101 protein-coding genes, 1 tRNA gene and 3 rRNA genes (2 of these 105 cut by a window edge) are annotated in these 115,343 nt (G+C 52.6%); 55 read left to right on the plus strand and 50 right to left on the minus strand.

Features of this window, described 5'->3' with window-relative positions; genetic code table 11:
* Positions 1-41: the end of an amidohydrolase family protein gene (locus K0I31_RS18970; protein ID WP_220079378.1), read on the plus strand. Its footprint begins 1,612 nt before the window's first position; only the last 41 of its 1,653 coding nucleotides appear in the window; the start codon falls outside the window, past its left edge; it ends in the stop codon at positions 39-41.
* A 297-nt stretch (positions 42-338) separates the two neighbouring features.
* Positions 339-1,772: a DcaP family trimeric outer membrane transporter gene (locus tag K0I31_RS18975; protein ID WP_220079379.1), complete on the plus strand. Its 1,434-nt coding sequence runs from the start codon at positions 339-341 to the stop codon at positions 1,770-1,772.
* Positions 1,773-2,052: 280 nt separating this feature from the next.
* Here the strand turns inward: K0I31_RS18975 and K0I31_RS18980 are convergent, their stop codons facing one another.
* The 5 genes from K0I31_RS18980 to K0I31_RS19000 form a co-directional block, all read right to left on the minus strand.
* Positions 2,053-2,367 (minus strand): hypothetical protein, encoded by a 315-nt coding sequence (locus tag K0I31_RS18980; RefSeq protein WP_220079380.1) that lies wholly within the window; start codon positions 2,365-2,367, stop codon positions 2,053-2,055.
* Between the two features lie 683 nt (positions 2,368-3,050).
* Positions 3,051-3,650 (minus strand): type I-F CRISPR-associated endoribonuclease Cas6/Csy4, encoded by a 600-nt coding sequence (gene cas6f / locus K0I31_RS18985; protein ID WP_220079381.1) that lies wholly within the window; start codon positions 3,648-3,650, stop codon positions 3,051-3,053.
* A 31-nt stretch (positions 3,651-3,681) separates the two neighbouring features.
* Positions 3,682-4,734 (minus strand): type I-F CRISPR-associated protein Csy3, encoded by a 1,053-nt coding sequence (gene csy3 / locus K0I31_RS18990; RefSeq protein WP_220079382.1) that lies wholly within the window; start codon positions 4,732-4,734, stop codon positions 3,682-3,684.
* 9 nt (positions 4,735-4,743) lie between these two features.
* On the minus strand, positions 4,744-6,849 hold the full coding sequence (locus K0I31_RS18995) for a type I-F CRISPR-associated protein Csy2 (RefSeq protein WP_220079383.1): 2,106 nt from the start codon (positions 6,847-6,849) through the stop codon (positions 4,744-4,746).
* On the minus strand, positions 6,843-8,078 hold the full coding sequence (locus tag K0I31_RS19000; RefSeq protein WP_220079384.1) for a TniQ family protein: 1,236 nt from the start codon (positions 8,076-8,078) through the stop codon (positions 6,843-6,845). Before K0I31_RS19000 ends, K0I31_RS18995 begins: the two co-directional genes overlap by 7 nt.
* Before the next feature lie 266 nt (positions 8,079-8,344).
* Between K0I31_RS19000 and K0I31_RS19005 the strand changes: the two genes are divergently transcribed.
* From K0I31_RS19005 to qatD, 4 genes are read left to right on the plus strand one after another with little or no spacing between them, the layout of a single operon-like run.
* Positions 8,345-10,105, plus strand: a complete 1,761-nt coding sequence (locus K0I31_RS19005) for a KAP family P-loop NTPase fold protein (RefSeq protein ID WP_220079385.1) — start codon at positions 8,345-8,347, stop codon at positions 10,103-10,105.
* A complete protein-coding gene (locus K0I31_RS19010; RefSeq protein ID WP_220079386.1) occupies positions 10,105-10,989 on the plus strand; it encodes a Qat anti-phage system associated protein QatB in 885 nt (294 codons plus the stop codon). Before K0I31_RS19005 ends, K0I31_RS19010 begins: the two co-directional genes overlap by 1 nt.
* Entirely contained in the window at positions 10,982-12,316 is a 1,335-nt protein-coding gene (gene qatC / locus K0I31_RS19015) for a Qat anti-phage system QueC-like protein QatC (RefSeq protein ID WP_220079387.1), read from the plus strand. The genes K0I31_RS19010 and qatC overlap by 8 nt, the downstream gene beginning before the upstream one ends.
* Positions 12,313-13,050: a Qat anti-phage system TatD family nuclease QatD gene (qatD, locus tag K0I31_RS19020; RefSeq protein ID WP_220079388.1), complete on the plus strand. Its 738-nt coding sequence runs from the start codon at positions 12,313-12,315 to the stop codon at positions 13,048-13,050. Before qatC ends, qatD begins: the two co-directional genes overlap by 4 nt.
* Before the next feature lie 141 nt (positions 13,051-13,191).
* On the opposite strand, the gene K0I31_RS19025 is transcribed toward qatD, so the two are convergent.
* Entirely contained in the window at positions 13,192-13,461 is a 270-nt protein-coding gene (locus K0I31_RS19025; RefSeq protein WP_434086933.1) for a helix-turn-helix domain-containing protein, read from the minus strand.
* 278 nt (positions 13,462-13,739) lie between these two features.
* Here K0I31_RS19025 and K0I31_RS19030 point away from each other — a divergent pair, with 278 nt between their 5' ends.
* A complete protein-coding gene (locus K0I31_RS19030) occupies positions 13,740-14,279 on the plus strand; it encodes a VspR family transcription factor (protein WP_220079390.1) in 540 nt (179 codons plus the stop codon).
* The gene (locus tag K0I31_RS19035; RefSeq protein ID WP_220079391.1) at positions 14,269-15,669 is read left to right on the plus strand and encodes a DEAD/DEAH box helicase; all 1,401 of its coding nucleotides are present in this window, start codon (positions 14,269-14,271) and stop codon (positions 15,667-15,669) included. Before K0I31_RS19030 ends, K0I31_RS19035 begins: the two co-directional genes overlap by 11 nt.
* Here K0I31_RS19035 and K0I31_RS19040 read toward each other — a convergent pair.
* The 4 genes from K0I31_RS19040 to K0I31_RS19055 form a co-directional block, all read right to left on the minus strand.
* Positions 15,651-16,676 (minus strand): TniB family NTP-binding protein, encoded by a 1,026-nt coding sequence (locus tag K0I31_RS19040; protein ID WP_220079392.1) that lies wholly within the window; start codon positions 16,674-16,676, stop codon positions 15,651-15,653. The two genes, K0I31_RS19035 and K0I31_RS19040, sit on opposite strands and share 19 nt — an antisense overlap.
* Complete coding sequence (locus K0I31_RS19045) at positions 16,673-18,523, minus strand: TnsB C-terminal domain-containing protein (RefSeq protein ID WP_258406535.1); 1,851 nt, start codon at positions 18,521-18,523, stop codon at positions 16,673-16,675. The genes K0I31_RS19040 and K0I31_RS19045 overlap by 4 nt, the downstream gene beginning before the upstream one ends.
* Positions 18,523-19,056, minus strand: a complete 534-nt coding sequence (locus tag K0I31_RS19050; protein ID WP_258406536.1) for a TnsA endonuclease N-terminal domain-containing protein — start codon at positions 19,054-19,056, stop codon at positions 18,523-18,525. Before K0I31_RS19050 ends, K0I31_RS19045 begins: the two co-directional genes overlap by 1 nt.
* Positions 19,057-19,392: 336 nt before the next feature.
* Positions 19,393-20,172, minus strand: a complete 780-nt coding sequence (locus K0I31_RS19055) for a class I SAM-dependent methyltransferase (RefSeq protein WP_258406537.1) — start codon at positions 20,170-20,172, stop codon at positions 19,393-19,395.
* Between the two features lie 171 nt (positions 20,173-20,343).
* On the opposite strand from K0I31_RS19055, the gene K0I31_RS19060 reads away from it, so the two are divergent.
* Positions 20,344-21,183, plus strand: coding sequence for a 23S rRNA (adenine(2030)-N(6))-methyltransferase RlmJ (locus K0I31_RS19060; protein WP_220079394.1), 840 nt, complete (start codon positions 20,344-20,346; stop codon positions 21,181-21,183).
* Positions 21,184-21,211: 28 nt separating this feature from the next.
* Here the strand turns inward: K0I31_RS19060 and K0I31_RS19065 are convergent, their stop codons facing one another.
* Genes K0I31_RS19065 through K0I31_RS19080 form a run of 4 tightly spaced genes read right to left on the minus strand, consistent with a single transcriptional unit; the run spans position 21,212 to position 23,907 of the window.
* Positions 21,212-21,574: a nuclear transport factor 2 family protein gene (locus K0I31_RS19065; RefSeq protein WP_144201372.1), complete on the minus strand. Its 363-nt coding sequence runs from the start codon at positions 21,572-21,574 to the stop codon at positions 21,212-21,214.
* Between the two features lie 5 nt (positions 21,575-21,579).
* A complete protein-coding gene (locus tag K0I31_RS19070) occupies positions 21,580-22,311 on the minus strand; it encodes a lytic transglycosylase domain-containing protein (protein ID WP_220079395.1) in 732 nt (243 codons plus the stop codon).
* Positions 22,311-23,321 carry a DUF3137 domain-containing protein gene (locus K0I31_RS19075; RefSeq protein WP_220079396.1) on the minus strand — a complete coding sequence of 337 codons (1,011 nt, stop codon included), beginning with the start codon at positions 23,319-23,321 and terminating at the stop codon, positions 22,311-22,313. The genes K0I31_RS19070 and K0I31_RS19075 overlap by 1 nt, the downstream gene beginning before the upstream one ends.
* Positions 23,322-23,337: 16 nt before the next feature.
* Positions 23,338-23,907: a LemA family protein gene (locus tag K0I31_RS19080; protein ID WP_144201366.1), complete on the minus strand. Its 570-nt coding sequence runs from the start codon at positions 23,905-23,907 to the stop codon at positions 23,338-23,340.
* A gap of 876 nt (positions 23,908-24,783) precedes the next feature.
* Between K0I31_RS19080 and K0I31_RS19085 the strand changes: the two genes are divergently transcribed.
* Positions 24,784-26,397, plus strand: coding sequence for an AbgT family transporter (locus K0I31_RS19085; protein ID WP_258406138.1), 1,614 nt, complete (start codon positions 24,784-24,786; stop codon positions 26,395-26,397).
* 85 nt (positions 26,398-26,482) lie between these two features.
* Here K0I31_RS19085 and K0I31_RS19090 read toward each other — a convergent pair whose 3' ends face one another.
* Positions 26,483-27,355, minus strand: a complete 873-nt coding sequence (locus K0I31_RS19090; protein WP_220080907.1) for a LysR family transcriptional regulator — start codon at positions 27,353-27,355, stop codon at positions 26,483-26,485.
* A 93-nt stretch (positions 27,356-27,448) separates the two neighbouring features.
* Here K0I31_RS19090 and K0I31_RS19095 point away from each other — a divergent pair, with 93 nt between their 5' ends.
* Positions 27,449-27,952 carry a lactoylglutathione lyase family protein gene (locus tag K0I31_RS19095; RefSeq protein WP_220079397.1) on the plus strand — a complete coding sequence of 168 codons (504 nt, stop codon included), beginning with the start codon at positions 27,449-27,451 and terminating at the stop codon, positions 27,950-27,952.
* 85 nt (positions 27,953-28,037) lie between these two features.
* Here the strand turns inward: K0I31_RS19095 and prlC are convergent, their stop codons facing one another.
* Entirely contained in the window at positions 28,038-30,077 is a 2,040-nt protein-coding gene (gene prlC / locus K0I31_RS19100) for an oligopeptidase A (protein ID WP_220079398.1), read from the minus strand.
* Between the two features lie 326 nt (positions 30,078-30,403).
* Between prlC and K0I31_RS19105 the strand changes: the two genes are divergently transcribed.
* The 3 genes from K0I31_RS19105 to gorA all read left to right on the plus strand — a co-directional run bounded on the left by K0I31_RS19105 (position 30,404) and on the right by gorA (position 33,355).
* Entirely contained in the window at positions 30,404-31,180 is a 777-nt protein-coding gene (locus K0I31_RS19105) for a YjbH domain-containing protein (protein ID WP_220079399.1), read from the plus strand.
* Between the two features lie 160 nt (positions 31,181-31,340).
* Complete coding sequence (locus tag K0I31_RS19110; protein WP_220079400.1) at positions 31,341-31,868, plus strand: hypothetical protein; 528 nt, start codon at positions 31,341-31,343, stop codon at positions 31,866-31,868.
* Between the two features lie 131 nt (positions 31,869-31,999).
* Positions 32,000-33,355 carry a glutathione-disulfide reductase gene (gorA, locus tag K0I31_RS19115; RefSeq protein ID WP_220079401.1) on the plus strand — a complete coding sequence of 452 codons (1,356 nt, stop codon included), beginning with the start codon at positions 32,000-32,002 and terminating at the stop codon, positions 33,353-33,355.
* 193 nt (positions 33,356-33,548) lie between these two features.
* On the opposite strand, the gene K0I31_RS19120 is transcribed toward gorA, so the two are convergent.
* Entirely contained in the window at positions 33,549-34,040 is a 492-nt protein-coding gene (locus tag K0I31_RS19120; RefSeq protein WP_220079402.1) for a hypothetical protein, read from the minus strand.
* A gap of 1,119 nt (positions 34,041-35,159) precedes the next feature.
* Here K0I31_RS19120 and rimK point away from each other — a divergent pair.
* The 5 genes from rimK to K0I31_RS19145 all read left to right on the plus strand — a co-directional run bounded on the left by rimK (position 35,160) and on the right by K0I31_RS19145 (position 40,157).
* Positions 35,160-36,065 (plus strand): 30S ribosomal protein S6--L-glutamate ligase, encoded by a 906-nt coding sequence (gene rimK, locus K0I31_RS19125; RefSeq protein ID WP_011867458.1) that lies wholly within the window; start codon positions 35,160-35,162, stop codon positions 36,063-36,065.
* Entirely contained in the window at positions 36,066-37,088 is a 1,023-nt protein-coding gene (locus tag K0I31_RS19130) for a succinylglutamate desuccinylase/aspartoacylase family protein (protein WP_220079403.1), read from the plus strand.
* A 30-nt stretch (positions 37,089-37,118) separates the two neighbouring features.
* Positions 37,119-37,544, plus strand: a complete 426-nt coding sequence (locus K0I31_RS19135; protein WP_220079404.1) for an ATP-dependent zinc protease family protein — start codon at positions 37,119-37,121, stop codon at positions 37,542-37,544.
* Positions 37,545-37,667: 123 nt separating this feature from the next.
* The gene (locus K0I31_RS19140; RefSeq protein ID WP_144201347.1) at positions 37,668-39,038 is read left to right on the plus strand and encodes a magnesium transporter; all 1,371 of its coding nucleotides are present in this window, start codon (positions 37,668-37,670) and stop codon (positions 39,036-39,038) included.
* Positions 39,039-39,209: 171 nt separating this feature from the next.
* On the plus strand, positions 39,210-40,157 hold the full coding sequence (locus K0I31_RS19145) for a YeiH family protein (protein WP_434086781.1): 948 nt from the start codon (positions 39,210-39,212) through the stop codon (positions 40,155-40,157).
* On the opposite strand, the gene K0I31_RS19150 is transcribed toward K0I31_RS19145, so the two are convergent.
* The 9 genes from K0I31_RS19150 to K0I31_RS19190 all read right to left on the minus strand — a co-directional run bounded on the left by K0I31_RS19150 (position 40,098) and on the right by K0I31_RS19190 (position 48,464).
* Positions 40,098-40,289 carry a hypothetical protein gene (locus tag K0I31_RS19150; RefSeq protein ID WP_220072587.1) on the minus strand — a complete coding sequence of 64 codons (192 nt, stop codon included), beginning with the start codon at positions 40,287-40,289 and terminating at the stop codon, positions 40,098-40,100. The two genes, K0I31_RS19145 and K0I31_RS19150, sit on opposite strands and share 60 nt — an antisense overlap.
* Positions 40,290-40,417: 128 nt before the next feature.
* A complete protein-coding gene (locus tag K0I31_RS19155) occupies positions 40,418-41,143 on the minus strand; it encodes a DJ-1/PfpI family protein (RefSeq protein ID WP_220079406.1) in 726 nt (241 codons plus the stop codon).
* A gap of 129 nt (positions 41,144-41,272) precedes the next feature.
* A complete protein-coding gene (locus K0I31_RS19160; protein WP_220079407.1) occupies positions 41,273-42,445 on the minus strand; it encodes an HD-GYP domain-containing protein in 1,173 nt (390 codons plus the stop codon).
* Positions 42,446-42,684: 239 nt separating this feature from the next.
* Positions 42,685-42,891, minus strand: a complete 207-nt coding sequence (locus K0I31_RS19165; protein WP_220079408.1) for a hypothetical protein — start codon at positions 42,889-42,891, stop codon at positions 42,685-42,687.
* Between the two features lie 30 nt (positions 42,892-42,921).
* Positions 42,922-43,659 carry a DNA-binding protein gene (locus K0I31_RS19170; protein ID WP_220080908.1) on the minus strand — a complete coding sequence of 246 codons (738 nt, stop codon included), beginning with the start codon at positions 43,657-43,659 and terminating at the stop codon, positions 42,922-42,924.
* Positions 43,660-43,679: 20 nt separating this feature from the next.
* Positions 43,680-44,219 carry a core component of ECF transporter gene (locus K0I31_RS19175; RefSeq protein ID WP_220079409.1) on the minus strand — a complete coding sequence of 180 codons (540 nt, stop codon included), beginning with the start codon at positions 44,217-44,219 and terminating at the stop codon, positions 43,680-43,682.
* Positions 44,220-44,233: 14 nt separating this feature from the next.
* Positions 44,234-44,905: an energy-coupling factor transporter transmembrane component T gene (locus K0I31_RS19180; protein ID WP_258406538.1), complete on the minus strand. Its 672-nt coding sequence runs from the start codon at positions 44,903-44,905 to the stop codon at positions 44,234-44,236.
* The gene (locus tag K0I31_RS19185; protein WP_220079410.1) at positions 44,895-46,259 is read right to left on the minus strand and encodes an ATP-binding cassette domain-containing protein; all 1,365 of its coding nucleotides are present in this window, start codon (positions 46,257-46,259) and stop codon (positions 44,895-44,897) included. The genes K0I31_RS19180 and K0I31_RS19185 overlap by 11 nt, the downstream gene beginning before the upstream one ends.
* 9 nt (positions 46,260-46,268) lie before the next feature.
* Positions 46,269-48,464, minus strand: coding sequence for a TonB-dependent receptor plug domain-containing protein (locus K0I31_RS19190; RefSeq protein WP_220079411.1), 2,196 nt, complete (start codon positions 48,462-48,464; stop codon positions 46,269-46,271).
* A gap of 389 nt (positions 48,465-48,853) precedes the next feature.
* Here K0I31_RS19190 and K0I31_RS19195 point away from each other — a divergent pair, with 389 nt between their 5' ends.
* Positions 48,854-50,212: an isochorismate synthase gene (locus K0I31_RS19195; protein ID WP_220079412.1), complete on the plus strand. Its 1,359-nt coding sequence runs from the start codon at positions 48,854-48,856 to the stop codon at positions 50,210-50,212.
* Between the two features lies 1 nt (position 50,213).
* Here the strand turns inward: K0I31_RS19195 and K0I31_RS19200 are convergent, their stop codons facing one another.
* Complete coding sequence (locus K0I31_RS19200) at positions 50,214-50,969, minus strand: transporter substrate-binding domain-containing protein (protein WP_220079413.1); 756 nt, start codon at positions 50,967-50,969, stop codon at positions 50,214-50,216.
* 236 nt (positions 50,970-51,205) lie between these two features.
* Between K0I31_RS19200 and K0I31_RS19205 the strand changes: the two genes are divergently transcribed.
* Positions 51,206-51,874 carry a 7-cyano-7-deazaguanine/7-aminomethyl-7-deazaguanine transporter gene (locus tag K0I31_RS19205; protein ID WP_220059394.1) on the plus strand — a complete coding sequence of 223 codons (669 nt, stop codon included), beginning with the start codon at positions 51,206-51,208 and terminating at the stop codon, positions 51,872-51,874.
* Between the two features lie 80 nt (positions 51,875-51,954).
* Entirely contained in the window at positions 51,955-52,416 is a 462-nt protein-coding gene (locus K0I31_RS19210) for a GNAT family N-acetyltransferase (protein WP_220079414.1), read from the plus strand.
* 452 nt (positions 52,417-52,868) lie between these two features.
* Here the strand turns inward: K0I31_RS19210 and K0I31_RS19215 are convergent, their stop codons facing one another.
* Both K0I31_RS19215 and K0I31_RS19220 read right to left on the minus strand, forming a co-directional pair.
* Positions 52,869-55,010, minus strand: coding sequence for a sensor histidine kinase (locus K0I31_RS19215; protein WP_220079415.1), 2,142 nt, complete (start codon positions 55,008-55,010; stop codon positions 52,869-52,871).
* A gap of 2 nt (positions 55,011-55,012) precedes the next feature.
* Positions 55,013-56,443 (minus strand): sigma-54-dependent transcriptional regulator, encoded by a 1,431-nt coding sequence (locus K0I31_RS19220; RefSeq protein ID WP_011867476.1) that lies wholly within the window; start codon positions 56,441-56,443, stop codon positions 55,013-55,015.
* Positions 56,444-56,675: 232 nt separating this feature from the next.
* Here K0I31_RS19220 and K0I31_RS19225 point away from each other — a divergent pair, with 232 nt between their 5' ends.
* The 8 genes from K0I31_RS19225 (at position 56,676) to mutM (ending at position 63,700) form a co-directional block, all read left to right on the plus strand.
* Positions 56,676-57,488, plus strand: a complete 813-nt coding sequence (locus K0I31_RS19225; RefSeq protein ID WP_220043680.1) for an ABC transporter substrate-binding protein — start codon at positions 56,676-56,678, stop codon at positions 57,486-57,488.
* Positions 57,485-58,192 carry an ABC transporter permease gene (locus tag K0I31_RS19230; protein ID WP_220043681.1) on the plus strand — a complete coding sequence of 236 codons (708 nt, stop codon included), beginning with the start codon at positions 57,485-57,487 and terminating at the stop codon, positions 58,190-58,192. The genes K0I31_RS19225 and K0I31_RS19230 overlap by 4 nt, the downstream gene beginning before the upstream one ends.
* Positions 58,189-58,911, plus strand: a complete 723-nt coding sequence (locus K0I31_RS19235) for an ABC transporter ATP-binding protein (protein ID WP_258406665.1) — start codon at positions 58,189-58,191, stop codon at positions 58,909-58,911. The genes K0I31_RS19230 and K0I31_RS19235 overlap by 4 nt, the downstream gene beginning before the upstream one ends.
* Entirely contained in the window at positions 58,895-59,485 is a 591-nt protein-coding gene (gene mobA / locus K0I31_RS19240) for a molybdenum cofactor guanylyltransferase MobA (RefSeq protein WP_220079417.1), read from the plus strand. The genes K0I31_RS19235 and mobA overlap by 17 nt, the downstream gene beginning before the upstream one ends.
* A 14-nt stretch (positions 59,486-59,499) precedes the next feature.
* Positions 59,500-61,299 carry a bifunctional molybdopterin-guanine dinucleotide biosynthesis adaptor protein MobB/molybdopterin molybdotransferase MoeA gene (locus K0I31_RS19245; RefSeq protein ID WP_220079418.1) on the plus strand — a complete coding sequence of 600 codons (1,800 nt, stop codon included), beginning with the start codon at positions 59,500-59,502 and terminating at the stop codon, positions 61,297-61,299.
* A 59-nt stretch (positions 61,300-61,358) separates the two neighbouring features.
* Positions 61,359-62,345: a GTP 3',8-cyclase MoaA gene (moaA, locus tag K0I31_RS19250; RefSeq protein WP_220079419.1), complete on the plus strand. Its 987-nt coding sequence runs from the start codon at positions 61,359-61,361 to the stop codon at positions 62,343-62,345.
* Between the two features lie 63 nt (positions 62,346-62,408).
* Complete coding sequence (locus tag K0I31_RS19255; protein ID WP_011867483.1) at positions 62,409-62,861, plus strand: hypothetical protein; 453 nt, start codon at positions 62,409-62,411, stop codon at positions 62,859-62,861.
* Between the two features lie 23 nt (positions 62,862-62,884).
* Positions 62,885-63,700 (plus strand): bifunctional DNA-formamidopyrimidine glycosylase/DNA-(apurinic or apyrimidinic site) lyase, encoded by an 816-nt coding sequence (mutM, locus tag K0I31_RS19260; protein ID WP_220079420.1) that lies wholly within the window; start codon positions 62,885-62,887, stop codon positions 63,698-63,700.
* A gap of 109 nt (positions 63,701-63,809) precedes the next feature.
* Here mutM and K0I31_RS19265 read toward each other — a convergent pair whose 3' ends face one another.
* Both K0I31_RS19265 and coaD read right to left on the minus strand, forming a co-directional pair.
* The gene (locus tag K0I31_RS19265) at positions 63,810-65,315 is read right to left on the minus strand and encodes a capsule assembly Wzi family protein (RefSeq protein ID WP_220079421.1); all 1,506 of its coding nucleotides are present in this window, start codon (positions 65,313-65,315) and stop codon (positions 63,810-63,812) included.
* Between the two features lie 10 nt (positions 65,316-65,325).
* Positions 65,326-65,802, minus strand: coding sequence for a pantetheine-phosphate adenylyltransferase (coaD, locus tag K0I31_RS19270; protein WP_011867486.1), 477 nt, complete (start codon positions 65,800-65,802; stop codon positions 65,326-65,328).
* Positions 65,803-66,092: 290 nt separating this feature from the next.
* Here coaD and K0I31_RS19275 point away from each other — a divergent pair, with 290 nt between their 5' ends.
* Positions 66,093-67,118 carry a glycosyltransferase family 9 protein gene (locus K0I31_RS19275; protein ID WP_220079422.1) on the plus strand — a complete coding sequence of 342 codons (1,026 nt, stop codon included), beginning with the start codon at positions 66,093-66,095 and terminating at the stop codon, positions 67,116-67,118.
* A gap of 50 nt (positions 67,119-67,168) precedes the next feature.
* A complete protein-coding gene (gene rfaD / locus K0I31_RS19280; protein WP_220079423.1) occupies positions 67,169-68,122 on the plus strand; it encodes an ADP-glyceromanno-heptose 6-epimerase in 954 nt (317 codons plus the stop codon).
* Between the two features lie 61 nt (positions 68,123-68,183).
* On the opposite strand, the gene K0I31_RS19285 is transcribed toward rfaD, so the two are convergent.
* The gene (locus tag K0I31_RS19285; protein WP_011867489.1) at positions 68,184-68,576 is read right to left on the minus strand and encodes an FAD synthase family protein; all 393 of its coding nucleotides are present in this window, start codon (positions 68,574-68,576) and stop codon (positions 68,184-68,186) included.
* Positions 68,573-69,643 (minus strand): CDP-glycerol glycerophosphotransferase family protein, encoded by a 1,071-nt coding sequence (locus K0I31_RS19290; RefSeq protein ID WP_220079424.1) that lies wholly within the window; start codon positions 69,641-69,643, stop codon positions 68,573-68,575. Before K0I31_RS19290 ends, K0I31_RS19285 begins: the two co-directional genes overlap by 4 nt.
* A 315-nt stretch (positions 69,644-69,958) precedes the next feature.
* Here K0I31_RS19290 and K0I31_RS19295 point away from each other — a divergent pair, with 315 nt between their 5' ends.
* From K0I31_RS19295 to K0I31_RS19305, 3 genes are all read left to right on the plus strand, one after another.
* On the plus strand, positions 69,959-71,131 hold the full coding sequence (locus K0I31_RS19295; protein ID WP_220079425.1) for a glycosyltransferase family 9 protein: 1,173 nt from the start codon (positions 69,959-69,961) through the stop codon (positions 71,129-71,131).
* A gap of 16 nt (positions 71,132-71,147) precedes the next feature.
* Positions 71,148-72,002: a glycosyltransferase gene (locus tag K0I31_RS19300; RefSeq protein WP_220079426.1), complete on the plus strand. Its 855-nt coding sequence runs from the start codon at positions 71,148-71,150 to the stop codon at positions 72,000-72,002.
* A gap of 234 nt (positions 72,003-72,236) precedes the next feature.
* On the plus strand, positions 72,237-73,028 hold the full coding sequence (locus tag K0I31_RS19305) for a glycosyltransferase family 2 protein (protein WP_220079427.1): 792 nt from the start codon (positions 72,237-72,239) through the stop codon (positions 73,026-73,028).
* Here the strand turns inward: K0I31_RS19305 and K0I31_RS19310 are convergent.
* The 3 genes from K0I31_RS19310 to K0I31_RS19320 form a co-directional block, all read right to left on the minus strand.
* Complete coding sequence (locus K0I31_RS19310) at positions 73,025-74,125, minus strand: glycosyltransferase (RefSeq protein ID WP_220079428.1); 1,101 nt, start codon at positions 74,123-74,125, stop codon at positions 73,025-73,027. The genes K0I31_RS19305 and K0I31_RS19310 overlap by 4 nt on opposite strands.
* Positions 74,115-75,191 (minus strand): glycosyltransferase, encoded by a 1,077-nt coding sequence (locus K0I31_RS19315; protein WP_220079429.1) that lies wholly within the window; start codon positions 75,189-75,191, stop codon positions 74,115-74,117. The genes K0I31_RS19310 and K0I31_RS19315 overlap by 11 nt, the downstream gene beginning before the upstream one ends.
* A gap of 118 nt (positions 75,192-75,309) precedes the next feature.
* The gene (locus K0I31_RS19320) at positions 75,310-76,389 is read right to left on the minus strand and encodes a glycosyltransferase family 9 protein (RefSeq protein ID WP_220079430.1); all 1,080 of its coding nucleotides are present in this window, start codon (positions 76,387-76,389) and stop codon (positions 75,310-75,312) included.
* 135 nt (positions 76,390-76,524) lie between these two features.
* On the opposite strand from K0I31_RS19320, the gene rfbC reads away from it, so the two are divergent.
* The 4 genes from rfbC (at position 76,525) to K0I31_RS19340 (ending at position 79,873) form a co-directional block, all read left to right on the plus strand.
* Complete coding sequence (rfbC, locus tag K0I31_RS19325; RefSeq protein ID WP_220079431.1) at positions 76,525-77,073, plus strand: dTDP-4-dehydrorhamnose 3,5-epimerase; 549 nt, start codon at positions 76,525-76,527, stop codon at positions 77,071-77,073.
* Positions 77,066-78,136, plus strand: coding sequence for a dTDP-glucose 4,6-dehydratase (rfbB, locus tag K0I31_RS19330; RefSeq protein ID WP_220079432.1), 1,071 nt, complete (start codon positions 77,066-77,068; stop codon positions 78,134-78,136). The genes rfbC and rfbB overlap by 8 nt, the downstream gene beginning before the upstream one ends.
* A 28-nt stretch (positions 78,137-78,164) precedes the next feature.
* Complete coding sequence (gene rfbD / locus K0I31_RS19335; protein WP_220079433.1) at positions 78,165-79,082, plus strand: dTDP-4-dehydrorhamnose reductase; 918 nt, start codon at positions 78,165-78,167, stop codon at positions 79,080-79,082.
* A gap of 65 nt (positions 79,083-79,147) precedes the next feature.
* Positions 79,148-79,873 carry a 3-deoxy-D-manno-octulosonic acid kinase gene (locus K0I31_RS19340; RefSeq protein WP_220079434.1) on the plus strand — a complete coding sequence of 242 codons (726 nt, stop codon included), beginning with the start codon at positions 79,148-79,150 and terminating at the stop codon, positions 79,871-79,873.
* Here the strand turns inward: K0I31_RS19340 and waaA are convergent.
* Complete coding sequence (waaA, locus tag K0I31_RS19345) at positions 79,870-81,135, minus strand: lipid IV(A) 3-deoxy-D-manno-octulosonic acid transferase (RefSeq protein WP_220079435.1); 1,266 nt, start codon at positions 81,133-81,135, stop codon at positions 79,870-79,872. The genes K0I31_RS19340 and waaA overlap by 4 nt on opposite strands.
* 285 nt (positions 81,136-81,420) lie before the next feature.
* On the opposite strand from waaA, the gene K0I31_RS19350 reads away from it, so the two are divergent.
* The 5 genes from K0I31_RS19350 to glpG all read left to right on the plus strand — a co-directional run bounded on the left by K0I31_RS19350 (position 81,421) and on the right by glpG (position 85,982).
* Positions 81,421-82,074 carry a TetR/AcrR family transcriptional regulator gene (locus K0I31_RS19350; protein WP_011867502.1) on the plus strand — a complete coding sequence of 218 codons (654 nt, stop codon included), beginning with the start codon at positions 81,421-81,423 and terminating at the stop codon, positions 82,072-82,074.
* A 430-nt stretch (positions 82,075-82,504) separates the two neighbouring features.
* A complete protein-coding gene (locus K0I31_RS19355; RefSeq protein ID WP_220079436.1) occupies positions 82,505-83,698 on the plus strand; it encodes a glycine C-acetyltransferase in 1,194 nt (397 codons plus the stop codon).
* Between the two features lie 10 nt (positions 83,699-83,708).
* Positions 83,709-84,734, plus strand: coding sequence for an L-threonine 3-dehydrogenase (tdh, locus tag K0I31_RS19360; RefSeq protein WP_011867504.1), 1,026 nt, complete (start codon positions 83,709-83,711; stop codon positions 84,732-84,734).
* An 88-nt stretch (positions 84,735-84,822) separates the two neighbouring features.
* Entirely contained in the window at positions 84,823-85,128 is a 306-nt protein-coding gene (gene glpE, locus K0I31_RS19365) for a thiosulfate sulfurtransferase GlpE (RefSeq protein WP_220079437.1), read from the plus strand.
* 17 nt (positions 85,129-85,145) lie between these two features.
* Positions 85,146-85,982, plus strand: a complete 837-nt coding sequence (gene glpG / locus K0I31_RS19370; protein WP_220079438.1) for a rhomboid family intramembrane serine protease GlpG — start codon at positions 85,146-85,148, stop codon at positions 85,980-85,982.
* 126 nt (positions 85,983-86,108) lie between these two features.
* Here glpG and elbB read toward each other — a convergent pair whose 3' ends face one another.
* The gene (gene elbB / locus K0I31_RS19375) at positions 86,109-86,762 is read right to left on the minus strand and encodes an isoprenoid biosynthesis glyoxalase ElbB (RefSeq protein WP_144201272.1); all 654 of its coding nucleotides are present in this window, start codon (positions 86,760-86,762) and stop codon (positions 86,109-86,111) included.
* 388 nt (positions 86,763-87,150) lie between these two features.
* Between elbB and polA the strand changes: the two genes are divergently transcribed.
* Entirely contained in the window at positions 87,151-89,901 is a 2,751-nt protein-coding gene (polA, locus tag K0I31_RS19380; protein ID WP_220079439.1) for a DNA polymerase I, read from the plus strand.
* Between the two features lie 780 nt (positions 89,902-90,681).
* Here the strand turns inward: polA and yihA are convergent.
* On the minus strand, positions 90,682-91,338 hold the full coding sequence (gene yihA / locus K0I31_RS19385) for a ribosome biogenesis GTP-binding protein YihA/YsxC (RefSeq protein ID WP_011867509.1): 657 nt from the start codon (positions 91,336-91,338) through the stop codon (positions 90,682-90,684).
* 168 nt (positions 91,339-91,506) lie between these two features.
* On the opposite strand from yihA, the gene K0I31_RS19390 reads away from it, so the two are divergent.
* The 5 genes from K0I31_RS19390 to hemN all read left to right on the plus strand — a co-directional run bounded on the left by K0I31_RS19390 (position 91,507) and on the right by hemN (position 96,261).
* Positions 91,507-92,127, plus strand: a complete 621-nt coding sequence (locus tag K0I31_RS19390; protein WP_011867510.1) for a c-type cytochrome — start codon at positions 91,507-91,509, stop codon at positions 92,125-92,127.
* 774 nt (positions 92,128-92,901) lie between these two features.
* Positions 92,902-93,570 (plus strand): methyltransferase domain-containing protein, encoded by a 669-nt coding sequence (locus K0I31_RS19395; RefSeq protein WP_011867511.1) that lies wholly within the window; start codon positions 92,902-92,904, stop codon positions 93,568-93,570.
* Between the two features lie 47 nt (positions 93,571-93,617).
* On the plus strand, positions 93,618-94,151 hold the full coding sequence (gene yihI, locus K0I31_RS19400) for a Der GTPase-activating protein YihI (protein WP_011867512.1): 534 nt from the start codon (positions 93,618-93,620) through the stop codon (positions 94,149-94,151).
* A 93-nt stretch (positions 94,152-94,244) separates the two neighbouring features.
* Entirely contained in the window at positions 94,245-94,712 is a 468-nt protein-coding gene (locus K0I31_RS19405; RefSeq protein ID WP_220079440.1) for a DUF2489 domain-containing protein, read from the plus strand.
* Between the two features lie 172 nt (positions 94,713-94,884).
* Positions 94,885-96,261, plus strand: coding sequence for an oxygen-independent coproporphyrinogen III oxidase (hemN, locus tag K0I31_RS19410; protein ID WP_083764367.1), 1,377 nt, complete (start codon positions 94,885-94,887; stop codon positions 96,259-96,261).
* 56 nt (positions 96,262-96,317) lie between these two features.
* On the opposite strand, the gene add is transcribed toward hemN, so the two are convergent.
* A complete protein-coding gene (add, locus tag K0I31_RS19415) occupies positions 96,318-97,313 on the minus strand; it encodes an adenosine deaminase (RefSeq protein ID WP_220079441.1) in 996 nt (331 codons plus the stop codon).
* Between the two features lie 234 nt (positions 97,314-97,547).
* On the opposite strand from add, the gene K0I31_RS19420 reads away from it, so the two are divergent.
* Together K0I31_RS19420 and K0I31_RS19425 are read left to right on the plus strand one after the other, a co-directional pair.
* Complete coding sequence (locus K0I31_RS19420; protein ID WP_220079442.1) at positions 97,548-99,332, plus strand: DUF885 domain-containing protein; 1,785 nt, start codon at positions 97,548-97,550, stop codon at positions 99,330-99,332.
* 106 nt (positions 99,333-99,438) lie between these two features.
* Positions 99,439-100,428, plus strand: coding sequence for an alpha/beta fold hydrolase (locus tag K0I31_RS19425; protein WP_258406539.1), 990 nt, complete (start codon positions 99,439-99,441; stop codon positions 100,426-100,428).
* Here K0I31_RS19425 and K0I31_RS19430 read toward each other — a convergent pair.
* The 5 genes from K0I31_RS19430 to K0I31_RS19450 all read right to left on the minus strand — a co-directional run bounded on the left by K0I31_RS19430 (position 100,417) and on the right by K0I31_RS19450 (position 108,453).
* Complete coding sequence (locus K0I31_RS19430; RefSeq protein ID WP_220079443.1) at positions 100,417-102,909, minus strand: putative bifunctional diguanylate cyclase/phosphodiesterase; 2,493 nt, start codon at positions 102,907-102,909, stop codon at positions 100,417-100,419. The genes K0I31_RS19425 and K0I31_RS19430 overlap by 12 nt on opposite strands.
* A 506-nt stretch (positions 102,910-103,415) precedes the next feature.
* A tRNA-Asp gene (locus K0I31_RS19435) sits at positions 103,416-103,492 on the minus strand.
* A 36-nt stretch (positions 103,493-103,528) separates the two neighbouring features.
* Positions 103,529-103,644, minus strand: a 5S ribosomal RNA gene (rrf, locus tag K0I31_RS19440).
* A gap of 122 nt (positions 103,645-103,766) precedes the next feature.
* Positions 103,767-106,659 (minus strand): 23S ribosomal RNA (locus tag K0I31_RS19445).
* 251 nt (positions 106,660-106,910) lie between these two features.
* A 16S ribosomal RNA gene (locus tag K0I31_RS19450) occupies positions 106,911-108,453 on the minus strand.
* Together the 16S, 23S and 5S rRNA genes with 1 tRNA gene alongside form the textbook arrangement of a ribosomal RNA operon.
* 521 nt (positions 108,454-108,974) lie before the next feature.
* On the opposite strand from K0I31_RS19450, the gene K0I31_RS19455 reads away from it, so the two are divergent.
* Positions 108,975-109,532, plus strand: a complete 558-nt coding sequence (locus K0I31_RS19455) for a gamma carbonic anhydrase family protein (RefSeq protein ID WP_011867519.1) — start codon at positions 108,975-108,977, stop codon at positions 109,530-109,532.
* 134 nt (positions 109,533-109,666) lie between these two features.
* Here the strand turns inward: K0I31_RS19455 and K0I31_RS19460 are convergent, their stop codons facing one another.
* A complete protein-coding gene (locus K0I31_RS19460) occupies positions 109,667-109,939 on the minus strand; it encodes a DUF1488 family protein (protein ID WP_220079444.1) in 273 nt (90 codons plus the stop codon).
* Between the two features lie 37 nt (positions 109,940-109,976).
* Positions 109,977-110,804, minus strand: coding sequence for a shikimate dehydrogenase (gene aroE, locus K0I31_RS19465; RefSeq protein ID WP_220080911.1), 828 nt, complete (start codon positions 110,802-110,804; stop codon positions 109,977-109,979).
* A 188-nt stretch (positions 110,805-110,992) separates the two neighbouring features.
* Here aroE and K0I31_RS19470 point away from each other — a divergent pair, with 188 nt between their 5' ends.
* Positions 110,993-111,421, plus strand: a complete 429-nt coding sequence (locus K0I31_RS19470) for a group II truncated hemoglobin (protein ID WP_220079445.1) — start codon at positions 110,993-110,995, stop codon at positions 111,419-111,421.
* A 56-nt stretch (positions 111,422-111,477) separates the two neighbouring features.
* On the opposite strand, the gene hemF is transcribed toward K0I31_RS19470, so the two are convergent.
* From hemF to K0I31_RS19485, 3 genes are all read right to left on the minus strand, one after another.
* Positions 111,478-112,389 (minus strand): oxygen-dependent coproporphyrinogen oxidase, encoded by a 912-nt coding sequence (gene hemF, locus K0I31_RS19475; RefSeq protein WP_220079446.1) that lies wholly within the window; start codon positions 112,387-112,389, stop codon positions 111,478-111,480.
* 18 nt (positions 112,390-112,407) lie between these two features.
* Positions 112,408-112,965 carry an L-threonylcarbamoyladenylate synthase type 1 TsaC gene (gene tsaC, locus K0I31_RS19480; RefSeq protein WP_220079447.1) on the minus strand — a complete coding sequence of 186 codons (558 nt, stop codon included), beginning with the start codon at positions 112,963-112,965 and terminating at the stop codon, positions 112,408-112,410.
* Positions 112,966-113,067: 102 nt separating this feature from the next.
* Positions 113,068-113,631 (minus strand): DNA topoisomerase family protein, encoded by a 564-nt coding sequence (locus K0I31_RS19485; protein ID WP_220043713.1) that lies wholly within the window; start codon positions 113,629-113,631, stop codon positions 113,068-113,070.
* A 136-nt stretch (positions 113,632-113,767) separates the two neighbouring features.
* On the opposite strand from K0I31_RS19485, the gene K0I31_RS19490 reads away from it, so the two are divergent.
* On the plus strand, positions 113,768-115,343 hold the 5' portion of the coding sequence (locus K0I31_RS19490; RefSeq protein ID WP_220079448.1) for a collagenase. It continues 227 nt past the right edge of the window; only the first 1,576 of its 1,803 coding nucleotides appear in the window; its start codon is at positions 113,768-113,770; its stop codon lies beyond the right edge, outside the window.

Consider the following 115,343-nt stretch of genomic DNA (forward strand, 5'->3'; position numbering starts at 1 on the left):
TGCACGATACTGAAGACAATCCTGTGTTAAAACACCGCTGAAAAGTTAATGATGCCCCTTGTTCAAATACGATTACATGGGCAAGGGGTTTAAGTAGACTCTGAATACAACTCCAAGATAATGATGTTCGGAGACGGAGAAAACTATTCAGCAGTTTGTCATGTGCAAAGGTGTGTGAAGATCATAGCCAAGTTACTGGCTGGTGACCAAATACCAACCGTTATTACGGGATGAACGTAAAAAGGGAAAACGAATCCCCGTCTGCCTGAGGTGTTTTGCTTCCGGTTTGATCTGGCTATCAAAAAGCGGACGCAACATATTATCTTTGGAGAGTAAAGATGCAAAATCAATTGTTAAGGCAGTTGCCTGTTCGTGTGGTTTCGACTGTTTTTTTGTTAATATTATCATCTCCTCATACATATGCAGAGGAACATGAAACCGAACTTCGTAAGGAAATCAATGAACTGAAGATGATTATCAAGCGTCAACGAGAACAACTGAATAGTCAAAGTGAATTGGTTCAGAAGCTCGACGCTCGCCTCAAAAACGTTGAATTCAAAGATGCTACAGATACGTCTACAATTTCTGGCGACAGTTTGTTAGATACGAGCAAAGCGGGGAGCAATAAACATCGGATTCGCGATTCGGTTGGTGACCTCAATGCAAATGCCGTGAAAGCCGGAGATTTTGCAGGTGCAATAATGCTTCCGAATACGCGGGAAGTGCAGTTAGCGATAGGCGGCTTCGTCAAAACAGCCGTATTGTGGGATAGCGATGCCGACAACTTAGGAGTTGATTTTTTGCCATCCCTACTAAATGACCAAAATGAGCAGGATGGAAGTTTTGCCCTCGACTCAACATTGACACGCTTGCTTATTGATGTCCGCGCCCCAACTGACGGTGATGGGCAACTTCGAGGCTACCTTGAGTGGGACCTAAATGACAATAATAATGGTTCGCCAGAATTAAAGACTCGGTTGGCTTATGGCTCTTGGACTACTCCAGCAGGTACCATCACCGCCGGGCAAAACTGGTCGACATTTATGGATCTGAAGTTGTTGCCCGAGGGTCTAACCGAGCCCACCGTCAGTGGAGCTATTTTCGTTCGTCAGTCGCAGATTCAATGGTCTGCCCCTCTTGGTGATCAGTGGACCTATCATGCAGCTATTGAGGATCCGAGCAGTAATGACTTCGACAGCGATATGCTTGATATTGTTCGCAAGTCTCGGCTACCTGATGTGGTGCTGGGAATCGAATACAACAATCCGCAGTGGCACTGGCGTCTTAACAGTATCTTGCGAAAACTTGAATTCGATATTCCAGGTGGCTCAAATGATTCGGCGACCGGCTGGGGATTGTCGGCCTCGGGGCGTTACAATTTTTCCAGCGGTGACTGGCTAGGTGCCAGCGCGTCCTACGGTGAAGGTCTGGGTCGCTACCTGTTGGGTATCCGCAGCACAGCAGGGGGGGCAGTAGAAAGCCCAACGTCAGCTCTGGAATTGCGAGACAACTGGGGCGGCTTTATCAACTACTTCCACAAGTGGTCGGAAACGACACGCTCCACAATCACCCTCGGTCATGCGAAGGCGGATGCTCTTGATTTTCAGCCGGGAACGACGTTTGAAAGCACAAGTTACGGATCTGTCAACTTCCTTTGGAGCGCATTACCTTATCTCACTTTAGGCGCAGAATATCAATATGGTACACTTGAGTTTGTTGATGGTAACGACATTGACAATAATCGTATCAGCTTTGCAGTTCAGATATTTTAGTTACTTCGCAATTTCTACAGGAGTTAGGATTGATGCCATTACAGTAAGCAACAAAATATACTCCTCGAGGCAGTTTGAAGTGTTTACTCGTGAACAGAACGAGTCGTTACCGCCCCAAACGACATGGGGCGGTAATGTCACATATACCAAGTGAAATGACCCGTATTTCATTGACACCCTAATACCTCAAAATGAGGTTAAAAGTCGTCTAGTGAAGTAGTAGCAATTCAAGACATCACAACATTGAACCTAGATTGAACTTCGTTGTATGGTTCTTTTACTACCACTCCCCCATATTGCGAACCCTTGACTCAACTTCTTTAAGTACACTCAGAGAACCTGTACCAATTAACTCTATGGGAGAAAGACCATTGAAAAAAGGTGTATGGTTATTCAGTACCATAAACCCGATCTGATTTTGAGGATTCGAAAAGTACAACATTAGAAAACCGCGAATGCTAAGAATATAATATGCTCGCATATCCTGCTCTTCCTCAGGGTAATCAAGAAGTATTTTTTGAATTAATTTTGGTGAAGCACTCCACTCCTTGAGAGCTTCAACAGCTAATTCTAATTTATTGTTGTCACACTGCAAATTGATACCTCAAACTCCACGATAAGAATCCTGCCTTATACTCACTCAATCAAGATGCAACAAGCACAAGTTAATGTTCAGCAACAAAGCTATTGAGATTTCACGGGACTCTTAGTGGGTCCAGCTAGCCGTCCACTAGTATCGGGGGCTCGAACCGTAAGAGAGTCGGCAAAGGAAGACTGACTCTTACGAGCATGCAATTGCATACGTTCTAGCGCTTTTCTTAAATCTAATTTGGTTCTTCTCATAGTGATAAAGCCTGAACTCTGTAGATACTCTGCACCTCTACTAAATGTAGGTCCACTTTTAAACAGCCGTATAAATAACGCACAACTAAACTAAGCAGCTTGTTTACAGAAGTTTTAAGTAAATGCCGCTTCATACCAAAGTAAAAAGAGGTTTTTACATTTCACTGCCTATTCGGCAGTTTGCTGCATTAACATAAACGTCGAAACGATTATTTTTATTTTCAGCTGCCTATGCGGCAGTTCACGTATGTGGATCTAGGCGTCGATCCATGAATTTATTTTCAGCTGCCTATGCGGCAGTTCACAACAAAATATAGCCGATAAGTCATTAATTTTCAATTAGTAACTTGCAAATAGAACACTTCACCCATTTCCTTATTATTTGAACTTATCAATTATAAAACAATAAGTTACGCTGACGATGTGCAAACAAGGTTAAAACATGTTGAATTCTGGAACTGTCCCCTTTTGCTCTTGATTCGTTGCCAGCCCATACTGATTAAACTTGGCCTGTTCGGGCCTACGTACTTTCTCTTTTTGCACATGCAATAGAAAATCCTGACCGGTACTTTTACTTTCTATTGCTATGCAGTGAAAATGATCCTGCTCTCTCGGTATATTGCACTTGCTGGGGTTAAAAAACTCCTCCCTTGCAAGCGCCCGCTTCTCCAATCGTTTTAATCGTCTTCGAGCTTCACCAGCAAACATTTTTGCGATACTTTGATTACGCTTAAATCTGACCTCATTACAATCATCAGGGACAGCTCCAACATCACCAATATTGAAGAAGCCACACTCTTGCATATCTTGAAAATACTCTTGCTGACTCAAATGATTCAATACAGCAATATCTGTGTGGACAAAGGCAATCACATTACCTATTGAGGTATCTGACCACGCGGGGAAACTCACACCAAGCCCTTTAATTTCATGCTTGCATATGAACCCATGCATGATTAAAATGCATCGCCCAGTCAACAAAGCTAAATTTGCCTTTTCGGGTAAAAATCGCACCATAAAATAGTAACGTTGCATACTAGACCTACTCCGAATTAATCGTATCTGCTTATGATTTGCTTTTAGCTTCAGCCTTTTTCTGGAACATACCGCCCTTTATTAACACAGCAAAAAGATAGTAGATATTAGGGCTAATAGAAGGTTCTGATTTAGGCAGGAACTCCTTAAGCTCCGCAAGATAAAGTTCAGCATTAACAAACAGAGAATAAAAGCTCAACTCCGATTCTGGAGAGCGGCGCGCGATACCTAACTCTTTGTCTGCACCATATTCATGGATGCGTAATCGCTTTGAGCCGTCTTCCCACCAATCATCAATCAATTGCAGTGCTGCCCCAACCTTTACTGAATTGAAACTTACGGCATAACGACCATCGACACACTTCACCTTTGCAAATTGCTTTGATGCTTCACCCTGTGTGGCCTTTTCACCAAAAACCTGACTTGGATAGATCTCTTGGCAAAAAGCCGTCTCAATTTTTGCAGTGATATCTGCATGCCAAAATTCGGTTGGTTCAGTTAGTGCCTGATGTAACTCTTGGCTCAACTCGTCTAGTACCCTCTGGGTATCTGCAGGCCAATGACTATCCCAAGCAAGCTGTCGAGTGTTAGATATTTGATAACTGTTACCAGAACTAGTTCTGACATCGATTTGAGTATTTCCGGTATTTTGATTACGCCAAAGCCAGCTACCCAACAACAAGTTTTTACAGTATCGAGTAGCTAACTCTTTGAAGCCTCCACACGCTTTAAAGGTTGTCGCCAACTCCTGAAGTAATGAAAAAACTGCTGGTTCACTGCAACCTGAGGGCTTTAATGAGTTAGCTTGGGCTCTCAACGAAAAACGACAATAGATATGCTCTACATTAGGTGGAACATAGCATTCTTCAATGATTAACGGATTACAATGAGCTAAATCTTGTGGGGCTAAATTTTTGGATTTGAACTGAGGAGTAAATGCTTCTGTAAAACCGGCTTTTTGGCCTCGAATGCGATTGATTTCAGCCTCGAGGGGAACAAAGTCATTTTCTGCTGTTTTATAGAAAAAAACCGCCTTACCTGGGTACAGTGAGCGGTCATATTTTAGAACATTACATAACTCCATAGAAGTTCCTCAAATCCGTTTCATTAGCATTGAAGACTCTTTTATCTCGAGCATCCAAAAAGCCCGCCTAAAAAAGTTACTTATTCCCTGTAACCTTATATCAATTGCAGTGGCACACTCAACTACTCCTATGGCAGGCTCAGCATAAGAATGTAACGCCTCTAACGAATTCCGACGGCTTTTAGGGTCCTCCAACAACAGATAGCCAGACATGACCGGGCACAATGAAGCTTTTTGCTCGAGCAATACTAGGAGCTCATCAAGACTACTGATTTGATACCTAGTTGGCATAATCCATCTACCGGATGCGGGAAGCCTGCTTAGCTTCGTAAAGAGTGACGCTTCATTACGGTACAAACCACACCATTCATCAACAGAGCCAATCTCAGGAAGATGCATCACTCCTCCTGCAAAATTTGCAGGAAAGCTCGCCTTCAAAGCATTGATTGAACCATCAAGAACTTCTAGCTCTTCTTCATAACCATCAATATGAACCACTAAATCAAACACTAAATCACAATACCTATGATCTACAATTCCAGCTCGTCTAAATTGATTCTCGCTCGTGCCCTGCATACCGTACTCAGGGAGTTTTTTACCCGCCACAGATGAATACTGACGAATAAACCAAGAAAAAGAGGTTAACCTAAGCTGAGTACCAAGACTTTCATTCAATTGCCGTTGATAATTATGCATCATCCCCCAAACAGCAGTTAACGAAGGTAAACCGGCACAATAGGGATTAGATAACGCTTGCGCATCAAATACTCGTATGCCCTTCAAATACAAATAACGATGTAAATCCTTCCCCTCCGAATCTATACTCACCGAGTTCGGCTCTTTAGAAAGGTTCCCAAGCAACCATTTCAAACTGCTTTTTAATGGCTTCATCAAACGATGATGGAAAGCATATTTTTGTAATGCATTTGAATTAGATAGCGTGGTATTCAACAGGCTAAACGTTGGATTCAGTAATTCAATGAGTTGCTCTTTTGGCGTAGTTAAAAACTGATACTCATATGACCCCTGAATGCTGACGAGTTTGCTCATACTCATCTTGTTTTCTACTAGGTCTAAACGCCACTCTAACAAGGGCAACAACCATTCACTGATGGCAGATCTTATCTGCCTCACACTGGCAATTTTCTGTTGCCGGCGTTGCTTCAAGGCCAGTTCAAATCTGTTTGATAAGAGGCTATCTAAGGCTCTTTTTAATTGAGAGTGTGATAATGCACGCTGGTTTAACACTGTTTGACCAGCTTGAACCTTCAAGACCCAAGAGTCGCTTAATCCATGCACTGCATTCTGAATACGGGGTGGGTAACTTAACACCTTAATGTTACCGCCTAGAGAAGCCGAGAGCTCACCAACCGCAGCAGGACGAGTAAACTCAATATTGGCATATTGCCCCCGCTTTGCTATTGCCGCTTGCTGCATTTCCGATTGCAGGGCATGACTGACCACAGGTGTAATTGCTAAATAGCTATCCCTATATGGCATACGAACTTGGATGGAATATTTATCAACACGATTAGGGCTGTCATCGGCCGGCAATAATGCTCTAACTCTCCCACACAAATTCATGAAAAGCTTAGATGGCATCCCCAGCTGTTTAAAAGCTAATTTCCACTCTTTAGGGGGCTCAACCAAAATCGTCGCAAGACAATGAACATGCTTCTTCCAGAGAAAATGACACGTAAATAACTTTGCGACATTCACTTTGGCGCTGTCATGTGACCACCCCAAAGTTTTTATGCAATTTGCACTGCTCAATACATGAGGGTGTAATGACGGAGACTCTGAAATCAGCCTTTGCTTACTGACGCGTATATCAGGATATTTTAAATTATGTGTGTGTAACCACTTCACTTCGCCAATACAGGCATCTAAATGAGGATCAGTATTAAGTGTCTGCCTGGCCAATCGCCTATCAAGTAGATCATCAACCCGTTTTCTAGGGTAAGTCAGATTAAGTAAAATAGTTAACGCAGAAGCTTCATAGCCCGTCACATCTATCAGCTCAGTATAAGCGGTAAATGCTCTTCTTAACCCTATATTCCGCTCAGAGATATCGTCAACATTGAGTAGCTTTTGGAATATCTGTTTACCTACCATGCTGATAAATACATCCCTTGTTTATCATTGCCAAAACTAGCCTTGTATTCGATAACTTGCCTTAGGTAGAACACCCCAATATGAGGGTCAATTCGAGTCTGAATTTTTTGCCTTAGACCCGAAGTTAAAATGCCATCTTGATAGAGCCGATACACTTGCTCATGAGCTGTAGATAGTAACACTGCAGCTTCGGCCACAGAGACTAACATATCTGCCACATTGGGCCTTTTAGACTTAGGGTGTGACGCCACCAACTTGCTCAGGTATGCCATCAAAGCAAGGTATATAAAATGCGGCTCTTTATCTTCTGGCAATAAACACTGCGACTGTAGAATTAGCTCGCCATAAATTGACCGAAATGATGTGCGATTAAACAAATCAATAAGCTTCTCTTCGGCTCTTGAAGTAACAACATCTAACTCGCTATAGAAACTTGATGGCCATCCTTCAAAGTAAGCAACAGCGCTATTCGTCATACATTCAACATTGTCAACATGACGCTTCTGGTACCAAAGCAAAGCCGCAAATCGCTGAGTCGCAGATGTGCCCATAAATATGAGAGGATTGTTAGATAGGGGGTCACCTTCGAACATACTACGTGACAATAAAATTGCTTGATCATCGGCTTTTACGCTCGCAGCGATAGTAAACTCAAAGCCGCAAGCACAATGAGTAATAGACTCGTTTTCAATATAATTGATGGGCAGCAGGCAGTCAGGGCAATGATGAAGCAACTCACATTCATGCTTGGCACAAACCTCAACAGGCCGGACATGCCAAACCTGGCGAATATAGGGCTCTTCTCTCAGACATTGAGGGCAAACGGGCACAGTCTCAACACCATCTTCATCTGCGTAACGAATAAAGCTCAGCGGAATATCAACGCCATTACGATGCACTGCCGACATATCTCCCACAAACATTCTATTTGAACGCAACAAGGCCAGTCTTTGTAACTCGTGAGGTGGTAAATCAAGGAGAGATTCAAGCAAGCTCAACGCCCGCATTCTAAAGTGGCTATTATATTTGGCGTGATACACATTAAGGCGTTTTAGCTCGATAGGAAAAGCACCATGAGCCTCAAAGTCTAGCTCATGCAACTCTTCCCTTATGGCTAGGCTTAGCTGCTGGTAGGAGTCAAAAAAGTTCTCCTCTACAACTCGTAGCAGGTAACTCTCTAATGACTCATCTGAAAATGCTCGCGCTTTAGGAGAAAAGAGAAATGCCATTCAACACCAAAACTAAGGAAGTCTTAGTTGAAGCCTATTTAATCTGGAACTGATTTGCAAGAAAAGTTACGGCACATTAGATGATTGGCGTGTTTTAATCACTAGTCGTTGACACTCTAACTTATTCCCCAAATTTATTCGTGCTGAGTTTTTTTCTAAGTGTGTGACGGATCTAGTTGACCAAATTTTAGTAATACCACAAAGTGACCACATAAAAATGGCAATTCAGAATCGCTAACTGACACTACAAATATAGGGATATAAAGATGTGGTCCGATAAAGAATCAAGTATTGATTTTCTAAACTTCAACGAAACTGCTGAATCCATAAAAGACCTGATCACTGAAAAAAATCTTATGCCGATAAGTGTTGGTGTGTTTGGTGATTGGGGGGCCGGTAAGTCAACAATTCTGGAATTAACAAAGTCTACCCTTGCTGATGACGAGGAAGACTATATCCAAGTAAGTTTCGATGCGTGGATGTTTCAAGGTTACGACGATGCCAAAGCGGCATTATTGGAGACAATCGCTGCAACGCTCGTCAAACGATCAGAGGCTGATGAAAGCTTAAGAGCGAAGGCCAAAGACTTTGCTGGCCGAGTTAACAAGATCAGACTTATGGGGCTTGCAATGGATGCTGGAAGCTTCATAGCAGGGGTTCCAACATTTGGTGGGTTCCAAAAGCTTTTCGGGATGTTCACTGGTGGAGAAAACGGTGAGTATGATTTCGACGATGTAAAGAATGGAGTTGAAGGTGCTGGAGAGGTGGCCAACAAAAACAAAGACCTTCTAAGGAAGAAAAAGGATTTCTCTCCACCTAAAGAAATTAAGGAATTTAGAAAAGCATACTCAGATCTTCTTGCTGAATTTGGTAAGCCCTTAATTGTCTACGTTGATAATTTAGACCGTTGCTCGCCCTATAACGCTATTTCAACGCTAGAAGCTATGCGCCTTTTCTTATTTCTCCCCAACACGGCATTTGTCATTGCAGCCGATGAAGACATGATCCGGCTGGCTGTCGGTGAATACCACAAAGGTTCCTCTCAAAGACACCAAACAGACTATTTAGACAAACTGATTCAAATACCTATACATGTCCCGCGTCCAGGCACTTTAGAAATAAGGGCCTACCTGATAATGCTGGTTGCACTGGATCACGGTGTCACAGGAAAACCGCTTGAGGCACTAAGACATCAACTTGAACTCAATCTCAAGATGTCTTGGAAAGAGGATGTAGTCGCTATTGATGACTTGCTCGAAGGAAAAGAACTTCAGAACATTCCTGAGCTGAGAAGAAAGTTCGTTGTTGCAGAACAACTTGCGCCGCTGCTAGCTGAATCATCCAACATCAATGGCAACCCGAGAATAGTCAAACGTCTCCTTAACCAAGTCAGAATAAGAAGAAAAACAGCTCTCCGACGCGGTATGCAGTTAGATGAAAAAACCATAACTAAACTGGTAATCTTTGAGCGTTGTCTTGGAACAAGAGCTACCAATAAATTCTACGAAATGATTGATTCCGAAAATGGGAAACCGAAGATTTTGGCTGAACTTGAGGCGGACAGAGTTAACATCGACGAGATCGCACTACCTGAAGAGTGGAAGGCCGAAAAAAACTTTCTAGTTAAATGGTCAAAACTAACGCCTAAATTTTCCGAAGTTGATTTAACGCCAGCACTCTATCTGAGTAAAGAAAATGTGCCTTTGGGGTCATTTGGAACAGTGATGTCAGGAGCAGCTCAAAAGCTTGTTATGGCATTGTTGAAGCAAAGCCAACGAATAAGTCAAGCAAGCAGTAAAGCAATTGAAGATACTCCACCTGATGATTATGTACCAGCAATGGATGCATTACTTGAGAAACTGAGACCTATAGGTGATTGGAGTAAGCGCCCTGATGGGATTTTTGGGGCGAGATTGCTCGCTGAAAAAGACATTAGGTGCAAGGCTACATTTTTGGATTTTATGAAGCAACTACCACCTGCACGATGGATGACTCCAATCATCGAAGAACTAGAAGGAGCTAACTAATGGGAACATCAGCATCATCAAGGGGACCAAAAGATAAGAATCCCCTCATACCACCTTGGGCTGAAGGCGGGGATGGACTATCAATCGATCCAAATTCTGACTCTGATGGAGATCTCGGTGATGTTGGAGGAGACGAAGTCAACGATGGCGAACACAATGCCCAAGAAGTGGATAACAATAAGGTACAACAAGAGATTGGACCGCCAGATCATACGCAACTGCCCCAGAAAAGATTCAAAAGCGCAAGACAGGCTTTTGGTAGGTATGCCAGTGCGGGGGGGACAACCTCCGATCTACGACGCTCACTAAAGAGCTATGCTAAAAAATCCTCTGGTAGCGGAAAAGGAGCAAGTCGAAGGTTAGCCAGTGGTATAACCGCTGGTTCTGGACTGGTTGGAATGATGCGCGGTGACAGCGTTACCGTTGGTAACCAGTCCTTATCTCTTAACGATCTTCAGGGTCTTACTACTGACCAAGCGATTGATCGAATAGCCTCCCACTTAGCTCCAGACAACTCTGATTCAGATTCAGTGCGCATTGCGATGAATTATGCTTTGGAAGAGGCTCTTCCAGATACGCAAGACTTCGACCCTGCAAGTTTTACTGATGAAGTAATCCAAGATGCAATTTCCTGTTATCTCACCGACTTAATTTTTCAGGACGTAGTCACTGGTATGGGAGAAGCGTGGTTCAAAGCAGAAGTAGCAACCAAACACCACAAAATGGAAAGCGAACTGAGGGAGCTGATAAAAGTGATAACGCAACAAGAAATGGATAAAGCGACAAACGGCAACCCTAGTGATATCACCAAGCACAATATTCGGAAAATTCAGATCGAAGCAATATCAAAGACTGTAGATTATTGGGAGAAATTCAATGACTGATTTTTACTTCCATCATAATCCTGACAAACTTCCTGACTACTCAGACGAATGCCACCCAATTCAAATCTTTGACAATCACCCATTGGACAAATACAAATGTAGCCATGCGTCGAAAGAGTTAATTACTAAGATTAGGCGGCTTGGCGTTCCAATTGATTCCGATGCACTCGATTTGGTGACTATCGCAACAGCAGTTACTTCTGCTGAAACATTTGAGCTAAGAGATAATGCGCCTAACTCTTGGTCTAGAATCCTGAACCTTTACATACCGGTTTTGGCTCCAGAAAAATGGAAATCAGTAGCTAAAAGACTAGAATCACTTTTAGGTTTCTTAACTGGCGATCAATGGAAATTATCTTTTAGCAAGTCTGAATTGGCTCTACCCAAGCCAATAAACAGCAAACAGTCAAAGCTTACAACTGAATCACTGAAGGGATTGAATGCGGTCTGTCTTTTTTCTGGAGGATTAGACAGCGCAGTTGGAGCAATTGATATTCTTAATGGTAACTCTGATATTCGACCAATGCTTGTAAGCCACGCATATCGGGCTGATGGAGCAAAGCAGCAAAACATAAAGAAACTGCTCAAAAAACCATTTGGTGAGTTGTCATACTCCATAGCCCCTCAACTGTCCAGCCAAGTCAATCATGTTAACGATACAAGCATGAGAGGAAGGAGCTTTAATTTCTTGGCGATGGCTGTATTGGGGATCACGGCGCTTAGAAAGGCAAATAATAATAATGCTATCTCCCAGATTATTGTGCCTGAAAATGGATACATATCGATTAACCCACCATTAACTCGAAGGCGCATTGGTAGCCATAGTACACGGACAACGCACCCGAACTTTCTCTCTCAACTAGAAGTATTGCTCAATGATGTTGGGTTTAATATCCATTTCGTGAATCCATACCAGTTTAAGACTAAAGGCGAGATGCTAGCTGAGTGTGTCGATCAAGACGCTGTAAAACAAGCGATACCATTAAGTGTATCTTGCAGTCACTGGCATAGAGAACATATACAATGTGGCTATTGTCTTCCATGCTTAATCAGGCGTGCTTCGGTGTTTCATGCGGGCTTTGAAAAAGATTCTGCTTATGCGGTTCCTCGACTAAAAAGTATACTAAAAGAATACGAAAAAAGAGATGACATCCACGCGGTACAAACTGCAATACTTAGATTAAAGAAGAATCCAGACTACATGGCTTGGTTACGTCAGTCTGGCCCCTTACCACAAAATAAAGAAACACGTGAAAAATTGGAGTCTACGGTGCAAAGAGGTTTGGCAGAAGTTGAAGCATTTTTGAAATCGGTCAACCTTGCATGATGGATTTGCATTGCCATGTCGATTTGTACTCTGATCACAACGAGGTACTTAATGACTTGAGAGAATGCAATTATTATGTGTTGTCAGTTACAACTGTGCCTTCCGCTTGGAGAGGCACAGTTAAACTTACAGAGGGGATCGCCCGTTGTAAGACTGCTTTAGGACTGCACCCACAGCTTGCTCATTTAAGAAAGAATGAGCTATCCATTTTCGATGAATTAATCGGTGAAACTAGATACATAGGAGAGATAGGTCTAGATGGTTCAAAGGGATACATGCCATACATCGAGGATCAGCTCTATGTATTCAACTATATTCTTGAAAAGTGCACGCACTTCAATGACAAAATTCTTTCTATTCACAGCCTCAACGCAACAAAGCAAGTACTTGATTGTTTGAAAGAGCACCCCCTAGCAGGAACCCCAATACTGCATTGGTTTTTAGGAACAAAAAAGCAAGTATTAGAAGCAACCCAACATGGCTGTTTTTTTTCTGTTGGTCCAGCTATGTTGAATTCAAGTCGAGGACAGAAAGTTGCATCGTGGTTACCGCCAGACAGAGTGTTGTTGGAAACTGACGGTCCATTTGCAAAAGTGGATAATTGCCCACTGCTACCATCACAAGCTAAGCTTGCTATAAATGAGTTGTCTTTATTGTGGAAAGTTAAGGCCGAAGATGTTGTTGCACAACTTAAGCAGAACATGGTCTTGTTGTTAAATGGCGGGATCATATAATATTGTAAAATTTATATTACTAGTCAACGTGTTAGATACCTACATGGTGGATCATTTTTAGCTAAAAATTAACGGTGAGCATATGTTGGGGGCTCATAAAAATTTAAATCCGAAAGAAATGAATTAGAGTTAACAACCTAGCTATTTGTCTAAAGCATTCAATTTAGACAATTGCTCTATCAAAGCATTTCTCTCTGCTTCACTCATATTTTCAAGCAAGCACAGTAATTTAGCTGTGCTTTCTGACTCACAAAAAAAGTAAGCCACAGGTACGCCTAACTCATCAGCCATTGCCTTAAGCGTTGCATAATCAGGTGTGTGCTTGCCTTTCTCGTAATGATTCATGCGTGCGCTTGCCGTACCAGGCTCCATTCCTAACAGAATGCCCAGTTGCTTTTGGCTAATACCCATCGCTTTTCTTGCCCGCTTAAGCCTTTGCGGCAGGGGGCTGCTATGTTTTTCTGACACGTGTTCATTTTTGCTTGATCCTAGATAACTTAGATTGTCTTAGTTTTTTCACTTCAGGTATACTAAGGAATCCTTAGCTTTTTCAGATGAATTGTCAAGCACTAGCAAATTTTAAAACCGACTTAGCTTCACAATGGCACTTCAGAAGAAAAAACCGAAAGATGAAATACGTCACGGAATGACCATTACATATTGAAATTAAAAGAAATTGGTAAAATGTCGTGTCACAAGTAGCTATCCAGTTAGATAAAGTACTTATCAACATCCTAAAAAATAAAACACTAACTCAATTTACTGCTGTAGAAATAAAAAATGCCTATATTGAGCAAATTCCCACCACAAAAAATAGAGAAGCGAGTCAACGAGTGCATAGAACCCTCAACAAACTCTGCAAACTCGAATTCTTAAGGAAGTATAGTGAGGACAATAAGGTGTACTTTTCCAAAACGCAGTCGTTTGATGATAGCTGCCTTCATCCGAGTAAACCGCGTGAGCGAGCATTAACATCAGATAGAGTTTGCACCAATACCAACCACCTACTGCAGTTCAAAGCAAGACTTAACCAATACCAAGTCGATCTGCTCGAAAAAATTGGAGAGGCAGAAGAGTTTAAACGGTTATTTACTGAATTTCCTGAAACAAAAGCCCTACTGCATAGCCAATATATGGAAGCCCGTAACTTAAGCTCTTCAATCATGGGAAAAATTAAAGCCGTAGAATCAGGCATAAAAACGCTAGAGAAAAAAAGATATGAAACTTAGAGCATGGCAGCAAGCTTGCGTTAAAAAGGCGCTTAAGGTCTATCAATCACAAAGCCACTTTATGTGCTTAGCAACGCCTGGATCAGGTAAAACGGTCATGGCTGCAGAGCTTGCAGCAAAGTTAATCGAAATGGGTAAGGTTGACTTTGTTTTATGCTTCTCTCCATCATCTGAAGTTAACGGGAGCATTAGGTCGACTTTTTCACGCCGACTACAAAAACGTTTTGACGGCTTAATAGGGGCCATTGGCTGTGTGTATACCTACCAATCAATGTCCTCTTTACCACCTGATTTTTGGCAACTTCTCAATAGTCATAATGTCTTAGTGATTATGGATGAAGTTCATCACTTAAAAGGTATTGAACTTGATGATGCCAATGCCTGGGGCCAAGAAGTACTGCTGAAGGTCCAAAATAAGGCACGCTATACATTAGCACTTTCTGGTACCCCATGGCGTTCAGATGCTGCGCCAATTGTCTTGGCTAGATTTACACAACCAGACAATACAATACGCTGTGACTTTGTTTATGGCTTAAAACAAGCCATCGATGATGGAGTATGTAGACAACCCCATATCACGTTAATTGATAATGAAAAAATCAAGTTGATCAGTAATGAGGAGTCAGAAACCTTCTCATCAATAGCGGCCCTCCTCGAAGGCTCAGATCTCAGTTACCGAGCATTGTTAAATAACCAGCATATTAACCATTATTTACTTCAGCAAGGTATTAGACGGCTAAGTCGTATACGTGAAAACCATCCTCTTGCAGGCGGGCTCGTTGTAGCTTCTTCTATTCACCATGCTAAAAACCTCTTTCAAATGCTCACTGAAGATTTTCAGCAAACGGCATGCATCGTTACCTCAAAGATGAAGTGTCCATCTCGCATCATTCAAGCTTTTAGGGAAAGCGAAGTTCAATGGATCGTCAGTGTTGGTATGATCTCTGAAGGTACTGACATTCCGAGACTGCAAGTGTGTTGCCATCTGAGTTGTATCAAAACTGAAATGCATTACCGTCAGGTATTAGGGCGAATATTACGAGTCACTTCCACTGAGAAACAGCAAGCCTGGCTATTCACTTTAGCTGAAGCTAACCTTACAGAATTTGCTTACCGTATCGATCAAGATCTACCTGAAGTGCCGGTCATTATTAATCAAAAAGAGCCAGCCCCCATAAACTTGAGATGTTCTAGCCAGTTAAGTTCAACCGAATTAGACCATGACGAATCGTTCAATCTACAAATATCTGCTCTATCGCTATCAACCAAATCAAAGGTGCCAGCAACCTTGTCTGATATTGAGCAAGAGAATCACTATAACTTAACCCTGCTAGGCGGATACAAAGAACGAATCGTAAGGATGTTTGATGCTCATTTACTGGGTAGTTGAGCGAGTGTGAATGGTTCTGAAAACTCACGAGGAATCAACATATCTTCAGAAAACATTGCATTAGCATTGTATCTAGAAGGTTTCATGACCTCTGAGATTTTAATTTTGTCTAAAGGTTGAGTAAAAGGGTTAATAAATGCCAATTCCCCTTGCTGACTACTAAAAAGTTGCTCATAAGCATCAGCTAAGTGTTCACTCTTTAAAGTACCAGCAGCATCAAGCAATGCTATTTTTAATGCTTCTGTCAGTAAGTGTTTCAATGCTCTGTTTTCCCCCTTACATGCAGCAAAAAGCGGAATAGAAATCTCTTTGCCTTGAAGCTTCGGTGGGGAGTCAAAAGGCATATGCTTTGCTAAACCCATTAAATATTGACGATAATATTTGCTATTGTTTTGAAAGCTAAAATACTCAAGTTGTCGACGGCGAATTAACCGTGATGACCACTGTGGCTCTTCTGCAATCTGCTCAGCCCAAGGCATGCCGACTAAAACGATCGGGACTTTAGCTTCTTCGCTTATAAACTTCAGCGCATTAGCGATTAATTGCCGCTCCTGAACCATTTTAAACTCTATTAACTCTTGGAACTCATTAATAATGAGCAACTCCACCTGAGCACGTATCAAACTATTAACTAGCTTTTTCGTCAAGTCAGTCGCATAGCCACGTTTCTTTCTTTGATGGCTGCCAAACAACTCAAGATCAGAAATGATTTGAGTCAAAGTCGCATCTAGACCTCTGCCACTGGATATTCGACTTACAAGCACAGGAATAGAATCATGACTATAACTTTGGCCAGCTAAAACACGTTTTTTATAGTGGTTTATTAGATGGCTTTTACCTACTCCAGTATCCCCCGTTAGAAGCATACACTGTTGGTCTGACTGAAAATTCCGATTTAACCTTAACTCATCGAAGTCATTAAAAATGATTTTAACTTGAGGGTGCATGACAAAACAATCACTAAACCTGCGCAATTGCTCCATCTGATGAGCCGTTAAGATACTCATTCAAACCCCTCTATATCATCATCCCAGTTATCGAGGATATCACTGATAGTAGGCTCTGGTTTGTTAGTTATTACTGAAAGGGGATCACTTTTTTCAAGACTAATAGTACCTTGACCTGTGTTACTAATATCGGCGAGTTGAGCTTTCTTCTTTACTGCAGAGATTTTAGCTTTCGTTTTGGACTCATTAAAGAGTTCTTGTTCTTGCTGTACTCGAGCATGAATTGCCATTCTAGCTTTAGCTAAATCTAAGTTGTCTTTACTCTCGCGTATAATTTCACGGTTAATCTTCTTAGTTACTTTGTGCTCATGCAGGCTCAAACCCTGAGTATATCCGGTGGTATCGGTACAAGGCACTTTTAGGTACCCCCCCAACTCTTCTAGATAAACATGGATACTGGACAGGTTATCAGGGTCTATCTTAATGAGTTTTTTTATTGTGTCTTTCGTTTGCGGGTAGCGCTTACGATAATCTGCTAATGCGGTGGAGTCATACATCAACTCTTCGAATTTAAAGCCATTTCGAGTTAATGTTCTTTCATCAGTGATCCCCATCAGCACATTGAAACGCTCTTCATCTTCCACAGTCATATTTAACGGTGGGTATATATCAAAACCATGCTGCCACTGCTTTATTGGTATACGTGTATCACGAGAGTCTGAATCCTGATGATAAATATCAACAATCCAACGATGAAACTCTTCGACAAATACTGAAAAACGCATAATGGCGTCTTTTTCTGGTTTATAGTCTTCTTTTTCTAAAATGTTTGAAAACGTTTTCCCAGGGAGTTCGGTTAAAAAATATTGGTTAATCATGCCAAAAAAACGCTCAACGAACGGCTTTAACCATGGTTTACGCACAGGGTTATATTGGATATTTATCCCCGCTTCTTTACAAGCATGGTCTAAACTCTTTGACCAAAACTCAGCTCCATTATCAACAACCAAGGTTTCGAATTTACCATAACAAGGCCAATCATTTTGAAGCTCTATTCCAACATTGCTAAGAGTTTTAGGCTTTATCGCATGTACAATAGCTTTAGCCGCTGAAACATAGGAGGGAGCTTTGTAGCTCAAATGAAAGCCTAAAACACAATTGCTAAAAACATCAACGAGTAAAGTCAGGTAAGGCCTTCCCAAAGGAAGCAGTAATTCGTCATCAAGAAGGATTAAATCAAGTGGGGTATGATCAATTTCGACCCGCTCTAAAATTCGAGTTGGTGGTATATGAGAAGAGCAATATGCAAACCACTGATCAGCCTTGAACTTACCATGCCTAGCGACAGCAATAGGGTAAGGTGGCAGTGATTTAATCCTCTGATTGAAAGCCGTATAGGAGATAATAGGGATTTTCCCATCAACTATTGTTTCATTCTCAATGGTGAGGGCATCTTTATAGTACTGGTAGGCAGTTGTAACTTTCGGTCTTTTGGCATCTAGAAAACGAGATAATGCTCGTTCAAAAAATAGCTCGTCACCTTCCACTCGTTTCTTTCGGTTGCCCATTTTATGGCGCTTAACAACCAAAGAAGCTAAATCACCATTACTATCAACGTAACTTTTACGCCACCGAACCACAGTACGCCAGTTCGGTCGTTTTTCTGCATTACCTTCAAACAGCTTATCAAGAATTGGATCTAGTTTTTTTTGCGTCCAGCCTCCTGAGTTTTTCTGTTCAATAAAACTAATTAGTTTGTATTTATCGAGAGCTTCTTCTTTAAGAAAGTCAGGGAAAGTATCAAGATCACGTTTAACTAACTCTGAATCAACTAGTTTGACATATTGCGCTGGGGTATCCGGCTTTTTGACAGATGTAGACTCTATGAATTCATCTTCAAAGTCCATTATGCATTACACCAAACACATGGGTTGCAAGAAAGGTCGTCTTGATTCAAATCAGCTTTTATCAAGCCTTTATTGATTAATGAATAGAGAAATGAACGGGTTTCAGCTATTGGAAGCTTATATTCACTAGCAACGTCATCCAGTTGAATTTTACCTGACTTTTTAATCAACTTAAGCAACTCACGTTGAATATCGGTCACACCATGGATACCTGAGTATCGGTGTAATAATTTGAGATTATTTAAGATTGGATTTACACGGATTTGTTTATCTGTAACGAGTATAAGCTCAGTGCCGAGTACCCGAGCAGCCTCTTTTTTAGCTACAAACTTTGCTCTAAAAACTGGATCGAATGTCTTACTGTAAGGTTTATATTCATGAAACTTTATCGTCCCATCAATATAGCGAAGTATCGTGTCAGGTGTATAAGGTAATCTTTTACCCTCAAAACAGTAATAAAACCCTTCGGGCTGACTGCCAAAAGTCTCGATAGTCTCATTATATTCATGATGGAAACATGCGTCGAATTCCAATGTGCTCTCACACATTATCGTTTCGCTCACTTTTGCACTCGCGAATTTAAAAACGTTTTTATTGGGCGAAGGCTTACGTAAATTCCGAATATACATGCACAAAACTCGAGCGACACCAGTACACTTAGTGTACAGCCGCTCGATATTTTGTCAAATTTGTCAGCCTATGCCCTAATGTCAACTCAAGTAATTGATTTATATAAATTTGAATTGTGTAATTAAAATACAAGACACTATTTTATGTCAGACTATGATTTAAATTTGTCAGAGTATGGTTATATTATGTCAATGTATGCTTTCAGCGACAAGTATGAATCGCCATCAACTTTCTAGACACTACTCGCTCTTCATCGCGGCCTTGACGTAGACATCGAAGCGGTTCTTTTTGGTTTCGATGCGGGTGCTGGGTTTGACGCCATCGAGGTCGTCGGCGTAGTCGGGGCGTTTGACCACTACGCGCTTACTGGCGAGCGTCATCGCGGGGGCCAGCAGGCCGTCGGCGTCGAGATCGGCGCCCACTAGCGATTGGAATACCCGCATTTCTTTCTTCACCAGGGCAGACTTCTCCCTGTGAGGATACATAGGATCCAGATAGACCACATCCACCTGCTCACCTAACTCGGCCAACGTCGTCAGGCTGGATCCATGCACCAGACGCATGCGTTCCTGCATCCAGGGACCTATGTCGGCATCTTCATAAGCGCGGCGCAGGCCGTCTTCCAACAGGGCGGCGACCACGGGATTACGCTCCACCATGGTGACATTACAGCCCAGGCTGGCGAGTACGAAGGCGTCTCGCCCCAGGCCTGCGGTGCCATCGACGACACTCGGGGTCACCCCCTGCTTAAGCCCGACGGCTTTGGCGATCGCCTGACCCCGGCCACCGCCGAACTTGCGTCTGTGAGCCACGGCGCCGGTAACGAAGTCTACCAATATGCCCTTAAGCTTTGGCTCGTCACGCTTATTCAGCACTAGGCAGTTATCTTCGAACACCAACTCAAACAGGGCGTTTGCGTCGAACACCAACCCCCAACGGTCACACACGGCTTCCAGGGTCGGGTATTGGCGATTAAAAAAGATCCCCACAGAGGCGGGCTGGGTCGATGATGCTGTCACTTTGGCTCAGTTAATTAAGAAATCACGCCGCCATTATGCCAAAACTGCGCCGCGCTGAATATGGCATTATTATCGGCCTAATTACCGACCTAGGCCCAGATGCTGTACCTGGGCTGGCATCCCCCCTATAATCGCCCTATCAGGCTAGCGCCCTCATCATCTGGAATATTCATGTTAAGTTACCGCCACGGCTACCACGCCGGAAACTATGCCGACGTGCTCAAGCACAGCATCTTGCTGCAAACCCTCAAGCTGATGCATAAGAAGAATAAGCCCATGGTGTATATCGACACCCATGCCGGTGCCGGCGGCTATGCGCTATCCGATGAGTTTGCTCAGAAGACGGGCGAGTATTTAGAGGGGGTCGCCAAGCTGTGGGACAAGCAGGACCTGCCCGAAGCCCTTAGCCAATACGTAAGCGATATCAAACACTTCAATGGCTCAGATGAGCTGGAGCTCTACCCTGGCTCGCCCGCCTTTGTCGACATGAACCTGAGAGATAATGATCGCATGGTGCTGCATGAGTTGCATGGCACAGATCATCAGCTACTTGAAGAGCAACTCGGCGGCGACAAGCAGATCAAGGTGATCAAGGGTGATGGCCTCAAGGGGCTGTTGGCTGCCGTGCCACCACTCGAGCGGCGCGGTGTCATTCTCATCGATCCCAGCTATGAGATGAAGAGCGACTACCAGGAGGTCGCCAAGGCGGTGATCAAGGCCCATAAGAAGTTCGCCACCGGCGTCTTCATGATCTGGTATCCCGTGGTGCAGCGCGAGCAGACGGAGGCGATGTTCGAACTGCTCAAGCAGAGCGGCATCAAGCGTCAGCTACGCATAGAGCAGGCAATAAAACCAGACAGTGAGGAGTTTGGCATGACGGCGGCGGGCCTGTGGGTGATCAATCCCCCCTGGCAGCTGGATGAGATCGCCGAGACGACGCTGGCATATCTGGATCCCTTGCTCAATCAGGGCGGCGGCCATGTGCAGGTCACCTGGGAAGTGGGCGAATAACGCCCTCAACAACAAATACTTTTAGTGTTTAGAAGAAGGGCGCGCAGGGCGTGCCCTGATGATAGATCATCTGCCAACGCCCCCCATCGCATTTCCACAGCGAGGTGCGCAGCGAATAGCGCTTATCCACCTCGTTCACCGGCTTAAAACAGGCGCGATAGTTGAGCTGAGCTAAGTCCTCACTCAACAAGCGATACTGCATATCACTTATCTTAAACGCCGGCGGCTTCTCCTTGGGCAGGCGCGCCAGCACCTCGGGCTTACCGAAGCTCATCCCGGTAGCGCCTACCTCCAAGAAATCGGCATGGATCAGCTCGTCGAGCACATTGGCATCGCAGCGCACCTCTGGGCTAAGTAGCGCGAGTTCCAGTTCGATAATGGTCTGGCGCATCTCATCTACCCCAGCTTCTGATAGCGTTTCAGCAGTATCTTGACCCGTTTTACATAGGCCTGGGTCTCCGGATAGGGCGGGATCCCCTTGTACTGAGTCACTGTAGTAGGGCCGGCGTTATAGGCGGCGCAGGCCAGATCTATATTGCCGTCGAACCTTGCCAGCATCTTGGCCAGATAGCGGGCGCCGCCGTCGATATTCTGCTCGGGCCGGTAGGGGTTCTTCACCCCCATCGCCTTGGCGGTACCCGGCATCAGCTGCATCAAGCCCATTGCACCGCTGCGCGATAGGGCAAATACGTTGAAGGCGGATTCGGCGTGGATCACGGCGCGGATAAGTGCAGGGTCCAGCCCATGGGTCTTGGCGGCCCGTGAGATCAACTCATCATATTCGGCGCTAAACAGCGGCATCTTCTGCCAGTCGAGAGCTGAGTCGGGTTTGCAGGCGTAGCACTCATATAACAAGACCCTGAACTCGCTGTCGCCCGGGGCATGGTCGGCAAAGGCCACCACGCCGTTGGCCTGGGTGTATTGATAAACCTTGATCTTGCTGTCGTCGGTCTCATCCAGGCGCGGCGCGTCGCCGTTGCTTAGGATGCCATGCTTAGAATAGCTCGCCTTGTAGCGCGGCTTCTGTGCCTGCTCGGTGGCACCAAGGGGCAGGCACAGCGCCAGGCCGCACCAGAGGCACAGCAGCTTTTGAACAAAATGAGGCGCATGACGAGCACGGCTAGGCATTAGAATCCAATGTTCTGATCGAGTTTAAGTACTTCAATCATAGCAAAAAGCTGCTTCATCTCTCGGTTAATTTGGCTAAATTCGTACTCGAAGGTCGCGCCGTTGAAGATAGAGCCCAGCTCGAATCGATTGTCGCCGCTCTGCAACATGATCAACAGCTTGTCTTCGTAGAAGGCACACTGGATCTTGCCGGAAAACAGGTTGGCCAGCGACTGCAGACGCTCCATGAAACCTAGGGTGAGCAGGTAGCGCGCCTCGATCTGATCGCTGGAGAATACATCGAACTGCTTCTCGAATCTCGGGTCTTCCAGCTTGACCCGGCTCAAGCTCTTAAAGCTGCTGGAGAGGAAATTCACCAGGCCGCCGCGGTTCTTCACCACTACGGTATGGCCCTTAAACCTCTTGTGGCTGCTGAGCTGCACCATGACGCCACGAAAGACGGTTTCTGTCTCCGTGCTCTTCTCGCGTTTGACCTGCTTGGTCAGACACAGCTCGTTGATGGCGACCTCCACCCCCTTGTGGGTGCCCTGCACATAGTCATCGAACGAGGCGTTGTCGTAGTGGGGCAACAGCTTGGAGCGTTTGAGCTGAGTCAGGCTCATGCTGTGGCTGGTACTGAAGATAAAGTCATGGCCGAAGTAACGAAAGATCTTGGGGAACACCTCCTGCTTCACATCCCGCTTATAGCGCTTTAGCGGACGATAGCTCCACCAGCCAAAGGGGAGGCACAGCACGATGAAGAAGACCCAGGGAATATCCAGGTAACCGGACATACTAAAGATAAGGATCAACAGCGCCAGGCCCAGGAGGATCCCTAAGCTGGTATAGATACGCCCGCGCAGCGCCTTGAGGCTGGCGACCCTATGGTTTTCAAATTTACGGGTAAGCGGCTCGATATGTTCTTCATAATAAGCCTTAAATTGTACCAACTCCTCGGGGTCCGCCCGCAGGCGTTGCGGCTCACGCTGAGCCTTAATCGGCGCCCCGAGGATGAAGCTGATGGGGTTCATGGCATCTGAACCCGGCTTACTTCAGGTAATCGGATGCGTCGATCGGCGCCTTGGACGCTTCATCGGCCTCGTAGAAAGGCATCACCTTGACCTTGGCCATAGAGGCAATAATAGAGCCGGGGAAGATCTCCACCGCGGTATTGAGTTCAGACACGGCGGCGTTGTAGAAACGTCTGGCCGCCGAGATATGCTCTTCAACCTCGCTATAGGTGGCCATTGCCTGCACCATAGTCTTATCAGACTTGAGCTCGGGGTAGTTTTCGACGCTGACCATCAGCTGGCCCATCTTGCTGTTGAGCTGCTCGGCCAGACCCAGATGCTCCTTGATGGCGGCGGCATCGTTAAGATCATAGCCCGCGGTCACCTGAGTACGCAGCGCGGTGATCTCCGTCAGCAGCGACTTCTCGTGATCCATAAATTTCTGTGCAATCTTAAGGATGTTGGGCACCAGGTTGGCGCGCTTCTTCAGCTGCACATCGATACCCGACAAGGCTTCACGCACGGCGTTACGCTTCTTGATCAGGCTGACATACCAGAGGTAGGTGATAATAACGACTAGGCCAAGGCCTAACAGCAAACCTTCCATCTTTGAGTTCCTTCCCTATAGTTATTCTTATATCTCGTTAGTTAACGCACCAGCTTCACCGATTTTCGCGATGATTTCCAGCAATTTATCAGTGCCATTTTCGGCAAACCATTGCTGCTATATTCATCTTTTTTCACCAAAAATGATATTTATCACGCCATTTTTGCGCTAAAAGCATCCTTTTCACCTAGCTTCACCGCTTTTAACTCGGCGCGCAGCAAAAAGCACAGCAAGCGGTAAACCAAAGATAAATAGCAATACAAAACAAAGCTATATAAATTGATGCAATATTGCTGCATCAAAATCATCCCCCAAGCCAAGGGTCAAAATGACAGGCTTTACCGGCGTTAAGCGAGGCATTAGGGCAAAAATCGGTCTATCTGCTGCGTATTTGATAGACACTGTCGCCCCAGCATTCAAACCTAGCCTGCTAGTTGCACAGAGTTTGACCAGTGAGACTAGGCCTTGCAGGCAACAGGCCACCCCGAGCCGTTATTCCCTTTTTCACCGACATCGACTCAATCACTACACTGACCTTTCAAGGTGTCGCCTGTTCAGTATTCGTACAGCCAACCTGGGCTATTATCTTAATCAACCAAGAGGCAACCCAATCTTCCCTAATTGGGCTTTGGTTTCAATCATCATCCTTTCATTGGCCCGCTTAGACTAAGCTGGGCTTTTTTTTTGCCTGAACGAAGCCGCCACAATCGCTTTCAGTACTCTCCATTAGCCACGCGTCATAACCCGCTATGGGTGGGCAATTATGGCAAATTAAGCTTCAGTTAAAGCAACTCCTTCATCATAAAGTGCTAACACTCCGCCTACAGGCGGTCAAAATGATAAGGGCACCCAGATGCCCAAGATGAAGGAAACACCATGAGCTCCAACCAAGAAGATGGTCTGGTGGCCAGTCAGCCCCCGACACCATCGACGACCAAGAAGGGCCTTTTCGTCCGCTTTCTCAACCTGGTCGAACACCTGGGTAACCTCCTGCCCCATCCCATCACCCTCTTCGCCCTGTTTTGCGCCGCCGTCATAGTGATCAGCGGCATCGCTGGCTATTTCGAACTGACGGTAAACGATCCCCGTCCGGTCGGCGCGGCGGGACGCGGCGAGGATGGCCTGATCCATGTGGTCAGCCTGATGAATGCCGAAGGCCTGAGGATGATAGTCTCCAACCTGGTGACCAACTTCACCGGCTTCACTCCCTTAGGCACTGTACTGGTGGCCCTCTTGGGGGTCGGCATCGCCGATCGCTCCGGCCTGCTATCTGCGGCGATGCGCACTTTGGTGATGGGCGCCTCTAAGCGTCTGGTTACCCTCACCATAGTCTTCGCCGGTATCGTCTCCAACACCGCCGCCGAGCTGGGCTATGTGGTATTGATCCCCATGGCGGCGCTGATCTTCCACTCCCTCGGGCGTCATCCCCTGGCGGGTCTGGCGGCGGCCTTCGCCGGTGTCTCCGGCGGCTACAGTGCCAACCTGCTGCTGGGCACGGTGGATCCTCTGCTGTCGGGCATCACCGAAGCGGCGGCGCAAATGATCGACCCCGACTATTTAGTGGGCCCAGAGGTCAACTGGTACTTCATGTTCGCCTCGACCTTTGTCATCACCATTCTCGGTGCCCTGGTCACAGAGAAGATCGTCGAGCCCAAGCTGGGTAAGTATGATCCCAGCGAGGCCAGCATAGATCTGCACAATCAGAAAATGGATGGCGTCACGCCGCTGGAGATCAAGGGACTGAAGATGGCTGGTCTGTCTATCTTGGTATTGGGCGGCATATTGGCGCTCTCTGTGGTGCCGGAAAACGCGCCGCTGCGTCATCCAGAGACTGGGCTGGTCGCGGGATCGCCCTTCCTCAAGGGGATAGTGGCCTTCATCTTCATCTGTTTCGCCATTCCAGGCCTGGTGTACGGCAAGGTGGTGGGCACCATGAAGAGAGATAAGGATGTGATCGACGCCATGTCCCACAGCATGAGCACCATGGGCATGTATATCGTGCTGGTATTCTTCGCCTCCCAGTTTGTCGCCTTCTTCAAGTGGACTAACCTGGGCGCCGTGCTGGCAGTAGCAGGGGCCGATGCCCTCAACGCCATCGGCCTCACGGGCCCGCTGGTGTTCCTGCTGTTTATCATGATGTGCGGCTTCATCAACCTGATGCTGGGCAGCGCCTCGGCTCAATGGGCGGTGACGGCGCCTATCTTCGTACCCATGTTGATGTTGGTGGGCTACGCCCCAGAGACGATTCAGGCCGCCTATCGTATTGGCGACTCGGTCACCAACCTGATCACCCCCATGATGAGCTACTTCGGCCTGATCCTGGCTGTGGCCTCCCAATACAAGAAGCATCTCGGCATAGGCACCCTAGTCGCCACCATGCTGCCCTACTCGATCGTCTTCTTCATCGGCTGGACCTGTTTCTTCTTCATCTGGGTGTTTGCCCTCGGCCTGCCGGTCGGCCCAGGCGCGGCGACCTACTACACGCCTTAACACCCGACGCGAGGCCGGTGAATCCGCCGTTCTCGCTCGCTTTCTAAACCTGATCTTTCTAGGCCAAACAGGCCTTACTCACTTACTAAGCCAGGCAGGTCTTAATGGCCTCGCTGAGCGAATCGACCCGTCTCGGCAGCACGGCCTGACGTCGACGGCAAAAATAGATAGTCTCGCTGACGGCCACAGGCAGCCGATGAGCGGTTATCTTATCCTGACGGGCAAAAGCCTCCACCGCATAGGCGGGTAAGACGCTAAAACCCAAGCCTCGGCTCACCGGCTCTAAGATCAAACCTATCTGATTCGAGAAGCCACGGTTAGGCAGCTGATCACTGTGTTCGAACTCGGAATAGTTAGCCCCCAGCAGCAACTTGGCATGGTGGGCACCATCAGGATGATCGATAAAGCCCAGCTGTAGCAACTCCTCCCAGGAGACAGCTCCATGGCCCGCTGGCGTGACTAAGAGTAGCGGCTCCTCGGCAATCGCCTCGGCCTGCACCTCGGACAGCTCTGGCTGGCGGGTCATCAGGCCGATATCCGCCTCCATGGCGGCGATGGCGCTCTCGACTCCGGCGTTGGAGGCGAAACGGTAGTCCAGCGACAACTCGGGGTGGGCGCATTGCAGTTCTAGCAACTCACCATACAGCTTGAGGCCGACGCTGCCGGGTGACATCAGGCGTACCTCTCCGGCAAAGGGCGGGTCTTGCTTGATCCCCTGCTCAAGCTGAGCCAGGGATTGCAGTATCGCCTGCCCCTGCTGGTATAGCTGACGCCCGGCGTGGGTCAGGGAAAACTTCTTGCCTTCTCTCAGCAGCAGCTGGGTATCGAGCTGCTCTTCCAGCTTGCGCACATGCTGGCTGACACCAGATTGGGTCATATGCAGGCGCTCGGCGGTGCGGGTGAAATGCCCCAGCTCCACCAAGGTGCAGAAGCTGCGCAACCAGACAGGATTCACCATCACATTTTGTACTCAAAACGATTAATTTTGATAATTTTACATAATTTAGTTCACTTTGTAATCTGTGCCCAATTCGTTAAACAGGAGCACAGCATGAACAACCCAGCTTACCCAAGAACCTTCTCACACATAGGCATCTCGGTGCCGGATCTCGATGCGGCCGTCGCCTTCTACACTCAGGTGCTGGGCTGGTATCTCATCATGAAACCCACAGAAATTGTTGAAGATGACAGCGCCATCGGCGAGATGTGTACCGACGTCTTCGGCGCGGGATGGGGCTCGTTTCGTATCGCCCACTTGGCTACCGGCGACAAGATAGGTGTCGAGCTATTCCAGTTTGCCAACCAGCAGAACCCAGAAGACAACTTCGAGTATTGGAAGACGGGCGTATTCCACTTCAGCGTACAGGACCCGGATCTCGAAGGCCTGGTAGAGAAGATTGTCGCCGCTGGCGGTAAGAAACGCATGCAGGCGCCACGTTACTACTACCCAGGCGAGAAGCCTTACCGCATGATCTATATGGAAGATCCCTTCGGCAACATCTTAGAGATCTACAGCCACAGCTATGAGCTGACCTATAGTGCGGGCGCTTATTAATACCAAGCACTAGCCCATAAAAAAGGCCAACCCAAATCATGGGGTTGGCCTTTTGGTATCGGTTTAGGCTAGTCAGAACAAGGCATTAGCCCTGGATGCCCGAGTGTCTCAGCAGGGCGTCGATCTGTGGCTCACGGCCTCTGAAGCGTTTAAACAGCTCCATCGGCTCCAGGCTGCCGCCCATCTCGAGAATATTTTCCAGGAAGCTGCGGCCGGTATCGGCATTGAAGATCCCCTCTTCCTCGAAGCGAGAGAAGGCATCGGCCGACAACACCTCGGCCCACTTGTAGCTGTAGTAACCCGCGGCGTAACCACCGGCAAAGATATGGGCGAAGCTGTGTTGGAAACGGTTGAAATCGGCGGCCTTCACCACGGCAACCTGATCTCTCACCTCATCCAGCTTGGCCTGAATATGGGCACCCTCTGCCGGGTCATATTCCAGGTGCAGGCGGAAGTCGAACAGCGAAAACTCCAGCTGACGCAACATCATCATGCCTGACTGGAAGTTCTTCGCCGCCAGCATCTTGTCTAGCATGGCCTTAGGCAATGGCTCATGGCTCTCGAAGTGTCCGGAGATCTCGGCCAGGGCCTCCTCCTCGAAGCACCAGTTTTCCATGAACTGACTCGGCAGCTCCACCGCGTCCCAAGGCACACCGTTGATGCCTGATACGCCCGCCACGTCTATCTTGGTCAGCATATGATGAATGCCGTGACCGAACTCGTGGAATAGGGTAGTCACCTCGTCGTGGGTAAACAGCGCAGGCTTACCATTGACCGGGGCATTGAAGTTACAGGTGAGGTAGGCCACCGGCTTCTGCAGGCCATGGGCGGTTTGACGACGCACGCGGCAATCGTCCATCCAGGCGCCACCACGCTTTCCTTCACGGGCATAGAGATCCAGGAAGAAACTGCCTCTGTGCTCGCCCTTGGCATCTTTGATATGGAAGAAACGCACATCTTTGTGCCAGCTGTCGAAATGTTCCTGCTCCTCTATGGTCAGGCCGAACAGGCGCGACACAGTATAGAAGAGGCCTGACAGTACACGATCTTCCGGGAAGTAAGGACGTAGCAGCTCCTGGGAGATCTCGTATCTGTGATGCTTGAGTTTCTCGGCATAATAAGTGAGGTCCCATGGGGCCAGCTCGCTCACGCCAAACTCTTTCTCGGCGAACGCGGTCAGCTCCGCAAGCTCGTTCTGTCCCTGCTGCTTAGAGCGGGCCGCCAACTCGTTGAGGAAATCCAGCACCTGCTGTGGCGACTCGGCCATCTTGGTCGCCAGCGACTTATGGGCAAAGCTGTCGAAGCCAAGCAGTTTAGCCAGCTGATGACGCAGATCTAAGATCTCATCCATCAGCGGGCCGTTGTCGAACTCACCTGCGTTAGGGCCCTGATCCGAGGCGCGGGTCACGAAGGCGCGGTAGCACTCCTCTCGCAGCTGACGGTTGTCGCTGTAGGTCATCACGGGCAAGTAAGAAGGGAAGTCTAAGGTAAACAACCAACCTTGCTGCTCTTTGGCCTCGGCCATCGCCTTAGCCGCGGCAATGGCAGACTCAGGCAAGCCTGCCAGCTCCTGCTCATCTGTCACCAACTTGGTCCAGGCCTGAGTGGCGTCCAACAGCTGATTAGAGAAGCTACTGGTTAGCTCAGATAAACGTTTAACCAGTTTTCCATAAGTTTGTTTATCTTCATCGTTCAATCCAATGCCAGATAACTCGAAGTCACGCAGGCTGTGGGTGATGCTAGTTTGCTGCGCCTGGCTCAGCAGGGCAAACTCGTCGGACTCCTTCAGCGCCTTATAGGCCTGATACAGCCCCTGATGCTGGCCGACATAGGTGCCATATTCAGACAATAGCGGCAGGCAGGCATCGTGGGCAGCGCGCCACTCATCTGTGCTGAGCACAGAGTTCATGTGCGACACGGGCGACCAGATCTGGCTCAGTTCGTCATCCACCTGCTCGAGCGGGGCGATCAGGTTATCCCAGGTATAGGGACCGCCACTGGCGAGCACCTCATCGATCTTCTGGCGACAATTAGCAATCCCCTGCTCGACGGCTGGCTGAATATGCTCGGGTTTGATTTGCGAAAATGGCGGTAATTCACTGCCGCTTAGCAAAGGGTTACTCATCTGGTGTCCTCGTCAATCTTAGGGTATTGAGATTATGTATGGGCGGTGGCGCGACTATTCAAGCATCTTTAGCAAACTAGCGCGCCGAAGAGAGCTAAACCCAGGATTTAACAGCTAGGTTCATAAACCTAACACTGAAGACCTAGAAGTAAGACCTAGCAGCAGCCTGGAGGAAAAACCTTGATCTAGAACAAGGCTATATTTACTTCACATTTACAACACAGATATTGCCAAGCGGATCGCAAATGCAACCAATTCTCATTTATGTTTAATATTTAACCCATTATTATTCAACCCGATCCCAAACTAATTTCAGCGTTACACCCATGAACAGATTGATCAGCCACTCTTGTATTATCGGCCTACTGCTGGCCGGTACCGCCAACGCCGCCGACCAGGCCATTACCGGCACTGTCGATGACTCGCATATCAACAACATCATCAGCCACAGTGAAGGCCCGGATACCAACGTCATCCTCGACCTGGGTTGGGACTCGAAATATATCTCAGAGGGGCGCAACAACTTAGACAAGGGCGGTATCTACTGGGCAACCGCCGCCGTGCAGATAGACGATCTCACCCTGTTTACCACAGTCGGTCGTGGCGATAGCCAATACTACATAGAATGGAACATGGGGCTGGAATATGGCTTCGAGTTTGGCGACAACTTAAGTGCCGCCTTGGGTTACCAGCGCATCGAGGCCTACGGCGATGAGCGCTGCGGCGATAACGAGCTGTTCGCCACAATGGAATACACGGCCATCGAATGGCTAACCCCCTCGCTGAGCTACACCTACTCCACCGAGGCGGCGGGTTACTTTGTCGAGGCCAGCCTGCACAGCGAATGGCCTGTGTCAGACAGACTCACACTGACGCCCTATGTCACCCAGGCGTTCGACTTCCAATATGTGACCGAAGCGCACAACGGCCCTAACCATTTTCAGTTTGGTCTCGAGGCCCAATATCAGCTGGCCGACCGCCTGGTACTCTCGGGCCACCTGAGCCGCACCCTGGCCCAGGAAGATATTAAGCAGGAAAACCCTGACGCCAAGGGCAGCCTCAACAACACCTACGCGGGCCTGCACCTCACCTTCAGTTTCTAAGGCTCTAGCTTCTAGGGCTCTAGGTTCCAGGTTCTAGGTGCCAAGGCTCTAACCTGAAACCGACAGCCAAGATTGTGTCCTTCATTGAAAGCTGGCTCGCCATGAACTAGCTTTATCTAAGGCTGGCAAGGAGTGCCAGCCCTGACCTGGAGGACACGGAATGTCTGCCCACTATCGAACGCTTATCTATTTCACCTTAAGCACCATCGCTCTCTCGCTGCTATTTATCTGCGCCACTCAGGCCCAAGAAAAAGACGCGCCGCTCACAACTGAGTCAATCACCCTACCCGCCGACGGCGCCCTGGACAGCGAAGGCAATCCACTCGTCATCCCTGACAACCCAACCGGCGCCCTTAACTATCGCGCCAGCCCTACGCAACCCAAGTCGCACCGGGATAAGAGAGCCACCCAAAAGCCCAAACAGAAACGCACTAAGAAACTAAGTCAGAAAAAGCTAAGCCGCAAACAGCAGCTAGCCAGTCGCCAACATGTGGCCGACGACCCCAGCTGCCGTTGGCTCGATAAGCGTATGTCGCATCTGGAGAAGAGCCTCAAGCGGCAAGCGAAACAGGATTACGGCTATCAGGACAAGGAGCTTCGCGCCCGCCAAAGCGAATGGGTCTGCATGAAGTGCGGCGCCGAGGGGCCAAGCCAGAGCGATCATCACAAGTGTCAGTACCGCCGCTAATCGCAAACTCATTTGAAAGTCATACGCCCTGACGCGGGTCTAGTGCTAAAGGGCGCACACACCTCTGGTTTGCTTGTCGCTTTACCCCTACAATGACCCCCATATGCAATCCTTCGAATTTGGAGAAAAAGATGGCTCAACATTTTGACTATATCTGTTTAGGCGCCGGCAGCGGCGGCATCGCCTCGGCCAACCGTGCGGCCATGCGCGGTGCCAAGGTACTGCTGATCGAAGCCAAGGCACTGGGCGGCACCTGCGTCAACGTCGGCTGCGTCCCTAAGAAAGTCATGTGGTATGGCGCCCAAGTCGCCGAGGCCATGCACCTGTACGCCAAAGACTATGGCTTCGACGTATCGGTCAACAAGTTCGATTGGAGCAAGCTGGTCGAGAGCCGTGAGGCCTACATAGAGCGCATCCACGGCGCCTACGACAGAGGCCTGGATAGCAACGGCGTCACCCTGGTGCGCGGCTATGGCCGTTTCGTCGACAACAACACCATAGAGGTGAATGGCGAGCACTACAGCGCCAACCATATACTGATTGCCACCGGCGGCACCCCGACCATTCCAAACATTCCGGGCGCCGAATACGGCATCGACTCAGACGGCTTCTTCGCCCTCAACGAACAGCCTAAGCGTGTGGCCGTTGTCGGCGCAGGCTATATCGCCGTCGAGCTGGCGGGTGTACTCCATGCCCTGGGCAGCGAGACTCACCTGTTTGTGCGTAAACATGCACCGCTGCGCAGCTTCGACCCTATGCTGAGCGAAGCCCTGATGGAGTCTATGGCCACAGACGGCCCTAGCCTGCACACCCACAGCATTCCAGAGTCAGTCACCAAGAACGCCGACGGCTCGCTGACCCTCAAGCTGGAAAATGGCGAGAGCTATGAGATCGACACCCTGATCTGGGCCATCGGCCGTCGTCCATCCACCGACAAGATCGGCCTGGAAAACACAGACGTTAAGCTTAACGACAAAGGTTATGTGGTAGTCGATGCCCAGCAGAACACCACAGCCAAGGGCATCTACTGCGTCGGCGACATCATCGAAGGTGGCATAGAGCTGACTCCGGTTGCCGTGAAGGCGGGCCGCCTGTTGTCTGAACGTCTATTTAACGGCATGACAGATGCCAAGATGGATTACAGCCTGGTGCCAACCGTGGTATTCAGCCACCCTGCCATAGGCACCATGGGCCTCACCGAACCCGAGGCGATCGCCCAATATGGCGAGGAGAACGTCAAGGTCTACAACTCAGGCTTCACCTCCATGTACACTGCGGTCACCGCACACCGTCAGGCCTGTAAGATGAAGCTGGTGTGCGCCGGTAAAGAGGAGAAGGTCGTGGGCATCCACGGCATCGGCTACGGCATGGATGAGATACTGCAAGGCTTCGGCGTCGCCATCAAGATGGGCGCCACCAAGGCTGACTTCGACGCAGTCGTCGCCATCCACCCCACAGGCGCCGAAGAGTTCGTTACTATGCGTTAATACGCTTGTTGCTTGATTGAGAGAACAGCAAAAGGCCAGACAGATGTCTGGCCTTTTTAATGCTGCCGCGATGAGAGTTGGCACTCATCTTGTGGAGAGCAGCTAACACTTTGCTAAGCGACTGAAAAATTTTGGCAAGAATTTGCGAGGAACGAACGCCAACCGAATGTTCGACGTTCATTTAAACAGCTTATTAATTCTTTATTGGATTCCTAGTGCAACTATATTCTGTACCATCTGTTTCAGATTTGAGCTTTAAAAGTTTTCTATTTAAAACAAGTATTTTAGAAGATTCACTAATGTTTTGAGGGAAAAGGCTTTCTAGATTAAACTCTTTATCAAATTCAGGATGACTGATATTAACTAGTTTTATTTCCGTACTTGTTTCAATGAGGTAACCTCCTTTTAACTCCCAGTCTGAGCTCCCCGCAAACGAATACTCCATTTCTGGCAAATCAGGAACTTTGAACTTTAGAATACCAATACCATTCGACTTACCATTTCGAATATAACTTACATCATAATCCATAGATATCTTTACGCTATTTTCTTCACTTGAGATTTTACAATTCCAATTGCCGTATAAATCAGCTTCATTTATCGAAGCTTGAGTATTCGTAGCATTTGCACAGCCTGAAAGAAAAACTGTCGTCATAGTTAACGGTAACAAATATTTGAATTTCATATATATCCTTATGTTTGATTAAAGAGTTAACGCAGGGCACACCGCCAAGGTAGAAATGGGGCCACAATTACGAAAGCAATTTTAGTGACAACTATTGCCGAGTCCGACTGCTGCCGCTGATTCAGGCTGCGATTTCAGCTCTTGCACTCTCCGCCTAGACCACTAAAACTGCTCTTAGCATAAAATAAATTGTTGTAACCCATTGAGGCTATGCCGTTTGATTTGGCCCAATCAAAATGGCACTTTCAGCCCAATCTTCATCTACCCAGTAGGCAATCGAATTAATACAGTCATCTTCAGCAAAGTGCATTTCTGAATCCCGAGGTATGAAACGAATCTCACTTACTTCTTTGAACTCAATGGCCAATGCCTTTGGCGTATCTGAGCTGACCCAATTTCTTTTTTAGCATTGCCAGCTTAATACTAATTTTCGGTGCTCAACATAATAATCCAAATTCGTGAAATCGAAGTTATTATGCAAATCAAGCTCCTACCCTTCCTGTACAAGATATGCTCCATCAACAATTTCAAAGCTGCGATTCATAGATTACTCGTGGACTTAATGCTTATGAGCAAGAATGTCGGATATGTAATTCATCATTCCTTAATGCACTCCCGCATCAAATGGATAGGGAATATAACCACTTATCTTCGCCTTCCACTTCGCACCAGCCTTAGTCTACTCCTTGCAACGAATCACTGAACATCAGCCAAAAGTGTGACTTGCGCGGTACTGCAAGGTGAGTCAAATCTAGCATAGATAACACTCCTGCCGAACCTTGGCCTTTGCAACAAAATCCATTGTGGTCACGACAAAAAAAATTAGCTTTTCTCCGCTTGGGTTTATCAATAAGGTCGCGCCCTAAACAGGCGATGGAAAACCTCAGACAATCGAATGAAAACCAAGGAAAAAAGTCAGCGGTGCCACGGTGGTGGCCAATTATGACTATAGTTAAGCCAACTGAGCTTTTCTGCTGGCCGCGCGCCGTGCTTAGGTGACCTCACCCCCACGCGACGCCTAGCGCCGTCGCTCTCGATTGTTCGCCCTGAGGCCAACAATCACTTTGAATTTGAAAGCATTATTTTAATTACTTAAAGATTTACACTAAGGAAGTAGAGATGCGTATTGCAATCTTATCTCGCAACGAAAACTTATACTCCACCCAACGCCTGAAAGAAGCCGGCGAAGCGCGCGGCCACGAGGTGGACATCATAGATACACTGCACTGCTACATGGATATCACCAGCAGCAATCCGACCGTGCGTTACATGGGTAAAGTATTGCCTAAATATGATGCCGTGATCCCTCGCATCGGCTCGTCGATCACCTTCTACGGTACAGCCGTGGTGCGCCAGTTTGAGATGATGGGCACCTTCTGTGTCAACGAGTCTGTGGCCATCAGCCGTTCTCGCGATAAGCTGAGATCCCTGCAACTGCTGTCGCGCAAGGGCATCGGCCTGCCACGTACCGGATTTGCCAGCAAGCCTGACAAGATCCAGGATTTGATCAAAAACGTGGGCGGCGCGCCCCTGGTGATCAAGCTGCTGGAAGGCACCCAGGGCATAGGCGTGGTACTGGCCGAGACCAATAAGGCAGCGGAGAGCGTGATCGAGGCCTTCATGGGTCTCAAGGCCAACATATTGGTGCAGGAGTTCATCAAGGAAGCTGGCGGCGCCGATATCCGCTGCTTCGTGGTGGGTGATAAGGTAGTGGCGGCCATGAAGCGTCAGGCGGCCGAAGGCGAGTTTCGCTCTAACCTGCACCGTGGTGGTGTGGCTCAGCTGGTGCGTCTCTCTAAGGATGAGCGCGCGACGGCCCTCAACGCCGCCAAGGCAATGGGCCTCAACCTCTGTGGTGTGGATATCTTGCAATCGAACAACGGCCCAGTGGTGATGGAAGTGAACTCCTCGCCGGGACTTGAAGGGATAGAACAGGCGACCGGCAAGGATGTGGCCGGGCTGATCTATGAATTTATTGAGAAGAAGGCGAAACCCAACGCCAACAGAACGCGCGGAAAAGGCTAAATGAGCGAAGCACTTACCATAGCGGGTGTCGATATCCAGCCCGGCACCCAGCACCAGCTTGAACTACCGGTAGCCAGCCTGTATACGGACACTCAGGTGTCGATACCTGTGCATGTGATCCGCGCTAAGAAGGATGGCCCCAAGGTGTTTGTCAGCGCCGCGGTGCATGGCGATGAGCTCAATGGTATCGAGATCATCCGCCGGTTGATCCAGAGCAAGCTCAAGCTGCTCAAGGGCACCTTGATTCTGGTGCCCATGGTGAATGTCTATGGAGTGCTGAATCAGAGCCGTTACATGCCCGACAGGCGTGACCTTAACCGCTGTTTTCCCGGTTCGCCCAAGGGGTCGCTGGCCGGACGGGTGGCATACACCTTCTTAAGCAGCATAGTGCAGCACTGCGACTATGGTATCGACCTGCATACCGGGGCGATCCACAGATCTAACCTGCCGCAGATCCGCGCCAACCTGGATGACGAGCAGACCCTCGCCCTGGCCCAGGCCTTCGGCGTGCCTGTGCTACTCAACGCCAACGTGCGCGACGGCTCGCTACGGGAAGCGGCGGTGAACAAGGGCACCCGGGTGCTGCTGTATGAGGCAGGCCAGGCGCTACGATTTGACGAGCTGTCGATACAGACGGGCGAGCGGGGGATCCTCAATGTGCTGTCATCACTTGGGCTGATCCGTAAGCGCCGCCTGCGCAAGAAGATAGAGCCCTTTATCGCCAACCGCAGCGACTGGACCCGCGCCTCGGCCAGCGGCTTCGTGTGCGAGTTTGCCAAACTGGGCGCCTATGTGGAGAAGGGTCAGGTGCTGGCGGAGATCAACAGCCCACTGGGTGAGCTGATCCAGAGCGTGGTATCGAACCGCACGGGTATCGTCATAGGCAAGCAGAATATCCCTCTGGTGCTGGAGGGAGACGCCATGTTCCATGTGGCCTACTTTGGTAGCGCCGCCGACGAGGTGGCGGAACATATTGAGATAATGAACGATCAAATAATGCCGCTGACCACCCAGACCATCTAGGGGCGGCCGAGACATTAAGGGATACAAGCGATGAACAAGCTCATCATAGGCAACTTAGAAGCCTGCGATCTGCCGGATCTGGGCATCAAGGATCTGCAGGTGCGCATCGACACGGGCGCCAAGACCTCAGCCCTGCACGTGGATAACCTCAAGCGGATCAAGGTAGGCGGACGCCCCTATGTCGCCTTCGACCTGCACCCGGACGTGTATGACCTGGAGCAGATAGTCCACTGTAAGGCGCCGGTGCGCGACTCTCGCCGCATCAAGTCCTCCAACGGCGAGGTAGAGCAGCGCTGCGTGATAGCGACCACCCTCAAGCTGGGGGAGCATGAGTGGCCCATAGAGCTGACTCTGAGCAATCGCCAGGACATGACCTACCTGATGCTGCTGGGCCGCGAGGCCATGGGCGATCGCGTCCTGGTCGACCCCTCCCAGAGTTTTCTGATTAACGGCTAGCCAAGGAGTGCCTGTTACCGCAGGCACTCACGACACCTTTGCCGACCAAAGGTCAGCGTTTCAATGGTTTAGTTAACGGCTTTCCCTTACACTGTCCCCCAAGCTCAACCAAGGACATCCCCTATGACAATGCCAGACCCAACAGCACAAACCGATCAGGCGGCCAGAGACGATTTACTCGCCCGCGTCATCGACATTGTCAGCCATCCCGAGGCAGAGGAGCTGCCCTCCCTCGGCTTTATCAGCGACTATTCCGATGCCGACCTAGCCGACCTGCTGGAGTCGGTGAGCGACCAGTATCGTTCGCCCATCTGCCGTAAGATCCCAATCGACCGCGGCTGGCCCATATTGCACCTGCTGCACTATGAAACCGCCCGCCACGTCTTAGACTTGCTCAGCCCAGAGCAGCTACAGGGACTGGCACGGCGCATCTCTGAGATAGATATCCTCACCTTCGCCGAGATTCTGCCCGGCGACATAGTCGAAGACTATCTGGATCAGCAAGAAGCTCTCACCACGGAGCAGATGCAGCAGGCGCTGAGCTACCAGGATGAGGCCGTCGGCCGTTATCTCAACAACAATATTCTGCGCTCGCGCCCCACCGCCACGGTCGGTCGGGTGCTGGAGCGCCTGAACAAGCAGAAGCAGCGGGAATATGTGGCCGTCTATGGCGTCGATGCCGAGGGGCAGTTCCACGGCGGCTGCACACTTGAGCAGCTCTATCGCGAGGATCCCGCCACGCCATTGTCTGAGTGTCTCACCGAACTCGAGGCCGTAGGCGACGAGCTGGATATCACCCAGGCGGCGCAGCAGTTTAATCCGGCGGCGGGCTTTGCCTGGGTGCCGGTGGAGAAAGGCGGCAAGATCATCGGCGCCATCGCCCTGTCGACCCTGATGCACCGCCTCAAGGAGCGAAGCCTGGAGGTGCTGGTATCTGAGACCCCACAGGATGAGGAAGACCTCTTCACCCCGGTTGGCGTGGCGGCGCGCATGCGAGCCATCTGGCTGACCACTAACCTGCTGACCGCCTTTCTCGCCTCCTGGGTGATCGGCCTGTTTGGCGACGCACTGCAACAGGTGGTGGCCCTGGCCATACTCATGCCGGTAGTCGCCAGCATGGGCGGCATCGCCGGCAGTCAGACACTGGCGGTGGCCCTGCGGGGTATCGCCCTGAACCACTTGAAGCGCAGCAACCTCACCCTGCTGCTGGACAAGGAGCTGAAGATCGCCGCCTTCAACGGTGTGCTACTGGGCGCCCTCATAGGTGTGGTGGTCAGTTGGTGGTTCTCCTCCCTAGCGCTGGGAGGCATCATCTTCGTGGCCATCGTCTTTAACAGCCTGGCGGCGGCCTCGTCGGGCACGGTTATTCCCTTTGTGCTCAAGCAGATGCGTATCGACCCTGCGGTGGCGGGCTCGGTGATCCTCACCACAGTCACAGACGTGGTGGGCTTCTTCATCTTCCTCGGCCTGGGTAGCCTGCTCCTGCTGAGCTAGCGCTTGACTGGGTGTTGATGTGAGTCGAGGCGTGTGGCATAGCACAAGACGGCGCGGCGAAACCTGACATAGTTAAGGTTAATAGGCTCGAATCTGTGGTAAAACACCCGGCATTCGAAAACGGTGGGCAGGATAAAACCTGCCCATCTGGTTAAACAAGATATGGAACCGATGAAAGCATTGTTTCAAAAGTGGCCCTTTCCTCCCGCTCAGGCGATATTCTTTGTCGCCGGTGCCCTCTGCCTGACGCCTGTGATCTCATCGCCCATCGCCCTGGTGATCGGCTTCACCCTGGCCAGCCTAGGTTTGGTGCCCCACAATCTGGATATCGGCGCCCTGACCAAGAAACTGCTGGCCTATGCCATTATCGGCCTGGGCTTCGGCATTCAGCTCGATGCCGCCATCAGCGCCAGCAGCCAAAATATCGGGCTGATCTTAGGCTCTATCGTCTTCACCCTGCTGCTGGGGACGGCCCTGGGTAGGCTGCTCAGAGTCGATGCCAAGCTGAGCCATATGATCGCCTCGGGCACCGCCATCTGTGGCGGCAGTGCCATCGCCGCCGTAGCCCCGGCCATCAAGGCAGACAGCCAGGACACGGCCATAGCGTTGGCGACCGTGTTCGTGCTCAACTCCATCGCCCTGTTTCTGTTCCCGGCCCTTGGCCATCTGCTGCAGCTGAGTCAGTATCATTTTGGGGTGTGGAGCGCCATCGCCATCCACGACACCTCATCCGTCGTGGGCGCCGCCTCGGCCTATGGTGACGAGGCACTGCGCACCGCCACCACCCTCAAGCTGGCCAGGGCCCTGTGGATAGTGCCCGTGGCGCTGGTGAGTGCCATGGCGTTTGGCGGCAATCGACGCAAGGTCGCCGTGCCCTTCTTTATCCTCTTCTACTGTCTCGCCATACTGCTAGCGCACTTCGTGCCCCAGGGGCAGGTGCTGTATGACGGCATATTCGCCTTGTCGAAGCGGGTGTTGGTGCTGTGTCTGTTTATGATAGGCGCGGGGATCACCATAGGTAAGATGCGCCAGGCGGGAATGCGGCCGATGGCACTGGGGTTACTGCTCTGGCTGATTATCGGCGCGGGTTCTCTGCTCTACATCGTCAACTTTAGCTGAGACGCTGTAGCGCCACACCAAAGTCACTATGGTGATAAAGGCTGCCAACTCCACCAAGGAGCGGGTTAGCCCAGTGGTGAGCCAAGACGCCAACAGGAAGGCGCAACATAAAAGCACTAGCCACTTCTTCATCTTTGCCTCCTATGTTTAACCAAATGGTCTGGCGAAATGAGTGAGTGGCTATTATTTATTGCCGCCGAAATCTCAGCAAATATCCGTTTTTACTAACAAATAGCTGAATCGGCTAAGCACTAAATCGACTAACTTATGACGGCGTAGGGATCCTTGTCGGCGTCGCTGTTCCATTGATATTCGGTGAGCGTCTCTATCTTCCGCGCCTGAGCTTCGCCATAGGTTTGGGCGATGTAGAAGAGGGCCGCATCTATCCCCGCCGACACGCCGGATGAGGTGAGGAAACGGCCATCGTCCACCCAGCGGGCACTGGGCTGCCAGATAACCTTGTCGTTTAATCCCGTCACCCAGGCATAGGCCATCTTGTTGGTGGTGGCGCTCACGCCATCGAGCAGATCGGCCTTGGCCAGCAGCGCCGCGCCGGTACAGACGGAGAACACCTTGTTAGAGACCTTGGCCTGACGCCTCAGCCAGTCCAGCAGGCGGGTGTCGTCCACCAGCTTGCGCGTACCCATGCCGCCGGGGACCAGCAGGAGATCACACTCGACCACCTCATCGAGCAGGCGATCGGCGACCACTCTCGGCCCCTGATAGCTGCGCACGATAGACTGGGGGCCGATGAGGATGATCTCGACGCTAGGCAGATGCCCCAGCATCTCTAGCGGGCCATGAAGATCTAAGGTTTCATAGTCGTCAAACACCAGGGCGAGCACCTTGAGCGGCGCCTGGGCTTGACCACCCGACGGGAAATGCGTCTGTATTTGATTCGAAGTCGGACTCGCGGCAAAAAGCTTAGGGGAGAGACCGGCGGCGAATACCGCGCCGCCCGCCAGGATAAATTCTCGTCTGTTCATCTATGTGTTAAGCCAGTTTAGGTAAGAGATTGGCGCCAGTGTAACCGCCCACGGCGCGCCATACAGCACGACATGGGACTTCTGTTAGCCAGCGCGCAAATCCTGTGAAACCTTGATGCCTGATCCAGATCAGTAGAAAGGCGTAGGATCCACATCCAGGCTGCTGGGCGACACGCCGCGCTCGATGAAGAGGTCCGATTTAAGCAGATCCACCATGGTCACCTCGGTGTAATGCTTATGCTTCACCGAATAGAAGGTCTTGAGCACCGGATGCAGGGCGTCTCTGTCTTTCGCCTCCCAGACGATGCCAATCCGACCGTCGGAGAGCTGCACCAGCGAGCCCACAGGGTAGATGCCAACACAGCGGATAAACTCATACACCAGCTTCTCATCCAGATGGAAGGGGGTCAGGCTGAGTAGAATCTTAAAGGCGGCGGCCGGGCTCATAGCCTCCTTGTAGCAGCGGGTCGCGGTCAGGGCGTCGAAGATATCCACGATACAGCTCATGCGGCCATGGAGGGAGATCTCCTCTCCTTGCAGGCCATTAGGATAGCCCTTGCCATCGAGCTTCTCGTGGTGCATCAGGCAGACGTCGCGGCTGATCTGCGACAGGTCCTCAGTCTCAGCCAGGATCTCCTGAGCATAGACCTGATGCAGCTTCATATGCTCAAACTCTTCCGGCGTCAGGCGCCCCGGCTTGTGCAGTATGCGATTATTGACGCGCACCTTGCCGATATCGTGCAAGATACCGCCCACCGCTAACTGTTTGAGCACGCTACGCTTGAGCTTGAGGTAGCGACCAAAGGTCACCAGCAGGAAGGCCACATTGATGGAGTGTTCCAGCAGGTAGGCATCTTTAGAGCGCAGGGCCGAGATACACTTGAAGGCGTCGGCATCGAGCATGACGGATTCGAGCATCTTGTCCGCCAGCGCCTCGAAGGGCTCTACCTTGACCGCCTTACCCTCGAAGGTCTCGGACAAGACCTTCTTGACCAGATCTTTCGCCTCGCTCATCAGGCGTTTGGCCTTCTCCTGGGACTGATCCCGGGTCAGGCGTATTATCTTCTCCGGCTCTTGTTTCGGCCTGAGTCCACACTCTGGCGCCGACCTTTCTACGTCGACCCAGACATACTGAATACCGTTGCGCACCAGCTTATCTATGGCTTGTCGATCTTTAATCTGTCCCGGATTGGTGATATTGACTCTTCCCTGATGATCGATAGCCGCAACATACATACCCAGCGCCAGGTTTGGCACCGGCACCTTCATGACATCCGCTTTTTCGTTCACAATTTCGGTCATACCGCTGTTCCAAAAAATCACCCGGTTTTCGCATCCGCTCCTTTTTAGCCTAGTCTAAATCCCTTAGCTTCGGTGCGATTGCCTGTGAAAACACTGTGATAGGAGGAAATTATAGTATGCCTGGGCGCGGCAGAACGCCAGAGGCTGGCGAGGATAGTTTCAGGCTCGATGCCGATTTATCCTATTTGCCAGCCCCAGAAAATGAGGCAAGTTTTTGTAAAGCAAAGACTAATATACTGCTACAAGAAGGTACACTCGATGGCGTCGATCAACCAACGACGGCGGGCACAATTGACGCAGGAACGCTCGATATCATCCACCTGCTCATCTTCATCGTCGGCGATGAAGCCGTCGCACCCGGCCGCCAGTTGCCGCGAGGTGCTGTAGTCTTCCTCTGCTAGGGTCAGTTGCCAACGCCCCTGGCGTAGTTCAAATGCTTGCTGCATGCTATTCCTCATCGACTTGGCCGTGGGCCGTTAATAGTGTTTCAGCTGCTGCTTGAGGGCGTTGCGCCAGCGGCCCTGATCCTCATACACCAGTAGAGAGACCTGATGATCCCGATAGACGGCCTTGACCTTGCCAGACAAATAGAGGGGCGTCTTGAAGCAGAGCTGCTCGCCGCTATCGCTGAGCACACGGTCGACCCCGGTCAGCTCGATCGCCTCACCGACCGAGAGTGACACCTCGCCCGCCTCTAGGCCGGGCAGGTTAAACTGCCCCTTGATGCGACCATCGTTGCCCTGCAGTCTCAGCCCTAGGCCCGCCAGTGCGCCTATGATCCCCTGCCCAGTGCCGCCATGTTCACTCAGATGTATGCCAAGCTGCTCGGCCAGGGCGTAGGCTTGTGCCTTGGTCTTCACCTCCTCCTTGGCCTGCTCGCCGAAGGCGATGAGCGCCTCACGATTGCATGAATGCTGCAGATCCAGCAGGGCGATACCGGGGTCGGCGGCCGCGGCGCTCTCGCTACGCAGATGGGCCACGGCTATTGCTAAGATCTCATCCTGAGACTTAGCGGTGCGCACCTGAAAACACATGGCGCTGTTATGGGAGGTATAGGGAATATCCGGATGCACATAGAGCTGATGCCTAGTCACGAAGGCGCAGCGGCTCAGGTGGTTGTCGCTCAGCAGATGCGCTATCTCCTCGGCGATCTCCCCGGTTCCCTTGGTGCCGATATCGTCGGTATCGTCGATGCACACCAACCAAGATCTCAACCCAGATGCTCTCACCATGCTTATATCTCCTCTCTATCAATCAGGTCGTGGCTACGCAGTCGCTCCAGTACGGGCGGCACCAACATGGCCGCCAACAGGGCGAAGAAGCAGCCAAACAGCAGGCTCTTACCAAACTGTAGCGCCACCACTTGCGTGCTCATCCCCGCCAGCAGCCCCTCGATCAGCCCCTTGCTAGCCCAGGCCAGGGTGCCCACCAGCGCCAGTATGATGCAGCGCCACTTGAGCGCCAGCAGGCTGGGCAGTAGCAGCAGGCAGATATCCATGGCGATGGCCGGCAGGCCAAACTTCACCAGCAGGAAGGGACCACCCTTACCCACGCCCAGGGTCATGGCCATCATGCCCGCCAACAGGCCACACAGGCTGATGGCACCGCGTTTACCCACGGCGCCATAGCAAATTAAGTAGAAGAAGCTCATCAGGAACATGGAATGTCCCGACAGCCCCAGCTTTAGCCTCAGCATCCCCTTCAGCGCCACCAGCAGGGTGGCACAGAAGCCGATAAACAGGGCGTCATTTAGGTTGAATCCTTTATTGTTCATACGCTTAGTTCTCACTAATAGGGCCAGTGGGTCGGCTTGGGATGACGACCAAACTGGCGCAGCCTGGCCGCTGTGGCCATCTGCTTGGATAGTTTTAACAGCTGGATCAGCAGCGGATAGAGCACGCAGTAGATCAGCTCGCGCCAATGCTTGGGTCGCCACAACGACTTGAGGCGAATGTTGGCGCCGCGCATTACCTGCATCTGATAGATCTCCCGCGTCTCCTGCCCCAGGTAAGGCAAGATGCCGAAGCAAGCGGCCAGCACGAAGGCCCACTTGTGGGGCAGACAGAAGCTGAGCACCTCGCCGATACGCTGGGGCGAGCAGGCCACCGACAGCCACCAGCCGGGGATCATGGCCATCAAGATGCGGCACACGGCGATAATCCCCTCGGGCAGACGCTCGAGCCCGTGCAGCAACAGATAGAGCAGGCTAGTGATCGCCAGTTGGCTTAAGAAGATCACCAGCAGCCCCCTGAGTCGCCCACCCAGGTAACGCCCCTGTATCAGCAACAGCAAGTTCGCCAGCCCCAGGTGATGCAGCCATGACTGGGGCAAGAGGAAGGCGCAGCTGGAGAGCCCCAGGGCGAGAAGGATGGCGAGCGCGCACCAGCGGGTGTCGTTGACCGCAAAGTGGCGTTTAGCACGGCGCACTCCAGGCGCGCGCACGCCGCGTCTAGCCCACACGAGAATATGCCTGTGGCGAGGCCGAGAGAGTCTCGAGACGCCCATCCGCCACCCGCCAGAGGCGGTCCACCGGCAGCGCCGCAATCGGCCTGTGACTGGCGATCACCAGGGCTGTGCCCTGACGGCTCAGCTCCATCAGCAGCGCCACTATCTTGTCGGTGAAATGCTCATCCAGCCCCGCGAAGGGATCATCCAGCAGCAGTAGCTTGGGCCTGAGACAGGCGAGCGACGCCAGGGCGATCAGATGCTGCTGACCGTAGGAGAGCGTATGAGGCGAGTGCCGCGCCAATGTAGTCAACCCAAGTTGCCCCAGAAGTTCGATGGCCCGCTCCAGCGGCAAACCGAAACGCTTGAGGCTAAACTGCATCTCCTCGATCACGGTGTTTTCAAACAGCTGTCGACTCGGCCGCTGGTGCAGCAAGGCCAGGTCGGCACCGAAGCGTCCCAACTTGGGCTTCTTGCCAAACACCTTGATGCCCAAGGGGTCGATATCCGCCTGAATACCGGCCAGACTCTTGAGCAGGGTACTCTTGCCGCAGCCGTTGTCGCCCACCAGGGCGGCAATCTCACCGGGGAAGAGCAGCAGGGAGTCGGCGTCAAACAGCTTCTGGCGCTCGTAAAAGGCCAGGGTAAAGCCATGACTGTCGATGACGGCGCTGCCCTGTGGCCAGGCGGGCGACTCGCGCCAACTTACCTGCTCCGAAGTCGCTTCACACTCCGCCGGCGCTAACGCCTGCAACTGACCCTGACTGAGCTGCCATCTGTGGGTGACCAGATCGCTGAAGACGCCTCTGTGATGCTCGACGATCAACAGGGCCACGCCCTGCTGCTTAAGCTGGTTGAGCACGGCCGACAGCTCGGCTACCCCCTGATCGTCCAGCTGTGCCCAGGGCTCGTCAAGCAGCAACAGATCTGGCTCGAGCACCAGCTGGGCGGCGATCATCAGGCGATAGCGCTGACCCAGCGACAGGCTGGCGATGGGCGTATCCAGGCTTATATAGAGACCGACCCGTCTCAGGGCCGAGCGCACCTGCAGCAGCATCTCACTGCTGGCGACGCCTAAATTTTCCAGGGCGAAGGCCACTTCGGCCCCCAGCGTCTGGCGCAGCAGCTGCACATTCGGGTCCTGCATCACCACGCCCAGGGTAGCCCCCTCGGCGATCTCGCGCTCCCCTTCCCAGGGACGCTCCAGGATCCCCAGCAGCAGCTTGAGCAGAGTCGACTTACCACAGCCGGTGTAGCCGTGGATCAGGTGACACTCGCCGGCCGCTATGGTCAGATTAAGATCCTCAAACAGCGGCTGCGCCGCTGTCTGGAAGTTGAAATGGATCTGACTGAGTCGCACCAGGGCCATGGTTTATGCCTATAGCTGCCAGTTCACGCCCAGGAACAACTGACGACCCGCCTGAGGCAGCCCCTCGCTCTGATAGTAACGCTCATCGAGCAGGTTAGTGGCTCTGAGGTAGACAGACAGGGCATCACCCGCGATAGGCTGACTCAGCTTGAGGTCCACCAGTGTGTAGTCGTCCAGCGACTTCTCCACCAGCTGTTTCTGACCGGCCACCTTCTCTTCGGTGTGGTACACCTGGCCCATGATGTGCTCGATATTCAGATTGATGCGGGTGGCAAAACTAAACTCGTAGTCCGCCTGCAGCCTGAATTGATGACGCGGACGGTACTCTAAGGTATCCAGTCCCGGCGCCGCATCCTTATCTTCGCTATCGAGGAAGCTGTAGCCGAAACTCAGCGACAGGTTATCGATGCTCTGATCGCGCACCAGGAAATCGACCCCCTTGAACTGATAGCGGCCCATGTTCTGATAGATGCCATCGACATCCTTGGCGATATAGTTGTCTGCATCCGTGTAGTAAGCCGCCAGGCTCAGATCTGTGTTGCTACCCAGCCCCTGTGCCAGACTCAGCTCCAGGTGCTTAGAGGTCTCAGATTGCAGATCCTGATTGCCAGACGAGAGTGAGTAGAGGTTGCGCATCGATGGGAAACGCACCTTACGGGCCACACCTAGGTTGAGGCGAGTTGCTTCGGCGGCCTGCCAGTAGGCAGAAGCCTGCGCCGAGTAGTCGGACTCATCTTCGCGCACACGTTGCTGCTCATGTAGGGCGCCGCCCAGGCTGGCACCGATACTATCCTGTTGATACTGATATTCCGCCGCCAGGGTGTAAAGCCAGGACGAATCGTCGAATGACTCGGCGCCGCCAGAGCCATTACCACCGCCCGTGCCACCGCTGGTTCCTGAGCCAGATCCGCTACCTGTTCCACTGCCTGAACCCGAACCGCTACCGGTTCCTGATCCCGAGCCTGATCCGCCCCCAGTACCTGAGCCCGAACCACCTCCGGTTCCTGTTCCAGATCCGCTGCCAGAGCCAGATCCTGAGCCGCTGCCAGAGCCAGATCCTGAACCACTGCCGGTGCCACTTCCTGTGCCAGTGCTGTCGGTATCTATCTGATTACTATGAGACTCCCAGCTCTGATGCTCTGCGATCAGGGCACCGGTCAGCAGGTGACCCTTATCGAAATCGGCGATCAGCTGCAGGTTACCGCCGCTGACCACAGAGCGGCCGTCCAGGCTCTGCTGCAGGCCGGCGAAGCTGTCATCCAGATAACGGTTTTCCAGCACGTCAGACTGATTCTGATAGATGAAGCCCCTCAGGGTCAGTAGTTCGTTGAATCTATGGGCCAGACCCAGTTGCACCGTATGAGCATCGTAGTCGTCGACACGTTCAAATTTGGCCTTGCCAGAGGTGGTGCCATCGACGGCGGGCTTGCCCCACTCGCCGCTACGCAGGCTGAGGTTTGCCATCAGTTGGGTATTGTCCGACAGCCAGTAGCTGCCCTGGGCAAACAGGTTGTTGATCGTCTTATCGCTGTTGAAACGGGTATCGCCCTGCTGCACCTCGGTATCTGGCTGATCGCCAGACACAGGCCAGCCATCTGTCTGCTGACGCGACAGCGACACCAGTCCCTGCCAACGCTCACCCGAGCCCGCCACTGTCACGTCGCCGTTGAAGGTATCGTTTTCACCGCCCTCGAGATGGCCGGAGAACCCGGGCACATCGGCGCCCTGCTTAGTGCGGATGTTGATCACGCCGCCGGCGCCGCCCGGACCATAGAGCACAGAGGTTGGGCCCATGGAGACGGTGACCGAGGCGATCTGGCTGGCAGGCACCACGCTAGGATCGAACTGACCATCTTCGGCGCCATTGGCGGGCACGCCGTTGATCAGATAGATGACGTGTCTGGCCTTAAAGCCGCGCACATCGACCCTAGGCGTGCCCTGGCCACCGGTACGCACATAGACGCCGGGGGCATTCTTTAGTACCTCGTCCAGGCTCTGGGCACCCATGGCCTGAATTTCATCGGCACTGATGGTCCAGCTACTCGTGGTCTGTTGCAGCGGCGTCGGCTTCTCGCCGGTCACCACTATGACTTCGGCCACATCTAAAATGGGCTCGTGTTTGACTTCCTCGGCCATGACCAGAGGACTGACGGCAACCGCGGCAGCCACGAGTGATAATTTGAGACTGATTGGTTTGTTTTTCATGTTTTCATCGCTGTGTCATTTCCCTATGGCCGTCATTCTTCCGGCTTACACCTGTAGCAACAAGCTAACGAAAACCAAAAACAAACCCAGATCGACAAATTTGAACAAATGCCGCGGTGACGACGATAGGCAAGGGACATTTTGTCCAGTGTAAAACCTTGATTAGACAAAAATACACAGGCTTGAAATGCTTCCGAAAAAACTGACAAATCTCTCTTTTCTTGGACAAGCTCACAGCTTAACCGCCTGTAACTTGACAGCTAACAGTCGGCACATTAATTTGTGGTAAAGATTCTTATTACCAATTCAGATAAGTCTCACATTCGCCGCGTTTGATGTCCTTAACCCGCCCTCAAACTCACGCACTTTTTACCAGGTTGGAGTATTTCTTGAGCGTTTCCTCGCTGCCACAGGCCATACAATCCTTATCCCGCAAACTCGAAAAACTCGACATACACCCCCAGGGTGAGCCGATCATTCAGTTGTCGGTGACGGCCTGTGTAATGCCGATGATCGCCTGGATCGCCAGCCAACCTTGTTATCCCAGGATCTACTGGCATGGCCGCGACACCCAGGAAGAGGTCGCCGCTCTGGGGTGCTGTAAAGATTTCATCTTCGAAGATGCGGTAGACGACAACCAGCTTTCCCAGGCCTATCAGACCCAGAGGTCACTCTCGACCAACCAAGAGATACGCTACTACGGCGGCGTCGCCTTCGATCGTCATACCGAGTGTTGGCCCGAGTATGGCCGCGCCCATTTCATCCTGCCGAGGGTCGAGCTGAGACGCAGCGGCGATGAATACAAGCTGCTGGTCAATCTCAATGTCGAATCCGGCGATATCGAGCAGGAGCGTAACCTGGCGCTGCAGGCCCTCGCCGCCCTAGTACCGCCCAAGCCACTGGCGCCACCGAACAAGATCCAGCTGCTGAGTCGCAGCGACCGTCCCAACAAGCTACGCTGGCACGAGCTGGTCAATCAGGTCACCCATGACAGGTTTATTCAGGACACCCCTAAGGTAGTGCTGTCCCGTCTGACGCAACTCGAAGTGAACGAGAAGGTCGACCCCTGGATGCTGCTGGCCAGCTGGCAGGGTCGCAACCAGAACAGTTTTCAGTTTGGCTTTCAGTTCAGCCCAGAGAGCGCCTTTATCTCCTGCACGCCGGAGCGTCTCTACCGACGTCGCCAGCGCGAGGTATTTACCGAGGCCTTAGCGGGCACCACCACACGTGGACTCAACGAGGCCGAAGATGCCATGCTGGCGCAACAGCTGCTGGACGACACCAAGAACAGCCATGAGAACCAGCTGGTGCGCGAACATATCGTCGATGCCCTGACCCCGCTGAGCAACTATGTGGGCGCCGATGAGCTGGCCAAGGTGTTTAAGCTGAGCCATATCCAGCATCTGCACAGAGCCATTCGCGCCGAACTCAAGCCTGGGGTGAACGATTTTCAGATCCTGCAAGCCCTGCACCCCACCCCTGCCGTGGGCGGCCTGCCTAAGGCTTCGGCCATTAACTTTATTCGCCAGCGCGAAGGCTACACCCGCGGCTGGTATGCGGGTGCCTGTGGCTACTTCAACAAGTATGAGAGCGAGTTTGCGGTGGCGATTCGTAGTGCGCTGATCGAACCCGGACGCATCAATCTGTTTGCCGGTGCGGGGATCGTCTCGGGCTCTGAGGCCGACGCGGAATGGAACGAGCTGGAGAATAAGCTAAAGACCATAATGTCTATTCTGACCGAAGTGTAATTTAATTGGCTAGTGGCACCCGGGCGCGATAGCTGATGTTGGCCTGAAACAGCCTGTCCAGCTCGCCACTCTCGGCCATGCGCGCCATGACACTGTTGAAGATCGCCTTCAGACGCTTGCCCTTAGGCGTCTGAGGAAAGACGAAAAACACCTCTGGATTCAACACGTTTTCCTTTATCACATACTGCTGCGGCCGATTTAGCTGGCTGGCGAGCCCCTGCAGTGAACGCTTATAGTCGAGCACGGCGTCTATCTTGCCGTTGTTGACATGGTTGAGCATCTGCAGCAGATCACTGCCCTCCTCGTAATACATGGGCACCTTGATAAAGGTGTCGTAGCGATACTCAAGCAGCGCCTTCACCTTCTTCTTTTTCAGGCTGTTGATATCCTGCCAGATGGCCGCCAGTTCTGGGGTGAGCGCCGCATCCACCTGATCCACCTCCACCGGCAGGTCGCAGTAATAGTCGGGTTTGACCTCGTCGATGTAGAAGCCCAGCCCCACATCGACCTTTTGTTGCTGCACCATGTAGAGGGCGCGGGAGAAGGGCACGAAATCTATCGAGAGTTTCCACTTGGGGGCGGGGAAGGCACTTTGCAGCAGCGCGAGATAATAGCCCTTGCCATCGGGCGTGCTGTAACCGGGCCAGTTGCCGGTCACGACAGTGATCTCCTCCACCTCTTCGGACGCGGCGCGCCAGGGAGTGCTCACTAACAGGCAGGCGCACAAGATGACCACAAGATAACGCCAAGATCTCATCGGCCCCCTCCTCGAAATCATGGTGATAGTCCACCAAGTGTAGTCTCTTTATGTGGTCCAAGCGGGAGCCGGGCAGAGAAAACGACGCAAAATCCTTGCTCATTTGGTCTTAATGACTATAATTTGCCGCCCTGTCTCCCGGCCAACCAAGGAAGACGGCTAACCGAGGCGTAAGCCTTATCCAGTTTCTAAGCGGGTTCCCTCACCCCGCGTTAACCCACTAAAAAGGTCACAAGATGTTAATGTTATCCCAAGCGCAGATTCAGCGTGCGCTACTGCTGCTCGTCAGCTTTCATATTGCCATTATCACCGCAAGTAACTACTTGGTTCAGCTACCCTTTCAGCTATTTGGGTTTCATACCACCTGGGGCGCCTTTAGCTTTCCCTTCGTCTATCTGGCGACAGATCTGACGGTGAGAATCTTCGGCCAGCAGTCGGCGCGTAAGATCATCCTCAGGGCCATGATACCTGCGCTGTTGATCTCCTATCTGATCGGCGTGCTCTTCCATCAGGGCAGTTTTCAGGGTGGCGACGCCTTGGCGCAGTTCAACAACTTCGTGTTTCGTATCGCCTTCGCCAGCTTCGCCGCCTATCTGGTAGGCCAGCTGATGGACATTACCGTGTTCGCCCGCCTAAGACAGGCCAAGGCCTGGTGGGTGGCACCAGCCGCCTCGACGGTTATCGGCAATCTTATCGATACCCTGGTCTTCTTCAGCGTGGCCTTCTATGCCTCGAGCGATCCCTTCATGGCCGAGCACTGGATGGAGATCGCCAGCGTCGACTATGGCTTCAAGCTGATCGTCAGCCTGGGACTCTTCCTGCCCGCCTACGGCGTCTTGCTCAGGGTATTGCAGGAGCGAATTTTGCGAGAAGGCCAGACAAAATCGCAGAGCGAACTGGCCTGACCAGTTGATTTGTACTATCATCGCGGCACTCAAATTTTCACCAGTGCCGCCATGCTAGCGACAAACTTTGGAGAGCCAAGATGTACACCACAAGTATCGAGCATCACACCCAGCTGAGCGATGAGCTCATCAACACCCTGATCGACCTAAGCCAGGAGGTGCCCGAATTCGACGGCCGTCATCAGGCTGAAGACTATCAAGCGCGCCTGCGCGGCAAGACCTTTCTGGTACAGCTGATCCGCATCGAGGGCGAGTTGGCGGGCTACAAGATAGGCTATGGCGAGACCAATGGTGAGTTCTACAGCTGGCTGGGCGCCATTCTGCCTGAGTTTCGTCAGCTTGGGCTGGCCAAGGCATTGATGCAAGATCAGGAGCGCTGGGCCAAGACACAGGGCTTCAACACCCTGGCGGTGAAGACCTATAACCGCTTCGCCAACATGTTGCAGCTGCTGATCCAGCAGGGCTACAAGATAGCCGGGTTGGAAAATACCGCGGCCAATATCGATGATAACAAGTTGGTTTTAAACAAATTACTGAACTAGAGTCTGTTATACCAATCGTAATAAATAATTAATCATTCTAGCTTGTTAAAACGCTCGATAACTGTATTAGTATTTTTAATTGTAGAATAACTACTTATCTAAAAATCCTGCTTTGTTCTCAAGCGTTTTTCCTGCGCTATTTCTGATCACATATTTACTGTGATTGGTATTAATCGCGAATCTTTACACGATAAAAGCTTGCAAACCTAAATGATAATTATTACTATTTAGGTGCGTTCCAAAACTCAGTCTGTTTTAAGCACTTCATCTCTGCTTACTATGATGAGTTCGCAAGCACAACATTGCTCACACACTCTTTGTGGCCGGAATATTAATATTCCGGCTCTTTTTTTATCTGAAGTCCAGACTTATAAGGCCTGCCAGGGAAACGCTAGGTATCCCTAAGCCTTACCAATCACTAAGGCTTACCAATCCCTAATCCTAACGTATCCCTAGGCCTCTCGCGCCTTCTTATCCAGCGCACTGGAGAAATGCAGCCCCTCGTAGGGCGGATTGAACTGATCGTCGATCGCCTTGTGGTACAGGCCTATGGTAAACAGGGTGCCCTTGCCGACCGTAGAGCTGACCTCTATGGTGCCGCCGATACGCTTGATGATACCGTAGCTCAGGGAAAGCCCAAGTCCGGTACCATCCTGACGCGTGGTATAGAAAGGATCGAAAATGCGCCCCAGTTGCTCCTCGGGGATCCCCTTACCCTCATCTTCCACCTCTATCTTGACCCCTATGGGCTCTCCGCCCTGGACCCAGTCATAGGTGCGGATCCAGATGCGTCCCTGTCCATCCATGGCGTGGGCGGCGTTAACCACTAGGTTGATTAGCACCTGCAGCAGCTGAGGACGATTGACCTCGATAGGATAACTGGCGTTGAGATCCTGGATCAGCACCACCTCCTGCTTCTTGATGGAGTGGCGAACCAGGATGGCCATCTCCTCAACGATCGGCGTGAGCTGATGCATCTCCAGCGGCGCGTTAAACTCGCCGGGACGACTGTATTGCAACAGGCTGCGAATGATGGTGCTGATGCGCCCCACCTGCTCGATGACGATATCTATCTCTTCCTCGACATCCTCGGCCTTGTCGCCCAGCTCAGACTTGAGCAGCTCCATGTTACCCAGGATAACCGCCGTGGGGTTGTTGATCTCGTGGGCGATCCCCGCCGTCAGCTCACCCAGGGCGGTCAGCTTCTCGTTGGTCACCAGCTGCTGGCGGGTCTCGTTCAGCAGGGCCACGTTACGCTGCAGCTCCTCAGTCTTCTCCTGCAGGCTGCGGGTACGCTCCTCGACCTTGACCTCGAGCTGCTCTGCCGCCGCCTGGATCTGCGAGTTGCGTCGCTGCAACAGGTCCAGCATGCGGTCGAACTGCTCGGCCAGATTCGCCAGCTCGTTATCGCGCTCCAGCCCCAAGGACCCGATTCTCAGGTTACGCCCCGATTGCACCGCCTTCACCACATGGTGAATACGCTCGATCGGCTGCAGCAGGCTGTATGCGCCGCGGTAGACCAGCAGGCCAGAGACCAGCAGCACCAACATGAGGATAGTGCCCAGCTCTATGATGTTCAGCAGGTAGTTATGAATAAAGGGAGATTCGGAAAACCCTGTGTAGATCATGCCGATACGCTCGCCGCGAATATCTTTCAACGGTGCATAGGCGGAGATAAACCAGTCGTTGTAGACGAAGGCGCGGTCGACCCAGAGCAGGCCCTGCACCAACACCTTCTGCCTTACCTCTTCCGACACCAGACTACCGAGCGCGCGGCCGCGCTTCTCGCTGTCTTGGGGGAAGAAGTTCAGCGGCACGTTAGTGCTGATGCGGGTGTTGTCGAGGAAGATGGTTACCGTGCCGATGGAGCGCTCCGGCAGCGTGCCCTTGTCATAAACCAGGTCACGAATATGGTCCACGATGCGAATGTCGCGATTAAGCAAGATGCCGCCGTCCAGATACCAGCCCACTGCGCCATCGCTGCCCAGGATCGGTAGTAGGCTGCGGCTGAGCATGCCGCGCTTCTCCACATCCTTGCTCGGTTTCTGGGATCTTGGGGTGTCCACCAGGGTGATCACCGCTTCCTGCTCCAGGTTGGGCGCCAAACGGGCCAGACGCTGGGGCTGCAACACCATTAAACCCGAGAAGGGCTGATTGTCCTGTATCTTGGGCAGCATCACCCTTAAATCAGGGTCCTGGGCGGCCTCGGAGACGCTGATCAACCTGAGGAAGTCCAGGTCGAGCTCGGCCTGCTTCTGCTTGAGCAGCTCGGCCAGCTGAGCTCTGGCGGCCTTGCTGTCGGTATCGAGATCGCGAAATTCGTTTTGAAACTCCCAGGAGGCGCGCACCAGCTCGAGCTGATTTTCCTGCTTCTCCTGCACAGAGATCAGTGTGTTGCTGGCAACGGTAAGGTCGGCCTTCACCTTCATGAAGAGCTGTTTGCCCGTATAGCTGATATTCCAGTAGATGGTGATGAACACCAGGCTCACCAAGGTCAGCAAGATGGGCAGCAGGGTGAGGATCAAGATGCGATAACGCACCTTGGCCTGCAGCTGCTGCCAGTTGACACCAAAGAGACGCGAGAAAAAAGACACGGTTATTCTTCCTCGAGATGATTGAGTTCGAACCACTCTTTATATTTACGATCCAGTGTCTTACGGGAAACCCCGAGATCGCGCGCGGCGGCAGACTTGTTGCCCTGATGCAGGTCGACCACTGAGGTCACATGGTGTTTCTCCACCTCTTTGAGCGACCAATCCAGCGGATAACCCAGCTCGCCAGTTGCCTCTGATTTAGGCTGCTGTTTCCAATATTCCGCCGGTGGCTTACCCAACAGGATACAGCGCTCAATCATGTTGCGCAGCTCGCGGATGTTGCCCGGCCACTCATGCTGTTGCAGCTTGAGCATATCCTCGTGGCTCCACACCACCTCTTTGACCCCCAGCTCGGCGGCCAATAGGCGGGTGAAGTGATGGGTCAGCTCCACCACATCTTCGGGGCGCTCCCGCAGCGGTGGGATCACTATGTCTAATACGTTGAGTCGATAGAAGAGATCACGCCTGAAGTTACCGGCCTCTACCTCGTCCGCCAGCTTGCGGTTGGTGGCCGCCAGTACCCGGACATCGATATTGATCTCCTTCTCGCTGCCCACGGGCCGTATGGTGCGCTGCTCCAGCACCCTAAGCAAGGCCGTCTGCATCTTGAGCGGCATCTCGCCTATCTCGTCGAGGAAGATGGTGCCGCCCGAGGCGAAGCTGAACAAACCTTCACGGTTGCCCTTGGCGCCGGTAAAGGAGCCGGCCGCATGACCGAAGAGTTCACTCTCCAGCAACTCGGGGGCGATGGCGCCACAGTTGACCGGCACGAAAGGCCCCTGACGACCGCTGAGCAGATGCAGCTGTCTGGCCACCAGCTCCTTACCCGTGCCCGATTCGCCTTCGATCAGGATCACCGCATTGGTGGGTGCCACCCGCTCGATCACATGTTTCACCTCCATCATGGCATCGCTGCTGCCTATGATGGTGGAGGATTGGCCGATGGAGACCTCGCGGCGCAGCATCAGGTTTTCGCGCTTGAGCAGACGACGTTCGATGCAGCGGTCAACCGCCTTCATCATCTGCTCAAGATGGAAGGGTTTCATAATAAAGTCGGAGGCGCCGGCGCGCAGCGCCTTGATGGCCACGTCCATATCGGCATAGCCCGTCATGAAGATGATGTCTGAGCGCCGCTCCTGATCGCTCAGGGCCTCGTCCCACTCTATGCCGGAACGGCCCGGCAGGCGGATATCGACGATCAGCAGATCGAAGTGACAGCGGCTCCTGAGCTGCTCGGCATCTTCGACGCTACCGGCGGTTTCCACCAGGGCGAACTTCTTCGACAGCGCCTTCTTCAGGAAGCTGCGCATGCCCGGCTCATCGTCGACGATAAGCACAGATACGGCGGATGGTAGGGGCTTCATCTCTTTATTGGGCTGGCTCATATTGTCTTCTTTTGGACATTTTGACTCATATTGAACAGATTCTAGCATCAAACCTCGGCCAATTGGTCACCCTGAACCAGTAGAATCGCGCTCTGGGACATTATGTCTGGCGATAATTTGCCGAGCTTGCGATCTGCTTCACACTTTGTTGGCAACTTGTGAGCTTTTTTTGCAGATAATGGATTTGGCACTGTTTTTGCTGAAACAGAGTCGTTATTCACACAATAATCCGCGTGATCCCGGCAACATCACGCAAACCAGCAGATGCCAAGGAGCAAAAATGCTAAAGCTAAAATCAATCCTCAGCCTAGCGATCGTCGCCAGTGCCCTTACGCTAACCTCTGCCCAGGCAGAAGAGGTCATTAAACTGGCCACCACCACCAGCACAGAAAACTCTGGTCTACTCAAGCACCTACTGCCTAAGTTCGAGCAGGAGTCTGGCTATAAGGTTCAGGTTATCGCCACAGGTACGGGTAAGGCCCTCAAGCTGGCTCGCCAGGGCGACGTGGACGTGGTGATGACTCACGCTCCAGCTGCCGAAGCCAAATTCGTTAACGAAGGCTACGGCATACTGCCACGCGGCATCATGGAAAACGATTTTGTGATCTTGGGCCCGAAAAATGACCCAGCTAAGATCCGTAGCAGTAAGACAGCCGAAGAGGCCTTTGCTAAAATAGCCGACTCTGGCGCGGGCTTCGTCTCTCGCGGTGACAACTCTGGTACCAACATGAAAGAGTTGATCATCTGGAAAGGCGCTAAGGTTGAGCCAACATTTAACGGCTACCGCGCCGTGGGCCAAGGCATGGGTAAGACGCTGCTGATGGCCAACGAACTACAAGCCTACACACTGTCTGACCGTGGTACCTTCGTTGCCTACAAGGCGAAGTTAGATCTCGCGGTTGACTATGATGGCGGTAAGACACTGGCTAACCCTTATCAAATCATGTTGATCAACCCAGAGAAATACCCAGATCTGAACCACAAAGGTGCTAAGGCGCTGAGTGACTGGCTGATTGGCAACGAAGCCCAAGGCATGATTAACAGCTACACCGTACAGGGTGAGCAACTATTTAAGGCAACATATAGCGAATGAGTGAAGGCTGGTTAGCCCTAATACAGCAGGCGTTGAGCCTGCTGTTTTCATTAGATCCCGATGTTTGGTCTATCGTCAGCGTCTCCTTTTCTGTCTCTTTTGCGGCGCTGGCGATCACCCTAATTCCCTCTATGGTACTGGGCTTCGTGCTGGCCTTCGCCCGTTTTCCCGGACGTTGGTTTGCCACAAACCTGGTACAGACGACCCAATCTATCCCCACAGTGGTGATCGGCCTCTTGGTCTATCTGATGCTTACCCGCATGGGTCCCCTGGGGGATCTTAAATGGCTATTTACCCAGAAAGGCATGATACTGGGACAGATGATGATCTGCGCCCCCGTGTTAATCGCCATGAGTCAGGCCGCCTTTACCAGCGTGGACAAGCGTGCCTGGGAAACCTCGCGCACCTTAGGCGCCTCCTGGCTGCGTTCCGTCTGGCTGGTGTGCCGGGAACTCAAGGTGCCGCTATTGATGGCCATAGTCGCGGCCTTTAGCCGCATTCTCACCGAGGTTGGCTGTTCCATGATGGTGGGCGGCAACATCGCCGGCGTCACCCGAAATATCCCCACCGCCATCGCCTTGGAAACCAGTAAGGGCGACTTCGCCCAGGCTATCGCCCTGGGACTGGTGCTGCTTATCCTGGCCTTAGTGCTTAACTTCACTCTGGGCACCCTCAGAGGCAGAGCCGAACCTAGGAGCCTATAGCCATGGTCAAGATCATCGCCAACAACATAGAGATGCGCTTCGGCAGCCGCCTGCTGTACCGTTTCGATCGCCTCAGCCTGGCTCAGCACCAGACCATACACCTGCAGGGCGACAACGGTAGCGGCAAGACTACACTGATGAAGATGCTGGCAGGCCTGCAGGCACCCAGCCAGGGCGAGATCCACACAGAAGGTTTCACCCCCAATCCTTGGTGGCGCCGCAACCCCTTGCTGGGTAAGGCGGTTTATCTGCATCAACATCCCTATCTGTTTGATGGAAGCGTGGCCTACAACCTCAACTATGTGCAGCCCTTTTGCGACATGACGGAGCAGGAGATCGCCTCGCGCACCCAGACGGCTATCGAAATGGCCCAGCTGGGCAGCCTGCTCAACCAAAGAGCCGCCAGCCTCTCAGGCGGCGAGCGCCAACGCCTGGCTATAGCCCGTGCCTGGATCATGCGTCCACGCCTGCTGATGCTGGACGAGCCTACCTCCAACATGGACAAGCTGTCCCAGCAGCTGGTACTGACCATGGTCAGCCACCTGAAACAACAGGGCACAGGCATGCTGATCAGCAGCCATCAGAGCTGTTCGCTCACCGGCCTGTGCGAGCAGACCTGGCAAATTCAGGCACAAGAAATTCAGATAAGCCCGTCGCCCCTCGACGAGCGCCCCTTCACCCCATCACAGCAGGAGCTGAGATATGTCACCGCAAATTGATGCCGTGATCCTTGCCGGCGGCATGGCCAGACGCATGGGCGGCAACGATAAGGGACTGGTCGAACTCAACGATCAGCCGATGATAAGACACGCAATCGACAGGATAAAACCTCAGGTTAAGCAGATCCTGATCAACGCAAATCGCAACCAAGATCGCTATGCTGAGTTTGGTTATCCAGTATTGAGTGACGAAGACTCGGGTTATTTAGGGCCGCTGGCCGGTATGATCACGGCGATGGGGCAGACCCAGGCCGACTACCTCCTGGTAGTACCCTGCGACTGTCCGCTGCTGCCGATGGATCTGGTGCAGCGTATGCTGGCGGCGATCACCGCAGAAGACGCTGAGATGGCGGTAGCCAGCGACGGTAAGCGAGAGCAACCTGTGGTGTTACTGATGAAGCCCGCACTGCGAGGGTCTATGAAGGCCTTCTTAGATGCCGGCGAGCGTAAGATCGATTTCTGGTACGCCAAGCACCACTGCGTCGTGTGTGACTTCTCCGATCAGCCCAACGCCTTCGTGAACGTCAACACGCCAGAACAAAAACAACAACTTTCCGAGGCAATTGCCCACTAAAAATAGAGGTGTACATGAGCGTACCGTTTAACAATCCACTGCCAATCCCCGTCCTCGGATTTTGCGCCTACAGTGGCACAGGCAAGACGACCCTGCTAAAGAAGCTGATCCCCGAACTCAATCGTCGAGGCCTGCGGCTAGCCGTTGTCAAACATGCTCATCACAACTTCGATGTGGATATTCCCGGTAAGGACAGCTTTGAAATGCGCAAGGCCGGTGCCCGCCAGATGCTGGTCGCCTCCCATGTGCGCTGGGCGCTGATGACAGAAGATCCGGTTGAGGATGCGCCCGAACTGCCCCACCTGCTGGCGCAAATTGAAGCCGACAAGGTGGATATCGTCCTGGTAGAGGGCTTCAAGAAGCTGGCCCTACCTAAGGTGGAGCTGCACCGCGCCGCCCACGGCAAGCCCTTTATCCATACCCATGACGAGCACATTCAGGCCATCGCCTGCTGCGATGACACTGAGCTGCCCTCAGATCTCAGACGCCTAGATATCAACGATGTGGGCCAGATAGCCGACTTCGTCATCGAATACGCCAACAACTGGCGCCCCTGCACGCCATCGCTCCCCCTCGCGCCCGAGTGCGGATGCGAGCTGGACACCAGCAAGACGCTGTCGGTGAGACAAGGGATAGACAAGATCCTCTCCTACGTCACACCTGTGTCGGTCAGCGAAGAGGTCGCCATCGACGACAGCACAGACAGGGTACTGGCCCAAGATGCCATCTCGCCGGTGGACGTGCCCCAGCACACCAATTCGGCGATGGATGGCTTTGCGTTTGCCTACTCAGACCCCATGCTAGACAGCTACACACTGGTGGGCGATGTGATGGCGGGTCACAGCTATCAGGGCACACTCAACCCCGGCGAGGCGGTGCGCATCATGACGGGCGCTCCAATGCCGAACGGCGCCGATACGGTGCAGATGAAGGAGATGGCAGAAGACAGCGGCGACAGCGTCAGCTTCCAAGGCAATATCAGCCAGGGACAACACGTGCGTCAAGCCGGTGAAGACATTGCCAAGGACCACACAGCCCTGAGCGCCGGACACAGACTCAAGGCCGCCCATCAAGGCATGCTGGCCTCCTTGGGCTTCGGCAAGCTGCCCGTGTACCGCCGCCCCAAGGTCGCCGTCTTCTCCACTGGCGACGAGGTGTGTCAGCCGGGCGAGCCCTTAAAGCCTAACTGCATCTACGACTCCAACCGCTTCACCATCAAGTCCATGGTGAAACAGCTGGGTTGCGAGGTGATCGATCTCGGCATCCTGGAAGATAACGAGGCAGCCTTGGTCGACGCCCTACAAGGCGCGGCGCAGCAGGCGGACGTGGTGATAAGCTCCGGCGGCGTCTCGGTGGGTGATGCCGACTTTATCAAGTTAGCGCTCGCCAAGGTGGGACAGATCAACTTCTGGCGCATCAACATGCGTCCGGGTCGCCCACTGGCCTTCGGCCAGATAGGCGATAGCCTCTTCTTCGGCCTGCCGGGGAATCCTGTGGCCGTGATGGTCTCCTTCATGCAATTTGTTCAGCCTGCGCTGCGCAAGCTGGCGGGGGAACTGGAGTGGGCGCCGAACTTAGTGCCAGCCATCGCCGACTGCACTCTGCGCAGCCGAACGGGTCGCACCGAATTTACCCGCGGCGTTTATCATCTGGGCGCTGACGGCCGCCTGCATGTCACCAGCACAGGTGCTCAGGGTTCGGGCATGTTGAGCTCCATGGTGAAGGGTAACTGCCTTATCGTGATCGCCGAGAAAGACGAGCAGCTCAACGTGGGTGATACCGTTTATATTCAACCCTTTGCCGATCTTTTATAGTCGACAATGGATTAGCCAGGCGGGTGAGACGAACTCCCCGCCGCCGTAGGTGATTCTGTATGAGTTTGATAGTCGATACCTTTGGCCGCACCGTGGAATATCTGCGTCTCTCGGTGACCGACAGATGCGATTTTCGCTGTGTCTACTGCATGAGTGAAGACCCTTGCTTCCTCGACAGAGAGCAGGTGCTCAGCCTGGAGGAACTAGCCTGGATAGGTCAGGCCTTTACCGAGCTTGGGGTCAAGAAGATCCGCCTTACCGGCGGCGAGCCCTTGGTGCGCACCGATTGCGACCAATTGGTCAAGCTGCTGGGGCGACTCCCCGGCCTCAAAGAGTTGTCCATGACCACCAATGGCTCGCGCCTAAGCAAGTTTGCCGGCAAGATGCATGAGGCGGGCCTGAGCCGGCTCAACATCAGCTTAGATACCCTAAAACCCGAGCTGTTTACCCAGCTGACCCGCAACGGCAATCTGGAGCGGGTGATCCAGGGGATAGATGCCGCCAAGGCGGCGGGCTTTAACCGCATCAAAATCAACGCCGTGATCCTGCGTGGCCAGAATGACGACGAGGTATTGGATCTCATCGAGTTTTGCCGCGAGCGCGAACTGGATATCGCCTTCATCGAGGAGATGCCCCTAGGTGTCATCGACGAGCGCAAGAAGAGCCGCCACTGCAGCAGCGACGAGGTCAAGGCGATCATTGCCAAGCGCTATCCACTCAGCGTGTCTGACAAGCGTACCGGTGGCCCGGCCCGCTACTACACCATGCCCGGCAGCAAGATACACGTGGGCTTCATCTCGCCCCACAGCAACAACTTCTGCCACGAGTGCAACCGAGTAAGGGTCACAGTAGAGGGACGTTTACTCCTCTGCCTGGGTAACGAAAACTCGGTGGACCTTAAGGCAATTGTCAGAGAATATCCCGGTGATATCGAGCGCCTGAAGCAGGCGATTCTCGAGGCGATCAAGCTCAAACCCAAGGAACATCACTTCGGCCCAGAGGGCGAAACCCAGATCCTACGCTTCATGAATGCCACCGGTGGCTAATGCCCTGGGCCATTTTCGATGATAGACTCTGACACATCTGATATTGAATGAGTCTGACTCGAGATGGCCCTGACCCGAAGAAAATGGAATAACATCATCATCTTCGCCTCCATCGCCATGGTGGCGATACTCACCTTTTTAGAACGTCACCGCCAGGCGATCCCGGAAGATGCCCAGCCCCTCTTCGATCAACAGGCGCCCCTGTTTCAGCTGCAATATGACGATCTCTGGCTCGCCCAGCAGGGCTTCGGCTGGCAGTGTGATCCTCAGGTGCTCAACTGTCGCCAATGGGCCGAGGCCTGGAGTGGCATCCTTGTCTCGCCAATCGCCAAACCCACTGACATAAGCACGCCTGCCCATGAGTTGGTGATCCAGATCCGCGACATAGAGACGCCACAGCTCTGGCTCATCTATCCCGAAGAGGGGCTACTGAGCTCACCGGCCGGTAACTGGTACCGGATCCCGCCGAGCCTGCGCCCGTCATTGCAGCCGATCCTCAGACTCGATAATCCCTAAACCAGCGAAACGAAGAGACACCTATGCCCGAACTCCCAGAAGTCGAAGTGACCCGCCAAGGGATCTCCCCTCACCTGCTCGATCAGCAGGTCACAGGATTAACTGTGCGTAACGCCTCCCTGCGCTGGCCCGTCCCCGAGGTTGCCCAGCAGATAGTCGGACAGACCATCAGAGGTATACGTCGCCGCGCCAAATACCTGCTGCTGGATACCGATGCCGGCACCACCATAGTCCACCTCGGCATGTCCGGCAGCCTGCGAATTCTGCCCAAGTCTACGCCGGTGGAGAAGCATGACCATATCGATTTGGAACTGGCCAGCGGCAAGGTGCTCAGGTTTAACGATCCCAGACGCTTCGGCGCCTGGCTCTGGTGCGAGCTGCCCGAAGCCGCCCACCCCTTGCTGGCCAAGCTAGGCCCAGAACCCCTGCAATCGGGCTTCAATGTCGACTATCTGGCCAAGGCCCTGGAAGGTAAGAAGAAGGCGGTCAAACTCTGCCTGATGGACAATCATATCGTGGTGGGCGTAGGGAATATCTATGCCAACGAAGCCCTGTTTGCCGCCGGCATACACCCACAGGCCGAGGCGGGACGAATCGATAGGGAGCGGCTCACGGTACTGGTTGCCGAGGTGAAACAGATCCTGACCCAGGCGATCAAACAGGGTGGCACCACGCTCAAAGACTTCACCAACGCCGAGGGCAAACCCGGTTATTTCGCCCAGAAGCTGCATGTCTATGGCCGCGGCGGCGAGACCTGCACCCAATGCGGCAATCTGCTGAGCGAGATCAAACTGGGCCAAAGGGCCACCGTCTTCTGCGGCCTGTGTCAGCCACGCTAATCCAGGCTCAGTATATCCCTGCCTCAAAAAGCAAAAAGGCTGACAAGATGTCAGCCTTTTTAATTACTCGTTTTCAGCTAAAGCCTTAGCTAAACAACTACTCTAAACATTAGAAGCGATACTCATAGCTGCCGAACAGGGTCACATTGGTATCCTTGTCGTCCACCTCGAATTCAGACTGAGACACAGTGCCGCCCAGGCTCATCATACCCTTCCAGATTGGCAGGCGATAGCTGAGCTCCAGCATCAAAAGATCTTCCTTACGCGGCTTGGGTGCCCACTCACCACCGCGATTCTTACCATCCTTGTTTAGCTGAGCGAAGCGTAGCAAAGAGGTGAAACCATGGCTGTTGGCAAACTGACCGATAAGCCCCAACACATAGACGTTGGCGTCGCTGTCATAGGTGCTGCCTAGCGAGCGGCCATAGTAGCGCGAACCACTCTTGTAGGTACCGTGCTCGTAGAAGCAGTTGAAAGCGTTCTGATCCTCACCACAGGCCACCATGGTATCTGAATACTCGAAGAAGAGCTTATACTGCTGAGAGTCGAACTCGAAACGGGTATCGGCGCCAAACAGCTTGGCGCAATCGGCCAAGTCCCAAGGCATAGGGCCGCTCGAGTCTTCACAGGTACGCTCTAAGTAGAGGCCTACCGGAATATCGAACCAGGTATCGGCATAACGAATATCGAAACCCGCCATCTGGTTACCTACTTTTGACTGACGAGCTGGGTCACAGCTGGCTTCACCATTCGGACAAGTATTATTACCGGCAATGGCATCGAACAGGGTCGATAGGCCGCACTCCTCGCCCTCGCCACAGAACATAGTGGTCCAGGAGATGCCCATCTCTAACTGTCTGAAGGGGCGTATGGTGCCGCGGAAGTTCCACAGCAATGGATTAGCGACGGCGCGCTCCTCTTCCAGGTAGCTGATGCCGGTTGTCAGTGTCCAGGGACCTATCCAGGAGAGCCAAGGCGTCTCGAATGCCGCGGCATTGTTGCGGCTCAGCATCAGGCTAGGCAGCGGACGGGCGTTGTTGGAGCGATGCAGGGCGGTATCGAACCCTGGTCCCCACCATTGATCCACGGCGCCGGCCGTCACCATCCAGTTACCCAGGACAACGGCAAAATAGGAGTCATCCAGGCGCACCTCTTTCTCATCCATGGGATCATAATGGGCCGATGCCGCGACTTTGAAGGCAAATCTGTCACCCAGATACTCGTGGGACGCCAGCACCTCTGCCTTCTCGCGATAGTCGGAACCGAAATGCTGGAATCGCGCCGGATCGCTGCCGCCTGCCAGTTTGATGCGGCTGTTACCACGATTCTCAACCGCATTGCGGTAGTAGAAGTTCACCCGGGCAAACGCGGTGGCGAGACCTGGCGAGAGCACTGAGGGTTCCACCTTACTCAGATCGCTCCCAATACCCGACCACATCAGGGGATAGGTATTGACGGGCACAGTGATCACTCCCGCATCGGCGAGGGCCTGAATGTCGGCTCTGAGATAGATATCGGACACATCGACCCAGGGGGCCGCGTGGGCTAAGGAGGTGATCATCAGGCCTAAGGCCGCGACGCCTCCAACAACATAAGCGCGAATTTTTTCCATCATAACGGGCAAATTAATCCTTTTTTTGCAGCGCTTTGGCTACTTCTTCATGCACAAATTGACTGACATCACCACCATGTAATGCCACCTCTTTCACAAGCGTCGAAGAGATAAACGAGTTCTCTTCGGCCGGGGTTAAAAATACGCTCTCCAGATCAGCGCTCAGGCGCCTGTTCATATTGGCGAGCTGAAACTCATATTCGAAATCTGATACCGCACGCAGGCCACGCACCAGGACGCTGGCATTCTGCTCCTTGGCAAAGTCCACCAGCAGGCCGCTAAAGCCCACCACCTCGACATTGTCCAGATGCTCGGTCACCCTCTTGACCAACTTTACCCTCTCCTCCAGGCTGAATCTCGGCTGCTTGGAGGGGTTGGCGGCGATGCCTATCACCACCTGTTTGAACAACTTCGCCGCACGCTCGATAAGGTCCGTATGACCGTTTGTGACGGGGTCGAATGTTCCAGGATAAATCGCTTTCGTGTGCATGGCTCGCAGCCCTTACTTTGGCTTGGTATAAGTTAATGGCGGAATTGCGCCTAGTTTAACGAGTTTCCCCCCCGGATTGAACCACCGGCATCGAATTGTTTATTGTCGAAAAAATCCCTAAAAGTTACAATTTGCATCAATAGTGTAAAAATGCCGTGGGAGAATGCTCGGCAAGACACTCGCCGATGCTATGATAGATGAGATTAACCGTCGTTCTAAGCACGCTTGTATTAAGCATTCGGCCTTAGGCGCTGTGCCTACTAACAGCCTCCCATCAGATAAGTTTTCATATGATTAAAAGCGTACTAGTCATTCGCAATGATAAAATTGGCGACTTCGTGCTCACCTGGCCCGCGCTCTATGAGCTTAAAATGGCGCTACCCAACGCCAGCATTGAGGTCTTCGTCGATCCTGTATTGAAAGATTTCGCCATGGCCTGCCCCTACATAGACCATGTGATAGTGGATGATGGCGACGACCAGGCGATCACTAAGGCATTTGCCGAGCGCCATTACGGTGCGGTTATCGTGTCCCGCTCGCAGATACGCACCTACCGACTGCTACGCAAGCTGGATATTCCCTACAAGCTGGCCCCTAAGCTCAACTGGTATCAGTATCTGTACCAGCACAGAACCAGCATAGAAGTGCCTAAAGGGCTGGGTGGCTGGCGTAAGAGCTGCATGATGGTCGAGCGCTTCCTGGCCGATCACAGAATTCCTGTCCCCGCACTGCCGATACGCTACTGGGACCTCTCCCACGAGCGGCGCAAGTGGCAAGATCACTATGGCCAACAAGGAGAGGAGCGACTGATCTTCGCCCATCCCGGCACCGGCGGCTCGTCGGGCGGCATCTCCCCCAGCGACTTTGCCGGCCTGCTGGCGCAGGTAGACAAGCTGACCGCAATTGAGTGCAAGTTCGTGCTGACCTACAGCGGTCAGGAGATTGCCCTGGCCCAGCAGATCAATGACCTGCTTAGCGCCCAAGGCATCAAGGTGGCGATGGCCGAGCCACTCGCTAGCCTGGCCGACTTTGCCAAGTCTCTGGTCGCCGCCGACATGTTTATGGCGGGCTCTACCGGTCCTCTGCATATCGCCGGCTTACACAACGTGCCGACAGTCGGTTTCTACGCGGGCAGACGCTCTGCGCCTAAGGTGCGTTGGCAGACCCTGACCCAGAGCGAGAGGCGTCTGGCCTTCACTCCGCCCGTCGGCAAGAAGACAGGCAGGAACATGGCACTCATCGACTTCGATCTGGCTGCCAAGGAGATCGCGGCCTTTTTAGATACCCAATACGCGAGTCAGTCAGCTGTCAGCTAAGCTAAGCTAGCTGGTGTGACTCTGTTTTTCTCACAAACGGGACAAGTATTATGATCATAGTAACGGGTGCTGCCGGCTTTATCGGTAGCAACTTAGTTAAAGCGCTCAATAATTTAGGGCGTAGTGACATTATCGCCGTAGACGACCTGACCGACGGCACCAAGATGTTTAACCTGGCCGACTGTGAAATTGCCGACTATCTGGATAAAGCCGACTTCATCGAGCAAATCGCCCAGGGACAGTTCGATGACAAGGTCGAAGTGATCTTCCATCAGGGCGCCTGCTCGTCAACCACAGAGTGGGACGGCAAGTTCATGATGGCCAACAACTACGAGTATTCCAAGACACTGCTCCATTTCTGCGAACGTAACGGCAGCCAGTTTATCTACGCATCATCGGCCTCCGTCTATGGCGGCAGCGATAAGTTTATCGAGCAGCGGGAACTGGAGAAACCACTCAACGTCTACGCCTACTCCAAGTTCCTGTTCGACCAATATGTCAGACAGCACAGCTTCACCACTCAGGTAGCTGGCCTACGTTACTTCAACGTCTATGGCCCTAGGGAGCAACACAAGGGCGGCATGGCCAGCGTGGCCTTCCACTTCAACAACCAGATCAAGGCAAGCGGCATCTGTCGCCTGTTCCAGGGCCACGACGGCTTCGAAGATGGCAAGCAGCTAAGAGACTTCGTCTACGTGGAAGATGTGGTCAAGGTCAACCTCTGGCTTTGGCAAAACCCAGGGATCTCAGGAGTATACAACTGTGGTACGGGTCAGGCACAGAGCTTCAACGACGTGGCCAATGCGGTGATCGCCTATCATGGTAAGGGAGAAATTGAATATATTCCCTTCCCGGATAAGCTCAAGGGCGCCTATCAGAGCTATACCCAGGCCGACCTCACGCAGCTTAGAGCCGCCGGATATACCCAGGCCTTTAAGACAGTCGAAGAGGGGGTCCCAGAATATCTGGACTGGCTGGCCGCACAGCACTTTATCGGTCAGTAGTGAACGATCAATAAGTTATCGATCAGCAAAAGAAAGCCCCGGGTGATACCTGGGGCTTTTTTTATCTTATCTCCCGCACGACCTCGATCAGCTGGGTCGTCGAGATGGCCGGTGTTCGCGGTAGATAGATCACCTGGCACAGAGGCTTGAGATGGTCGAACTTGCCTTGCCAGTCATCGCCCATCACCAGGATATCGGCCTGATGCGCCTCGATATATTCCGCCTTTAACTCCAGCGATTCCTCCAAAAATACCTCGTCGACACAGGCGAGCGCCTTGACAATGCGCATTCTGTCACGCTCGTTGCAGATCGGGTAGCGCTGTTTCTTGGAGAAATTCAGCGCATCCGAGGAGACGCCCACCGTCAGGTGTTCCCCTAACTCTCTGGCGCGCTCGATAATGTTGAGGTGTCCGATATGAAACATATCGAAAGTCCCGAAAGTAATAATTCTCATGAAGCCTCTTCGGACAAAAGATAATCGACGATGCGCTGACTAGAGTGGCCATCAACCCGACCGGCCAACTCTAGAGTGTACTCTGCCCGCTTGGCAGCAAATGACTCGGGCTGGGCGATCTGTTGATCCACCACGGCTTTGAGCTCCTTGTACGACGCCGCGTGAGCGGCCACACCGGCATAACGGTAGAGATCTTCATCCATGCGATTCTTGAAACGGAAACTTAAGATGCCACGATAACTCCAGCGCAGGTGGTAGAAATCACACCAGACCACGGGCTTATCCAAGGCCGCAAACTCAAACAGCGCCGACGAGGCGTCGCTGATCAAGAGATCGGCACTGGCCATGAAAGGTAATAGGTTCGCCTGCTCAACAGGTGCCAGGTAGACGTTATCAAAACTGCCCCAATGTTCCAGCAGTTGCTTCTGTTTCTTATAGCTGGGTTTGCTAAGCGAAAAATAGTGTGGCTTAAGCAAAATGTTGTATTCGCTAAAGGCGCTGGGCCAATCTTTGGCCATTTTCTCTATACTGCTGGGATAGAAGGTCGGCGCGTAAAGCAGCGTCGGCTTGGCAGGATCTAAGCCTAATGCCGCGAGATCCAGCCCTGCCTCACTGCCCTGCACGATAGGATCCAGCTTGGCATAGCCGGTATCGATAAAGGTCTTATGGGGAAAGAGCTGCTGCAGGCGCTTAAGGCGATATTCCCCCTCGACGAAACGCACATCCATATCCGATTCAGACACAGTGTAATAGCAGGCCTTAGGGCCTATGCCGTGCTGCATCAGGGCGGTCTTGCAGATACCCTTGAGTTTAGCGGCCGCATCGAAGCTGTTGCCAAAGATCACCCAGCTGGGTTTCTCCTTCAGGTAGTAGGCGAGTGCCTCCTCCTGGGAGTCGACCCAATGGGCCTCCAGGCCATTCTGCGCCACCAGGGCATCGAGTGCCGCCTGCTGATCCTGACTGCGATAGATCACGAAGCGCACTACTTGTCCCCGAGCCTGCAACTCCTGCATGACGGGCAAATATTGCGGCAAATAGTATGGATGCAGAACATCAAAACAGATCACAATCAATCTTCTCGCTGGTTATCGAAACCTTTGACCCGGCGTGAGTGACAGCAGATCGCCGCCAAACACTCAACCTAGCCTCAGTCTATCAATGGGCATACTGGCGCAGATTGTAACACATTCCATTAATACTACAGCCAATTTGTCACCTCGCCAGGCGAAAGCCTGACCAGTGAGCCCGGCGCAATTGGCGTCGAGTCACAAACAAGCAAACTTATGGCCACGGGTCACTGGCAAATAGCCATTGGCCAAGGTTTTCTCTGTCAGCAAAGCCATGTATCCTTAAGCCACTTTTATTTTATCGGCTAGGGCACAATGTCTCTTATTCCAAGTGAACGATTAGCACAGGCAAGACGCCTCCTCTTTGTTTCCCCTTTGGCGCTGGGCGATTTTCTCTATATCAAGACCTTTCTGGCCGCCCTCAAACAGCAGCATCCAGCACTCGAGGTGGATATCTGGCTCGACGATAACCGCAACAACCAAGACAGTTGGCGCCTCTCTCGTAGCAAGATCATGCAGCAGTGGATCGCCGCCGAGCCCGCCTTTAGCCGCAGCTATGGTTGCAGCGACAGCAAGGCGATGCAAGATAGACAGGTCGAGGCCGCCAAGGCCTTAGATTACGACCTGGTGATCACTCACTCAGGCAGCAAGAGCGAACAATTTTCGGCGCTGGCCAGACGCATCAGTCCCAAGGGCTTTATCGTCACCAGCCTGGCCAAATCCAAATTTGGCGGACTGCTCGACCCCTGGTTTTTCCGCCACAGCGACAAGACCTTTAAGATAGATGTGGCAGCCCTCGGCGAGCAGCACCATATTACCGATCGCTACTATCAGCTGCTGCACAGAGTTGCCGGGCTGACACTGGACAAATCGGCCTTCATGCCGTCGCTGACCATCACGCCAGAGGTTACCGAGACGGCAAAGGCCTGGCTAAGCGAGGCCTTTCCCGGTCAGGCTCAGGGCAGGCTCTATTTTCTCAACCATCTGTCGACCAATAAGAAGCGCGACTGGCATCAGTCTCAGCTGTTTGAATTGATCGCCCGCCTCACCGAGAAGGCACCAGACAGCCGCTTCATCGTCAACAGCACCCCAGAGAACTTTAGCGCCCTCGAGCAGGCCATCGACGATGAGCCTAAGCTGGCGAACAGCCAGGTCGCAGTCTTTACCGTGCAAGACAACTTCTTTGAGCTGCCGGCGATGATCGCCGCCGCCGATATGGTGATCACGGTCGAGACCGCCATCATGCACTTCGCCACCGCCAGTCAGCGCCCGCTTATCGCAATGATGCGGCAGAAGAAGCCCTACTGGGCGCCGCCGGAAACCGCCAGCTCTAAGGTGCTATACGCTTCGACAGGCAAGGGCTATGTTAGCGATATCGGCGTCGATGAGGTATTAGCCACACTTGCCCAGATGTCTGGCCCCCAGATGCCTAATGCCCAGATATCTGACGACGAGAAGCCAGCCGCCCATTCACAGTTAAATTCATAACAGCCAAGGCCCCATTATGAAAAAAGCCATCTTCACCCTCGCCATTGGCGACAATCCCATGTACCGCGCGGCGCTAAAAAGCTTCGAGCGCTACGCCGAAAAGGTCGGTGCCGATCTCGTGGTATCGGATCGCCTGCACTACAAGATCCATATCGAGAACCCTAAATACTCGGCCAGCCCGGCCTGGCCGGAAAAGCTCTATACCGCCGAGCTATTGAAGCAATACGACAGGGTGCTCTATCTGGATGCAGACATCATGGTGACGCCATGGGCGCGAGATATTTTCGAAGAGTATCAAGATCTTGAAACTGTCTACATGTTCGACGAAGGTCCTTACACCGACCGCACCATTCCGGTTGGCGAGATCAATGCCGCCTTCGACGCCGTCGAGAACTGGCCGCAAACCGATGGCCACTACAGCTACTACAACTTCGGCATGTTCCTGATCTCTAAGGAGTGCCCCCTGTTTGAGCTCGCCACCCTGGAAGGGATGCAGCAGGTGTGTAACACGGTTAAGTTCTACGATCAGACCTATGTGAATTACGTCATTCAGAAAAACAAGATCAAGAACCAAGGCGTCGATGCGGCTTTCAATCGCATGGATCTGCTGGGCAACGAAGACTATCGCAAGGCCGACTTTATTCACTACGCCGGTCGAGGCTACCGCATCAAGTGCCCGAGCCGCGAGATCCGCTATGTGGATGACTACTGCCAGATGTATGGCGATACCCTGACGCCGACAGAGATCAAGCAGCTCAAACTCGATGCCTGGAATCTCTATACCGCCAACCTAAAGCGTAAGAGTGGCGTTCCCCAGGGACTGCTTAACTTTATCGGCAAGCCAACTCTGGGACGCAAATGGCTTAAATAACGGTTTATATAAATAAGCAATTACTTAAGTTTTGGGGCTGCAAACACTAACAGTTGCAGCCCTTTTCATGCCACAGTCCACCAGCCTTTCGTTCACCTTTGCAACCGCAGATTTACCCCGCAGTTACAGCGACATCCATGCATTAACACAAAACCATCTAATATATTGAAAAGATAAAACTTATCGCCTCTAACGAGTAAAATTCCGGCCAAGACTATCACTCGTTAAGGCGCCATGAAGACCTCACTCATCATCACCACCTATAACTGGCCCCAAGCACTAAATGCTGTGCTCGCCAGCGTCCAGAGGCAAAGCCAGCTTCCCGACGAGGTGATCATCGCCGACGATGGCTCAGGCCCGGCAACACGCGAGCTTATCGACACACTCAAGGCCAGCTTTCCCGTCCCGCTGATCCACAGCTGGCATGAAGATAGGGGCTTTCGTCTGTCCGCCAGCCGCAATCGCGCCATAGGGCTCGCCCGCTTCGACTACATCATAATGATCGACGGCGATCTCGTACTACACCCAGACTTTATCGCCGACCACTTGGCCGTCGCCGAGCCAGGTTGCCTGGTGACGGGTAAACGAGTGAAGCTGGGACCGGCCCTAAGCCAGCGGATATTGACGGGTAACGCGCGGCCGAGTCTCTTCTCGCGTGGCATCGCCAGGGGCAGAGAGCAAGCGCTTCGCAGTCGCTGGCTGTGCGAGAAAAGCGGCTGGGGAGCGCCGGACTCAATAGAGGGCATACACGGCTGTAACCTGGGATTCTGGCGGCGAGATGCCCTGGCCATCAACGGCTTTAATCAGGCGTTCGAGGGCTGGGGCCCAGAAGATAAGGAATTTGCCCTGCGCATGTACCACAACGGTAAATGGCGCAAGCGGGTGAAGTTTTATGCCGTCGCCTTTCATCTGCATCACAAGGAGAGCTGCCGCCAGCAGCTGGCCAGCAACAATCTTTTGTTTCAGCACACGCTTACCCAAAGGCCGATTCGCTGCGCCCAGGGCATTAGCGAACTCGGCTCCTAAGGCGACTGGCAGAGACTCAGATAGTCGGCGACTATCTTATCGATTGCCACCTGAGTGAGGATCTCACTGTCCGCAAGGCTTGGATAATGCTCCAAGGCCTTATCTAGCTTACGACTCAAGGCCTCACTATCCCGCCTTGGCACCAGATACTCGGCGAGCTCATTTGTCATGATCTCATCCGGCCCATGGGGACAGAGGGTGCTGACCACGGGCGTGCCACAGATCAAGGACTCGATTAGCACGGTGGGCAGGCCTTCATAATCTGAGCTCAACACTAAGAGGCGCGCCGCCTTGATCCAGGGAAAGGGATTGGCCTGAAACCCGGGGCAGATGATGCGATCGGCAACGCCATACTTCTTGGCCAGCTTCATCGCCTTCTTGGGGTTGTTACAGAGCAGCACCAGCGGCAAGGGCTTATGCATCTTGGCAAGCGCTTGGAACAGTATGTCATGACGTTTCTGGCGGGCGACGCGGCCAACATGGATAAGGAATTCCCCCTTGGGGATATCCGGGGTCGCCTCAGCGGCCTTTGCCCTTATCGTCTCGATATCGAAGGGGTTGTAGATGGTGCGCACGCTACCGGGCACGATTCGACCGCTTTGGTCAATCTCGCGTGCTATCCCCTTGGACACTGTGATCAATGCCTGGCCGTTCAGTGCCCACTTGGCTCTGAGCATGGTGAGATAGGAGATAGGCCCGAGCTTACGCTCGCGCTTCAACTCCTCTTCGATAGAGTTATGCACCACGATATAGAGCGGCGACACGTTTGCGCGGGTCAGCAACAGATTACTCTTGTCCAGATTAGACAGGATAAGATCGAACTTGCCATGGGTCTGCTCGAGTCCGTCGATCCACTGTTTCACCCTGGCCGCCGAGCGGCTCAGTCGCCACCAGGCGATGATATGACGGTCGCGCTCATCGAAGCAGACATGCAGGGGAATATCCGCTGGCACGCCATAATCATAATGTGGGGAAAGCACCAGCAGGTGCGGCTCATGCCCTAGGCGTTTCAGCTCGGCCGCCAGGGTCAGGACTATCTTTTCGGCCCCGCCACCGGCGAGGCTGTCTATGGCCAAGCCGATGCGTTTAGCGCTCACCGACAAGCCCCAAGAGTCGTTCAATCTCCGCCATGCAGATATCCAGCCCCTTGGCCTCGGCCTCTCTATCCATATTGGCAGTTAACTGCTGGGCGGTCTGGGGTTCCATCAGGCGCTGCACTTGAGCGCACATGGCATCGAGCTCGATATCACAACTCAGCCCCAGGCCTCGCTGCACGCAGCGCTGGATCCGCTTGGGCTGATCCTTGGAGACGGCCACCGCCAGTGTCGGCACCTTGAGGGCGATGGCCTGCAACAGGGTGTCGCCGCCGCTCAGCACGGCGCCTGCGGCGCCATCGAGTAGATTGATAAACTCAAGGCTAGAGAGTCGCTCTATGGCCACCACGCCATCTAGCCGAGGCAGAGACTTGGGATAGTTAGGGCCAAATACCATGACACTGGGAATCCCCGTCTCTCGATAACAGGCCTGCGCCACCTGGGCGAAGCGCTCGGCGGCCAGGGTCGAGCCGATATAATGTCCGCCAGAGCCTGCACTATAAAGAAGATAACCCTTTGGCTTCAGGCCGTGCGCTTGCTGCAAGGCGTGCTGCAAGGCGCTATCTGGCCGCGCGAAGATTGAGCCGGTAAAGATCGGCTCGGCGCGGTTAATCAGGTTTAACTTGAAACGGTCGAAACGGCTGATATCGCCAATCACAAACTCTGGCTGTACCACCCAATGGCTGTCGGTGACCAAGGCCCGCTCAAGCTTCATGCCGCGGGCACGCTTACGTTTGTGTTGGCTGATGAAGACTACCTTGGCGCCGCTACGGTTGGCATGTTTAAGCTGCGCCTTGCGGCCGGCGGCATCGAAGATCACTAGGTCAGGCTTGAGCCTTGAGACCAGCTGATTCACCTCTTTCACACGCTTGGTGGGGGTGTCGTTAACCAGATGCGTCGGATAGGGACAATGTTTGGCATAGGGCGCGCGGCTATTGAGCACGAATTCAACCTGTGCCTGCGGCCAACGCTGCATGATCTCGTCGGCCACTATGGTGGAACGCATATATTCACCTATCCCCTCTTCACAGGAGACAGGTACAAACAGAAATTTTGGCGCCACTGACATTGACGATATCCCTAAAAATGAATGGGAAAACCCCATCTTCCCTCATTACATGACTCAGCCGACGGGGGCCAGATGAGCCAATCAAACCTGAAGTCTACCATTAATCGCCAACCCCTGGCTAATGGCTGGCGTGTGACTGCGACTCGCTAACTTGGTCACCGGCGCTGGCTTGCGCCAGGCGATCAAACTCCGCCAGCACGGGCGCCACCTGAATCATCTCCATCAAATGTTCCCCCTTGGCGCGGGTCCCCCAGGGCACATCGCCCGAGTGTTGCTGGGCGATCGCCTGGTCGTAGACGCTCACTACGCTGTCTAAACAGGTATAGGGCCCGGTGCGTCCAGGATTAGAGTGGGCGTAGAGGCCGATCACTGGCGTGCCCTGAGTCACCGCCATATGGGCCGGGCCGGTATCTGGTGCCAGGACGATACTCGCCTGTTTCAGAAGCGCCAGAAGCTGGGTCAGCGAGGTCTTGCCCACCTGGTTTTCGATGCGGGTATCGCCATGTGAAAGGATCGCCTCGGCGAGCTGACGCTCCATAGGAACCGGGCCGCCGCATAAGAGCACACGGTAGCCCTTCTCAAGCACATGGTCCGCCACCTGGGCATAACGCTCCGGCAGCCAATTGCGCTCGGCCTTACTGGCGGCGGCGCAGATCACTAAAGTCTTATCCCCATCTGGGATCAGCTGGCGGGCAAACTCGGTATCCGCGGCGGGTACTGGAATCTCCCACTTAGGCTTAAGATCCGTGACGCCCACGGCCTTGGCAAAGCCCATAAACCCCTCGAGCACATGGGGCGTCGACAAAGGCTCCACCCGGCGATTAGTCACCAGCCACTGCCCCTCCTTGGCGCGGGCACGATCGAAGCCCAGACGCACCTTTGCCGAGATAACCAAGGAGGCGATGGTCGCCCTCAGTGCCACCTGCATATGCAGCAGCAGATCGAAGCGACGTCCCTTAAGCGCCTTGCGCAGGTTGACGTAACTGCGCCAGCCCTGGGATTTGTCGAAGATGACAAACTCGACGTCGGGCAGATGCTTAAGCAGCAGATACTCCACCTTGCCAATCACCCAGGTGATCTTAAGATCTGGATACTGGCGCTGAATCGCCTGCACCATGGCCACCGCATGACACACGTCACCGATGGCAGATAAACGTAAGAGACACAAAGAGTGGGCAGTCTGCAAATTCAAGCTCATATAGGGGCCGCTGAGAAATTATTAGGGAGTAAGGATCCGCAACGAGTTTAATGTAGAATGTCACCAGGTTCCATGATTAGGCCGCCATAGGAACGAAAATGAACGAAATTCCCTGTTTATCGGCCGGATGACACGATGAAGATCCTCAATACTTCCATTCCAGACGTTAAGCTGCTCGAGCCTCGGGTGTTCGGCGATAAGCGCGGCTGTTTTTTCGAGACATTTCGTCAGCAGTGGTTTAAGGAACACCTGGTGGATCTCGACTTTGTGCAGGAAAATCAGAGCCATTCGCAGCAGGGCACGCTGCGTGGGCTGCACTATCAGCTCAGACAGCCTCAGGGCAAGCTTATCCGCGTAGTCAGCGGTGAGATCTTCGATGTATGTGTCGATCTGCGCCGCAATAGCCCGAGTTTCGGTCAATGGACAGGGCACCACCTGTCGGCAGACAACAAACATCAGCTCTGGGTGCCCCCCGGGTTCGCCCACGGCTTCTATGTCGTCTCGCCTGAGGCCCACTGCCTCTATAAGTGCACCGACTATTACGCGCCGAATGACGAACACAGCATCCGCTGGGACGATGACACCTTAGCCATCGATTGGCCGCTACTCAACACACGGTCGCCAATCCTGTCGCCCAAGGACAAGGCCGCGGGCACCTTTGCCGAGGCCGATTACTATGAATAGTCAACAGCAGCACCCGTTGGCCGGGCGCAATATCTTGATCACCGGTGGCGCTGGCTTTATCGGCTCGGCCTTGATTCGCCACCTCATCGCGCTAGGCGGTTGCCGTGTAGTGAACTATGACAAGCTTACCTATGCCGGCAACCTGTTGTCCCTCGAATCCGTAGCGCAAGATCCCAACTACCATTTCATCCAGGCCGATATCAATGATGGCGATACCCTGGGCAACGCCCTCAGGCAACACCAGATAGATCTGGTGCTCCACCTTGCGGCGGAGACCCATGTGGATCGCTCTATCGAGGGGCCGAGAGCCTTCATCGACACCAATATTGTCGGCACCTTCGAGCTGCTGCAGCAATGCCTAGACTATTATCGCAAGCTGCCGACGGAGGTAGCGGCGCGCTTTCGCCTGCACCATGTCTCGACCGACGAAGTATTTGGCGACTTAGGCTCAGACGAGGCGGGATACTTTAGCGAGCAGTCCCCCTACGCCCCCAGCTCACCTTATTCCGCCAGCAAGGCCGCGGCGGATCATCTGGTGAGGGTCTGGCATCGCACCTACGGCCTGCCGATAGTGCTGTCGAACTGCTCCAACAACTATGGCCCCTATCAGTATCCGGAGAAGCTGATCCCAGTGACCCTGCTTAACGCCCTGATGGGAAAATCGATTCCCGTCTATGGCGACGGCAAGCAGATCCGCGACTGGCTCTATGTGGACGACCACGCCCATGCCCTGTGCCAGGTGGCCGCTCGGGGCGAGCTAGGCGAGAGCTACAACATAGGCGGCATGAATGAGATGACGAATCTCGAAGTCGTCAGCCTCATCTGCGATCTGTTAAATCAAAAGGTCACCGAGAAGCCCAGCGGCATCAGCGACTTCAGGCAACTCATCGGCTTCGTCAAAGACAGGCCCGGGCACGACACCCGCTACGCCATTGACGCCAGCAAGCTGAGCCGCGCCTTAGGCTGGCAACCTAGCGAAAGCTTCGCCAGCGGCCTGGAGAAGACGGTGGACTGGTATCTGACACACCTGGATTGGTGCCATCAGATGGCGAGCCAGTCATGATGAGCAAGTCCATAATGGGTCCAGCACGATGAAACCGATATTGGTGATCGGCCGCCATGGGCAGGTTTCCCAGGCGCTCAAGGCGACTCAGCCAGAATGCTACCAGGTGGACTATCTGGGCCGTGAGGCGCTGGATATCCGCGACAGTCAGGCGATCGAGCGGCTATTAGAGCAGCAAGGCTATGGACTGGCTATCAATGCCAGTGGCTATACCCAGGTCGATGCAGCCGAGACTGACTGCCAGGCCGCCTTTGCCCTCAATCACCTAGCGGTAAAGGCACTGGCCGAGCACTGCGGTAAACGTGGCATCCGGCTTATCCACCTTTCCAGCGACTATGTCTTCGATGGGGTCTTTGATGGGGTATTTGATGAGGCTTTTAAGGGGGAGCTCGATAAACAACAGCGCCAACCCTATCGCCCAGCCGATACGTCTAACCCGGTGAGTCGCTATGGCGAATCTAAGTGGTGCGGCGAGCAGGCGGCGCTGGAATATGGCCTGGGCCATGCCTGCATAGTGCGCACCTCGTGGCTCTACTCCCCCTTCGGCCATAACTTTGTCAAGACCATGCTTACTCTGATGCGCCAGGGTAAACCGCTTAAGGTCGTCGACGATCAATGGGGCACGCCAACTTCGGCCATGGCACTGGGGCAGTTTATCTGGCAACTCATTCAAGTGACAAAGCCAGAACCCATCTATCACTGGAGCGATCTCGGCGTCACCAACTGGTATGAGTTTGCACGGCAGATATCAGATAGCGCCTTTGCCTTGGGGCTACTGGATAAGCCGGCAAACATCAGCCCCATTAGCACCCAGGAATACGGCGCCGCGGCGCCTCGCCCGCGCTACAGCGCGCTGGATACCAGTCAGTCCCAGGCTATTCTGCCCGCCAAACGCTGGCAGGATAATCTGATCCAGGTGCTGCAACAACTGGCGAAAGAGGGCTGACAGGGCACCAATATCGGGTACAATTCCCCATAGCGACCATTTAAGCCTGTTGAGCCAGTGAATCTATGCAAATAAAAACTACCGATGCCGGTTGCATCGTCTTTAGCCAAGCTTCGCTCAAGGCGATCACCCCAGATTGGTTTACCTTCGATTACTGGCAAGACCTAGGGGCCATAACAGGCTCTTCGACGGGCCGCTACACCACCTGGTTTGTCAATCCAGCGCCTCTGAGCCAGGCGCCCGAGGAGGAGTGGGTACTCAGACACTATTATCGTGGCGGCATGATGGAGAAGTTCAGCCGCGATGCCTATCTCTACACCGGGCTTAAGCGTTGCCGGGCGATCGCCGAATTCAATTTATTGGAGCAGCTGTTTAAGGAAGGGTTTGCGGTGCCGGAACCTGTGGCGGCGCAGATCCAGCGCAGCGGCCCCTACTATCGCGGCGATATCATCATCAAGCGGATCCCGGGCGCTCGCGATCTGGTGGCCGAACTAAGCCAGGGGCCTATGTCGGATGAAAAATGGCAGGCGCTCGGTGCCTGTATCGCCAAGTTCCACCGCCGCGGCGTCTATCACGCCGATCTTAACGCCAAGAACATACTATTGGCTGGCGAGAGCTTTACCCTGATCGATTTCGACCGCGGCGCATTGAAGCAGCCTGGCAGCAAGTGGCAAAAGGCCAATCTGGATCGCCTGCTCCGCTCCTTCAACAAGGAGAAGGGCAAGGCGCCCGAACTGCACTTTAGCCAGGAAAACTGGCAGCAGCTGTTAGCGGGCTACGCCCAGGCCTAAGCCTTGATCAACTCGCTAGCCAAGTCGAACTGGGCCGTCAGTGCCCCCTTATTGGCCTCGACCACCTCGAGCCCGGCCTCTCTGGCGGCCAGATAGGCCGCCTTATCGTCAAACTTATGCACCAGCTGCTGCGCCAACTCATCGGCATCCTGCACTAAGGCTAAAGATCCCGCCTCCTTAAGCAAGCCAGTGATCTCGGCAAAATCCCAGTGATGTGGCCCCACATAGACGGGCAGGCCGATGGCCGCCGGCTCCAGTGGATTATGGCCACCATTCTCGATCAGGGTACCGCCGACAAAAGCCTGATCCGCCGCGCCATAGAAGCTCAGCAGCTCACCCATGGTGTCGCCCAGCAGCACCTGAGTCTGGTCATCCACCGCATCTTGTTTACTTCGGCGCGCCGGCACTAGCCCTGCGGCCTTCACCCGGCTGGCCGCCGCGTCAAACTGCTCTGGATGCCTGGGCACCAACACCAGCAGGGCATGGGGGAAGCGCATCAACAGGCTCTTGTGCGCGGCGAGCATGATATCAAACTCCCCGGGATGTACGCTGCCCGCCACCCAGACAGGGGTCTCCATCCGCTGCCAGGTCTTACGCAGCTCTTTTGCCTTCTCTAGCAATTCAGGCGCTATGGTGAGGTCGAACTTGAGGCTTCCCGTAACCTTTACCCGTTCGGCCTCGACGCCCAGGTCGATGAAACGCTGCGCCGCCTGAGGCGACTGGGCTGCGATCAGATCCAGTGAGCGCAGCATGGGCAGCGACAGCTTGGGCCGGCCGCGATACTGATTGGCGGACTTCTCCGACAGGCGGGCGTTGGCCAGCATCAGCCTGACACCCCGGCGTTTGGCCTGATGAATCAGGTTAGGCCACAGCTCAGTCTCCATGATGATAATCTGCTTAGGCTGCAGCTGGCTTAGGAAACGCGCCACACACAGAGGAAGGTCGAAAGGCAGATAGCAGTGCTGCACGCTTTCGCCAAAGGCTTTTATCACCTCGGCCGAACCTGTCGGACTCGTGGTGGTAATGGTAATACTGAGCTCGGGGTACGCGGCCTGTATCTGTTTAATCAGCGGAATCGCCGCCAGAGTCTCCCCCATGGAGACAGAATGGATCAGCAGATCTGCCCGCGAAAGCGTCGACAGACCGAAGCGTTCGCCCCAACGACCACGGTAATCCGGGCTCTTGATCGCCCGAATCGCCAAATAGAGAATCAGCAGAGGGCTTAGTAGATACAGCAAGGCAGAATAGAGGGTACGATTCATAGGGGATGGCACTTACACAGGGTCAATTTACTCATAGGCCTTAATAGTAACATATGCCGCTGGCCGGCGGGCGGCAAACAGACGCAGGCCCAATAAACCTCACATCGATTTATAAATAGGCAGAAAAACAGGGGGTTAATCATAACTGGTCTGAGTAGCCATAGATTGACTTTTACCCGCTGGCTGATAACTTCAACTGGAGCCTTTACTCGAATATAGCCCTATGACTCGTGCGCAAGAAAAGGCTGGCCCACGGGTGATAAACCGACCTGACTTAGGATCAAGATGAAGACCCGCGATAAAATCGTCCACGCCGCCCTGGCCCTGTTTAACGAGCATGGTGAGCGCGCCATCACCACCAACCATATTGCCGCGCATCTGGGGATCAGCCCGGGTAACCTCTACTACCATTTTCGTAATAAAGAAGACATCATCCGTTCCATCTTCAGCCTCTATGAGCAGCACTTAGAGACAGGCTTTCAGCCCTATGAAGGCAAGAAGGTCGATGTCGACCTCCTGATCGGCTACTTCGACGCCCTCTTCTACACCCTGTGGCAGTTCCGCTTCATGTACGCCAACCTGGTGATCATCCTCAGCCGCGACGAGGTGCTCAACAAGCAGTATACGGTCACCCATGAGCAGGTACTCAAGCGAGCCACCAGCATCCTGACCCAGCTAAAACAGGATGGCGTATTGGTGATCGACGACGCCGAGATCACGCCGCTGGCCGACACCATCCGCATGGTGGCCTGCTTCTGGATCAGCAACCAGCTCACCCACTCTGAGGCCACCCAGATCACCAAGACCTCGCTCTACGAGGGGCTACTGCGAGTGTTAATGATCTTCAAGGCCTACGCCAGCGAGTCCGCCAGACCCACCTTCATCAGGCTTGAGCAGCATTACCAGGCCCTGGCCAAGGCGGAACAGGAAGAAGACTAAACAACGGTTCTGCCACTCACCTCATCATCTGGCCTCTCGCTTAGTCTGTCGTGATAGGCCTGTCGTGATAGGCCAGTTGTGACATTTCGCATTATTTTTTGTTATGCGAAAGTTGCACTTGCACTAACTTAGTTAATAGCGCAAAAAAAAATGTGGCGCCGGCCGGGTTTAAGGTTAGAATTCGGCCAGCCTAGCGCGATCCATATCCCAGGCGTCCCCCTTTCCGGCAGGCGTGTCGGCAACAATAGATGGTCGAAACTGAACTAGACTTAATCATTCATCGACGGGGCGATACCTGGCTATGACAAGCCTGACTTATGCGTTAAAGATGGTTCCTAACTTATCGCCTTTCCTCGAGTTTATCTGCCAAGTGAGCAGGCTCGGGCAAAGCATACAAAAATAAAACGAGACAGAAAGAAGGAGACTACAGGTGGCAACGACCTCATTCTACGATCAAATCAATCAGCAGCTGGCTGAAGTTAAAGCGGAAGGCTTATACAAGAGCGAGCGCGTTATTGCCTCTCCTCAGAAGACCGAAATCGAAGTCAACGGCCACGAAGTGATGAACTTCTGCGCCAACAACTACCTTGGCCTGGCCAATCATCCCGAACTGATCGCCGCGGCGCAGCAGGGCCTGAGCGATCACGGCTTCGGTATGGCGTCTGTGCGCTTCATCTGTGGTACCCAAGATATTCATAAGCAACTCGAAGCCAGCCTGAGTGAATTCCTCGGCATGGAAGACACCATTCTTTACTCTTCATGCTTCGATGCGAACGCCGGCCTGTTCGAGACCCTACTGGGCGCCGAAGACGCCATCGTCTCAGATGCCCTGAACCACGCCTCTATCATCGACGGTGTACGTCTGTGTAAGGCCAAGCGCTTCCGCTACGCCAACAACGACATGGCCGATCTGGAGACCCAACTGCAGGCGGCAAAGGCAGCCGGTGCTCGTCATATCTTGATCGCCACCGACGGCGTATTCTCTATGGATGGCGTGATCGCCAACCTCAAAGGCGTCTGCGACCTGGCCGATAAATATGGCGCCCTAGTCATGGTGGATGACTCGCACGCCGTGGGCTTTATCGGTCAAAACGGCCGCGGTACCCACGAGTATTGCGACGTGATGGACAGAGTCGACATCATCACGGGTACCCTGGGCAAGGCCTTGGGCGGCGCATCGGGTGGATTTACCTCGGCGAAGAAAGAGGTCGTCGACTGGCTACGTCAACGCTCGCGTCCTTACCTCTTCTCTAACTCGCTGGCCCCTTCTATCGTCACCGCCTCGATTCACGTACTGGAGATGCTAATGTCTGGCCAGGCACTGCGCGAAGCCGTATGGGAAAACAGCCGTTACTTCCGCGAGAAGATGACCGAGGCAGGATTTACCCTGGGCGGCGCCGACCACGCCATCATCCCTGTGATGATTGGCGATGCCAAGCTGGCCAGCGACTTCGCTAACCGTCTGTTGGAAGAGAATATCTATGTGATCGGCTTCTCCTTCCCTGTGGTACCTAAGGGCCAGGCCCGTATTCGTACCCAGATGTCGGCCGCTCATACCCGCGAGCAGCTAGATCGCGCCATCGATGCCTTCACCCGCATCGCCAAAGAGATGGGAATTATCTAGGAGTCTATCGATGAAAGCCTTAAGCAAACTCAAGCCTGAAGAAGGCATCTGGATGGTTGATGCGCCAAAACCTGAAGTTGGCCACAACGATCTGCTGATCAAGATCCGCAAGACCGCCATCTGCGGCACCGACGTACATATCTACAACTGGGATGAGTGGTCGCAAAACACCATTCCTGTGCCTATGGTAGTTGGCCACGAATATGTGGGCGAAGTGGTCGAGATTGGTCAGGAAGTCCGTGGCTTCCAGATTGGCGATCGCGTCTCTGGCGAAGGTCATATCACCTGTGGCCACTGCCGCAACTGCCGTGCGGGCCGCACTCACCTGTGCCGCAACACCTCGGGTGTGGGTGTTAACCGTGAAGGCGCATTTGCCGAATACCTGGTGATCCCGGCCTTCAACGCCTTCAAGATCCCTGACGATATCTCTGACGATCTGGCTTCTATCTTCGATCCATTCGGTAACGCGGTGCACACGGCGCTGTCGTTCGACTTGGTCGGCGAAGATGTGCTGATCACAGGTGCAGGCCCTATCGGCATCATGGCCGCCGCAGTTTGTCGCCATGTCGGCGCACGCCACGTGGTGATCACAGACGTGAACGAATACCGCCTCGAGCTGGCCAAGAAGATGGGCGCCACCCGCGCCGTTAACGTGGCCAAGGAGAAGCTGGAAGATGTGATGCAAGATCTCGGCATGACTGAAGGCTTCGATGTGGGCCTTGAGATGTCGGGCGTGCCAGCAGCCTTCCACTCCATGCTGGATACCATGAACCACGGCGGTAAGATCGCCATGCTGGGTATTCCTGGCGGCGACATGGCCATCGACTGGAGCAAGGTGATCTTCAAGGGACTCATCATCAAGGGGATCTACGGCCGTGAGATGTTCGAGACCTGGTACAAGATGGCCAGCCTGATCCAATCGGGGCTGGATATCTCACCAATCATCACACATCACTACAATGTCGATGATTTCCAAGCCGGTTTCGACGCCATGCGCTCGGGCCAATCGGGCAAGGTGATCCTCAGCTGGGATTAATCCCCTGCACCACTCGCAACCGGGGCTGTACTCTCACGGCCCCATGTTGCACACTTAACTTATCCCTCTTTTTCATTACAGGTTGACTATGTCTGCTTTTCAACACCTGAGTGTCAATCAACTCATCCATATGCTGGAAGACAATGCCGAGGTACAGGTAGTCGATATCCGCGACGGCGCCAGCTTCGAGGCGGGACAGATCCCCGGTTCGACCAACCTCAACAACGAAAACCTGGCGCGTTATATTGCCGAGGCCGACATGGACAGCCCCTTAGTCGTGGTCTGCTATCACGGCATCAGCAGCCAGAATGCCGCGCAATACATGCATGAACAGGGTTTCGATGATGTCTATAGCCTGGATGGTGGCTTCCAGGCCTGGCGCGAAGCCCATTAATTTCCAGAGGTAAGCCTATGTTGGAACTTGGTCGTCTCCCCAATGAGCGCGCCGCCCAGGCGCTAATCGATTACCTCAAGGGCCAGGGCATAGATTGCCAGCTGCAACATGCCGCACACGGGGTGATCCTCTATGTCGCCCAAGAGCAAGACTACGCCAAGGCGCGCCGCGAATATGAGCACTTCGTGCGCACCCCCTATGACGACAAGTACCTTCAGGCCTCTTGGGAAAACGGCAGTACAGGCACCAAGCTAGATTACGGCGCGCCTGGGCTGCAGCTGGTGACTCAGTTCCTGTCCGGGGCTGGCCCCCTGACCCTTATCGTCATGCTCAGCTGCACGCTAATCTATCTCGGCTTCATCTTCGGCTTTGCCAACCCAATCTTCGAGGCACTCTCCTTCTTCGGCGCCGTATCCGGCAGCGACAGTAGTCAGATCTGGCGCGTATTTACCCCGAGTCTGATGCACTTCTCCGCCATGCATATCATCTTCAACCTGCTCTGGTGGTGGTATCTGGGGGGCAAGATAGAGAACAAGCTAGGGGTGACTCCACTTTTAACCTTACTGCTGATCGCCGGCACCCTGCCGAATCTGCTGCAATATGCCATAGGTGGTCCCAACTTCGGCGGCCTCTCGGGCGTTGTCTATGCGGTGGTGGGCTACACCTGGATCATGGGAGTCAGACGTCCCGAGAAGGGAATAGGCCTGCCACCTGCCTACATAGGCTTCATGTTGGTCTGGCTGGTATTTGGCTTTACCGATATGTTCGGCCTCTCCATCGCCAACGGCGCCCATATCGGCGGCTTAATGGTGGGCCTGACTCAAGGCTTTATCGACAGTCGCCGACGGATTTAATTAGCTCCAAAAAAATGCCCTCAGTAAGGCCACTAGATCAATAAGGGCCCATTAGATGGGCCCTTTTTGATTGGCTAATACCAATCACGATGAGTGAACGGTTATTTATTGCGGTTGGCCATGGGATCACGCCAGCTCAATCACCTTCTTCACCAGCTTATCTATGCCGATATGGGCCTGGGCAATATTCTCGGCCAACATATAAGCCGGCGTGCTCACCAGTTTGCGCGCCTCATCGACGACGATCTGCTCGACATTGGCCTCCACATGCTCACCGCCCATCAGGTTAAAGGCATGGGCCGTGTCGCTGTCATGGCCTATGGTGCCCTTGGCCTTCTCGCCATAGAGCTTAGGGATCATCACGGGTGAGATACAGATAAAGCCTACCGGCTTGTCCGCCTCGACAAACTCGCTGATGAAGGCCTTCACGCTGGGTGCCACCTCACACTCACTGCCGACCACGGCAAAGTTACACAGGTTCTTCGCGGCGCCAAAGCCACCAGGGATCACCAGACCATCGAAGGCCTGGATATCTAACTCGTCCGTTGCCTTGATGTCGCCACGGGCAATACGCGCCGACTCCACCAGCACGTTACGATGCTCACCCACTGCCACCTCACCTGTGAGGTGATTCACCACGTGCATCTGCTCTATGTTGGGTGCGAAACATTGATAACTCACTCCGGCCTGGGTCAGCGACAGCAGAGTCAATACTGCCTCATGAAGTTCGCTGCCATCGAACACTCCCGCGCCGCTTAATAAAACAGCAAATTTTTTCATTAAAAACTCCTTTAATAGACCGAATGGTTTTAACAACCAGATAACAAAAGGGTTGATCTGATTATTTTTCATGCTAAGTTAGTTCATCGACTCTAACAAGGCCGAGCAATTTCGCCAAGTCAGAGCATAAATATGGATGACAAAATAAAAAATCCACAAATTAGGAATTTTTACTCGGAAGTAATACCTAGTTCACATAAAAATATAATACAAAAACAAATCAACAAGTTGCATCACCCGCTTATGTTCGTCGTCGTGATCCCTACTCGCTGAAACTTTTTTAGCTCACAGACTTATCCACAGGCTGCTGAGTAATTTGCCGTGGCCGAAATCGCCCTAATATGGCATGCTAGCGCCATCATCGCATACCGAAAAAATAGATAAAATTATGCCTAATATCGCTGAAAACCCACTCATTCTTGTGGATGGTTCTTCCTATCTTTACCGCGCCTACTATGCGCCGCCCCACCTGACCAACTCCAAGGGTGAGGCCACGGGTGCCGTGTATGGCGTGATCAACATGCTACGCAGCCTGCTCAACCAATATAAGCCGACCCAGATGGCTGTGGTGTTCGATGCCAAGGGAAAAACCTTCCGCAATGAGATGTATGCCGAATATAAGGCCCACAGACCCCCCATGCCGGACGATCTCAGGACACAAATCGAACCGCTGCATCGCATCATTCGCGCATTGGGGCTTCCCCTGGTCTGTATTCCCGGCGTCGAGGCCGATGATGTCATAGGCACCATCGCCAGACAGGCCAGCCAGGAAGGCCGCGCCGTGCTGATCAGCACAGGCGATAAAGATATGGCGCAGTTGGTGGATGACAAGATCACCCTGATCAACACTATGACCAACACCATCCTAGGCCCCGATGAGGTGAGCGAGAAGTTTGGTGTCGGCCCTGAGCTGATCATCGATCTACTGGCACTGCAAGGCGATAAGGCAGATAACATCCCCGGCCTGCCAGGCGTGGGTGAGAAGACGGCGCTGGCTATGCTACAAGGCGTAGGCGGCGTCGACGCCATCCTCGCCAACCCAGAGAAGATACCGGAGCTCGGTTTTAGGGGCGCTAAGACCATGCCCGCCAAGATCGCCGAACATGGCGACATGCTCAAACTCTCCTATGAGCTGGCGACCATCAAGTGCGATGTCGAACTGCAACAAGACTGGCACCAGCTCAACATTCAAGACGCGGATCGCGACGAGCTGATCAAATGCTACGGCGAGATGGAATTTAAGCGTTGGCTGGCCGAGGTGTTAGACAACAAGTCGAGCGTCGACAGCCAAGAAGAGGCCGACGAAGCGCCGGCGCCTCAGACGATCGATACCCAGTACGACACCATTCTGACCTGGGAAGCCTTAGATGAGTGGCTAAAGGCCCTGGCCGCCGCACCGCTATTTGCCCTGGATACAGAAACCACCAGCCTCAACTACATGGAGGCCAAACTGGTGGGGCTCTCGTTTGCCATCGAACCAGGCAAGGCCGCCTACCTGCCGCTGGCACACGATTATGCCGATGCCCCAGAGCAGCTCGACAGCGAGCAGGTACTAGCCAAGCTCAAGCCACTGCTGGAAGACCCTAGCCTTCTCAAGGTGGGACAGAACCTTAAATATGACATGAGCATATTGGCCAATGTCGGCATCTCCCTCAAGGGAGTTGCCTTCGATACCATGCTCGAGTCCTATGTATTTAACTCGGTCGCCTCCAAGCACAACATGGATGACCTGGCGCTGAAATACCTGGGTCACAAGAATATCAGCTTCGAAGAGATCGCCGGCAAGGGCGTTAAGCAGCTGACCTTCAACCAGATCCCGCTGGAAACGGCGGCCCCTTACGCCGCTGAAGACGCTGACATCACACTCAGGCTGCATCAGCATCTTTGGCCGAGACTGCAAAAGGCCAGCGAGCTTGCCAGCGTCTTTACCGACATAGAGCTGCCTCTGGTCAGCATCTTGTCGCAAATCGAACGTCAGGGCGTGTTAATCGACAGCATGCTGCTGGGCCAGCAGAGCGACGAGCTGGCACGCAAGATAGATGAGCTGGAGCAGAAGGCCTACGAGATCGCTGAAGAGCCCTTTAACCTAGGCTCGACCAAACAGCTGCAGGCCCTCTTCTTCGAGAAACTGGGTTACCCAGTATTGAAGAAGACCCCTAAGGGCGCACCGTCCACCGCCGAAGAGGTACTGGTTGAACTGGCCCTGGACTACCCACTGCCCAAGATCATCCTGGAGCACAGGAGTCTGTCTAAGCTTAAGAGCACCTACACAGACAAGTTGCCGCTCATGGTCGATGGTAAGACTGGCCGGGTACACACCAGCTACCACCAGGCCATCGCCGCCACGGGTCGCCTGTCATCCAGCGAGCCTAACCTGCAGAATATCCCCATCCGCACCGAGGAGGGCCGCCGTATTCGTCACGCCTTCGTGGCGCCAGAGGGACGCAAGATCCTCGCAGCCGACTATTCGCAGATCGAGCTGAGGATCATGGCCCACCTCTCCCAGGATAAGGGCCTGCTGAGTGCCTTCGCCGAGGGCAAAGATATTCATAGAGCCACCGCCGCCGAGGTGTTTGACGTCGACTTCAGTGAAGTCACCAGCGAACAACGTCGCCGCGCCAAGGCGGTGAACTTTGGTCTCATCTATGGCATGTCGGCCTTCGGTCTGGCCCGCCAGCTGGATATTCCGCGCCACGAGGCTCAGCAATATATCGACATCTACTTCAAGCGCTATCCTGGCGTGCTCAAGTATATGGAAGATACCCGCGCTGCCGCCGCCGAGCAGGGATACGTATCGACCCTCTATGGTCGCAGGCTCTATCTACCGGCCATCAAGGATAGAAACGCCATGCGCCGTCAGGCAGCGGAGCGCGCAGCGATCAACGCGCCGATGCAGGGCACGGCTGCCGATATCATCAAGAAGGCCATGATCAATATCGCTCAGTGGATCGAGACAGAGACACAGGGAGAGATCACCATGATCATGCAGGTTCACGATGAACTGGTGTTTGAGGTCGACGCCGACAAGGCCGATTCGCTCAAACTCAAGGTGTGTGAACTGATGGCGCAGGCCGCCTCGTTAGATGTCGAACTACTGGCCGAGGCTGGTATCGGCGATAACTGGGAACAGGCGCACTAGGCATAGGTTTGTGACTATGGCTCACCTGATACTCGGCTCAATGTTCAATTAGATCAGAATTGAGCCACAAAAATGCCCCGACTACGCCCCGGCCTGCCGGGGCATTTTTTATGCTGTGAGAGCCATTCATCCTGGCATCTCGCACTCTCGACCCGCGAAGCCGTAAAAATCACCAAAAATAGTAATATTTTTTCACTTAAGGGCAGCTTTTAGCTAAACAGCTCTTTTAAAGGCAATTTTGGTAAATTTTAGATCAAAAACCTGTGCTTTTATTGAGCACTTTTTTAGACATTGCTCACATTATTGTCGTTTTTTACAAAAAACAGTTTCCCATATTACGACCAATGAAGTATTATTCTCTGCGTAGGGTACAGAGGTTAAGATGTTCTATCTTTCAGACCTTTTTTTATTTCACGTTAAGTGAAAAGCCAAATTCTGGCGCCCCAGCAAGTTACTTGCTGGGGCTTTTTTTCGTCTGAAATTTAATTTAGAGCAAATACTTTAATTTGGGTGGGATTCGGGCTATCCTATGACCACTGAGAACTATTGGTCGATGACCGATAGAACTTGAGTCTTGTTGAAATTTAGCTTCTCCCCAAAAGAGCTAATGTATTTTTTGCCGATGGTGTAGCCGTCGGCATTTTTTTTACCTCCCACTTCTAAGCCATTCAAAGAGTTACCCGCTAATAGCCTTTGCTGCTAAGCGTCTTAGCCACTAAAAACCAGGCATAAAAAAACGCCCCCAATCTGGAGGCGCTCTCTAATCACAAACGAAAGTTGTTACTCTTGTTCGGCGTCGGCCAAGGCCTCCACCAGCCAATCTGGATGACACCACTCGTTAAGAATCCCCAGTACCTTAGGCTTGCCTGTACCTTTCAAGGAAGAGAATGGCTCCACCTTCACGCCGTCGCCAAAATCTGCCAAGGCCTTACGCACATCGTTAACCGTCTTCATTCGAGCACTCTGCGCCAACTTGTCACACTTGGTCAGCAAGGCCAGCACGGGAATGTCGCAATCCACCGCCCACTCGATCATCTGCATGTCGAGATCCTTAAGTGGATGACGAATGTCCATCAGTACGACCAGGCCACTCAAACAGGCGCGTTCCTGCAGATATTGCCCCAGCGCCTGCTGCCATTTCTTCTTCATGGCCAGAGGTACCTGAGCGAAACCATAGCCAGGCAAATCCACCAGGCGTCTGTGCTCATCGAGCGCGAAGACGTTGATCAACTGGGTACGCCCAGGTGTCTTACTGGTTCTTGCCAGGTTCTTCTGCTCGGTTAATTGGTTTAATGCGCTCGACTTTCCGGCATTAGAGCGGCCAGCAAAGGCGATTTCGACGCCTACATCACCGGGCAAGTGCTCATCCAGATGCGCAATATCCGGCGCACTGATCAAAAACTTGGCCTGTCGAAAATCGATACGAGAATCAGTCACTACCCACCCCAAAATTTGTTATTTCTTCAGTTTAAATATCGAAGACTTGCTTACATTTGCACAATTTCGTGTAAAATATTACCCCGATCACATAAATCATATTTTATCACGCTTGCAGGTCACTCTCGTAAGCTCAGGACAAAAAATTTAACTAAAAGTTGGAACGCCATGAAAAAGTTCGCTATTGCGCTATCGATGTTAGCCACTCTATCAACTCCGGCTCTAGCAGCAGGTGATGCTGAAGCGGGAAAAACTAAAGCAATCATTTGTTCTGCCTGTCACGGTGTTGATGGTAACAGTATGATCGACATGTACCCCAAGATTGCGGGTCAACAAGAAACTTACCTGAAGAAGCAGCTTACCGAGCTGCGTCAAGCTGCCCACACAGGCGGTAAAGAAGGCCGTAACGATCCTATGATGAGCCCAATGGCGGCAGCATTGTCGGATCAGGATATCGAAGATTTGGCGGCTTACTTCTCTTCGCAAAAACTTGCGATGAGCGAAGTTAAAGACGTGCCTGAACTGGGTGAGCAACTATACAAGGGTGGTGACGCCGTACGCGGTGTGACTGCATGTATCGCCTGTCACGGTCCTAGCGGTAAAGGTTCTGAGGCTGCTGGCTTCCCTGCTATCGCGGGCCAACACGCTAACTACATCAAGATCCAGCTGAATAAGTTTCACGATACAAGTCGTAACAACGACCTAAACGGCATGATGCAAGACGTTGCCAAGAAGCTGACCAGCGAAGATATCGAAGCGCTATCTAAATATATTTCAAGCATTAAGTAATTAATCGCTGGATAACGAAAGGGTGGTTTATACCACCCTTTTTAACAACCTCAAGCTTACGTTTACGTAAACTGCTGAAAATTGATGCTTGACATAGATCACAGATTTCGTTTTAATTGTGCCCGTACCGAGGTAAACCCAACTGTTTGTATAAAATCTACCTAATAACAATAAACAGATTTCGGTATGTGATTACATTTAAGATATAAGAATAAAGTTAAGCAAAAATAATAATAATTTTTTGACCACTCACTAAAAATAATAAGAGAAGTACTTCGCATCTGAAGTCGGGTCGTAATAACTTGGTAAGGATATTGGTTAGGAAGGCCAATGCGCTAATTAGCATTTTCCTTACGGTTCAGAAAACAGTTGAACTGCTTACTGCTGAACTTAATGTAAACCGAACAGGGATGGTTTATTAGGCGTCAAAGATGACGATATGGATTGTGATGTGTCAATGAAGACCATCTACGGAAGCTGTGGTCAGGAAGGCGACAGGGAAAGAAAAAAAGCGTCTGGAAGACCGAAAACGAAAATAACTATGCATGGAAAGCAGATTAAAAAATAAGATGGAATCCGACTGGGAGAGTCGCATAGCAAGTAAGGAAACTTGGAATCAGAATTGAGTACCTTTGGTACTTTTTGGAAGGCGACAGTGATACTGTCGCCTTTTTTTATATCCGGCAAAAAATACGCTTCTGTTTCCGCTTGGCCTACAGTAAATTAAACCGGGTAGCAGCAATTAACCCAGCCTTTAAGAGCCATGCCCTAGCCATGCGAAGATGCCCCCTGTGCACCAGCGAAGAGACCGCCCCCTTCTATCAAGATAGAAAACGCTGCATCTATCGCTGTAAGCGCTGCATGCTGCTGTTTGCCGATGCCAACTCTCATCTGCCGCCCAGCGCCGAGGTAAAACGCTACCGCTCGGCCAATAGTAAAGACAAGCCGCTGCAACAATTCCTGTCGAGCCTGATCACTCAGTGTGAGCAGCAGGTTCAGGGCCCACTGCTTGGACTCAACTTCGGCCGACTGCTAAACCCACAGGCGATAGACGCCATCAAGGCGCGAGGCCATCAGCTCAACCAGTATGATCCACACTTCGCCCCGGATCATACTCTGCTAAGACTCGAATACGACTTCATCTGTTGTTATCGCGTCTTCGAGCACTTTCGCTTTCCTGGAAAAGAGTGGCAGCTGCTTTGTTCCCTGCTTAAACCCGGCGGCTGGATGGCGATCAGCACCCAACTGCTCACCGAGCTTCAGGGCTTTCCCAAATGGCACCACAAAAACAATCTGACCCATGTCAGCTTTTATCAGCAAGCCACCTTCCAATATTTGGCAAGCCAGGCCGAGTTTAGGCTATTATTCGCCTCGAAAGATCTCATTTTGGTGCAAAAACCAACAGGATCTGGTATAACACGCGACCCAAGTTCACTTATCTAACTCAGGGTTAGGTAGGTTCACGATTTTTTGTAGTTGAGATTAACGTTATGACCCGTAAGAAATCGCGCAAGATCAATGAGAATGCGCCAAAGCGTCCGCCTAGAACCAAGAAAGAAGACCGTGTCGTCACGGGTAAGAAGCAGAAGTCGGGCAATAAAGCGGGCAGTCGTCATAACGAAAAGCAGATCCAACAGAAGCAATCGGGCACGGCACAGGCCAAAGATCCTCGCCACGGCAGCAAGAAGCCTGTCGCACTTGAGCTTCCGACTAAGGCGCCTGTGGCCAAGCAGCCCAAGGCACCTAAGATGAGCGACGAACAGAAACTGCTGAAGCTAGAGGAAGATCCTAGACTCAACAAGCTGCTCGACATGCTTGAAGAGGGTCGTGATCTCAACGATGCGGATCAGGCCTGGTTAGAGAAGCAACTAACAGAGATCGAGCGCCTGATGGATCGCCTGGGCATCACAGAAGAGGATGACCTCGAGCATGTGATGAAGACCACGGTCGGCTCAGACGACGATCTGCTGGATAAGTTTGAATCTGGCGCCGATCTGCTCAAAGATTATCAAGATAAAGACTAGCCTCAGGCTAACCCAAATGGCATCGATTCGATGCCATTTCTCTATCTCGCCTCTGTGATTAACACCTAGCTAACCAACACCTCGGATTGCATTATGACAACGACACTCTTCATCCTGGGCGCCATCATCATCTTAGGCCTAGCCGCCTATGCCGCCAGCCTGTTACTCAAACTGAAACAGCAAACCGCACGACAAAAAGCGCAACGCGAAGCCCAACAAGCCGCGGCTGACGCCAAGGAGCTGGAACTGCTCGGCAACATTCACTATATCGCCGCCGCCATGCTCGAAGAGCGCTGTGAGCTGTCAGAGGGCGTGATGCGTATCGGTAAGCTGTTCAATATTCTTGGCCACACAGAGCAAGTGAAACACCAGTACCCGGCGCTCTTTAAGCATTATGAGATCATCGAGTCCCACCCTATCATGGAGCAGCGCAAGGCGTTGGCCAAGCAGCAGCGTATGAAGCTAGACTTAGAGAGAATGAAGTCAGAATCGGCGCTGGAAGCCGAAATCATGGCCGAGGTGGCCCTGCTGGCCAAAGCCTATGCCCACCTCAGCCACTGACGTGAGTCGGTGCACAAAAACGGCTTAAGACCAAGACATTTAAGCCGAAAACAAGGATATTCGACAGCTAACATAAATTGCAGTGCTAATTTGCAACCTGGATCAATGTTATTCACTCAATAACATTGCATACTTCGCTAGTTGCTAATTTACCACCCTCGGAGGACACGCCTTGAAGCAGCCCACCCAAATTAGTTGGGATCAGTCCATGATCGAAAAATATAATTACAGCGGTCCTCGTTATACCTCTTACCCGACCGCACTAGAATTTGACGCCTCCTTCACCGAAGAAGACCTGCTCACCTCTATTGCCAACAGTAAGAGCAATAAACTGTCGCTGTATCTACACATTCCTTTCTGCGCCAAGCTCTGCTACTACTGCGGCTGCAACAAGGTGATCACCCGTCATCAGCACAAGGCCGACCAATATATCGAATACCTAGCGGCAGAGATCGTCAAACGCGCACCGCTGTTTAAGCATTATCAGGTCACCCAGATCCACTGGGGTGGCGGTACGCCAACCTTCCTCAGCCCAGAGCAGATCCTCAGGCTGTCGGCGCTGCTCAGAGAGCACTTTAATATTGCCGAAGAGGGTGAATACTCTATCGAAGTCGATCCACGCGAGATCGAACTCTCTATGCTAGACACCCTCAAAGAAGCTGGCTTCAACCGTATCTCGGTCGGCGTACAGGACTTCAACAAAGAGGTGCAGATTGCCGTTAACCGTGAACAGGACGAACAGTTTATCTTCGACCTGATCGCCAAGGCCAAAGCCATGGGCTTCGTGTCGACCAACATCGACCTGATCTACGGCTTACCACACCAGACACCGGAAAGCTTTGCAGAGACTATGCAGCGCGTACTGGATCTGTCTCCCGACAGACTCTCTGTCTTTAACTACGCTCACCTACCGGCACGTTTCGCGGCCCAGCGTAAGATTAAGGACGAGCATCTGCCGACACCACAGCAGAAGCTGGAGATGCTACACCAGACTATCGAGACGCTGACGGGTGCTGGCTACCAATACATAGGCATGGACCACTTCGCCAAGCCGGATGATGAGCTTGCTATTTTGCAGAACGAAGGTCGCCTGCACCGTAACTTCCAGGGTTACACCACCCAGGAAGAGTGTGATCTTCTGGGTCTTGGGGTATCTTCCATCAGTCAGATCGGCGATTGCTACGCCCAGAACCAGAAAGATATCCGCCCTTACTATGAGTCGGTGGATGAGAAGGGCCACGCCCTATGGAAAGGCTGCAAGCTTAATCGTGACGACGAGATCCGCCGCGCCGTGATCAAGCAGCTGATCTGCCACTTCGATCTGGATATGGCCAAGATGGATGAGCGATTAGGGATTAAGTTTGAAGAGTACTTCGCCGAAGATCTCAAACTGCTACAAACCTTTATCGACGACAAGCTGGTCGAAGTCAAAGACAGAAAGATCACAGTTGGCGAAACCGGCCGTCTGCTGATCCGCAACATCTGTATCTGTTTCGACGTCTACTTCCGCGATAAGGCTCGTCAGCAGCAGTTCTCTCGGGTTATCTAAGCCCCAAACATGAAAAAAGCCGATGATGATTCATCGGCTTTTTTGTTTATGCTTTCTTAGGCCTTGGCGGCATAGAGCGCCTTACGCTCGCTGTCGGAGATAAAGGCCATCTCCACGCCGTTGCGCTGCAGCTGTGCCAGCTCGGCGTCGCTAAAGCCCATCTCCTGCTTCACGGTGCGGTACTCGTGCTTGATGTCGATGGCACTCACGCCCGGATCGTCTGTGTTGAGACCAATCAACACGCCCGCCTCCATGAAGGTACGCAGCGGATGCTCCTGATAACTGGTCACTGTCGAGGTGTGCAGGTTACTGGTTGGGCAGGACTCTATGCCTATCCTGTTGGCAGCCAGATACTCCATCAGCTTAGGATCATGTATCGCATTGACACCATGGCCGATGCGGGTCGCGCCCAGCTCCTGAATAGCCTGCCACATGCTCTCGGCGCCAGCAGCCTCGCCGGCATGAGCCGTAATAGCCAACCCTGCGTCACGCACCTTCTTGAAGTGATCGTTAAACAGGGCGCCCGGGAAGCCTAGCTCATCCCCCGCCAGGTCCATCGCCACTAGGTGCTGCTTATAGGCAAGCAGAGCGTCCAGCTCCTGCATACAGGCATCCTGACCGAAAGAGCGAGACATGATGCCGATCAGGTTAATCTTCACCTGATGATCCTTAAGGCCAGCCTTAACCCCGTCGATAACGGCTTCGACGACGCCTTCTATCGGCAGCTTGTGGTTCATCGCCATGTAGTAAGGACTGAATCTCAGCTCGGCGTAATCCAGACCAGAGATCGCCGCATCGGCGACGTTCTCATAGGCCACGCGTTTAACCGCATCGAGATCCGCCAGGACGGCAACCATCCAGTCGAGCTTCTTTAGGAAAGCCACCAGACTCGATTCTTTCCCCTGAATTTGAACGAAAGGCGCCAAACCTTCCAAGGTATCGGCAGGTAAAGCAATATTGTGTTGGTGGCCCAGGTCCCAAATCGTTTCCACCCTGACGTTACCATCAAGATGACGATGCAGATCCACCAACGGAATGGATGTATCAATCATATTTAACCCCTATTTGAACCCCTCAGCCAATATTGTTTTTTGTCTGGTCTGAAGTTGTTGCAACTATAACATGCATTTTTTAACGATATGCATGACTTATGTTCAGCTTTCGACTTAACTCTGCTGCAATACCTGCTCACAATTTATCTAGCGCCGTGGGTGACCCGCCAAATTGAATATTGCATAATCGTGAAACCCATTCCTGGGCCCATAATAATGACAACAGGACCACCCATGTATAAACCCTTAGCCCCTTGCCTACTCTTACTCAGCCTCACGGCCTGCCAAATGGCCCCCACCGCGGATGTCGCCACGGCGCCGCAAACCAGTGTCAGCCAGAGCCATCAGCAGTTACAGCGCATCATAGACGATGCCTGGCAACTTAGGTTAGAGTCTAGCCCAGAAATGGCCTACGCACAGGGAGACGAGAAGGCGGCGGGTAAACTGGATGACCTCTCACCCGAGGCGCTGGCAAACCATAACCAAGCCGAGCAGGCCCTGTTGGCACGCCTCAAGGCCTTGGATTTGGCATCGCTCGACAAGGCCGATCGCATCGACGCCCAGATACTCATCTATCAGTTACAAAACAGTGTCGATCAATACCGTTTCCACGACCATTATCTGCCGATCACCGCAGAAAGCGGCTTTCACGCCTATATCGCCTCCATCGCCAAGGGCAACTTCAATAGCGAGGCCGATTACCGCAATTACTTAAGCAAGCTTGAGGCCCTGCCCCACTACTTTGCGCAGCAGACCTATTGGCTGAAACAGGGTCTGGCCCAAGGCATCACCCCGGCTAAGGTGGTCTTAAACGGCTTCGAAGAGAGCATTAGCGCCTTCATAGTACCTGTTGAGCAGAGCGGTTATTTTAAGCCCTTCACCCACTTTCCCAAGCACTTTACCCAGGCCCAGAAAGCCGAGTTGACGGCAAAGGGCAAGGCCTTGATTGAGCAGAACGTACTGCCCAGCTACCGGGCCTTCTATGACTTCATGACCCAGGAATATATCCCAGGCGCACGGGAGAGTATTGCCGCCTATGACCTCCCCGACGGTGAAGCCTTCTATGAGAATCGCGTACGCTACTACACTACGCTGCCCATGACCGCAGACGAGGTGCACCAACTCGGGCTAAAAGAGGTTAAGCGCATTCGCACCGAGATGCAGGCGATAATAGATAAGCTCGGCTATCAGGGCAGTTTCGCCGATTTCCTCCACTTCCTGCGCACCGATCCTCAGTTCTACGCCAAGACCCCGGAGCAGCTGTTGAAAGAGGCCGCCTTTATCGCCAAGAAGGCCGATGCCATGCTGCCGAAGTTCTTCGGCAAGCTGCCGCGCACGCCTTATGGCATTCAGGAAGTGCCCGCCGAGATCGCCCCCAAATACACCACGGGGCGCTATTCTGGCGCCAGTGGCGATGACCAACCCGGCTATTACTGGGTCAACACCTATGCCTTGGACAAGCGCCCCCTGTATGAGTTGGAAGCCCTGACCCTGCACGAAGCCGTACCTGGCCATCACCTGCAGATCTCCCTCAACAAGGAGCTGACCTCCCTGCCTAACTTCCGTCGTTACAGCTATATCTCGGCGTTTGGCGAGGGCTGGGGACTCTACTCTGAATATCTCGGACTGGAAGGCGGTTTCTATCAAGACCCCTACAGCAACTTCGGCCGTCTGACCTACGAGATGTGGCGCGCCGCCCGCTTAGTGGTCGACACTGGCATGCACGCCAAGGGTTGGACACGTCAGCAGGCCATCGACTATATGGCCGGCAATACGGCGCTATCGCTACACAATGTCACTACTGAGATAGACAGATATATCTCCTGGCCGGGACAGGCGCTGTCCTACAAGATAGGTGAACTCACCATCAAGCGTTTACGCGCCAAGGCCGAACAGGCGCTGGGTGAAAAATTCGATATCCGCGCCTTCCATGACGCCGTCTTGGCCAATGGATCTGTGCCTATGGCGCTGCTGGAACAGCAGATAGATGACTTCATCGCCACTCAGGCCGCTCGCTAACCCCTCCGGCGTATTAATGGCTTGAGGCAGTTAGCCCCCTCAAGCCATTAATCGCCATAAGATATCGTGTTACACTCAGGCATCTTGTCCCTAATTCAGATCGCCCATGTCCACAGCCACAGTCTCTACAAGCACTGACACTAGCGCCACCTCACTGCCGGTTTTTTCCAGTGAACTGACTGACAATCGTCAGCAGCTAGATGCTTTCTGGCTGGGTGTCGAGCAGGGTTATCTGACGACAGGCGATGGCCTCAAGCTGGCTTACTGCGTGGCCGCTCACCCCGAGTCGAATCAGGCGATAGTGATCAGCAGCGGCCGTGTCGAGGCCTACCTTAAGTATCAAGAGCTGATCTTCGATCTCTATCAGCTGGGATATAGCGTCTACGCCCTGGACCATAGAGGACAGGGGCTGTCAGACAGGCTAACCGACAATCCGCACCAGGGGCATGTAGCGAAATTTTCCGACTATGTGGATGACCTTGGCCTCTTCGTCGATACCCTAGTCATCCCCAAGCAACATGACAGGCTGTTTCTGGTAGGGCACTCAATGGGCGGCACCATAGCCACCCTGTATCTACAGCAGGCGTCCAAGGTGTTCGATGCGGCCGTGTTATCGGCGCCCATGTATGGCATCTGCCTGCCGATGCCTAAGCCCTTCGTGCGCTGGTTGGCCGGACACCTGGATAATGACTCCAGTAGCAAGCCCAACTACGTCTTAGGGGGCAAGAACTATCAACCCGTCCCCTTCGAGCAGAACGAGCTTACCCATAGCGCTAAGCGCTATCAAGACTATCGTCGGCTGTATGAGACCTACCCTCAGCTGCAGCTGGGCTCCCCCACCAACCGATGGTTAACCGAGTCCCTCGATGCCTGCGAGCAAGCAGTAGAAGCAGCAAAACACACTCATACGCCTATCTTGATCTTACAGGCAGAGGAAGACTCCATCGTCGACAATCGCGCGCAAGATGCAGCCAGGGGAGAGCATTGCCACCTGTTTAAGGTCGCCCATGCCCGTCATGAGATCTTCATCGAAAGGGATAGCGCCCGAAACCAGGCGCTGGGACAACTTGCAGACTTTCTCAGCCTACACGCTTGATAACAGCGGCCTGTCTCCGAGCCTTACCAGCAGGCGAGCCAACTCTTCGCCCGGCATGGGGCGGTGGAATAGATAACCTTGGTATAAGTCGCAACGATAGGCCTTGAGCTGCTCGAACTGGGACTGGATCTCGACGCCCTCGGCGACAAACTCAAGATTCAGGCTGTGAGACATATCGATCATGGCCTTGACGATAGAGGCAGAGGCTTCGCCATTACCCATGTCTCTGATAAAGCTGGCATCTAGCTTGAGGCGATTCAACGGTAGCTCCTGCAGATAACTCAGCGAGCTATAACCCGTGCCGAAATCATCCACGGCGATGCTGATCCCTGCCTCTCTCAATTGCGTCATGGTCTGGCGCACCTGCTGCAGATCCGTCAATAACACATGCTCGGTAAGCTCGAGTTCGATATGGGTAGGGCTGATCCCTTGATCCTTTAGCATGGCCAACAGCTTAGGTGCAAACTCATCCTGGTGGAACTGACGCGCGCTGACATTGATCGAGACCATAGGTGGGCGAATACCTTGTTCCTGTAACCCACGAATGAAACGACAAGCCTCCAGCAACACCCACTCACCCAGCTCGACGATTAGGGCGCTGCCCTCGGCCACAGGGATAAAGTCGGCCGGTGAGATAGCCCCATGCTGTGGATGGTGCCAGCGCAGCAAGGCCTCGACCGAGGCAATCTCGCCCTTGGCATTCAACAACGGCTGGTAGAAGAGAGATAACTGATGACGTGCGACGGCATGCACTAGCTCTGTGCGGATCATCAGATTTTGCGCGGCGCGTTTATCCATCTCACTGCTGTAGACCACACAGGCATCGCGTCCACTCTCCTTCGCCTGAGCCAGCGCCATATTGACCCGTTTTAACTGCTGCTCCGGCGGGATCGCCTCGCTTGGATCGATGATGGCGATCCCCACACTGGCGGAGAGATTAAAGGTATGGCCACTGATATGAAAGCTGCGGGCGATCAGCTGACGCATCTGACTCGCCAGGGCCTGAGCTCGACGCTGGGCACCGAGAAGATCTTCCGGCAGCTTCTTCACTAGAACCACGAACTCATCGGCGGCCACACGGGCGATCAGCGAGTTAGAGGAGAAGTAGCTGGATAACCTGGCAGCGATCTGGATCAGCAGCCTGTCGCCACCATGATGCCCGAGGGCATCGTTGACTACCTTAAAGTTATCCAGGTCCAGCATAAACAAGGCCGCGCAGCTTCCCGACTCATCCTGCTGCTGATACAGGGCATCCATCAAGGCGCGGCGATTGGCAAGATCCGTGAGCGGGTCGTGCTTGGCCTGATGCATCGCCGCCTTCTGGTTACGAATATCCTCTGTCACATCGGACAGTGTGCCTATCATGCGTAGCGGTTTACCCTTCTCGTTCCACTCGACCGTCATCCCCCTGTCGAGCACCCAGATGTAATGCCCCTGCTGATGGCGCAGTCGATGCACGCTCTCAAACTCCTCGGTTTCCCCATTGAGGTAAGCGTTAAGGTTTTTGAGTATCCCCTCTTTGTCCTCGGGGTGAAGCCGGCTCTTCCAGGTTGCCAGCTCGGGCACTAAGTCTTCAGGCCCATAGCCCAACATATCCTTCCAGCGGTCGGAGAGAAATACGCTATTGTCCTCCAGGTTCCAATCCCAGATGCCGTAACGTGAGACCTCTACGGCAAACAGCCATCTCTGCTCGCTATCCTTAAGCTGTTTCGCCCCCTGCTGGAACCTATCCTTAAAGCGCCTAAGATTCTGCTCCAGGCTATGCAATTCAATGAAGGGAGATTCGATCGGCTTTTGCCTGGAATCGGTTTCACGCTGGCCCAGGGCCGCCGCCTGGCGACTCAGGTAGCGAATCGGCGACAACACGAAATAGTAAAACAGGCCGAGCAAGACCAAGGTGGTCGCCAAGGCAATCGCACCGGTTCGCATCAGGCCTACTAAAACGGTTTCATCGCTAGCGGCCAGCATGGGCGCCATATCATATTCGAGATAGATGAGTTCGGGACGTTCGACCGACAGAGAGGAGAGCTGTGGGGTGATAGGATAATAGGCCTGGATCGACTGACGCTTATCATTGAAGTAGATGCGAGATCTGCCCTCGGCGACGCTGTTTTCGTGGGCCTGGCTCTCGTAACCATCGATCACTAACTGCGCCGAGCTGTCACGCCATACCCCATGATTGGCAAAGCGTATGTTGCCCCTGCGATCGATAAGCGTATACACGGAAAGACGAATATCGCTGCCGAGCAGGGCCAGTTCCTCTTCCACCCGCGTGAAGTCTTGCGCCTTGGCCGCCATCGCTACCAGGTGATTCATTCGCATTAATCCCTGAGACAGGTGCTCTACCTGGGAGGCGGACACATAGTCTCGACGTTGCTGACGCTCGACAAAGTAGCTACTGGTAATAAAAAACGCAAACAGCAAGACACACACCAGAGGTGCGAAGAGAATGAGCGAGGGACGTGAGAAAAATTTCAGCAAAGCCACTGCACCTAAAAAAGGGTCGTCAGACGTAACACATCTTATCAATACAGGATTAATTGCGTGTGTTTGTGCCGATTATGCCACATTTAAGTTACTTAGTGACTAAACATTATTGCATTTAGCTATAAGCATATAGAGATAGCTAGGACGGCTTAAACTTGTGAAAGCCAGAAACGAAAAAAGCCTCTGCATTGCTGCAGAGGCTTTCGTCTTAATGTTGGTGGGCGCATATCGCAAGGCGATGTGCTCATGCGCGCGAAGTGAAACGAGCTGGGGAAGACGGGAGCGATGGACCGGCACGTTAACTTCGACGAACTCAAATATCAATACACACCACAAAAGGCAGATGGCAGCGGTGGACCAACGATCTCGGCCACCATCACAAGTGAGAAATGCAGATAGGAGATGAGATACTATTTTTTTAGGGCTTAGTGCATGAGCATTTTGAAAAGGCAGAAACGAAAAAAGCCTCTGCATTTCTGCAGAGGCTTTCATCTTAATGTTGGCGGAGCGGACGGGACTCGAACCCGCGACCCCCGGCGTGACAGGCCGGTATTCTAACCAACTGAACTACCGCTCCTTTAGTAACACGCTTACGCGGGATACTAAATTAGGCGCCTGGAAATGACCTACTCTCACATGGGGAGACCCCACACTACCATCGGCGCGATTGCGTTTCACTTCTGAGTTCGGGATGGGATCAGGTGGGACCACAATGCTATGGTTTCCAGACAAATTTGGAAATTCGGAAAGCTGTACTCTTATCTAAGAGTCAATCTGAGTTCGCACTTCAATCAAGTACTTTGTATTCTTTTGATTACGTAAAACCATTATACGAAACCCTTTTGGGTTGTATGGTTAAGCCTCACGAGTCATTAGTACAGGTTAGCTCAACGCCTCACAACGCTTACACACCCTGCCTATCAACGTCCTAGTCTCGGACGGCTCTTTAGAGACCTTAAAGGTCTAGGGATGACTCATCTTAGGGCTCGCTTCCCGCTTAGATGCTTTCAGCGGTTATCGATTCCGAACGTAGCTACCGGGCAATGCCATTGGCATGACAACCCGAACACCAGCGGTTCGTCCACTCCGGTCCTCTCGTACTAGGAGCAGCTCCCTTCAATCATCCAACGCCCACGGCAGATAGGGACCGAACTGTCTCACGACGTTCTGAACCCAGCTCGCGTACCACTTTAAATGGCGAACAGCCATACCCTTGGGACCGACTTCAGCCCCAGGATGTGATGAGCCGACATCGAGGTGCCAAACACCGCCGTCGATATGAACTCTTGGGCGGTATCAGCCTGTTATCCCCGGAGTACCTTTTATCCGTTGAGCGATGGCCCTTCCATTCAGAACCACCGGATCACTATGACCTGCTTTCGCACCTGCTCGACGTGTATGTCTCGCAGTTAAGCTGGCTTATGCCATTGCACTAACCGTACGATGTCCGACCGTACTTAGCCAACCTTCGTGCTCCTCCGTTACTCTTTGGGAGGAGACCGCCCCAGTCAAACTACCCACCAGGCACTGTCCTCAACCCCGATTCAGGGGCCAGAGTTAGAACATCAACACTACAAGGGTGGTATTTCAAGGATGACTCCACGAGAACTGGCGTTCCCGCTTCAAAGTCTCCCACCTATCCTACACATGTAGGGTCAATGTTCAGTGCCAAGCTATAGTAAAGGTTCACGGGGTCTTTCCGTCTAGCCGCGGGTATACGGCATCTTCACCGCAATTTCAACTTCACTGAGTCTCGGCTGGAGACAGCGTGGCCATCATTACGCCATTCGTGCAGGTCGGAACTTACCCGACAAGGAATTTCGCTACCTTAGGACCGTTATAGTTACGGCCGCCGTTTACCGGGGCTTCGATCATGAGCTTCTCCGAAGATAACCCAATCAATTAACCTTCCGGCACCGGGCAGGCGTCACACCGTATACGTCATCTTGCGATTTTGCACAGTGCTGTGTTTTTGATAAACAGTTGCAGCCACCTGGTATCTGCGACTCCCGTCAGCTTAGAGAGCAAGTCTCATCACCAACAGGAGCGTACCTTCTCCCGAAGTTACGGTACCATTTTGCCTAGTTCCTTCAGCCGAGTTCTCTCAAGCGCCTTGGTATTCTCTACCCGACCACCTGTGTCGGTTTGGGGTACGATTCCTGCTAACCTGAAGCTTAGAAGATTTTCCTGGAAGCATGGCATCAACTACTTCATCACCGTAGTGACTCGTCATCAACTCTCAGTATTAGGTACCCGGATTTGCCTAAGTACCCTACCTACAGCCTTAAACGCGGACAACCAACGCCGCGCTAGCCTAGCCTTCTCCGTCTCTCCATCGCAGTTAGCAGAAGTACGGGAATATTAACCCGTTTCCCATCGACTACGCCTTTCGGCCTCGCCTTAGGGGTCGACTCACCCTGCCCCGATTAACGTTGGACAGGAACCCTTGGTCTTTCGGCGAGGAGGTTTTTCACCCCCTTTATCGTTACTCATGTCAGCATTCGCACTTCTGATACCTCCAGCGTGGGTTACCCCTTCACCTTCAACGGCTTACAGAACGCTCCTCTACCGCACTAGCGCAAGCGCTAGTACCCATAGCTTCGGTGTATTGCTTAGCCCCGTTATATCTTCCGCGCAGGCCGACTCGACTAGTGAGCTATTACGCTTTCTTTAAATGATGGCTGCTTCTAAGCCAACATCCTAGCTGTCTAAGCCTTCCCACATCGTTTCCCACTTAGCAATAACTTTGGGACCTTAGCTGATGGTCTGGGTTGTTTCCCTTTTCACGACGGACGTTAGCACCCGCCGTGTGTCTCCCGAGTAGTACTCATTGGTATTCGGAGTTTGCAAAGGGTTGGTAAGTCGGGATGACCCCCTAGCCTTAACAGTGCTCTACCCCCAATGGTATTCGCTCGAGGCGCTACCTAAATAGCTTTCGAGGAGAACCAGATATCTCCCGGTTTGATTGGCCTTTCACCCCCAGCCACAAGTCATCACCGCATTTTTCAACATACGTGTGTTCGGTCCTCCAGTTGATGTTACTCAACCTTCAACCTGCCCATGGCTAGATCACCGGGTTTCGGGTCTACACCTTGCAACTAAACGCGCAGTTAACACTCGGTTTCCCTACGGCTCCGCTATTCGCTTAACCTCGCTACAAAATGTAAGTCGCTGACCCATTATACAAAAGGTACGCAGTCACGGTCTCAAGAACCGCTCCCACTGCTTGTACGTATACGGTTTCAGGTTCTATTTCACTCCCCTCACAGGGGTTCTTTTCGCCTTTCCCTCACGGTACTGGTTCACTATCGGTCAGTCAGGAGTATTTAGCCTTGGAGGATGGTCCCCCCATATTCGAACAAGATATCACGTGTCCCGTCCTACTCGTTTTCACCTAAAGTTAGTTTTCATGTACGGGGCTATCACCCTGTATCGCTGTGCTTTCCAACACATTCCACTAACACCCTCTAGGCTTAAGGGCTAATCCCCGTTCGCTCGCCGCTACTAGGGGAATCTCGGTTGATTTCTTTTCCTAAGGGTACTTAGATGTTTCAGTTCCCCTCGTTCGCCTCACTAAGCTATGTATTCACTTAGTGATGACACCTTATGGTGCCGGGTTTCCCCATTCGGACATCGTTAGCTCAAATGCTTGTTACTAGCTCGCCAACGCTTTTCGCAAGTTACTACGTCCTTCATCGCCTCTGACTGCCAAGGCATCCACCGTATACGCTTAGTCACTTAACCATACAACCCAAATGAGTTTCATCTGAGTCGCATCGCAACTAACGGTTTCTACTTTCGCCAAAAGAATACTCAAGTCACTTGATTAAAGTGTGTTTTGAGAACTCAATTATTTTTCGCAATAACCTTTCGGTTATTACTATCAGCTTTCCAAATTTTTAAAGAACAAGCATCGTCGCTCGGACGTGCCACTCGCTCTAACAAGAACAAGTTATCTGTGTGAACACTCAACAAATATCAGTCAATCGTATAGGTAAGGAGGTGATCCAGCCCCAGGTTCCCCTAGGGCTACCTTGTTACGACTTCACCCCAGTCATGAACCACACCGTGGTAAACGCCCTCCCGAAGGTTAAGCTATCTACTTCTGGTGCAGCCCACTCCCATGGTGTGACGGGCGGTGTGTACAAGGCCCGGGAACGTATTCACCGTGGCATTCTGATCCACGATTACTAGCGATTCCGACTTCATGGAGTCGAGTTGCAGACTCCAATCCGGACTACGACCGGCTTTGTGAGATTAGCTCCACCTCGCGGCTTCGCAACCCTCTGTACCGACCATTGTAGCACGTGTGTAGCCCTACTCGTAAGGGCCATGATGACTTGACGTCGTCCCCACCTTCCTCCGGTTTATCACCGGCAGTCTCCCTAAAGTTCCCGGCATTACCCGCTGGCAAGTAAGGATAAGGGTTGCGCTCGTTGCGGGACTTAACCCAACATTTCACAACACGAGCTGACGACAGCCATGCAGCACCTGTCTCAGAGTTCCCGAAGGCACCAATCCATCTCTGGAAAGTTCTCTGGATGTCAAGAGTAGGTAAGGTTCTTCGCGTTGCATCGAATTAAACCACATGCTCCACCGCTTGTGCGGGCCCCCGTCAATTCATTTGAGTTTTAACCTTGCGGCCGTACTCCCCAGGCGGTCTACTTAATGCGTTAGCTTGAGAACCCAGTGTTCAAGACACCAAATTCCGAGTAGACATCGTTTACGGCGTGGACTACCAGGGTATCTAATCCTGTTTGCTCCCCACGCTTTCGTACCTGAGCGTCAGTCTTTGTCCAGGGGGCCGCCTTCGCCACCGGTATTCCTTCAGATCTCTACGCATTTCACCGCTACACCTGAAATTCTACCCCCCTCTACAAGACTCTAGTTGACCAGTTCGAAATGCAGTTCCCAGGTTAAGCCCGGGGCTTTCACATCTCGCTTAATCAACCGCCTGCGTACGCTTTACGCCCAGTAATTCCGATTAACGCTTGCACCCCTCGTATTACCGCGGCTGCTGGCACGAAGTTAGCCGGTGCTTCTTCTGCGAGTAACGTCACAGCTAACGGGTATTAACCGTTAACCTTTCCTCCTCGCTGAAAGTGCTTTACAACCCGAAGGCCTTCTTCACACACGCGGCATGGCTGCATCAGGCTTGCGCCCATTGTGCAATATTCCCCACTGCTGCCTCCCGTAGGAGTCTGGGCCGTGTCTCAGTCCCAGTGTGGCTGATCATCCTCTCAGAACAGCTAGGGATCGTCGCCTAGGTGAGCCATTACCTCACCTACTAGCTAATCCCACCTAGGTACATCCAATCGCAGAAGGTCCGAAGATCCCCTCTTTTCCCCCGTAGGGCGTATGCGGTATTAGCAGTCGTTTCCAACTGTTATCCCCCTCGACTGGGCAGTTCCCTAGGCATTACTCACCCGTCCGCCGCTCGTCAGCAAAGTAGCAAGCTACTTTCTGTTACCGCTCGACTTGCATGTGTTAGGCCTGCCGCCAGCGTTCAATCTGAGCCATGATCAAACTCTTCAATTAAAAGTTTTTGTGTTTGGCTTGCGCCAAACGACTCAATGAATTCTGATTCATCACTTAGACTCGGAAGAATCTAAGGATGTTTGTACATATTGCTATGAACACTCATCGTTGCATTGAGATTTAAATCGTTTTCGATTAACTCAATACCTGTGAGTGTCCACACAGATTTCTTGTTTTATCTTGTTAAAGAGCATTGCATCATTATTTTCGATGCCGCCGCTGGCGCTGGGCCGTTGACTTAGGGATGCGTATTCTACACTTCCCGAGGTTGGCGTCAAGTGATTTTTAAGAAGTTTTTCAACTTTTCACTCGGACCATCTGAAGGCTGTTATCGTCGCTAAGCAGCGCCGTTTGCCGTGTCAGTGGGAGCGCATTATAGGGAGCATAAACTTTTACGCAAGGGCTTTTTTAAAGAAAAGTGCTACTTTTGCATTGTTTGCACGCTTTTTCGCCTGACTAGCTACTTTTTCCCCATTATACTGGGTGACCCTCACTCATTTGGCCGTTTTAAGGACCTAGCCATGACAAAATCTATCCGTGCCTATAAGGGCGTTAGCCCACAATTTGATGCCAGTGTGTATATTGATGAAGCCTGTGTACTCGTCGGCGATATTGCATTAGACACAGATGCCAGCGTCTGGCCCATGGTGGCGGCGCGAGGCGATGTGAATCATATCCGCATTGGTAAACGTTCAAACGTGCAAGATGGCACCATATTACATGTGACCCGTAAGTCGGCCAGCCGCCCCGAGGGTCATCCACTGCTTATCGGCGACGATGTCACCATAGGCCATAAGGCGATGTTGCATGGCTGCCAAGTGGGTAATCGTATCCTTATCGGCATGGGCGCCATCATACTGGACGGCGCGGTGATAGAAGATGACGTGATCTTAGGAGCCGGTTCTTTGGTGCCTCCCGGCAAGACACTGGAGAGTGGCCACCTTTATGTAGGCAGCCCAGCTAAGAAGGTGAGAGCGCTGACCGAGGCAGAGATAAAATTCCTACCCGAGTCGGCGGACAACTATGTCCGCCTGAAGAACGAATACATTGAAGAGGCGTTACAGGATTTACCGACCTAGGCTTTTATCGGCTAACTGGGCCTAGCTAGGCCTTAACTAGCTAAGCCTTAAAAGGCCTGGATTTAGAAGGCGTCGATATCTCGGCGCCTTTATGACGACTAGAAGTAGTCAGTGGCGAAAGATAGCAGCGCAAATTAATCGACACGCTCTACCTGGATATGACCCTGAACGTCGAACGCCTCCTGCTCGATCAACTTTTCTGCCTGCTCCTCGATATCGAAACGAAACTGCTCAAACAGGTACAGTGCCTGTTCGCTGTTGTTAATCTTCTCTGCCGCAAGATGCTCAAGCACCTTCTGCCCTATGTAGCAATCGATCACCATTCCTTGCTGCTGCGCCGTAAAATGAATGGCGCTTAGCTGGGCATTCCAGGTCAGTTGCTCGGTAAATATAATGCTTTGATTCATGGCCATTACTCCTGTTGCCAATCGATATGAGTATTTATCATACCTGCGACGCGAGCTCACTACGTAGCCTTGCCAGTACAGGCTCGACAGCGGGCTCTACACCGCGCCAGATGGCGAAGCTCTTGGCAGCCTGTCCCACCAGCATGCCCAGACCATCGATCGTCTGACTCGCCCCTTGGTCTAAGGCCCAACGATTAAAGGCGGTGAGCTCCCGACCATACATCATATCGTAGCAGACGCTATGGGCGGCGATAATCGCCTTAGGCAGATTCGGCAGCTCGCCACTCAAGCTGGCTGAGGTTGAGTTGATCACTATATCGAAGCTATGAGTCAGTTGATCCAAGGTACTGGCCTTCACCTGGCCATAAGCCTTAAATGCGTCGGCCAGTTGCTCCGCCTTGCTATGGGTACGGTTATGTATTGTCAAAGAGTCAATACCGGCATTCAGTAGCGGCAATATGGCGCCGCGCGCCGCGCCACCTGCGCCGATGAGTAAGACACTCTTACCGCACAGGCTACCAAGGTGACGCTCGAGATCCGCCACCAGCCCCAAGCCATCGGTATTGTCGCCCTTGATGCGGCCATCCGCCAGGCGAGTGAGGGTGTTCACGGCGCCTGCGAGCTTGGCCTCATCACTCAGGCAATCACACAAGGCATAGGCCTTCTCTTTGAACGGCAGGGTCACGTTGGCCCCCTTGCCGCCATGTTCGAAGAAAGCTTGCAGAGACTCGGCGAAACCATCGAGGGGCGCCAAGATGGCTTCATATTGCAGCGACTCGCCCGTCGACTTGGCGAACGCCTGATGAATAGCCGGGGATTTGCTATGCCCTATAGGATGACCAAATACGGCGTATCTGTCTTGCACCTGCTGCGTCATGGGGAAATTGTCTCTGTTTGATTCGATTGCGCTCAGTCTACTGAGCTTTTTCGGTGAAGCAAAGGGTGCCAGCATGCAATCTCTTCAGGGAAACTTGGATTGATTGCGACCGGAGAATCCGCTAGTGTGCCGCTTGATACCAAGACCCAGTAAAACAGAGCCCGTGAGAGAGTCAGATGAAGTGGTTAAAAAAGATGATGGCTAAGCCTTCGGCCGAGCGCGATCCTCAGCAATCGAACGCCTATGACAGAATTGGTGGCGAGAAGGTGATCCGCGCGCTTGCCAAGCAGTTTTACCATCAGATGCAGACCAGCCCAGATACCCAAGACTTGCTGGCCATGCATAGATCCCCCATTGCCGAGTCGGAACAGAAGCTGTTTGAATTTCTCAGCGGCTGGCTGGGCGGCCCGCAGCTGTTTCATCAACGTCATGGGCATCCGGCCCTGCGTGCTAGACACATGCCCTTTAGCATAGACGAGACGATGCGCGATCAATGGCTACTCTGCATGCAGCGGGCATTGGCGATAGAGATCAAAGATCCGCAACATAGGGAAGCCATCTACCAGGCGATCTCGACGCTCGCCGACCATATGCGCAACCAATAAAGTATTGCCATTGTCTTGATTAAAAAAGGGCTCATTTGAGCCCTTTTTTATATTCCTTATGCCTCTAACCACTCTCTCGGCTTGAGAAAATCGCTGTATAGCTTGGCCTCTGGGCTGCCTGCCTCAGGGGTATAGGCATACTGCCAGCGCACCAGCGGCGGCATAGACATCAGGATAGACTCGGTACGACCGCCGGTCTGCAGGCCAAATAGTGTGCCTCTGTCATACACAAGGTTAAATTCCACGTAGCGGCCGCGGCGATAGAGCTGGAAATCACGCTCACGCTCACCGTATGCCGTCTCTTTACGCTTCTCGACGATAGGGGCATAGGCCTTCAGGAAGCCATCACCCACAGCCTGCATGAAGGCGAAGCTGTTTTCGAACCCAGGCTCGTTAAGATCGTCGAAGAAGAGGCCGCCGACACCACGGGTCTCGTTACGATGTGGCAGGAAGAAATACTCGTCGCACCATTTCTTATATTTAGGGTAAACGTCTTCACCGAAGGGCTCGCACAGTTCCTTGGCACTCTGATGCCAAGCCACCACATCCTCTTCGAACGGGTAGTAAGGGGTCAGATCGAAACCACCACCAAACCACCAGACGGGATCGGCTCCCTCTTTCTCGGCGATGAAGAAGCGCACGTTGGCGTGGGTCGTCGGCACATAGGGGTTGTTAGGATGGATCACCAGGGAGACGCCCATGGCCTCGAAGCTACGTCCGGCCAGCTCAGGTCTGTGAGCGGTAGCCGATGCTGGCATGGCCGCACCTGTCACGTGGGAAAAGTTTACCCCGGCCTGCTCAAACACCTTGCCCTTAGTCAATACGCGGCTGGTGCCGCCACCGCCCTCTTCCCGCTCCCAGGAGTCGGCGAAAAACTTAGCCTCGCCATCGAGTTGTTCCAGGCCTTCACAGATCCTTTGTTGCAGGTCGAGTAAGAATGCTTTGACTTGAGTGGCATCAGGCTTCATAAAAATTCCTTGCTATGGTTATCGTAAAATCTTTCCGCTGATCACATCTATGATGGTCGATGGTTTAGGCTCGGCGCCCAGGCTACCGGCCACCAGGCCATCTATCTTGCCATCAAACTGACGTATAACTTCCTCTGGATTCAAGGCGGGCTCTTCCCCGGTCAGGTTGGCACTGGTCGAGACTATGGGCTTACCCAGCGCCTGACACAGCGCCTGCACGCCAGGATGATTAGAGACGCGCACGGCGAGGGAGTCAAACTGACCACTCAAGAGGCTAGAGAGCCCGGGTCGTTTCGGCATGATAAAGGTAAAGGGGCCTGGCCACTTATCGAAGGCCGACTGCAGCTGTGCCTCAGTAAGAATAGAGCTATCAATATAGGACGTTAACTGATTGAAATCGCTGGCGACCAAGATCAAACCTTTCTGCCATGGACGCTGCTTTAAATCCAGCAACTTCTGAATCGCCTCATCATTATCGGGGTCACAACCCAGCCCATAAACGGCCTCGGTCGGATAGGCTATGACGCCTCCTTGCAGTACCGTTTCAACCAGGGCTGCGGGATCTTGCTGTAACATGTCGCCTTACCTTTCTGTGTTCAACGGGTCGACTTGACCCTATGGGTCGAGATTATACAGACAAAGCTAATACGAACAATGGCGGCAAAGGATAAACAGGCCCTATAGCGGACGCTTATACTTACAACTCTTTTGCGGACATTCCAGGCGCATACCGGCGGCGCCCTTGCGCTCGACTAAGATACCGAAGCCGCAATCGGGGCAGGTTTCCTGCACGGGCGGGTAATTCACCAAGAACTTACACTTAGGATAGGCACTACAGGCGTAGAAGCTTTTACCGAAACGGCTGGTTCTATGCTCCATCACCCCTTTATGACAGCTGGGACAGGTGACGGCCTCGGCGGGGTCTTCCTGATCCTGCTTTTCGATATGCTTACAATCAGGATAGCGGGTACAGCCGATGAAGATGCCGAAACGACCCGACTTTACCGCCAGCTCGGCGCCACATTCTGGGCACTCTGAGCCTTCGATCACCTGAGACTCGATCGACTCGTGATGCACTAGGGGCCGGGTGTAATCACAGCTAGGGTAGTTGTTGCAGCCGATGAATCCACCATGCTTACTGTTTTTCACCGACAGCTCACAGCCACACTTAGGGCAGAGTTCATACTCTTTCTCCAGTGCATGCTCGTGTGAACTAAACAGTTGATCATCTATCTTAGACATGGTTTTCTCGACAGCCGGTGACTCTAGCTATTTTACCAAGCTCTACAGCGCCTTGGGAATCGAATGTGCACTTAATTATAGCTAGTCTTCTTCGTGGGATTGAAATATATTGTATGCAAAATAACAAGGAGACCCTATGTTGCGTCAATCCCTCTGCGCCCTCTTGCTCGTCGGCCCCAGCCTCTTGGTGGGCTGCAGCGTCACTGCACCAGGACAGATAGCCCCACCCCCAAGACAGATAGACTCGACCTTTATCCATAAGCTAAGCGCCTTGCCGTCACAGCAGCTCTTCAGCCATGACAACCCCCAGCTCGATACCGCCAGCTTAGCTAAGGCACTACAAGCCATCATGCAGAGCCTGGATGAGGCAAGCCTAGACGCCCTGCTCTATTACCTAAGGGCCTTTAGCTATTTCGGCCCCATGGATAAGCTGACCGATACCGAATATACCGCTCTGACAGATGCTTTGAGCCGACTTGGCAATAGTCAGTTGATCACTCAGGCACCCAGATTACAGGAACACTTCGCGGTGACTCTGTATCGTTACTATGGCAGTGATGACAAAGTCAATGACCAGCGCGCCCAGCAGCTTGCTAGCTTGCTCCCCCTACTGAATCGGCAACTAAAGAGAACCGCAAAGCAAGCGCCTAGTCAGGCAGCTGATTACGCCCTGTGGGAGACTCTGAGAGCCTACGGCATGCTGCTCAATGTCGCGCGCAAACAGCCCGATGGCGCGCTCAATAAGCAGTTGATCGCCGCCGAACTGGATAAGCCCCTGCTCGACTTTGCCGCTTCCTCACAAAGCCTGCGTGATCACCAAGACTGGCCGAGAGCCAATGCCTATTGGGCACTGGGCCTCTACCGCCTAGCACTCCCTAGCGGCGAAGAAGGCAAGCTCACCCCAGCAGAACAGGCACTGGACGATGCCATGGTAAGACTCGCCGAGCAAGATGTCACCCAGCGTGGCGAGGCCGCCAAGACCACCTATACCTTGGGCTATCATGTGAACGCCTTCGCCGGTCTGGAGGCCTGTAAGGCACGCAGCAGTGTCTGTCAGATCCCAAAGCTGACACAAGTCTTACCCATACGCCATCAATGTTCAAATAGCCTATATATCCTGGCGCAAGATCTCACCCCAGATGAACTGAGTACCAGCTGCACTAAGCTCACCTCACAGGAGGCCAACTTTCATCGACTGCTCGAGACTCAGCATCAGCCGACCGCCAACGATAACAATGACGCACTGCAGGTAGTGGCCTTCAAGAATTGGAGCCAATACAACGCCTACGGCCAGCTGCTGTTCGACATAGGCACGGATAACGGCGGCATGTATATCGAAGGCACGCCGTCGAATCCCGAAAATCAGGCCAGCTTCTTCGCCTATCGACAGTTTTGGATCGCTCCCGAGTTTGCCATCTGGAACCTAAAGCATGAATATGTGCACTATCTCGACGGCCGCTTCGTGAAATATGGCGGCTTCGGCCATTTCCCGCGCAAGCTGGTGTGGTGGTCGGAAGGGCTGGCCGAGTACGTCTCCAAGGGCAATGACAATCCATCGACCCTAAAGGCCATCAAGGCAAAACTCGATGAGGCGCCGGATCTCAAGACTATCTTCGCCACCGAATATAAGGACGGTCTAGACAGAACCTATAAGTGGAGTTACATGGCGATCCGCTTCCTGGCCGAGCACCACCCAGAGGAGTTGGTGCGTC

Source organism: Shewanella spartinae, from assembly GCF_019457555.1.
Classification (GTDB): domain Bacteria; phylum Pseudomonadota; class Gammaproteobacteria; order Enterobacterales; family Shewanellaceae; genus Shewanella; species Shewanella loihica.

Coding starts and splice junctions, on each gene's coding strand:
- K0I31_RS18975 (WP_220079379.1), top strand. CDS start 339: ATGCAAAATCAATTGTTAAGGCAGTTGCCTGTTCGTGTGGTTTCGACT.
- cas6f (WP_220079381.1), bottom strand. CDS start 3,650: ATGCAACGTTACTATTTTATGGTGCGATTTTTACCCGAAAAGGCAAAT.
- csy3 (WP_220079382.1), bottom strand. CDS start 4,734: ATGGAGTTATGTAATGTTCTAAAATATGACCGCTCACTGTACCCAGGT.
- K0I31_RS18995 (WP_220079383.1), bottom strand. CDS start 6,849: ATGGTAGGTAAACAGATATTCCAAAAGCTACTCAATGTTGACGATATC.
- K0I31_RS19000 (WP_220079384.1), bottom strand. CDS start 8,078: ATGGCATTTCTCTTTTCTCCTAAAGCGCGAGCATTTTCAGATGAGTCA.
- K0I31_RS19005 (WP_220079385.1), top strand. CDS start 8,345: ATGTGGTCCGATAAAGAATCAAGTATTGATTTTCTAAACTTCAACGAA.
- K0I31_RS19010 (WP_220079386.1), top strand. CDS start 10,105: ATGGGAACATCAGCATCATCAAGGGGACCAAAAGATAAGAATCCCCTC.
- qatC (WP_220079387.1), top strand. CDS start 10,982: ATGACTGATTTTTACTTCCATCATAATCCTGACAAACTTCCTGACTAC.
- qatD (WP_220079388.1), top strand. CDS start 12,313: ATGATGGATTTGCATTGCCATGTCGATTTGTACTCTGATCACAACGAG.
- K0I31_RS19025 (WP_434086933.1), bottom strand. CDS start 13,461: ATGGGTATTAGCCAAAAGCAACTGGGCATTCTGTTAGGAATGGAGCCT.
- K0I31_RS19035 (WP_220079391.1), top strand. CDS start 14,269: ATGAAACTTAGAGCATGGCAGCAAGCTTGCGTTAAAAAGGCGCTTAAG.
- K0I31_RS19040 (WP_220079392.1), bottom strand. CDS start 16,676: ATGAGTATCTTAACGGCTCATCAGATGGAGCAATTGCGCAGGTTTAGT.
- K0I31_RS19045 (WP_258406535.1), bottom strand. CDS start 18,523: ATGGACTTTGAAGATGAATTCATAGAGTCTACATCTGTCAAAAAGCCG.
- K0I31_RS19060 (WP_220079394.1), top strand. CDS start 20,344: ATGTTAAGTTACCGCCACGGCTACCACGCCGGAAACTATGCCGACGTG.
- K0I31_RS19065 (WP_144201372.1), bottom strand. CDS start 21,574: ATGCGCCAGACCATTATCGAACTGGAACTCGCGCTACTTAGCCCAGAG.
- K0I31_RS19070 (WP_220079395.1), bottom strand. CDS start 22,311: ATGCCTAGCCGTGCTCGTCATGCGCCTCATTTTGTTCAAAAGCTGCTG.
- K0I31_RS19075 (WP_220079396.1), bottom strand. CDS start 23,321: ATGAACCCCATCAGCTTCATCCTCGGGGCGCCGATTAAGGCTCAGCGT.
- K0I31_RS19080 (WP_144201366.1), bottom strand. CDS start 23,907: ATGGAAGGTTTGCTGTTAGGCCTTGGCCTAGTCGTTATTATCACCTAC.
- K0I31_RS19085 (WP_258406138.1), top strand. CDS start 24,784: ATGAGCTCCAACCAAGAAGATGGTCTGGTGGCCAGTCAGCCCCCGACA.
- K0I31_RS19090 (WP_220080907.1), bottom strand. CDS start 27,355: ATGGTGAATCCTGTCTGGTTGCGCAGCTTCTGCACCTTGGTGGAGCTG.
- K0I31_RS19095 (WP_220079397.1), top strand. CDS start 27,449: ATGAACAACCCAGCTTACCCAAGAACCTTCTCACACATAGGCATCTCG.
- prlC (WP_220079398.1), bottom strand. CDS start 30,077: ATGAGTAACCCTTTGCTAAGCGGCAGTGAATTACCGCCATTTTCGCAA.
- K0I31_RS19105 (WP_220079399.1), top strand. CDS start 30,404: ATGAACAGATTGATCAGCCACTCTTGTATTATCGGCCTACTGCTGGCC.
- K0I31_RS19110 (WP_220079400.1), top strand. CDS start 31,341: ATGTCTGCCCACTATCGAACGCTTATCTATTTCACCTTAAGCACCATC.
- gorA (WP_220079401.1), top strand. CDS start 32,000: ATGGCTCAACATTTTGACTATATCTGTTTAGGCGCCGGCAGCGGCGGC.
- K0I31_RS19120 (WP_220079402.1), bottom strand. CDS start 34,040: ATGAAATTCAAATATTTGTTACCGTTAACTATGACGACAGTTTTTCTT.
- rimK (WP_011867458.1), top strand. CDS start 35,160: ATGCGTATTGCAATCTTATCTCGCAACGAAAACTTATACTCCACCCAA.
- K0I31_RS19130 (WP_220079403.1), top strand. CDS start 36,066: ATGAGCGAAGCACTTACCATAGCGGGTGTCGATATCCAGCCCGGCACC.
- K0I31_RS19135 (WP_220079404.1), top strand. CDS start 37,119: ATGAACAAGCTCATCATAGGCAACTTAGAAGCCTGCGATCTGCCGGAT.
- K0I31_RS19140 (WP_144201347.1), top strand. CDS start 37,668: ATGACAATGCCAGACCCAACAGCACAAACCGATCAGGCGGCCAGAGAC.
- K0I31_RS19145 (WP_434086781.1), top strand. CDS start 39,210: ATGAAAGCATTGTTTCAAAAGTGGCCCTTTCCTCCCGCTCAGGCGATA.
- K0I31_RS19150 (WP_220072587.1), bottom strand. CDS start 40,289: ATGAAGAAGTGGCTAGTGCTTTTATGTTGCGCCTTCCTGTTGGCGTCT.
- K0I31_RS19155 (WP_220079406.1), bottom strand. CDS start 41,143: ATGAACAGACGAGAATTTATCCTGGCGGGCGGCGCGGTATTCGCCGCC.
- K0I31_RS19160 (WP_220079407.1), bottom strand. CDS start 42,445: ATGACCGAAATTGTGAACGAAAAAGCGGATGTCATGAAGGTGCCGGTG.
- K0I31_RS19165 (WP_220079408.1), bottom strand. CDS start 42,891: ATGCAGCAAGCATTTGAACTACGCCAGGGGCGTTGGCAACTGACCCTA.
- K0I31_RS19175 (WP_220079409.1), bottom strand. CDS start 44,219: ATGAACAATAAAGGATTCAACCTAAATGACGCCCTGTTTATCGGCTTC.
- K0I31_RS19185 (WP_220079410.1), bottom strand. CDS start 46,259: ATGGCCCTGGTGCGACTCAGTCAGATCCATTTCAACTTCCAGACAGCG.
- K0I31_RS19190 (WP_220079411.1), bottom strand. CDS start 48,464: ATGAAAAACAAACCAATCAGTCTCAAATTATCACTCGTGGCTGCCGCG.
- K0I31_RS19200 (WP_220079413.1), bottom strand. CDS start 50,969: ATGAGATCTTGGCGTTATCTTGTGGTCATCTTGTGCGCCTGCCTGTTA.
- K0I31_RS19205 (WP_220059394.1), top strand. CDS start 51,206: ATGTTAATGTTATCCCAAGCGCAGATTCAGCGTGCGCTACTGCTGCTC.
- K0I31_RS19210 (WP_220079414.1), top strand. CDS start 51,955: ATGTACACCACAAGTATCGAGCATCACACCCAGCTGAGCGATGAGCTC.
- K0I31_RS19220 (WP_011867476.1), bottom strand. CDS start 56,443: ATGCTAGAATCTGTTCAATATGAGTCAAAATGTCCAAAAGAAGACAAT.
- K0I31_RS19225 (WP_220043680.1), top strand. CDS start 56,676: ATGCTAAAGCTAAAATCAATCCTCAGCCTAGCGATCGTCGCCAGTGCC.
- K0I31_RS19230 (WP_220043681.1), top strand. CDS start 57,485: ATGAGTGAAGGCTGGTTAGCCCTAATACAGCAGGCGTTGAGCCTGCTG.
- mobA (WP_220079417.1), top strand. CDS start 58,895: ATGTCACCGCAAATTGATGCCGTGATCCTTGCCGGCGGCATGGCCAGA.
- K0I31_RS19245 (WP_220079418.1), top strand. CDS start 59,500: ATGAGCGTACCGTTTAACAATCCACTGCCAATCCCCGTCCTCGGATTT.
- moaA (WP_220079419.1), top strand. CDS start 61,359: ATGAGTTTGATAGTCGATACCTTTGGCCGCACCGTGGAATATCTGCGT.
- K0I31_RS19255 (WP_011867483.1), top strand. CDS start 62,409: ATGGCCCTGACCCGAAGAAAATGGAATAACATCATCATCTTCGCCTCC.
- mutM (WP_220079420.1), top strand. CDS start 62,885: ATGCCCGAACTCCCAGAAGTCGAAGTGACCCGCCAAGGGATCTCCCCT.
- K0I31_RS19265 (WP_220079421.1), bottom strand. CDS start 65,315: ATGATGGAAAAAATTCGCGCTTATGTTGTTGGAGGCGTCGCGGCCTTA.
- coaD (WP_011867486.1), bottom strand. CDS start 65,802: ATGCACACGAAAGCGATTTATCCTGGAACATTCGACCCCGTCACAAAC.
- K0I31_RS19275 (WP_220079422.1), top strand. CDS start 66,093: ATGATTAAAAGCGTACTAGTCATTCGCAATGATAAAATTGGCGACTTC.
- rfaD (WP_220079423.1), top strand. CDS start 67,169: ATGATCATAGTAACGGGTGCTGCCGGCTTTATCGGTAGCAACTTAGTT.
- K0I31_RS19285 (WP_011867489.1), bottom strand. CDS start 68,576: ATGAGAATTATTACTTTCGGGACTTTCGATATGTTTCATATCGGACAC.
- K0I31_RS19295 (WP_220079425.1), top strand. CDS start 69,959: ATGTCTCTTATTCCAAGTGAACGATTAGCACAGGCAAGACGCCTCCTC.
- K0I31_RS19300 (WP_220079426.1), top strand. CDS start 71,148: ATGAAAAAAGCCATCTTCACCCTCGCCATTGGCGACAATCCCATGTAC.
- K0I31_RS19305 (WP_220079427.1), top strand. CDS start 72,237: ATGAAGACCTCACTCATCATCACCACCTATAACTGGCCCCAAGCACTA.
- K0I31_RS19315 (WP_220079429.1), bottom strand. CDS start 75,191: ATGTCAGTGGCGCCAAAATTTCTGTTTGTACCTGTCTCCTGTGAAGAG.
- K0I31_RS19320 (WP_220079430.1), bottom strand. CDS start 76,389: ATGAGCTTGAATTTGCAGACTGCCCACTCTTTGTGTCTCTTACGTTTA.
- rfbC (WP_220079431.1), top strand. CDS start 76,525: ATGAAGATCCTCAATACTTCCATTCCAGACGTTAAGCTGCTCGAGCCT.
- rfbB (WP_220079432.1), top strand. CDS start 77,066: ATGAATAGTCAACAGCAGCACCCGTTGGCCGGGCGCAATATCTTGATC.
- rfbD (WP_220079433.1), top strand. CDS start 78,165: ATGAAACCGATATTGGTGATCGGCCGCCATGGGCAGGTTTCCCAGGCG.
- K0I31_RS19340 (WP_220079434.1), top strand. CDS start 79,148: ATGCAAATAAAAACTACCGATGCCGGTTGCATCGTCTTTAGCCAAGCT.
- waaA (WP_220079435.1), bottom strand. CDS start 81,135: ATGAATCGTACCCTCTATTCTGCCTTGCTGTATCTACTAAGCCCTCTG.
- K0I31_RS19350 (WP_011867502.1), top strand. CDS start 81,421: ATGAAGACCCGCGATAAAATCGTCCACGCCGCCCTGGCCCTGTTTAAC.
- tdh (WP_011867504.1), top strand. CDS start 83,709: ATGAAAGCCTTAAGCAAACTCAAGCCTGAAGAAGGCATCTGGATGGTT.
- glpE (WP_220079437.1), top strand. CDS start 84,823: ATGTCTGCTTTTCAACACCTGAGTGTCAATCAACTCATCCATATGCTG.
- glpG (WP_220079438.1), top strand. CDS start 85,146: ATGTTGGAACTTGGTCGTCTCCCCAATGAGCGCGCCGCCCAGGCGCTA.
- elbB (WP_144201272.1), bottom strand. CDS start 86,762: ATGAAAAAATTTGCTGTTTTATTAAGCGGCGCGGGAGTGTTCGATGGC.
- polA (WP_220079439.1), top strand. CDS start 87,151: ATGCCTAATATCGCTGAAAACCCACTCATTCTTGTGGATGGTTCTTCC.
- K0I31_RS19390 (WP_011867510.1), top strand. CDS start 91,507: ATGAAAAAGTTCGCTATTGCGCTATCGATGTTAGCCACTCTATCAACT.
- K0I31_RS19395 (WP_011867511.1), top strand. CDS start 92,902: ATGCGAAGATGCCCCCTGTGCACCAGCGAAGAGACCGCCCCCTTCTAT.
- yihI (WP_011867512.1), top strand. CDS start 93,618: ATGACCCGTAAGAAATCGCGCAAGATCAATGAGAATGCGCCAAAGCGT.
- K0I31_RS19405 (WP_220079440.1), top strand. CDS start 94,245: ATGACAACGACACTCTTCATCCTGGGCGCCATCATCATCTTAGGCCTA.
- add (WP_220079441.1), bottom strand. CDS start 97,313: ATGATTGATACATCCATTCCGTTGGTGGATCTGCATCGTCATCTTGAT.
- K0I31_RS19420 (WP_220079442.1), top strand. CDS start 97,548: ATGTATAAACCCTTAGCCCCTTGCCTACTCTTACTCAGCCTCACGGCC.
- K0I31_RS19425 (WP_258406539.1), top strand. CDS start 99,439: ATGTCCACAGCCACAGTCTCTACAAGCACTGACACTAGCGCCACCTCA.
- K0I31_RS19455 (WP_011867519.1), top strand. CDS start 108,975: ATGACAAAATCTATCCGTGCCTATAAGGGCGTTAGCCCACAATTTGAT.
- K0I31_RS19460 (WP_220079444.1), bottom strand. CDS start 109,939: ATGAATCAAAGCATTATATTTACCGAGCAACTGACCTGGAATGCCCAG.
- K0I31_RS19470 (WP_220079445.1), top strand. CDS start 110,993: ATGAAGTGGTTAAAAAAGATGATGGCTAAGCCTTCGGCCGAGCGCGAT.
- hemF (WP_220079446.1), bottom strand. CDS start 112,389: ATGAAGCCTGATGCCACTCAAGTCAAAGCATTCTTACTCGACCTGCAA.
- tsaC (WP_220079447.1), bottom strand. CDS start 112,965: ATGTTACAGCAAGATCCCGCAGCCCTGGTTGAAACGGTACTGCAAGGA.
- K0I31_RS19485 (WP_220043713.1), bottom strand. CDS start 113,631: ATGTCTAAGATAGATGATCAACTGTTTAGTTCACACGAGCATGCACTG.